Below are 115343 nucleotides of genomic sequence, written 5' to 3'. Positions count from 1 at the left end.
GTGCTGGTCGCGGCGCCGGAGGGGATCGAACGGGTGCTCAAGGCGCATCCGGAGATCGAGATCTACACCGCCTCGGTGGACCAGGGGCTCGACGAGCACGGCTACATCGTGCCGGGGCTGGGCGATGCCGGCGACAAGATCTTCGGTACCCGCTGAGCCGGCGGCCCGGGTCGAGGCGGTGATCCTCGCCGGTGGCGAGGGCCGGCGCATGGGGGGAGTCGATAAGGGGCTGGTCGAGTTCGCCGGACGCGCCCTGGTCGAGCATGTGCTCGAGCGGCTCGCGCCCCAGGTGGTGGGCGTATCGATCAGCGCCAATCGCTCTCTCTCGGCCTATCGGGCCCAGGCCGTCGGTGCGGTCTTTGGGGACCGAAGCGAGTGCGCGGGGGCCGGTCCCCTGGCTGGCATCGACGCCGCGCTGACGCGGATGCGACCGGGGAGCGAGTGGCTTTTGGTCGTACCCTGCGATGCGCCGCTGCTGCCGATCGATCTCTGCGCGCGGCTGCTCGCCGTCGCGCAGGAGACCACCGAGGTGGTCTACGCTTGCGATCGCAAGCATTGCCATCCCACCGTCGCGCTGCTGCGGCGTGAATTAGCGCCTCGTCTTCGCACTGCGCTGCTCGAGGGCGTGCGTCGTCCGCTCGATTTCTATGCCGGGTGTGAGACCCGAATCGCGCAGTTTCCCGATCCGATCGCATTCGCCAACCTCAATACCCCGGCCCAGCTCGCCGAGCTCGAATCCATGCTGCGCGGCTGACCAATGGAGTACGCTAGATGAACGATCGCATCGCGCCCGTGCAGAGCATCATCCCGCTGATCGGTATCGTCGGCTGGAGCGGCTCGGGCAAGACCACGCTGCTCGAGCGGCTGCTGCCGTTGCTGCGCGAGGCGGGCGAGCGTTGCGCGGTGATCAAGCATGCCCACCATCGGTTCGACATCGATCAGCCTGGCAAGGACAGCTACCGGTTGCGCAGCGCGGGCGCGGTTCCGATGCTGGTCGCATCGGGGCGGCGCTACGCAATGATGGTCGAGACGCCGGGGCGTGAAGAGCCCGATCTGGTCGAGCTGGTCGAGCAGGTCTCGAATCTGGCGCCGACGCTGATCCTGGTCGAAGGCTTCAAGCATGCGCCTCTGGCCAAGCTCGAGGTGCATCGACCGGTGCTCGGCAAGCCGCTGATCGCGACCAGCGATCCTTGGGTCATCGCAGTGGCCACACCCGAGCCGCTCGCGCTGCCGGCAGGGGTGGACAACCTCCAGCTGGATCGGCCTGGGGAGCTCGTCGACTGGCTGCTCGGCTGGTGCCGTGGCTGGCCGTCGCACGATGCGCCGCGGCTGCCCGTCGAGCACCAGCGATGAGCGTCCAGCGACTTTCGCTCGCCGAGGCGCGGGCGAGGATCAGCGCAGCGCTGGGCGAGTTTTCCAGCCGGCGTCGGCTGGCCACCGTGGCGCTCGATCAGGCCAGTGGCCGGCTGCTCGATCAGGCGGTGATCGCCGGGCTCGATCTGCCCGGCATGGATAGCTCGGCGATGGACGGTTTCGCCCTGGCGATCTCCTCGCTCGCCGGCAGGCCTCGGCTGCGGCTGGTGGGGGAGAGCCTGGCGGGACATCCGTTTCGCGGCCGGGTCGCGGCCGGTGAGGCGGTACGTATCGCGACCGGCGCGCTGTTGCCGGATGGCTGCGACACCGTGGTGGTGCTCGAGCGGTGCGCGCTCGAAGGACAATGGCTCGAGATAGAGCGTGGTGCCGAGGTGCGACGTGGCGAGCACATCCGCCGGCGTGGCGAAGCGGTGGCCCGCGGTGATCAGGTACTGGCGGCCGGCACCCGGCTCGATTTTCGCCATCTGGGGCTGCTCGCGGCCCTTGGCCACGACGAAGTGCAAGTGCGCGATCGGGTACGCGTCGCGCTGTTCTCGAGCGGCGACGAGCTGCGGGCACCCGGGCGGGCGCTCGACCCGGCGAGCGGCTTCGATGCCAATCGGCCGCTGCTCGCCGCACTGCTGCGTCGCCGCGGTGTCGAGCTGGTCGGCGGCGGCATCCTCGCCGACGATCCTGGCGCGCTCGCGCGTGCCTTCGATAGCGTCGCCGAGCGGGTCGATTTGATCGTCACCACCGGCGGCGTTTCACTCGGACCCAAGGATCACCTGCGCGATGCGCTGGCGGCATCCGCCGGCCTGGACTTCTGGCGTGTGGCGATGAAACCGGGCCAGGCGATGGCGTTCGGCCGCTGGCGAGGCGTGGCACTGCTCGCTCTGCCGGGCAATCCTCTGGCCGCGCTGGTGGGTGCGCTGCAACTGGTGCTGCCGGCGCTGTCGCTGCTGGAGGGGGGCGAGGCCGCACCGCGCCGCTTGCACGCCTGCCTCGACTCTGCCGTCGAGGGGCGCCGAGGACGCTGCGACCTGCTGCTCGGGGTGTGCTATGTCGATGCGATGGCGCGGTGCCGGGTGCGTCCCTTGGCAAGACAGAATTCGCATATGCTCGGCACGCTCGCTGGGGCCAACTGTTTGATCGAGCTCGATGAGGAACGCGAGCGAGCCGAACCAGGGGAGGTGGTGAGCATTCAACCTTTCGGAGAGACACCATGAGCCGCACGTTCACCCACTTGAATGCACGGGGCGAGGCCCACATGGTCGACGTCGGCGACAAGCCGGTCAGCCACCGCGAAGCGCTGGCCAGCGCCAGGGTGCGGATGGCGGCCGAGACGCTGGTGCGTCTGGTCGAAGGGGGGCTGCCCAAGGGCGACGTCCTGGCCACCGCGCGCATCGCCGGCATCCAGGCGGCCAAGCGCACCGCCGAGCTGATCCCGCTGTGCCATACGCTGCCGCTCTCCTCGGTGCGGATCGATTTCGACATCGACCCGGCGCTGCCGGGAGTGCTGGTCGAGGCGCGCTGCCGTGTCGAAGGGCGCACCGGTGTCGAGATGGAGGCGCTGACCGCAGCCTCGGTCGCCTGCCTGACGCTCTACGACATGTGCAAGGCCGTGGATAAGGGCATGGTGGTCGAGGCGCTCCAGCTCGAACGCAAGACCGGCGGGAAGTCGGGAGACTGGCAGCGTATGCAGGCATCCGACGCCTCCCCAGGGCAGGCGGCGGAAAGTACAGCGGCAGCTGAACTGGGCGACGAGGAAGGCGATGCTGTGGCGCCGCAGGCCGCCTCCGTGCGCGTACGTTTCTTCGCCGAACTGCGTGAACGTTTGCAGTGCGATAGCGTGAGTGTTCCGATGACGGACATGGATACCACGACCATCTTCGCGCTCAAGCAGGCGCTGATCGCAAGAGACCCGCGCTTCGCGGCACTCGATGAGCCTCGAGTGCTCTGCGCGCTCAATCGACGGATGAGCAAGCTCGACGCCTCGCTTTCGCCCGGCGATGAAATCGCCTTCTTTCCTCCGGTGACCGGAGGATGAAAACGATCGCGATTCAGACCGAGGGTTTCGATCTCGGCGCGGTCGAGTCGTCGCTCATCCAGGGGCGTTCCGACTTGGGCGCGATGGTCTCGTTCGTCGGTCGGGTGCGTGATTTCAGCGATCGACCGGGAGTCAGGGCGCTGACGCTCGAGCACTATCCAGGAATGACCGAGGCGGTGCTCGATGCCCTGGCCGATGAGGCAGTGGCCCGTTGGCGGCTCGGCGGCGTGGCGATCATCCACCGCGTAGGGCGGCTCTCACCGGGCGATGAAATCGTCCTGGTCGCTGTCGCCTGCGCGCATCGCAAGGCGGCCTTCGAGGCGTGCGAATTCATCATCGATCGGCTCAAGACCCAGGCACCTTTCTGGAAGAAAGAGCATAGTGACGAAGGTGATCGCTGGGTCGGCGAGCGGATGAGCGACCGCTGGGCCAGCGAGCGATGGGAGGAATCATGAGCCAGTCTAGCGACAGCAGGGGATTGATCGACGATTTCGGACGCAGGGTACGCTACCTGCGTATTTCCGTTACCGATCGTTGTGACTTTCGCTGTGTCTATTGCATGAGCGAGAAGATGACTTTCCTGCCCCGTCAGCAGGTGCTGACGATCGAGGAAATGGCCAACGTCGCCAGCGCCTTCGTATCGCTCGGGGTGGAAAAGCTGCGGATCACCGGCGGCGAGCCATTGGTGCGCCAGGGCATCGGCACCTTGATCCCGATGCTTGGCGAACTCAAGTCTCGCGGGCTCAAGGAGCTCGCGATGACCACCAACGGTTCGCAGTTGGTGCGTCACGCACGGGCCTTGCGCGAAGGTGGGGTCGACCGGCTCAACGTGAGTCTCGACTCCCTCGATGCACAGCGTTTTCGCCGTCTGACCCGCACCGGTGAACTGAGCAAGGTGATCGCCGGTATCGACGCTGCCCAGGCGGCGGGATTCGACAGGATCAAGCTCAACGCGGTGATCATGCGCGGGCGCAACGAAGACGAAGTGCTGCGGCTGGTCGAGTTCGCGCGAGAGCGTGAGCTGGACATTAGCTTCATCGAGGAAATGCCGCTGGGAAACGTCTCCGACCACGGTAGAGATGAAACCTATTGCTCCAGCGACGAAGTGCAGAGAATCATCGAGCAGCGCTATGTATTGACGCCTTCGACCGAGTCGACGCTGGGACCATCGCGCTATTTCAGAATGAGCGATGCGAAGAGTCGCATCGGCTTCATTTCCCCGCACAGCCACAATTTCTGCGCCAGCTGCAACCGCGTTCGTGTGACTGCCGAAGGGCGACTGCTGCTGTGCCTGGGTAACGAGCACTCGCTCGATCTACGTGCGATCCTGCGCCGCTATCCGGGTGATATGGCGCGTCTCGAGCGTGAGATCATCGCGGCGATGAGGCTCAAGCCCTACCAGCATCATTTCACCACCGATGGCGATGTACAGATCGTACGCTTCATGAACATGACCGGAGGTTAGGAGGGCGCCGGATCGTTCGAGCTTAAATCGGCATCCCATGACCGGATCGGGCAGGGAATGTGAGAAAGAAAAATAGCCCATTGCGATGAGATGGATATGCAGTTAAAACCATCTCATCTTATAATGCCGGCGAACATTCCATCTTCGAGGAGAAGACATGTCCAGTGACGATCTTGCCCGTATTGCTCGCAACAAGAACGTAGCTCGTGCCGCTGCGCGGCAGTTGAGCATGGAGCAGCTGGTCAAACTGTCTGAGATCATCAATGACGTGATCACTCAGAAACGTGACGAGGAAGCGCAGCGTCAGCAGGAAGAGAAGCTCAAGGAAGAGAAGCTCGCCGAGATTCGCGATGCCATGAGCAGTGCCGGTCTCTCCGTCGACGATTTAGTCGCCGAGCGCCCGAAACGTCGGGGTCGTCCGCCGAAAAATGCCGCGAAGTGATCATTGGCGCATCCAGTCGTGATGCGCTTTTTTTCCTCGGAGCCGGACCCCCGCTAGCCGCGGGGGTTCACTTCGTTCAGGGCGCCACCTCGACGATGTCGAGATGGATTCTCGCCACGCGCGGGCCGTGATCGAACAGCCAATGACCCAGGGCATCGAGCAGGGATTCACGCAGCTCGCGGGTGTTGCGTGCATGTTGGTCGACCAGACGTTCGTCGAGCCAGTCGCCGAGTACGTACTCGTCGATCTCGACGCCCAACGGCGGGTCGACGATCAGTCGCCCGACGCGCGACCAGCCCGATTCATCGTGGACCACCGGCAGGACGAGGGCGAGCGCAGGGCGTGAGTCGCGACGTTGATCGCTGCGGCGCTGCTCGATCAGCCGCGGCGCGAGCTCCAGCCGTGTCACCAGCTCGATTCGCTGTCCATCCCAGCGCAGCCAATCACCGTCGCGAGGGCTGAGATCGCCTTCGATGCCCAGTTCGTGGGCGAGTGCCAAGTGGGCGCGCTGGTGCTCTTCGGTACCGTGCACCGGCAGCAGGTAGCGGGGCTTGATCCAGCCGTAGAACGTGCGCAGTTCATCCCTCGCGGGGTGGCCGGAGGCGTGCAGTTCCGGATGCTCGCTCTCGTCCAGTACCTCGATCTGGCGCTGTCGCAGCGCCGAGACCAGGCTCGCGATCGCGCGTTCGTTGCCGGGAATGATCTTGGACGAGAAGATCACCGTGTCGCCGGCTTCGAGTTCGAGCTCCATGTGCCGCCCTTGCGCCATGCGGGAGAGCGCAGCGCCTGGCTCGCCCTGGCTGCCGGTGGCGATCAGCAGCACTTCCTCGCGTGGAAGGTAGCCTGCGTCCTTGAGCGGCACGGGCAGCGGGAAGGCGTCCAGGTAGCCGCAGCTCTTGGCGATCTGGACCATCCGCTGCATCGCCCGCCCGGCCAGCACTACGCGACGATTGCTTCCGCGCGCGGCGAGCCCGGCGGCGTGGATACGGGCGAGGTTGCTGGCGAAGCAGCTCACTACCACGCGCCCCGTGCATTTGGCGACTGCCGAGGCGAGCGCCTGGGCCACGCTGCCCTCGCTCGCCGAGTGGCCGCTGACCGTGGCGTTGGTGGAGTCGCCGACCACCAGGTCGATCGGCGCCAGACCGCGAAACAGCGCCTCGTCGATCCGCGGGCCGAGTAGCGGTTGGCTGTCGAGCTTCCAGTCACCTGTATGCAGCAAGCGGTGCTTGCCGACGGTGATCAGCAGCGCGCAGCTTTCGGGAATCGAGTGGGTGACCCCAAGGGTGCGCACACCGAAAGGCTCGATCTCGAAGGCGTCGCCGGGCTGGAAGACCTGGATCACCCCGGTGTCGAGGCCGTGCTGGGAGAACCGGTGACGCAGCATCGCGGCGGCCAGCGGTGACGCCCATATCGGGCAGCCCCAGCGCGGCCACAGCCAGACGATCGCACCGATATGATCTTCATGACCGTGAGTGACGACCAGCGCGGAGGGCGTGATCCCTCGCTGCCGGAGTGCCTCCACATCGGGTACCTGCAGGGGAGAGCCGGGCAGCTCCTGGTGGATCATCATGCCGCAGTCGATGGCGATCCAGCGATCCTCACTCCCATAAAGAGTGAGGTTCATGCCGATCTCGCCGCACCCCCCCATGAACAGGACATCGAGCGGCGAACGGCGGCGAGGACGAATGGATACATGGTGTCGGCTCATGGGACGCCTTTTGCCGTTGGGCATTTCACTATACGCGGCGTGACTGGATCGCGACAATCGCACCCGCTTCGAAGTCGCTGAATATACAGTGATTCATCTTCGCGCCGCTGGGATCATCGAGGATCCCAGAGCTCTTCGAAGAGTACCAGCTGACGTTCCAGCGCCGCATCGGCGAGACGTACGCCGACGCCGAGCAGGCGGATCGGCCTCTGGCCGCGCTGCCAGGCCTGGTCGAACAGGGTGACGAAGTTGTCGAGTTTCGGCGCCAGGCCGCCGCTTTCGAGCGTGGTACTGGTGAAGTCGTCGAAGCGGACCTTGACGAATAGTTTTCCGATCGAGGGAGCGCCATGGCGGTCGAGGCGCTCGGCGAGACGTTCGACCAGCGGAGCCAGCGCGGTGCAGCGGGCTTGCTGGTCGTCGATGTCCCGGTCGAAAGTGGTTTCGACGCTCACCGACTTGCGCTCGCGGTGGGTCTTCACCTCGCGCTCGTCGATACCGCGGGAAAGCTCGTAGAGGCGCCGCCCGAACTTGCCGAAGTGGTCGATCAGCTCGGCGATGGGGCGCTGTCGCAGTGCCTGGCAGTCTGCGATGCCCATCCTTTCCAAGCGGGCGGCGGTGGCAGGGCCGACGCCCGGCAGCTTGCCGACCGGCATGGCGCTGACGAAAGCGTCGACCTGGTCGGGAGTGATCACGTAGAGGCCATCCGGCTTGCGCCAGTCGCTGGCGATCTTGGCGAGGAACTTGTTCGGTGCCACGCCTACCGAGATGGTGATGCCGGTGACCTCTCGCGTGCGCGCCTTGAGCCACTCGGCCATCCAGGTGCCGCTGCCCTTGAAGCGCTCGATGCCGCTGATGTCGAGGAAGGCCTCGTCGAGGGAGAGCGGCTCGATGCGATCGGTCAGCTGCTGGAAGATCGCCATGATCTCGGCGGAGACCTGACGGTAGCGTTCGAAATCGGGGGGCAGGAGCCGCAGCTGGGGGCAAAGTCGCAGCGCTTGCGCGCTCGACATCGCAGAGTGCACGCCGAAGCGTCGCGCGGGGTAGTTGCAGGTTGCCACTACCCCACGCTGCTCGGGGCGGCCGCCAATGGCGATGGGGATGTCGCGCAGACTGGGATCGTCGCGCATTTCCACCGCGGCATAGAAGCAGTCGCAATCGGCGTGGAGGATCTTTCGCATGGGGCGATCTTCGCGTCATCCTGGATGAATGTCCAGTCTCGGTGATGCCAATGATGGTCTGTCATAGCGCACCAGTACCTGGGTATCGCTTCGGCTGCTCTTTGATCGTCCATTTGAGTTTTACTCTGTGCATGATTGTTTTTTATCCAAGGTGAGCGGGGACGATATGGAAGTTGGCTAAAAAGGCGAGACGGAGTGTTCTAAAGAGTGAAATAAAATGTAAAGTGGGACTTATCCGGGTGTCTTCCATTACTTGCATGGGGTAAGCTTTCATTCCCAAGGTTGGATCTAGCTTCTGGTCCCGCGTGCATGAACGCTGCCTCAGCGGAAAAGTAAGCATCCATTATGAACCTTTGCCACCGACCCGCGGTCTTGAAGGGTGGCGCTTGCCTCAACCTGATTGGAGATGCTCCTAGATGTCACTTCTCAGCGATTATTTACTCAAAGAACAGCAGATCAAGAAGCTGCGTGAAGAACTTCAGAAGCTCGAGCAGGATCAACGGCTTAAAGTGGAGTTGGAATTCAAGGGCAAGCTCGAGTCGCTCATGGGCGAGTTCGACAAGAGCGTTTCGGAAGTGATCGAGATTCTGGCCCCCCAAGGTGAGAGCATTTCGCGCGAGGTGGCTAAATCCGGCGGCAAAGGCACTGGTACGCGCCGAAAACGCAAGCTGAAGATCTACAAGAATCCTCATACCGGCGATGTAATTGAAACGCGTGGTGGTAACCACAAAGAACTCAAGGAATGGAAAGAACAATACGGTGCCGAGACGGTGGAGAGCTGGCTGGAAGGCACCGAAGCTTGAATGCGCTTCGCATCGGGCCGTGTTCGCGGCGTCGATGACGATTTATCGTCTCGCTGCTTGAATGCGCTCGTGTTCGAGATCGAGCTACCGCCCGCTGGGTCTTCCCGGTGGGCGGTTTTCGTTGTGCGCGACCGCCAACGGGCGTGGGGCAGCTGTATCAGCGCGCTATATTGCGCATATGCCGAACTTGCCACCGAGGAGGTCCAATGAGTCACGCCGCTCCTATCGTATCGGAACTGCAGCAGCAGGTGATCGATATCGCTCGCCGGGCGGGTGAGGAGATCATGCGTATCTATGTTCGAGACGACGCGCCAGCGGTGTCGCTCAAGGCCGATCACACGCCGCTGACCGAGGCCGATCGCAGTGCCCATCGCTTGATCCACCAGGCACTGAGCGCGCTCACCCCCGAGGTCCCGGTGCTGTCCGAGGAGTCGAGCGCTGCGGAGCTCGCGTCACGCCGGCAGTGGTCTCGCTTCTGGATGGTCGATCCGCTCGATGGCACCAAGGAGTTCATTCGTCGCAATGGCGAATTCACCGTCAATATCGCACTGATCGAAGCGCATCGATCGGTGCTCGCGGTCATCGAAGCACCAGCGCTGAATGTAGGCTATACCGCCCGCAGCGGCGCGCCGGCGCTGCGCTACCCAAGCGGCCCGGGGTGCGCTGGCGCGGTGCGCTGGGAGGTGCTCCAGGCGCGGCGATGGCACGAGCGCACGCCGCTGCGCTTGCTCGAAAGTCGCTCTCATTCGCGAGATCCGCAGGGGCGCTGGCGCCGTCTGCTGCCCGAGCACTCCACCAGGCGGCTCGGCAGCTCGTTGAAGAGTTGCGAGATCGCCGCGGGAGAGGCGGATCTGTATCTCCGTCTCGGTCCGACCGGGGAGTGGGACACCGCAGCCGCGCAGCTGATCCTCGAATGCGCCGGCGGTGCGCTGGTCGAGGTGGGCGAGCATTCGCTCGGCGAGGCGCTGGGCTACAACCGGCGCGACAGCTTGATCAATCCCCACTTCGCCGCTTTCGCGCCGGGCGTTGCGCCGCTGCTCGAGGCGTTGCTCAGCAGAGCCGATTGAGCCTCTGCGTGCCTTGCACGAATCGATTCGAGCGCCTCGCATGCTCGACACTCGTTGCGGCTTCCTGCCTGTCTTCGTTCGCGCCCATCCCGTCGGTGGCGAGGCCCTGTACGGTCGGCCGCCAGCGCGATTGGGCCGATCCGGCTTCGCGTCCGCTGCCCGCCCGCGCCGGCGGCTGGCAGAGACCGCATACGTAGCCGCAGCGCGGCGCATTGGCGTGGTCGATGAACAGGATTTCGCAGCGGGTGCAGCGGGTGGTCTGCAGCAAGTCGCCGTCGAGAAAGCGCAGCATCGTCCAGGCTCGGGTCAGGGAGAGCAGGGCGTTTTCCCATGCATCCTCCTGCCATTGCAGGTAGAGCCGGTAGCTCTTCAGCAATCGTTCGGCGGGCGCGGCACTGGTGCGCAGTTCGAACTGGCGATGGATGTTGTAGAACAGCGAGGCGTGCATGTTGGGACGCCATTGGAGAAACCAGTCAGCAGCGAAGGGAAGCGCCCCCTTGGGCAGATGGGTGCCGGTCTTTTCTCGATGGATTCTCGCCAGCCGGCCGTAGGAAATGGCGACGCTTTGCATGATCACCGAGGTACGCGCGCCGAGCTCGATCATTTCTATCGCCAACTGTTGTTGGTGCATCTGTTCGATCAGTCCGTGACCGGCCATTTTTCCCTCCATCACTTCGAATGGCGCGGCGAAGCGCAGGTGATGGGGTCGAGCAGGCTCAGCATGCGTCGGGCGCTGTGTGCCTCTGCCAGCCGGCGCTGCGTTGGATCGCTCTCCAGCAGGGCGGGATCCTGCAGGGCGAAAACGCACAACAGCTGGCTCATATGCGCAAGCTCCACCAATTGCGCAATGGGCAGCGCAAGCAGGCGCGTGGCGATATCGGTATCGATGCCGAGCTGCAGGATCGCCTGGTCTACATCATGCTTGATGAGATCGCGGGCGAGGATCAGATAGGCCAGGTTGTGCCGGTGAACTTTGGAAAGCAGCGCTAGATCTTGTTCTTTCTTTTCCATGATGATGCCCTTTCGTGCATTATCGATAGGAGTAATCATTTGCATTGATGGGAATCGGCAGGCCGATGGGCACGCTTTAATTTTTTATTTAAGAAACCATTAAAGTTATCCTCGGCAGTTTGTCGATGCCGCGATTGCATCATGTCGAGGATGCTGGCTAACATCATGCGTGCCCGAAGAACGGACGAAGAGATGCCCGTGTTGGAACTGATCCCCAAACCTTTCCTGTTCGTTCGCCATGGCGAAACTTTTCATAATCGTGCGCGTATCGTGGCCGGTAGGCTCGATGTCGTGCTCACCGATAAAGGCAAGCGGCAGGCGATCGCCGCACGAGAGAAGCTCGCTGGCTGGCATGCCGGCGTAGTGGCTTCGAGCCCGCAATTTCGCGCGCGCCAGACTGCGATGCTGGCGGTGCCGGGCGCTCGGCCGCTGCTGCTCGAGGGATTGTGCGAACGTGATTGGGGCCCTTTGGAGCTCGGCCCTATCCTGTCGCCGATGCCCTATCTCGACCCACCGGAGGGTGCAGAGGCATGGGAGCATTTCGTCGAGCGGGTGGGACGCACGATCAATGCCCTGCTCGAGCGCTACGAGCGGCCGCTGATCTTCGCGCACTCCGGTGTCTTCCGGGTGATCCGCCATCTCGCCTTCGGTACCCATGAGGGGCCGCGCATCGGCAACGTCGAACCGACGCGGATCCTGCCGCCCGACCAGCACTCCGGCAGCTGGCGGTTCGAGCCGCTCTGAGCGCTGGGGAGCTACGCGGACGGGCTAGTCGACGAGGCGCAGCTGGGTACCGGCGGTTTCCAGTCGTGCCCGCCACTCCTCGTTCGGCAGACGGTCGGTGACCAGCACGTCGACCATGCTCAGCGGGCCGACCTGGACCGGCGCACGCCCATCGAACTTGGAGGCATCGGCGAGCAGCACCGTGCACTCGGCATGACGCTTCATCACCCGCTTGATTTCCGCCTCGCCGATGTTCGCCTCCATCAGCCCGCGTCCGGCGTCGAGTGCCATCGCACCGATGAACGCGATATCGGCATGGAACCGCGCCAGGCAGCTCTCGGCGATCGGGCCGACGAAGGCCAACGATTTGCCGAGCAGCTCCCCACCGCAGCACAGCAGGGTCGCATCGCTCTCCACGCCCGCGGTGATCCGCGCCGAGTTGGTGACCACCGTGACGTTGCGCCGGCTGCGCAGCGCCCCCATCAGCTCGAACGTGGTGGTGCCGGCATCGATCATGATCGTCATGCCATCCTCGACCAGCGCCGAGGCGCTCTGCGCGATACGTCGCTTGTGGTCGACGTAGAGCGTCTCGCGCGCCCAGTAGGGCAGGGCGCTGTCACCCTCACGGCGCAGCACCGCGCCGCCATAGGTGCGCTTCAGCCAGCCCTCGCGTTCGAGCTTCTCGAGATCGCGCCGAATGGTCTCTTCGGTCACCCGGAAGCGCTCGCTGAGCGCGCCGACGTGGACCTTGTGTTCGCGCTGCAGGGTGGAAAGGATCTGCTGCTTTCTTTCTTCGGGGAGCATGGCGATGGCGCTTTCGTCGTGTTTGCGAGGATTTAACGCAGGATTCCCACAGCAAACAACATCGACCTTGGCCTAAGAATTACATTCAAGCCTCATTCATGCCGAATGAGGCCGGGTCTGGAAGCAGCGCCAGCCCCAGTCGGCACGACGATGCCGGCTCGTGCCACGGTGATGGCGATCTGGCTGGCGCAGCGATGAGTTGGCAGTATCGGTCTTCACTGTAATGTACGATCGGGCTTTGCTTTTGTGGGGTGGTTGCAGGCTGTCTTTTCCCCGAGCCTCTACTACCCTGAGGGAAGCCGGTCACCTTTGGTGACTCCTGAGCAAGCCGGTCCGGTCTCGTGCGAAAGCGGTGGCGATTCGATATGTCCGAGCGCGCAGATCCGGGCGGCTTCCAGACGAACCACTGCAGAAGAATTAGCCAGGCGAACCATCCAGACGAACCGTCATCGATCAAGGAGACGACATGAGTATCAAGAAGAAGGGATCCGCGCACTGGTCCGGCTCGATCAAGGAAGGCAAGGGCACGGTCTCCACCGAAAGCGGTGCGCTCAAGCAGAATCCGTACGGTTTCAATACCCGCTTCGAGGGTCAGCCCGGCACCAACCCGGAGGAGCTCTTGGGCGCGGCGCACGCGGCCTGCTTCTCGATGGCGCTGTCGCTGATGCTCGGCAATGAAGGTCTTACCGCCACCAGCATCGATACCACCGCTACCGTATCGCTGGACAAGGATGGTGAAGGTTTCTCGATCACCGCAGTGCACCTTGCCACCAGCGTCGAGATACCCGGTGCCGAGCAGGCCCAGTTCGACAAGATCGTCAACCAAGCGAAGGAGGGATGCCCGGTGTCCAAGCTGTTCGATGCCGAGATCACGCTCGACGCCAAGCTTGTGAGCTGAAGTCGTCTACCCGGATGGCGGCAGCGCCATCCGGGCCTTCGTCGATGGCGCGACCGCTCGCGCGCGCAGGTGCGTGCGATTAGACTGCGGGCCCCGATCCCGCTGAGATGCCGATGACTTCTTCCTCTTCGTCCCTCGATCCTGCAGTTTCCCCTCATGAGCAGCCGCTGCGGCAGACGCGTGATTGGATCTCGCGGATAGTCGTCGGCCTCGATCTCTGTCCCTTCGCCCGTCGCGAACTCGACGCCGGGAGGGTGCGCTATCGCGCGGTCGACGGTGGCGACTTCGCTCTCGCGCTGGCTGCGCTCGACGAAGAGGTCCGCCTGCTCGACGAGGACGAAACGGTCAGCACGACGGTGATCGTGCTGGTCGACCGCACGCTCGACTTCGACACTTATCTGGATTGGCTCGAGCTCGCCGAGCGCTGGCTGGCGATGGCGGGCTATGAAGGGATCTACCAGATCGCCAGCTTCCATCCCGACTACCGCTTCGAAGGGAGTCCCGCGAGCGATCCCGCCCATCTGACCAACCGAGCCCCGTGGCCGCTCTTCCATCTGCTTCGAGAGCAGCAACTCGAGCAGGCGCTGGCGCACTTCCCGCATCCCGAGCGCATTCCGCAGCGCAACGTGGCCCTGCTTCGCGAGCTGGGCGAGCAGGGCGTGGCACGGCTGCTTGGCGAGCGCGGCTGAACCGGAGACCGCACCGAGAGCGGTGGGTCAAACGATGTCGAGCGGCTCCTTGCGCTGTGGCGGGGTGAAGGCGCGGTCGAGTCGCGCAAGTTCTGCCTCGCTCAATTCGATCTCGAGGGACTGGGCATTCTCCGCCAGATGCGAAGGCTGCACCGCCTTGGGGATCGCCAGGATGTCGCGCAGACCGTCGCGGGGGCGAATCGTCCAGGCCAGCAGCAGCTGCGTGGGAGAGATTCCCCGCGCCCCGGCGATGGCTTTGACCTCCGGGTGCTCACGCAGCGCTCGACTGGAGACGCCGCCCTGGGCCACCGGGCAGTAGGCCATCGTCGGCATCTTCAATTCGCGCATGCGCGGCAGCAGGGCGTATTCGATTCCGCGCGAGCCGAGATGATAGAGCACCTGGTTGGTGGCGCAGCGCTCGCCGCCTGGCAGCGCCGCCAGCTCATCGATGTCGTCGACGTCGAAGTTGGATACTCCGTAGCGCAGTATCTTGCCGTCTTCCACCAGTCGCTCGAACCCCTCGAGGGTCTCCTCGAGCGACGTACCGCCACGCCAGTGCAGCAGGTAGAGATCGAGTCGGTCGGTACCCAGCCGCGCCAGGCTGCGCTCGCAGGCGCGTACCACCGCATCGCGCCCGGCGTGGGAAGGCAGCGCCTTGGAGACCAGGTAGGCCTCGTCCCTGCGCCCGGCAAGCGCTCGGCCGACGATCTCTTCGGCACGGCCATCGGCGTACATCTCGGCGGTGTCGATCAGCTTCAAACCCAGGTCGAGCCCGCGCCGCAGCGCCTCGACCTCCTCTTCCTGGGAGTAGAGGCCCTCTCCCATGTGCCAGGTACCCTGGCCGATGGCGGGCAGGCGGACGCCGGCGAAATCGAGCGTGGCTGTCATGTGCATGGCTCCTTGGCGGTAAAAAAGGTCTTAGTCTAGTACGTCGGCGCAGCGCCGGGACTTGGCGCTCAACGGCACAGCGCCTCGCCAAGTCGCCGCATCAGCGCATCGCAGGCGGCGAGCTGCTCCACTGCGATGAACTCATCGGGCTGGTGGGCCTGGGCGATGTCGCCCGGACCGCAGACGATCGCGCTGAACCCCGCCTGCTGGAACTGTCCCGCTTCCGTGGCGAAGGCCACCGCCCCTTGCGGGGTTTCGTCGCCGAGCAGGGGTGCGAGAAAGGCCAGCGCTGGGTTATCGGCTTCGGCGCGCAGCCCGGGCACCGTAGCGACCACGGTTTCGGTGTCGATCGAGACCGTCGCGGCGCGCTCGCGCAGCTCGAACTCGAGCGAGCGGGCGAAACGGTCGAAGCGCTCGTATATGCTCTTGAACGCCTGCTCGGGGAGGTGGCGAATCTCCCAATCGAACACGCATTCTCGCGCCATGATGTTGATCGCGGTGCCGCCTTCCACCTTGCCGACGTGGAGTGTCGAGTAGGGGACGTTGTAGGCCTCGTCGCAGGCGCGTTCCTCGCCCAGCTCGTACATGATCGTCTCGATTCGCGAGATCAGCCGGGCCGCCACATGGACCGCCGAGACGCCGGATGGAATCTGGCTGGAGTGCGCTTCGAGCCCGGTCACCCTGGTGCGCAGCACGGTGATGCCCTTCTGGCGGGTGACCGGGCGCATCATCGTCGGCTCGCCGATGATCGCCAAGTGCGGGGGATGGGGCTTTGCCGCCAGACGCTCGATCATCCGCGGTGCGCCGAGGCAGCCGATCTCCTCGTCATAGGAGAGGGCGAGATAGATCGGGTGTTTCAGCTCGAGCCCTCGCCAGTACTCGAGCTGCCCCAGGCAGCAGGCGATGAAGCCTTTCATGTCGCAGCTGCCGCGGCCGTACAGCCGGCCATCGCGCTCGGTCAGCTCGAACGGATCGCTCGACCAGGGCTGTCCGTCCACCGGGACCACGTCGGTATGTCCCGATAGCACCACCCCGCCTGGCAGGTTTGGGCCGACGCGCACCAGCAGATTGCTCTTGGTTCCCTCGTCATTTTCGATCCGCTCGAAGCAAAGCGGCTGGCCCGGGCTGGCCGCGAGGGCGCCCAGCGCCGTCTCGATCTCCTCGATCAGCGCCAGATTGCCATGTCGCGATACGCTGTCGAAACCCACCAGCCGGGCCAGCCAGTCACGGCTCTCCCGCGGCGGTGGGCAAGCCTCGTGATCAGGATTGTCGTCCATTGCTCAGTGTTCCCTTGCCAAGCAGGAGTGCGCCTAGTCGTCGCGCCGGTGTCTTGACTAGAACAGGAACATCGTCGCAAGGCCAGCCTCGATGAACTGTGCTTACCGCCCGGTGATGGTGGCGCATCGAGATTCGCCGCGTGCCGGCGATTACCGATCCGGGCACGATCGGACACGTGCCCTGGGAACTTTTCCGCTCACTCGGCTGACGCGAGGCCATCGCCCTGGTAGAGTAGATCGGCTAAGCGTTTCATTCGTCTCGTTGCGAGCCGAGTGGAAGGCCGGACGCTGGATCTTCCCACCCGATGTGATCGCGCCCGAAAACGATGAGACCGACGTGCGGCGAGGTGATCCCTCGCCTTCGATGTGGCGCTCTATATTCGGCGCCGCGCCGGCCGCCTACGATCAAGACTTAAACGAGCCCACGGCCTTTGCGGCCGGTACGCGCTCTCTTCGAACCCATTGTATCGACACCCATGACTACCAGAACCCACGATGATGCCATTGAGTCGGGCGAGCGGCGCTTGAACCGTCAAGACGCCAAGACTCTGGCGCTTTCCGCCCTCGGCGGCGCTCTCGAATTCTACGATTTCGTCATCTTCGTCTTCTTCGCCACGGTGGTAGGGGCGCTTTTCTTCCCCGCCGACATGCCTGACTGGCTGCGCCTGGTGCAGACCTTCGGGATCTTCGCCGCCGGCTATCTGGCCCGTCCGCTCGGTGGCATCGTGATGGCCCACTTCGGTGACCTGCTCGGTCGCAAGCGGATGTTCATGTTCAGCATCCTGCTGATGTCGGTACCGACCCTGATCATGGGCCTTTTGCCGACCTATGCCTCGATCGGTATCGCCGCCCCCTTGCTGCTGCTGCTGATGCGCGTCTGCCAGGGCGCGGCGATCGGTGGCGAGGCGCCGGGGGCGTGGGTGTTCGTCACCGAGCACGTGCCGAGCCGGCACATCGGCTTGGCCTGCGGCACCCTGTCGATGGGGCTGGTGCTCGGCATCCTGATCGGCTCGGTGGTCGCATCGCTGCTCAGCGCGACGTTCAGCGATCAGCAGATCCATGATTGGGCTTGGCGGTTGCCGTTCATCTTCGGTGGCCTGCTCGGCCTTGTGACGCTCTACCTGCGTCGCTACCTGCACGAAACCCCGGTGTTCGCCGAGATGCAGGCGCGCAAGGCGCTGGCGGCCGAGCTGCCGGTGAAGAAGGTGGTCACCGAGCATCGCGGTGCGGTGGTGCTGTCGATGCTGGTCACCTGGGTGCTCACTGGCGCGATCGTGGTCACTGCATTGATGATGCCGACGCTGCTGCAGTCGCCATCGATCGGCATCGACCGCGCTACCGCGCTCAACGCCAATACCATTGCGCTGGTCTTCACCCTGATCGGCTGCGTGGTCAGCGGCCGGATGGGCGATCGCTTCGGCGACGGCCCGGTCTTCTCGCTGTTCAGCTTCGGTCTCGGCGTCAGCTTCATCTTCTTCTTCGTCTCGGTGCACTACACTACCGCGTACCTGGTGCCGCTCTATGCGCTGTCGGGTTTCTTCGTCGGTATCGTCGGCTTGGTGCCGGCGATAGCGGTGAAGTCGTTTCCCGCCGAGGTACGTTTTTCAGGGCTTTCGTTCTCCTACAACGTGGCCTATGCGATCTTCGGCGGCGCGACACCGCTGGTGCTGTCGCTCGCGCTGGCACGCTGGAGCTACGCACCGGCCTACTACGTTGCGATGCTCGGTGTGCTGGGAATGTTGATCGGTATCTACCTGATCTACTCGGGTGCATCCCGCGCCAGCGTCGAGTCGCGCTGAGCGGTTCCAGTCCCCGGCGGCGCCCGCGCGCCGCCGGACCCGGCGCCCAGGCGTCGTTCGCCGTGCGAAACCCTTGCAGATGTACGACACCCTCGCTTGTGCCCGCCGGCTCGATCGCCGAGATGCCAAGACGCTCGCTCTCTCCGCCCTCGGTGGTGCGCTCGAATTCTACGATTTCGTCATCTTCGTATTCTTCGCCGCGACCATCGGCATGCTGTTCTTCCCCCCCGACATGCCGGAGTGGCTGCGCCTGGTGCAGACCTTCGGGATCTTCGCTGCCGGCTACCTGATCCGCCCGCTCGGCGGTGTCGTGATGGCTCATTTCGGCGATCTGCTCGGTCGCAAACGGATGTTCATGTTCAGCATCCTGCTGATGTCGTTGCCTACCCTGGCGATGGGGCTGCTGCCGACCTATGCCACGCTCGGTGTGCTGGCGCCGCTGCTGCTGCTGGCGATGCGATTGCTGCAGGGAGCGGCGATCGGCGGTGAGGCGCCGGGCGCCTGGGTATTCGTCACCGAGCACGTCCCGACACGCCACGTGGGTTTCGCCTGCGGCACGCTCTCCGCCGGTCTTGCCCTGGGGATCCTGTTGGGCTCGCTGGTGGCCACGGTAGTGCATCGGCAGTTCAGTCAGGAGCAGCTCGAGAGCTGGGCCTGGAGACTGCCGTTCATCCTCGGCGGCCTGCTTGGGCTGGTGACGCTCTACCTGCGCCGCTACCTGCACGAGACGCCAGTGTTCAGCGAAATGCGCACGCGCCAGCAGCTCTCGCGTGAGATGCCGCTGAAGCGGGTAGTGCGCGAACATCGGGCCGGCGTGCTGCTGGCGATGCTGGTGACCTGGATCCTCACGGCGGCGATCGTAGTCACCACCCTGATGATGCCGACCCTGCTGCAAGGGCCGGGCATCGGTCTCGATCGGACCGCAGCGCTCTCGGCCAACAGCCTGGCGATCCTCGCGGTGGTGGTCGGCTGCGTGGTCTGCGGGCGGCTGGCCGACCGCTTCGGCGACGGGCCGGTGTTCATGGTGTTCAGCTTCGGCCTGGGCGTGAGCTTCACGGTGTTCTACGTCACCATGCACCACACCACCGACTACCTGGTGCCGCTCTATCTGCTGACCGGATTCTTCGTCGGCATCACCGGCCTGATCCCGGCGATCGCGGTGAAAGCGTTTCCGGCCGAGGTGCGCTTCTCGGGGCTGTCGTTCTCCTACAACGTCGCCTATGCGATCTTCGGCGGGCTGACCCCGCTGGTACTCTCGCTTGCGATCGTGCATTTCGACTACGCGCCGGTCTACTACATCGTGCTCTTGAGCCTGCTCGGCATGGCGATCGGCGCTTATCTCACCCGCCGCGGCCTGGCCGCTGGCCGGGTCCGGCTGAACTAAGGCATCTTCTTCGTGGCCTGCTAGGCTTTGTCTTGGTGGGGCGGCATCGTTCCTCCCCGGCACGCACCCAGCAGGAGGCGATATGGAAATTTCCCTCAAAGGCAAGAATGCGCTGGTCACCGGCGGCAACCGCGGGATCGGCGCCGAGGTGGTCGCGCAGCTCGCCGCCGCCGGCGCCAACGTAGCGCTCCATTCACGCAGGCCGCGCGACGAGGCGACCCGCACCGCCGAGGAGCTCAGCGACAAGCATGGGGTCAAGGTGGTGGTGGTCACCGGTGACTTCACTGATGCCGCAAGCGTCGCAGGGCTCTTCGAGCAGTTCGATGAGAATTTCGACCAGATCGACATCCTGATCAACAATGCGGGCTACGAGGACAAGTACGCGCTCGAGGAGCTGCCGCCGGAGAAGTGGGACGCGCTGATCCAGGTCAATCTCACCGCGCCCTTCCTCTGTGCCCAGCAGGCGGCGCGGCGAATGAAGAACAGCGGCGGTGGGGTGGTGATCAACATGCAGTCGATCCACGACGAGGTGACGCGCAAGGGCGTCGGCCACTACAGCATCGCCAAGGCGGGGCTCAAGATGCTCAGCCGCGCCGCCGGGGTCGAGTGGGGCGAGTACGGAATCCGGGTGGTCGGGCTCTCGCCGGGCGCGATCGAGACCGACATCAACCGTGGCGACATCGACGAGATGGGGCGCGACAGGTTCGAGCGCTGGATACCCGCCGGGCACGTCGGCGAGACGTCGGACATCGGCCAGACCGTGGTGTTCCTCTGCTCGCCGCAGGCGCGCTACATCACCGCGACCACGCTCTACATCGACGGCGGCTACATGCACAACGTCATCCGCTATGACGAGCGCCCCGGCAAGCAGGGTGTCGATGGTGAGTGAGGCGGTGGAAAGCGCTGGATTTCGCCGTCGGGATTAGGGAAAGTAAGCCATGGCACGCCTTGCTCATCCCCTGTCCCGCACGGTTGGGGGAGCGGGGCGCGTCCCAGGCCGCGATAAGCGGCCGGCGTCGCTCGGACGGTTCCGGGCGCCTACGTCACTGCCGAGGGTCCCATGACCAGCGTTACCCCACGTCGTTTCACCCGCATCGATCGTCTGCCCCCCTACGTTTTCAACATCACCGCGGAGCTCAAGATGGCCGCTCGCCGACGGGGCGAGGACATCATCGACTTCTCGATGGGCAATCCGGACGGCCCCACGCCCGCGCACATCGTCGACAAGCTGGTCGAGGTGGCGCGCCGCGACGATACCCACGGCTACTCGACCTCGAAGGGCATCCCGCGGCTGCGCCGTGCGATCTCCCGCTGGTATCGGGATCGCTACGCGGTGGAGATCGATCCCGAGAGCGAGGCGATCGTCACCATCGGCTCCAAGGAAGGGCTCGCCCACCTGATGCTCGCCACGCTCGATGCCGGCGACACCGTGCTGGTGCCCAACCCCAGCTATCCGATCCACATCTACGGTGCGGTGATCGCCGGCGCCCAGGTGCGTTCGGTGCCGCTGGTGCCGGGCATGGACTTCTTCGCCGAGCTCGAGCGAGCGATCCGCGAGACCATTCCCAGCCCGAAGATGATGATTCTCGGCTTTCCCTCCAACCCCACCGCCCAGTGCGTCGAGCTCGACTTCTTCGAGCGCGTGGTGGCGCTGGCCAAGCAGTACGGTGTGCTGGTGGTCCACGACCTCGCCTATGCCGACATCGTCTACGACGGCTGGCAGGCGCCATCGATCATGCAGGTGGAGGGCGCGAAGGAGATCGCGGTCGAGTTCTTCACTCTGTCGAAGAGCTACAACATGGCCGGCTGGCGGATCGGCTTCATGGTCGGCAACCCCGAGCTGGTCCAGGCATTGGCGCGGCTCAAGAGCTATCACGACTATGGCACCTTCACGCCGCTCCAGGTCGCCGCGATCGCAGCGCTCGAGGGCGACCAGGGCTGCGTCGGCGAGATCACCCGCGAGTACCAGGCGCGCCGCGACGTGCTGGTCAAGGGGCTGCACGAGGCCGGTTGGATGGTCGAGAAGCCGCGCGCGTCGATGTACGTCTGGGCCAAAATTCCCGAACCCTACGCCGAGCTAGGCTCGCTCGAGTTTGCCAAGAAGCTGCTCGCCGATGCCAAGGTTTGCGTTTCTCCCGGGGTCGGCTTCGGCGAGTACGGTGACGACCATGTGCGCTTCGCGCTGATCGAGAATCGCGACCGCACGCGCCAAGCGGTACGCGGGATCAAGGCGATGTTCCGCGCAGATGGGCTGCTGTCCGCCCAGGGGTGAGACTGATCCAGCCAGCGACGACCCGCTTGGCGCGTAATGCCGTTCATTCGAGCATGCGTGGCCAAGCGGGAGTCGCTGATGAATCCGACGCCAGACCCCGTCAGCGGATTTTTCCGCCATCCACCAGCCATCGCTCGATCTCCTCGTCCACAGCTGCTTACCGCCCCGCGTCGCTCGCCCGGTCGTGTCTCGAGCGGTGGCGGCTCGAGCCCGTGGCCATGGCGGAAAGATCAGGTGTTACACTCGGTTTTTGCAGCCGTTCCACGGCCGGGCACTTGGAAAAACATCAGGGTTTTCGTAATGCAAAAGATCGAGCACCGGACATTGACCGAGCTCGCCTACGATGAAATCACCCAGGGCATGGTGTCAGGACGCTTTCTGCCCGGTCAGGTGCTGATCATCCGGGCGCTCGCCGATAGCTACGGTATCTCCGCAACGCCCATCCGCGAGGCCCTGCAGCGTCTGGTCGCCGAGCACCGGCTGGACGTGCTGCCGAATCGCTCGATCGCGGTGCCGAAGATTTCCAAGGAGAAGTATCTCGAACTGCTGCGCATTCGCTGTGCGCTGGAAGGGCTCGCTGCGGAACTGGCCACGCCGAACATAGACGCCGCGTCCCTGGAAGAGCTTGGGAGAATGCTCGATGAGCTGGAAGCGTCAGTGCGTGAAAATAGCTCGGAAGGCTATGTGACGCTGAATCAGAAGTTCCATTTCCATATCTATGAAAAAGCCAACTCCCCGCATTTGCTGAAAATGATCCAGGACCTATGGAGCCGGGTCGGTCCGTTGTTCAACGAGCTGTTCGCCGACCCCGATTTCGTCAACCACGCCAATGACGAACATCGACGGATCTACGCCGCCCTCGAGAAAGGCGACCCTGCCGAGGTCTACGACTGTCTGGTGCGGGACATTCACGTGTCGGCCAGTTCGCTGCACGCCCGGGGCTGAGCCGGGCGCGTCTCACTGGCGCTCCAGGCGCACGAACAGAATCCAGAACAGGCCGAGGAACAGCGGCAGGGTCACCAGCAGCACCAGGGTCGTCAGCGCGAAGATGATCGGCACCTGCGACTGCTGGGACGACGCCATGATCCAGTTCCACACCGGCATGGTCTCGGTGGTCCCGCGCAGGAACAGGGTGCGCAGCATTTCGTTGAACGACAGCAGGAAGCCGAACAGCGCGGCGCCGACGATGCCGGGGCGCAGCAGCGGCAACTCGATGTCGCGGAATATCTGCCATTTCGACGCGCCGAGATCCGCCCCGGCCTCGATCAGCCGGTGGTCGAAGCGGGTGGTCAGCACCATGATGATCAGCAGGGCGAAGGGGAAGGCCCAGATGAAATGGCCCACCGCGATCGACCAGAAGCCCAGCTTGAGCCCCAGTACGGTGCGGGTGAGGATGAACAGCGCCGCGCCCATCGACATGCCGGGAATGAATAGCGGCAGCACCAGCAGCAGCATCAGGCGTCCCGGTCGCCGCGTCAGCGGCAGTGCGCGGCCCACGTAGGTGGCGCAGACTGCGCAGAGCACGCCGATCAAAAGCGCCATCGCCAGGCTGGCGCCGAACGGGCCGATCCAGCGGGTGTCCTGCCACAGCGCGGTGTAGTGCGCCAGCGACAGCGGCAAGGGAATGCCCGACAGCGGGCGTTCGCTGATCGACATCAGCGCCAGCCACAGCAGCGGGAAGTAGATCAGCAGCAGCATCAGGGCGCCGATGCCCTTGCCCAGCAGGGGCCAGCCTTTCCAGTAGCTCCAGCGCTGATGTACCCGGGGATGTTGGTTCACTGTTTCAGCTCCTCAGCACGCGAAACGATGAAGACAGATCGCCGAAGCGTCGACCGATGAGCACGAATGCCAGCACCAGCACGCCGAGGATCATTACGATCAGCGTGGTCAGGGCCGCCAGTACCGGGTAGCGCAGGGCTGAATAGGCGCTTTCGATCGAGTTGCTCAGCAGGTTGACGAAGCCGCCGCCGAGCATGCTCGGCTCCACCCAGGCGGCCATCGCCGAGCCGAGGGTGAACAGGATGCCGGCGATCACCCCGGGCAGCGACAGCGGGATGACGACCCTGGTCAGGGTCTGCCAGGGGGAGGCGCCGAGGTCGTTGCTGGCATCGATCAAGGTGTCGTCGACCAGCGAGATGGCGATGTATACCGGCAGCATCATGGTCGGGAACAGGGCGATGATCATGCCGAAATGGACCGCCCATTCGCTGTACAGAATGCCGGCCGACCCCGGCTCGACCAGGCCGATGCCGGTGAGCAGCGGGATCAGCGGCCCGTTCTCGCCCAGAATCGCCCGCCAGATGATCGTGCGTGAAGAGAGGTCGAGGAAGAACGGCACCGTCATCAGCGCCAGGGTCATCGCCTTGACCGTGCGCGAAGCGCGGCCCTTGGCCAGCCACAGGCTGAAGGCGAAGGCCAGTACCAGCTCCACCGCGGTCACCGTGAAGGCGATGCGCAGGGTGCGCAGGATCACCTCGAAGCGGCCCGAGTCGAAGATCGAGGCCCAGGTGTTGAGGCTCGGTGTGTACACGGTGAAGAACGACTTGGTTTCGAAGAAGCTGTAGACCACCACCCCAAGCAGCGGTACCACCACGGCGATGAACCAGGCGACGAGAAACAGCGCCAGTGGCCAGTCGATGCGGCCCAGCAGGGTTCGCCAGGGCGTCTTGGCCGCCAGGGACGGTGGCGCCACCTGAGCCTGTGTATCAGGGATCGATGTACTCATGTGGCGTCTCCTCTTGTGTCGACCGGCGCCCGCCGGATGCATTCGGCGGGCGGGCCATGGGCTCAGGCGTTCAGGAAACGCTGCCACTGCTCCTCCATCGAATCGGCGTTCGACGGAGTGGTGGTGCTGACCAATGGTTTGGAGAACTTGCGGGCGATCTTCCGCTCGGTCTCCTCGAGGGTGGCGATGTCTTCGGCGCTCCAGCCGTTTTCCCGCGCATAGGCCACCGCCAGGTCCATGTTCGGCCCGGCATAGCCGCGATCGCGGGCCTGCAGGGCGCGGTACTCGCCGCCGAGGTAGTAGTTGAGCACCTTGTAGATCGCATCCAGGTTGTCCCTATCGCCGGCCTGCACCGGCAGGTAGGCGCCGTGGCCCCACTTGTAGTAGCCCTCTTGGGTGTAGGCGTAGCGGGTCGCGTCCTTGCCGAGCTTGAGGTTGACCTCGCGCACGGCCGGCTCCCAGCAGTTGATCACGTCCACTTCGCGGTTGCTCAGCAGCTGGATCTGCTCCTCGAACGAGGAATGCAGGGTGCGGAACTGCCCGGCGCGCTTGCGCTCGATCAGGAAGTCGACGACCTGGCGGGTCTCTTCCGGCTGGAGGTCGGCGCAGTTGCTGAACGGCTTGCCGGTCTTGCTCTGCAGATACAGCGCCGCCATCGGCAGCGAGTAGCCCCAGGTCCTGTCGAAGGAGACCCGGCCGCGAGTGCGCGGGTCGTCGAACACCAGCGACCAGGACAGTTCTTCTTCGCTGTTCGGGTCCAGGCCGAGCTTCTCCGGGAAGTAGCCGAAGCTGTCGGCGTTGCCGATCACCGGCACGCCCCATTGGTTGCCTTCGGCGTCCTGGACCACGCGGCTGTGCTTCCACTCGTCTGGGGTGCGCTCCCATAGGGTCAGCGCCGGGTGCTGGGTATCGATCGGCAGGTAGATACCGCGCGGGCCGAGGATGTCCTGGGTGCCGGCTTCGAAGACGAAGATGTCGGTCTGGTCACCTAGCCCCGAGGCGACCACGTCGCGCAGGAAGACCCCGACGTCGTTGCCGGTGCCGGTGAACTCCATCTGCACCCCGATGGACTGGGTCATCACCGACCAGTCCTTGAGCTGCGAGGTGGTCACGCCATAGCCACGCACGGTGGCCGGGCCGGCCGCCCAGAGCCGGCTGGCGGGGAGGTCCAGGGCCAGAGGCAGCGCCAGGGCGCCGGCGCCCAGTGCCGCCGAGCGCAGGAAGTCGCGTCGCGACCGTTGTAGTTGTAGTTGTGAAACGCTCTTCTCTTTCATGGCACGCTCCTGGATGTCAGGGTTGGTCAGGCAGGGAATGCGATCGAATCCTCTACTTCCCAGATCACCGTGTCGGCACTGGGCACGTCGACGTTCTTTCCTTCCCAGTTGCGCAGCTTGAGCCGGCCCGCGGGGGTGTCGGCCCAACGTTCGGTGTACTTGCCGCGGTAGGCCGCCGGTGACGGCTCGCAGGGCAGGGCATTGACGCCGGCTGGCGCGTTGGTGCCCGCGGCGCTGATCAGGCGCAGGTGTTCGGCGCGCACGGCTATGCCCGCGTCCACGCCGGCCTGTAGCGGTTGATCCCCGCCTACCCGGCTGCGGATGCGTGTGCCGTTGGCCAGCTCGATCAGCGCGGTGCCGTCGCGGGTGTCCAGCACGCGACCGCCGAGCAGGTTCTCGAAACCCATGAATTCGGCGGCGAACAGGCTGCTGGGGCTGTCGAACAGGGCCACCGGCGGGCCGATCTGCTCGACCCGGCCGCGGCGCATCAGCACCACCCGGTCGCTCATGGTCAGGGCCTCTTCCTTGCTGTGGGTGATGAAGATGAAGGTCATCCCCAGCGAGCGCTGGATCTCCACCAGCTCCGACTGCATGTCGATGCGCAGCTTTTCGTCGAGCGCGGCCAGCGGCTCGTCGAGCAGCAGCAGCGCCGGACGGATGACGAACGCCCGGGCCAGGGCCACGCGCTGCTTCTCACCGCCGGAGAGCTGGCCGATGCTGCGCTGCGCCTTGGCCTCCAGGCGCACCACCGCCAGTGCCTCCCGAGCCTGGCGCAGGGCTTCGGCTCGCGCCACGCCGCGCACTTTCAGGCCATAGGCCACGTTCTCCTCGACACTCATGTGCGGGAACAACGCGTAGCTCTGGAATACCGTGGTGCAGTTGCGCTGGGCCGGCGGCTTGCCGATCACGCTTTGGCCGCCGATCGCCAGCCGGGTGATCGACTGGGCCTGCTCCAGCCCGGAAATCAGCCGCAGCAAGGTGGTCTTGCCGGAGCCGCTTTCGCCCAGGATCGAGACGAACTCGCCCGGCTCTACCCGCAGTGAGACGTGGTCCAGGGCGAGCACGGAGCCGTAGCTGTGCACGGCGTCTTGGATCTCGAGAATCGGCGCTTGGGCGGCGGTGTTCATGACGCATACCTCGGCAGTACAGGGCCCGGCAGGGGGGCGATCACAGCCAGTCGGCCAGCGCGGCGTGCACTGCGCGGGCGAGCTGGATGGCGTTGGGAGTGTCGGAATGCACGCAGATCGATTCGGCGGTGACCTTCACGTCGCGACCGTTGACCGAGCGAGTCACGCCCTCGGTCACCGCTCGCCTGACCTTCTCCACCATCGCCTCCTCGGCGACGCTTTCATGCTGCCGGGTAATGATCTGGCGGCCGTCGTCGTCGTACTCCAGGTCGGAATAGAACTCGCACTGGAAGGGGACGCCGCGACGGATGAAGACTTCCGACATTACGCAATCGGCATAGCCGATCACCGGCACGCCCAGCGCCAGCGCCGCATCGGCGATGCCTTCGGCGACATGGGCCTGGCGCTGGGCCATGCCGAACAGGGCGCCGTGCGGCTTGATGTGCGACAGCGCCAGGCCCTCGGCATCCAGGTAGGCTTTCAGCGCGCCGCTTTGGTACAGCACCAGGGCGGCGATTTCCTCGCGTGTCATGCTCATCTCGCGGCGGCCGAAGCCTTCTCGATCTGGCAGGCCCGGGTGCGAGCCGACGGCGATGCCGTGGCGCTTGGCCGCCTTGACCGTGCGCCACATGGTGACCGGGTCGGAGGCGTGAAAACCGCAGGCGACGTTGGCGTGGGTGATGAACGGCATGCAGGCTTCGTCGTCGCCCAGGCGGTAGATGCTGAACGCTTCACCCATGTCGCAGTTGATCGTGACCTTGGCCATGTTGTCCTCGCTGTGCCTTTTGGAGCGGTTGCCGTCAGGCGCCTTGCTGGGCGGCGAGCACCGCGCGCAGCTGGGCGATGAAGAAATCCGCGTTGTCCCGGGTGAACACCAGGGGCGGGCGGATTTTCAGCACGTTGGCCCGCGGTCCGGTGGCGCTGATCAGCACCTGCCGTTCGCGCAGCCCATCGACCAGCTTCCCAGTGAGCGGTGCATCGGGGCGCTTGGACTGGCGGTCGCCGACGATCTCCACGCCGAAGAACAGACCCGCGTGGCGCACATCGCCGATCGCCCGGTACTCGCTCATCAGTTCGCGCAACCCTTCGGCCAGGTAGGCGCCGACCTTCTGTGCGTTGTCCATCAGCGCCTCGTCCTGGATCACCTCGAGCACCGCCATCGCCGCGGTGGTGGCCACGGTGTTGCCGCCGAAGGTGTTGAAGTAGCGAGCGCTGCTGCCGAACTCCGCGATGATCTCCGGCTTGACCACGACGCCGGCGACCGGGTAGCCGTTGCCCATTGGTTTGCCCAGGGTGACGATGTCCGGCACCAGGCCGTGGCGCTGGAAGCCCCACAGGTGGCTGCCGGTGCGGCCGAAGCCGGATTGCACCTCGTCGGCGATGTACAGCGCGCCCGCTGCGCGTACCGCCTCGACCGCGCCGGCGAGGAAGCCGGCCGGTTCGGTGAATACGCCGTCGCTCGAGAACACCCCGTCGCAGATGAACGCAGCCGGCTTGATCCCATGGCGCTTGAGGTCGGCCAGGGCGGCTTCGACATCGCGCCGCAGCCGGTCGGCGACCTCGCCGTCAGGGCTGCGGTACAGGTCGGGGGCCGGCACGGTGCGCACGTGGACGCCGAGATCGACGTTCGGCCCCAGCGAAGGCGAGATCTCGGCGATCGCCTGGGTGATGCCGTGGTAGGCGCACTCGGTGACGATGATGCCCTGGCCGCCGGTGTAGGCCTTGGCCGCGCGCAGGGCCAGGTCGTTGGCCTCGCTGCCGGTGCAGGTGAACATCAAGTGGCCGAGCGCATCGGGAAAGGTCGCCTGCAGGCGCTCGGCGTAGCCGAGGATGGTGTCGTGCAGGTAGCGGGTGTTGGTCGCCAGCACCTGCACCTGGTCGGCGATCGCGCGGGCCACGCGCGGGTGGCAGTGGCCGACCGAGGCGACGTTGTTGTAGACGTCCATGTAGGCCTTGCCATTCTGGTCGTAAAGCCACACGCCGTCGCCGCGCACGATGTGCACCGGGTGCTGGTACATCAGCCGATAGGCCGGGCCGAGCAGGCGCCTGCGCCGCTCGATCATCGCCTGCTCTTCGGCCGGGAGCTCCACCGTGCCCGGGCGGTAGGCATTGGGCATCGCATCGTCTTGCATCTCAGGTCAGCTCCTATCTCAAGTTCTTTCGCCGAGCGCGCAGGCCAGGTAGGCGTGGGCCGCCTGGGGGCTGATTTCGCCGAGCCGCTCCAGGGCGCGCCATGCCGGTGGGTTGTTGCGCAGGATGTAGGTGTCGTTTTCCGGATGACGCTGGGCGCGCCAGCTGGTGATGATCACTGTCGTGGCCAGGCGTGCCTTGATCAGGTCGAACAGTGCCTCGAGTTCCTCGGGCCGCAGTGGCAGAACCCGGTGGTAGGCGCGGACGAACTGGCCCACTGCTTCGAGCGGGTGGCCGTCGTCCTCGTCGATCTGGTAGGAGCAGGCCACTGCCAGTTCGTGGATCAACGGGGTATGCACCGCGTCGCCGAAGTCGAGAATCCCGGTCACCCGCTGCTGATCGCGGGGATCGACCAGCAGGTTGTGCGGGTTCAGGTCGTTGTGGATCAGCTGCGCGCGCATCTTCGCCACCTGCGGCGCGACCGTCGATTGGTGGCGCTCGAGCAGCGCCTGTAGCAGGTCGCGGCGTGCAGGATCGGCGATCGCTTCGATCAGCGGACGCAGCCGGTCTACGTGCTTGATGTCCCAAAGCAGTTCGTGGCCGGCGGCGGCCGGATGCTCGAAGTCGGCCAGGGCCAGGTCGAGACGGGCCAGCAGGGCCGCGATGGCGGCGCGCTGGACGGCACTGCGCTCGGCGCGCCACAGCGGCATGCCGTCGAGCCAGGTGAAAAGCCGAGTGATGGTGGGCTCGCCGTCCTCGATCGCCAGGCATGGCTCATGCTCGCCGTTGCATGCGGCGATCAAACGCTGGATCGGCAGGCTAGGGTCGCGCTCGGCGATGTGCAGCATGGCGGCGGTGGTCAGGTTGGTGACCAGCGGCGTTTCGCTCTGGTTGGCGAACTTGAGGATGTAGCCGTGCCCGTCGCTCGTGCGGGCGTGGTAGTTGGTGTCGCGTTCGCCGCCCAGCGCCTCGACGCTGACGTTCAGGCCATAGTGGCGCTCGACCAGCGCTACCGCCTCCGCCGGTCGCACCCGGGGCGGGGCGTTGCACAGCAGCGCATTGGCCAGCGAACCGTGATCGATCATCGACGACTCCAGGGCAGAAGAGAGGTGGCGCGAGGGCGGTATTTCATTGCGGGGTCAGCGCCTCTTGGGTCACGGCGCTGTCCAGGTCGCGCCTTCGTTGTTGGGCCTCGTCCAGCGACACTTGGTGAAAGCGCAGGATTTCGTGGGGGCGTACCTGGCCGAGCTTCCAGAATTCGGCGCTGGGTACGGTGAAGGGATTGATGAATCCGCCGGTGCTCGGCGCATCGTTGATCAGGATGATGGGGGTCTGGCCGGCCAGGTTGATCGCCCCCAGCGGGTAGCCGTGGTCGAGGATGTTGGAGGGATCCTGGCCGTGCTCGGGACGCTTGTCGGTGGCCCGGGGGGCGAAGCTGAAGGCCGGGCCGCTCAGGCGCATGCCGGTGCGGTTGCTCTGGGCTTGCACCTTCCAGTCGCTATTGACGAAGTCGGCGAGCGACGCATCGCTCAACCAGTCGTCGTTCGGCCCCCGCACGCAGGCTATGCTGCGGCTCTCAGCGCTGCCCAGCGGCGGACGATGGGCCTCGCCGACGTGATGAAAGCCGCGCTGGTCGCTGCCCGGCACGCCCAAGGGCAGCGTCTGCCCGGGCTGCAGCGCCCGTCCGCCGATCCCGGCCATGTGGAACACCGCGCGTGAACCGAGCACCGGGGTGGTGGCAATGCCCCCGGAGAAGGCGATGTAGCTGCGCATGCCGACACGCGAGCCGCGCAGGGCCAGGGTCTGGCCAGCGCGGGCGATCATCGTCGTCCACATCGGAATCGGCTGCCCGTCGAGGGTCGGCGACATCTCGGCCCCGGTGATCGCGATCAATGCGCTGCAGTGCAGTCGCAGGGTCGGCCCCATCACCTGGCACTCCAGCGCGGCGGTGTCGCGCGGGTTGCCGACCAGCAGGTTGGCGAGGCGAAACGACCAGAAGTCCACCGGACCGGAGGGCGGAATGCCCTGCTCCCAGTAGCCGAGGCGGCCGGGCAGCTCCTGTACCGTGGTCTCCAGGCCCGGTTTGACCACCTCGAACTGCAACGGCGGATTCATGTCCGCCCTCCGGCTGGCTGTCCAGCCCCGGCTCTGCTGCGCTCCTCGCGGTAGCGGCCCACCGAGAAGGTCTGGTGCTCGACGCAGTGGTGCTCGTAGCGCCCGGCCTCGACCTCGCTTTCGAGAAACTCGAACTCGGCCTGGTCGATGGGAATGAACCTCACCCGGTCTCCGGGGCGGAACAGCACGATGTCGTCGCGGAAGGCGGGCAGGCGCTGTTCACGGTCGAAGATCGGCACCGGGGTCCGGCCCAGCAGCTGGTAGCCGCCGGGCGTGCGGTCGGGGTAGATGCAGGTCAGTGCGCCGCCCAGGCCGATCGCGCCCCGGGGTGTCCAGGTACGCGGCGGGTTGTACTTGGGCGCGACGATGCGGGCACGGTCGTCCAGCGGCATCAGCGAGCAGAGGCCGGGCCAGAAGCCGAGGGCGGCGACCCAGTAGTCGGTACCGGCGTGCAGTCGGCGCAGCGCGTCGCGCCCGGGCAGTCCGTTGGCCTGGCAGACCAGCTGCGCATCCGGCTGCTTGTCGGGCTGGCGGCTGCGGTAGTCCTCGATGCAGGCCTCGGTCCAGGGATCGAAGTACATGACCGGGATGTAGAACATGCGGCTGGGCAGTTCGGCGGTATCGATCCGGCTGGCCCCGTCGTGCAGGGCACCGACCTCACGAACCACGTCGGCATAGCTGATCGCTTCCGGATCGTAGGAGATCTGCATCGACGCCAGCTCCGGAATCAGCTCGATGATGCCGGGAATGGCCGCCTGGCGGATGGCGGCCACCAGGTTGTGCACCAGAATGTTGAGCTCGAAGCTCATCCCATCGCCCAGTTCGACCTCGATGTAGCGATCGCCCCCTACGTAGAACCTGGGGTGTTGATGAATCATCGGTGTGCCTCGCATTGCCCCATTTCGGGACCGCTCGAAAGCGGTGATATATGATATATCAAGAGAGCAAATTGCATGCCAAAGTGCGATGCGTCAGCGTGGCATTCGGCATGCATGGGAAGAGCCTCGTTCAATCAAGGCCTTGGGTGGGATCTAACGATGAGCGAACGCGACGATGTCGAGTGCGTGGAAGTCCTGCAGTCGTGCTGGATGATCCGTGAAGGAGCACGATGCGCTGAAATGGCGCCCTGAAATGGGGCTAGAAATGTCCTGGCCGAATGAAGCGGAGGATTACGGCGCAAAGGCCGTGGTTCGAGACGCTCGTTCGCTGGGGATCGTATCGATCCCCAGCGTTGCCAGCCGACGCAGGCAGTACCCGGTCAGTGCCCCAGGTTCGCCTGCCCCCCTACGTCGGCGGTGGTTTCGCGGACGCGATGGCCGGAGAAGCCGTACCAGGCGATGTAGAGGTAGCAGAGCACCGGCAGCAGGAAGGCGACCTGCAGGCTGAAGTTGTCCGCCAGCGCTCCCTGCAGCACCGGCAGGATGGCGCCGCCGACGATCGCCATGATCAAAAGGCTCGACGCCTTGCCGGTCAGCGGCCCCATGCGATTGATGCCGAGGGTGAAGAGGGTGGGGAACATGATCGAGTTGAACAGTCCCACCGCAATGATGCTCCACATCGAGACCTGGCCGCTGGCGATGATCGAGATCAGTACCAGTGAGCCCGCGACCAGTGCGAACAGCCCGAGCAGCAGGTAGTCGCGCACCACCCGCATCAGCGCCGCGCCGACGAAGCGACCGACCATCGCGCCGCCCCAGTAGAGGCTCAGGTAATGGGCGGCCTGGCTCTCGGTGATCCCACCGATCTCGGGGAGCGAGATGTAGTTGATCATGAAGCTGCCGATCGAGACCTCAGCGCCGACATAGAGGAACAGGCCGATGATCGCGAACACGACATGGCGGTGGCGCAGTACCGCGGCGAAGCTATGTTCGCCCTGGCCCGTTTCGCCAGCCTGCTCCTTGAAGCTCGGCAGCCGCCACAGATAGATCATCACCGCGAGCAGTGCCAGTACCACCGCCAGGCCCACGTAGGGAATCTGCACCGCCTGGGCTTCCTGCAGCCGATAGGCGCCCAGCGCCTCGGCGCTGAGCTGCGCCTGCTGCTCCGGGGCGAGCACGCTGTTGGAGAGGATCAATAGCCCGCCGAAGGCCGGGGCGATGGTGGTGCCGAGGGAGTTGAACGCCTGGGCCAGGTTGAGCCGGCTGGAGGCCGTTTGCTCATCGCCGAGCAGGCTGATGTAGGGGTTCGCCGCGACCTGCAGCATGGTGATGCCGCTGGCCAGCACGAACAGCGCGCTCAAGAACAGCCCATAGGACTCGAACGCGGCGGCGGGATAGAACATCAGCGCGCCGATGCCCGCGACCAGCAGGCCCGCACTGATGCTGTTCTTGTAGCCGATCAGGCTGAGTACCTTGCCCGCCGGCATCGACATGATGAAGTAGGCGCCGAAGAAGGTGAACTGGATCAGCATCACCTGGGTGTAGTTGAGCGAGAACACCGCGCGCAGATGGGGAATCAGGATGTCGTTGAGACAGGTGATGAATCCCCAGATGAAGAAGATCGAAGTGACGACGATGATCGCACTGGTATAGCGCGAAGGGCCGCGTTGCTCTATAGCCATGGATGACGCTCCGGAGTGGGCCGCCCGGTGAGGCGACGGGATCGATTCAGTTGGTTGTATTTTAGTTTAAGTTCTTTGTCCTCCTCGGAGGGTGCGTCCAAACGTCGTATAGACACCGTTGGGATCTGGTCGAGCCGAATGACGCGCCATCGCGGGTGGGCGACAAGGCGCTGCTCGATCGTCCCCGGCCGCTGATCCTGGGTCGGATTTATTCCATGGCGGTCCGCTCGGCATGTGCAGCGGCCTCCGGTAGACTGGTCAATGCCGCTAGCGCTTGTCGCCGCGCTCGGCGCCCCACCAGTTCACCACTCCCGCCAAGGCGCCCATGTTCACCGTCGTCCACGCCAATCACATCGAGGACCTGCGCGATCTTGCCCTGGCGATGATCGAGCGCGAGCCGCTGGCGCCGCTCGAGTCCGAAACCTTCCTGGTCCAGTCCAACGGCATGGGGCAGTGGCTGCAGATGTCGATCGCCAGCCGCCAGGGAGTGGCCGCCTCGATCGAGTTCCCGCTGCCGGCGAGCTTCGTCTGGCGCGCCTACCGGGTGTTGCTCGGCCAAGGCATTCCGCAGCAGTCGCCGTTCGACCGTCCCGCGCTGGTATGGCGATTGATGGCGCTGCTGCCCGGGTGCCTGGGGGATCCCGACTTCGCGCCCTTGGCCGACTACCTCGAACGCGAGCGGGACGACAGCGGCCTGCCGGCTGCGCGCCACTGTCACCAGCTGGCCGAGCGATTGAGCGCCCTGTTCGACCAGTATCTGGTCTATCGCCCCGACTGGATCGAGGCCTGGAGCGAGGGTCGTGACGCCGGGGATCTCGTGCTTCCTCCCGAGCAGCGCTGGCAGCCGAAGCTCTGGCGTGCACTGCTCGATTCGGCCTCGCCCGAGCAGCGCGGGCTGCATCGCGCCGCGCTGCACCGGCGCTTCATCGAGCGGCTGGCGGCGCTCGACGCGCTGCCGCCGGGGCTGCCGCCGAGGCTCTTCGTCTTCGGGATCTCGGCGCTGCCGCACTCGATCGTCGAGGCGCTGCACGCGCTGAGTGCGCACATCGATGTGACGCTGCTGGTGACCAACCCTTGTCGCTACTACTGGGGCGACGTGGTCAGCGAGCGCGAGGCGCTCAGACGCGATGAGTGGGCCCGGCGGCGGCACCCCGAGCGCCCGGGGCTCGCCGAGCTCGACCCCGCACGGATGCACTTGAGCGCCAATCCGCTGCTGGCCGGCTGGGGTGCCCAGGGCCGTGACTTCATCCAGGCGCTCTACGCCTTCGAGGAGAGCCACGGCTTCAGTGCTGAGGCCGATGTGTTCCGCGACCGCGCCGCGGGCGACGATGCAAGCCTGCTCGAGCAGCTCCAGCAAGAGGTGCTCGAGCTGGTCCATCCCTTCGAGCGCGCGGAGCAGGAGGGCGGCAAACGGATGATCGAGGCCGAGGACGATTCCGTGCGCCTGGTCGCCGCCCATTCGCCGCTGCGCGAGATAGAAATCCTCTTCGATCAGCTGCTCGATGGCTTCGAGCGTGATCCGACCCTCGCGCCTCGCGACATCGTCGTGCTGGTGCCCGAGATCGATCGCTATGCGCCGTTCATCGAGGCGGTGTTCGGCCGCCTCGGCGTCGACGATCCGCGGCGGATCCCATTCTCCATCGCGGATCGCCGGGCCAGCCGGGCGAGCCCGCTGCTCGGCTGTGCGACGGCGCTGCTCGAGCTGCCGCATCGTCGGCTCTCGGTCAATGAGCTGCTCGACTGGCTCGATATTCCTGCCTTCCGGCGTCGCTTCGGGATCCTCGATGGCCAGCTCGAGCTAATCGCTCGATGGCTCGAGCAGAGCGGGGTGCGCTGGGGACTGTCCAGCGCCCATCGCCAGCAGCTGGGGCTGCCGGCGCTCGACGCCAACAGTTGGCGCTTCGGCCTGTCGCGGATGCTGCTCGGCTACGCGATGGGCGACACGCCGCCCGGGCAGGAGACCGGGCTCGCCGAAGTCGATCCGTTCGATGAGGTGCAGGGGCTCGATGCGGCCCTGGTCGGGCGCCTCGCGACCCTGGTCGAGGCGCTCGAGGAGGCGGCCGGGACGCTGGCCGAGCCGACCGACCGCGAAGGCTGGGTGGCGCGGATCGAAGCGCTGATGCTGCGCTTCTTCGAGCCGCGTGAAGAGTACGAATACGACACCCTCGGGCGCCTCTCCAGCGCCTTGGATGGCTGGGGCGAGGCGTGCCGGCTGGCCGACTACCGCGACCAGATACCGCTCGAGGTGGTGCGCGAGGCGCTGGTGGCCCGGCTCGACGAAGGCGGCCTGGCACCGCGCTTTCTCGCCGGACGGGTCAACTTCGCCACGCTGATGCCGATGCGTGCGATCCCGTTTCGCCACGTCTATCTGCTCGGCATGAACGACGGCGACTATCCGCGTCCCCAGCTGACCCAGGATTTCGACCTGATGGCGGCGAGACCGCGCGGCGGAGATCGCTCCCGGCGTGACGACGATCGCTACCTGATGCTCGAGGCGCTGCTCGCCACCCGCGAGCGGTTGACCCTCTCCTGGGTCGGTTTCGACCAGCGCAGCAACCAGCCGCGTCCGCCCTCCGTGCTGGTCAGTGAGCTGCTCGACGTGATCACTCAGGGCTGGCGGGTGGATGACGACGGCGATGACGATGCCCGCGCCCGTGCGTCGATCGAGCGACGCTTGATCCAGTACCACCCGTTGCAGCCGTTCTCGCCGCGCTACTTCTCCGCTCGGGCAGGGACCCGCTCGCCGCTTTTCAGCTACGACGACCACTGGTTGAAGCTTCACCAGCCCGTTGCCGAGCGGGCCGCGCTCCCCGCGCTTGCCGCCCCCCCCGAGCGGATCGGGCTCGATGCGCTGGCGCGACTGTGGCGCGACCCGCCGGCGGTGTGCCTGGGCGAGCGCCTCGGGGTGCGCTTCGCCGAGCCCGAGGCGCTGGCCGAGGATGCCGAGCCGTTCGCCCTCGACGGGCGCGATCGCTACCAGCTCAAGCGCGAGCTGCTCGGCGCGGCGCTCGAGGGACGCTCGCTCGCGCAGGCGGCGCTGCGGCTCGAGCGGGCCGGGCGGCTGCCGGCGCTCGGCTTCGGTGCTGCGCTGCTCGACGATATGCTGCCCGCGCTCGAACGCCAGCTCGAGCGCTGGAGCGAGGAGACCGCCGCTCTGCGCCGGGTCGCGGCGCAAAGTCTTCAGCTCGAGCACTGCGGGCTGCTGCTCGAATCGCGCCTCGATGGATTGCACCAAGGCCCGCTGGGACTTTGCTGCTGGCGGCTCGAGCCGACCGCCTTCGGTGAACTCAAGCGTGACCCGCAGGGTCGGCTCAAACGGTTGGGCAAGCCGCACCGGCTGATCGAGCTCCACCTGTTCCAGCTCGCCGCCAGCGTCGCCTATGGCGAGCCGGTGAGCGCCCATGCGCTGTTCGAGGATCGTTGCCTGCACCTGCCCGCGCTGGCGCCCTCAGCCAGTGAGGCGAGGCTGCGCACGCTGCTCGAGTGCTGGAGTGAAGCCTGGCGGGCGCCCTTCGCTGCGCTGCGCGAGCTTTCGCTCGACTACCTGATCGATCTGAACGAAGACGCCGACATCGCACGTGACAATGCGCGCGCGCGCTACGAGCAGGGTGATTGGCGGCGGCCGGCGCTGCGTCGCGCGCGGCCGGCGTTGGCCGAGCTGTGGCCGGATTTCGCCGCGCTGGAGCGCGCCGGGTTCGCCCGCTTCAGCGAGTTGCTCTACCGGCCGCTGCTCGAGATGCTAGAGTCAATCGATACCTGACAGCCAAATCATCGCGCGGGGCTCACCGCGCGTCGTCCCTGGAGTAGGCCTTGCATTGCTCACCTCCTTACGCGCGAGGCGCCGGCGCGCCGGCGCGTCTGATCATTGGCATCTCCGGTGCCTCCGGCTCGATCTATGGCGTGCGGCTGCTCCAGCTGCTGCGCGACACCCCGATCGAGACCCACCTGGTGATGACGCCATCGGCCAAGCTGACCCTTGCGCTCGAGACCGACCACAAACCGGCCGAGGTCGAGGCACTGGCCGATGTGGTGCATTCGAGCAAGGACATCGGGGCATCGATCGCCAGCGGCTCGTTTCGCACCCTGGGGATGATCGTCGCACCCTGTTCGATCCGCTCGATGTCCGAGATCGCCGCCGGCACCACCGCCTCGCTTTTGACCCGCGCGGCCGACGTGGTGCTCAAGGAAGGCCGCCGTCTGGTGCTGATGGTGCGCGAGTCGCCGCTGCACCGTAACCACCTGCGCCACATGACCGAGCTCGCCGAGCTGGGGGCTATCATCGCGCCGCCGGTGCCGGCGTTCTATGCCCGTCCCCAGAGTCTCGAGGAGATGGTCGACCACAGCCTCGGCCGGGTACTCGACCTGTTCGACATCGACGTCGGCGTGGTCAGGCGCTGGGGCGAACACGAACGCTGAGGAGGGCGGATGGAACATCTCGACCTCCGGGTGGTGGAACGAGCGCTGCAATGGGCGCATGAAGGCGCGTCGGTGTGGTTCGCCACCGTGCTCGACACCTACGGCTCGGCGCCCAGGTCGCCCGGTGCGCTGCTGGTCGCCCGCGACGGTGGCGACTACCTCGGCTCGCTATCCGGCGGCTGCGTCGAGGAGCGTTTCATCGAGCAGCTCGCCGAGGGCGAGTTCGAGCGCCCGGCGACGCTGATCCGCTACGGCGAGCGCGCTGATGAGCGCGAGCGGCTGCGGCTGCCGTGCGGCGGCGTGCTCGAGGTGCTGGTCGAGCATCGCTCGGCGGATGATGAATGGATCACCCACCTCGAAGTGCTTCACGCCGCCCTGCTCGGGCGCCAGCCGATGCTGCGCCGGGTCGAGCTCGACAGCGGCCGCTACAGGCTGCGTCTCGACCATGCGCTGGGCGAGACCGCCTGGGTCGAACAGCGCGACACCGCACAGGCCGCCGCGATGGTGCGCATCGGCCCGGCGCTGCGCTTGGTGCTGGCCGGACTCTCTCCGGTCGCCGAGTACTGCGTCGAGTTCGCCCGCGCGCTCGGCTTCGAGGTGATCGTGTGCGAACCGCGCGAGCGGGAGCGGTTGGCTTTCGCTGCCCGTGCCAAAGCCGAAGGGATCGAGCTGCAGGCGGTGTGGCCTGCGCTGTTCGTCGCCTCGGGGGCCTGCCATGCCGCTACCGCGGTGGTGGCGACCACCCATGACCCGCGTCTCGACGACCCGGCCATGGTCGAGGCGGTGCGCACCGAGGCATTCTACGTCGGGGTGATGGGGTCGAAGGCCTCTTCGCGCAGCCGCGCCGAGCGCCTCGCCCGCTCGGGCGGCCTGACGCAGGCGCAGATTGGGCGGATTCACATGCCGATCGGGCTGGATCTCGGCAGCAGGCGCCCGGCGGAGATCGCGCTGTCGATCGTTGCCGACGTGCTGCGCGTCCATCGCGGCGTCGCCCAGTGAGCCGGCTGGCGATGCTGGTGCTCGCCGCGGGAAGGGCGCGGCGCTTCGGCGCCGACAAGCGCGTGGCGCGGTTGGACGATGGGCGTGGGCTGCTCGAGGCGAGCCTCGCCGCGCTCGAAGGCGTCGATGCCGAGCGCTTCGTCGCCCTGCGCGCGGGCGAGACGCTCGCCGGCCTCGCCCCGGGCTCGCATGGCTGGCGCACGCTGGCGCTGGCCGAGAGCGAGCAGGGCATGGGGGCGACGCTTGCCGCCGCGGTGAGCCGCATCTCCAGCGCAAGCCGCGCGAGCGCACTGCTGGTGCAGCTCGGCGATATGCCGTGGGTCGCCGCGCGCACGCTCGAGGCGCTGATCGAGCGCCTCGATGAGCGGCGGATCGTGCGCCCGCTGCATCACGGACGCGGCGGCCATCCGGTGCTGTTCGGGCGGCGCTTCTGGCCTGCGTTGTGCAGCCTCGATGGCGATCGCGGCGCGCGCTCGGTGCTCGAGCGCGCGGGCGAGGCGCTGATCGAGCTCGAGTGCCTCGATCCCGGCGTGCTCGCCGACGTCGATCGCCGCGAGGCGCTGCACCGGCCACGCGGCTAGCTCGACGGCGCGGCTCAGTCGATGGTCAGCGTCTCGATCGGCGGGTCGAGGTCGGGGCGGCCGAGAGAGAACTCGGCCCGCCGCTCGGTGAGGTTCATCACGATGGTGAACAGCGTCGCCGAACGCCGTGCCGGCTCGGCCGCGGGATCGACCTCGCGACTGATCGCATTGGGGGCGCCGTCCCGGTCGCACAGGCGGGCGCGCAGCGAGGCGAAGGAGGGCGCTTCACCCAGGCCCAGCTGCTCCAGCCGGGCGAGCCGGGCGAAGGAGTCGGGGGAGGGCGCATCTTCCAGGCCCGGCGGCAGGAATCTCGAGATCAGATGGTTGGTATGGCACAGCCGCCCGCCGCGCGGCAGCATCGAGGCGCCGCCCAGCGGCGAGACCTCCATCGCCACCGCATGGCAGTCGCCATCGGCGATCAGCAGGTGGGCCGGGGAGGCGGCGCCGTCGCTTTCGATTCTCGCCTGCGCCGAAGGCGCATCACCGCACTCGAGCACCCGGCGCAGCAGCACGTGGATCGGCACCTTCGGCCGGCACAGCGCGCTGCGCAGGGCGTTGAGGCAGACCCCCACGCCCGCGGCATTGAAGCCGATCTTGCCGATGATCCCCGCTTCGGTGATCAGGGTCAGGGCGGGTTTGCCGAGCGAGGGTGCGGGACGCAGGGTGAGGCGGATCAACGCCGCCTGCTGTTCCGGCTTCCAGTCCCAGTTCTGCGCCAGCCATTGGATCTGGCCGTGGCGCTCGGAGAACGCCGAGCAGCCGTCGCTCTGGGCCGGCCGGCCGGTGATCTCGGCACGGGTCAGGGCGATTTCGCTGCGCGCGTTGAGCACCAGCACGTCGAGTGGGTCGACCTTGGCGCCGAGGGCGATCCCGGCCATCTCCTCGAGCAGTTCGGGACAGCAGGCCTCTATCGGTGCCTTGAAGCCTTCGGCGATGGTGCGTGCTTCGCTCCAGGTGATGCCGTCGATCTGGTCGAACAGCTGGGCATAGTTGGACAGGCTCAGGCGGATCTCCTGCGCCGCTTCGCGCCCGTGGGCAAGGCCCAGTTGGTAATGGCTGCCGCTGGCCTCGATGTGCTTGATCATTACGCCTGCCTTGATCGCTCGTGGGTGGTCTGGTCGACCTCGTTGTCGTTGATGCCTTCTTGATGCCTTCGAGTGTCTCGATCGTATCTAGCCTCGCCCTCACCATAAGCGCTCGCCGCTGGGCCGTCGAGGGTCCGCGTCGGGCGGCAAACGTGCTCTAATGGCGCTCATGGACCAACCGCTGGATATCCCCCGTCTTCCGCTCAGCGGCCGCCGCCTGATCGAGGCCAGCGCCGGTACCGGCAAGACCTACACCATCGCCGCGCTCTACGTTCGCCTGGTGCTCGGCCACGGCGCGGAGCACGGCTTCGCACGCCCGCTCGCGCCGAGCGAGATCCTGGTCGTCACCTTCACCCGCGCCGCCACCGAGGAGCTGCGTGAGCGCATTCGCGCGCGCCTGCGCGAGGCGCGTGATGCGCTGCTCGGGCGCCTCCTACCGGATGCCACACTGGCGGCACTGCTTGCCGAGTACCAGGGCGATGTGGCCCTCGCCCAGGCGAGGCGTCTAGACCAAGCGGTTCGAATGATGGATGACGCGGCGATCTTCACCATCCACGGCTTTTGCCAGCGGATGCTCAAGCGTCATGCCTTCGACAGCGGCACCCGCTTTGCGGTCGAACTCACCGCCGATGGATCGGCGCTGTTCAAACAGGGGCTCGAGGACTACTGGCGGCGGCACTTCTATCCGCTCGATAGCGACGCCCAAGCGTTGATCCAGAGCTACTGGGAAGGGCCCGCCGCGCTTAGCGAGGCGCTGGCGATACCGCTCGGCGCCGATGTCGAGCGGCGGCTGCTGTGGCGCGGGAAGGAGGTCGAGGCGCCGGGCTCGGTGTCGGAGGCGCTGGCTCCGTGCCGTGCCGGGCTGGCCCGTGCCGCCGACGCCGCGGCGCGGGTGCGCGCGGCGTTCGATTCGCAGGCCCTCGAAGCACTGTTCGAGCAAGCGTTGGCGGAGAAGGTCTTTGCCGCCAACCGGGTCTCCAAGGCAAGCCTCGCACCCCGGCTCGATGCGCTGCGCCAGTGGTGCGCCGGCCATGCGCCGTTGCTGCCCCAGGCGCTGCTCGACGACAAAGGGCGCGCCTGGCTCGGCGCGGCGCGGCTCGAAGCGGCGGCGAAGAAAGGATGCCAGCCGCCTGGGCATGCGCTGTTCGATGCGCTCGATGCGCTCGCCGAGTGCCAGGCCGGGCTGGTCGACGCCCGCCCGGCGCTGATCGCCCATGCGTTGGAGGTGCTCGAGCGCGAGCTCGCCGCGCGAAAGCGCAGCGAAGGGCTGCTCGATTTCGACGATCTGCTGGTCGAGCTCGACCAGGCGCTGGCCGGTCCGCTCGGCGAACGACTCGCGCGCAGCATCCGCGTCGAGCTGCCGGTGGCGCTGATCGATGAGTTCCAGGACACCGACGCTCGCCAGTACCGGATCTTCGAGCGGGTCTATCCAGGGGGAATCCATCCAGGGGGAATCCATCCAGGGAGACGCGGGCCTGGCGCACTAGGCGCCCAGGGCGGTGATGCCCAGCCCCATGCGCTGCTGCTGATCGGTGACCCCAAGCAGGCGATTTATGCCTTTCGCAATGCCGATGTCGGCACCTACCTCGCCGCTCGCCAGCGGGTCGAGGCGCGCTATACGCTGAAGCGCAACTTCCGCTCGAGCGTGGCGATGGTCGAGGCGGTCAATCGCCTGTTTTCGCTCTCATCCACGCCCTTTCGCGATCCCGGCATCGTGTTCACCCCGAGCGAGGCGCAAGGTCGCGCCGAGCGGTTGGCCTTCGACGGCGAAACCATCGCGGCGCTGACCTGCTGGCTGCCCGCGTCGGACGCGAGCGTGGACCGCGCTAGCTACCTGCGTACGATGAGCGAGGCGGTGCGGGCGGACATCCAGCGGCTGCTCGAAGGGGCCGGCGCTGGCCGGGCGGGCTTCGTCGGCGAGCAGGGCGGCCTGGTCCCGCTGCGCGCCGCCGATATCGCCATCCTGGTGCGCACTGGCACCGAGGCGCTGGCGGTGCGCGAGGCGCTTGCCCGCGGCGGGATCAAGAGCGTCTACCTGAGCCAGAAGGCCTCGGTGTTCGAGACCCAGGAGGCGTTCTGGCTGCTTCAACTGCTCGAGGCGGTGGCGCAGCCCAAGCGCGATCGCGCGCTGCGCGCGGCGATCGCCACCCGCCTGCTCTCCGACCAGCTCGATGAGGTCGCTCGGCTGATCGACGACGAACGCCACTGGGAGTCGATGGTCGAGCGTTTCGAAGACTACCACCGCGACTGGCGCCGGGTCGGCGTACTGGCGATGATCCGCCGGGTGATGCATGACTTCGATGTCGGTGCGCGGCTGCTCGCTCGTGACGACGGCGAGCGCAGCCTCACCGACCTGCTCCATCTCGCCGAGCTGGCCCAGAGCGCGAGCCAGGTGCTCGATGGCGAACAGGCGCTGCTGCGCTGGCTGCACCGCGCGCTGAGTGGGCGCTTCGAGCGTGGGCTCGACCCCGAGGCGCTGATCCAGCGGCTGGAGAGCGACGAGGAGCTGGTACGGGTGGTGACCATCCACAAGTCCAAGGGGCTCGAGTATCCGCTGGTCTACCTGCCGTTTCCCTGCGACTACCGGCGGGTCGAGCGGCCGCAGGGCCCGCTGGTGGTCGATCATCCCGAGTATGGCCGGGTGGTGGCGCTGGCGCCCGACGACGGACTGGTCGCGCTCGCCGACGAGGCTCGCCTGGCCGAGGACCTGCGCCTGCTCTACGTGGCGCTGACCCGGGCCCGCTACGCTTGTCGTGTCGGCATCGCGCCGCTTTACAAGGGCCGTCGCCTGCGCGGTGACGACGATGACGCCACCACGCTCGAGCATAGCGCGCTGGGCACTTTGCTCGGCGATGGCGCAGCGCTCGGCGGCCGCGCACTGCGCGAGCGGCTCGAAGCGCTGGCCGATGGCCGAGTGATCGCGCTCGCGCCGCCTCCCGAGCCGCCGCTGCGGCCCCTGGAAATGGCGGCCGCGGCTGCTGTCCCGCGGCAGGCGCGGCGCTTCGGCGGCGAGATCTCCCGCGGCTGGTGGATCTCGTCCTACACCGCGCTGGTCGAGGATGCCCGGCGCGGCGATGGCGATGAGGATGCGCTCGACGTCGCACTGCTGCCGGCAGGGCTCGACCTCGAGGTGTTTGATGAGCGTACGCCGGTGCCCGCGCCGCCGCTGGGCCGGATCAACGACTTCCCCAGGGGGCCGCGTGCCGGCACCTTCCTGCACACGCTGCTCGAGGCGCTCGACTTCGACCGCCTGGCCGAGCCGGACTACCGTCTCGAACTCGATGCGCTGGTCGAACACCGGCTCCGGCGCAGCGCCTTCGATCCCGGCTGGCGGCAGCCGTTGCAAGAATGGCTCGGGCGGCTGCTCGGCGCCCCGCTCGATCCGGAGCTTCCGGGGCTGCGTCTCGATGCGCTGGGGGCGTGGAAGGCCGAGCTCGAGTTCTGGCTGCCGGTGGCACCGACCCAGGCCGGGCATATCGATCGGCTGATCCGCCGGTTCGAGCCGCTGGGCGCGCAGGCGAACTATCCGACCCTCGCGCCCAGGCGGCTCGAAGGCATGCTGCGCGGCTTCATCGACCTGGTGTTCTGCTTCGAGGGGCGCTGGTACCTGCTCGACTGGAAGTCCAACCATCTGGGCGATAGCGGTGAGGCCTACCGGGAACAGGGGCTGCTCCAGGCGATCGTCAGCCACCGCTACGACGTCCAGTACGTGCTCTATGCCCTGGCGCTGCATCGGCACCTGCGGGTACGGATCGAGGACTACGACTACGAGCGCCACTTCGGTGGCGTGCTCTATCTGTTCCTGCGCGGGGTGGACGCGGAGCGCACCGACCAAGGGGTATTCAGGCGCCGCCCGTCGCCGGTGCTGATCGAGGCGCTCGACCGGCTGCTCGCGGGGGACGCAAGCGTCGAGGCGCCTGTCGGGGAGATCAAAGATGGCGGCTAGAACGCAGGACGACGGCCATCAGCTGGGGTTGTTCGAGGAGCCGCGGCCGACCGCGCCGGATCTCGATACGCTGTTCGAGCGCTGGACCGAACTTGGCTGGCTGCGCCCGCTGGATGCCCACTTCGCCCGCTTTCTCGGCACCGACGATCCCGCCGTGCGCCTGGCGGCGGCGCTGGTCAGCCATCAGCTCGGGCGCGGCCATATCTGCCTCGATCTGGGGCGCGCGCTGCTCGATCCCGACGCAGTGCTGTCACTGCCGCCCCAGGACGGCCGACGCGGCGGTAGCGAGACGAGTGGGCCCAGGCCGCTGCTCGATGCATTGGGGCTTGATCGCGGCGCGACCTGGGCCGCGCGGCTCCTGGCCTCTGCGCTGGTGGCGCCGGCCGCTGACCTGCTCGCCGGGCGCCGGGCGCCGGCACCGCTGGTGCTCGATGGTGAACGGCTTTATCTCTACCGGCTGTGGTACTGCGAAGGCGCGGTGGCGCGCGCCCTCGGTGCCCGGCTCGGCGCGCCGGAGCCGCTCGGCACCGGCGTCATCGACGCGATCGCACGGCTGTTTCCGCGCGACCCGGCGCTCGAGCCGGACGAACCAGACTGGCAGAAGATCGCCTGCGCGCTGGCGCTCTGCCAGCGGCTTGCGATCATCTCCGGCGGCCCGGGCACCGGCAAGACCACCACGGTGGTCAAGCTGCTCGCCCTGCTGCAGCAGCAGGCGATCGAGGGGCAGGGCAGGGCGCTGCGGGTGCGCCTCGCCGCACCCACCGGCAAGGCGGCTGCGCGGCTTTCGGCGTCTATCGCCGGCGCGGTGGAACGCCTGGTCGGCGATCCCGCGCTGCGCGAGACGATCCCGCAGGAGGCGAGCACGCTGCATCGGCTGCTCGGCGCGCGACCGGACACCCGTCATTTCCGCCACCATGCGGCCAACCTGCTGCCGCTCGACCTGCTGGTGGTCGACGAGGCCTCGATGATCGATCTCGAACTGATGCAGGCGCTGCTCGAGGCGCTGCCGCCGGAAGCCCGGCTGGTGCTGCTCGGCGATCGCGACCAGCTCGCCTCGGTCGAGGCCGGTGCGGTGCTCGGTGAGCTGTGTGCCGATGCCGACGGCTTCTCCTTGCCGCTGCGCGAGCGCCTGGCCGCGCTCACCGCGCAAACGCTGCCCGATACCGACGCGGCCTCACCGCTGGCCGATCACGTCGTCACCCTGAAACGCAGCTATCGCTTCGACGGTGGCAGCGGCATCGGTGCGCTGGCGCAGGCGGTCAACGCCGGTGATATCGAGGCATTGCGGCGCTGCTGGAGCGCAGGCTATGCCGACCTGTCGCGGCTCGAACTCTCCGGCGAGCGCGATACCCGGCTGGTCGAGCGCGCAGTCGAGGGCTACCGCGGCTACCTGCAGGAGCTCGAGGGCGAAAAGGATCCGTTGCTCGCGCTCGAGCGTTTCGGGCGTTTCCAACTGCTCTGCGCGCTGCGCCGTGGCCCCTGGGGCGTAGAGGGGCTCAATGCGCTGGTCCTCGCGGAGCTCGCCCGCGCGGGACTGATCGGCGCCACCCGGGGCTGGTTCGCCGGCCGCCCGGTGATGGTGACCCGCAATGATCCGCGCCTCGGGCTCTACAATGGCGATGTCGGCCTGACCCTGCCCGATCCCGAGTCTGCCGGACGGCTCAAGGTGTTCTTCCAGCAGCGCGACGGCCTGCGCGCGATCACGCCTGGACGGCTCAACGATGTCGAGACCGTGTTCGCGATGACCGTGCACAAGTCGCAGGGTTCGGAGTTCGAGCGCGTGCTGCTGGTGCTGCCCGACCAGCCGAATCCGATCCTCACTCGCGAGCTCCTGTACACCGGCATCACCCGCGCGCGGCGACACTGCGAACTGGCCACCGCCGCGCCCGGGTTGATCGAGACCGCCGCGCAGCGCAGGATCTGGCGCGAATCCAACCTGCGGGCGCGGCTCGAGCGTGGCTGAGCATCGGCGTCGGCTGGCACCGGCGGCTCATGCCATCATCGCCGCTTCGCCCCGTATCCAGAGGCCCTTGGCTTGAGTACCGGACCCCATACGTCGCGCCCGGATTTCGAGATCGCCGGTCACCGCATCTCTCCTGGCCAGCGTCTCAGCCTCGACGTACCGATCGTTCGGCTCTACACCCACGCGCCGCTGCCGATTCCCGTCGAGGTCATCCACGGCCGTCGGCCCGGACCTGTGCTGCTGGTCTGCGGCGCGCTTCATGGCGATGAGATCAACGGCGTCGAGATCGTACGCCGGCTGCTGCACTCGTCCCGCCTCGACGGGCTGAGCGGCACCCTGGTCGCGGTGCCGATCGTCAACGTGCTCGGCTTCGTCCAGCACTCGCGCTACCTGCCCGACCGGCGCGACCTCAACCGCTGCTTTCCCGGCCGTGAGGACGGCTCCCTCGGCGCCCGGGTCGCGGCGCTGTTTCGCCGCGAGGTGGTCGACCGCGCCAGCCATATCATCGACCTGCACACCGGCGCCCTGCATCGCAGCAACCTGCCCCAGGTGCGTCTGCAGCTCGGCGTCGACGACGCATCCAGGCAGATGGCCGAGGCCTTCGGCGCACCGGTGATTCTCAACGCGCCACTGCGTGAGGGCAGCCTGCGCGCCTACGCCCAGGGCAGGGGCATCCCGGTGCTGACCTTCGAGGCCGGCGAGGCGCTACGCTTCGACGAGTGGGCGATCAGCGCGGGCGTACGCGGCATACTCAGGGTCATGCGAAAGCTCAAGATGATCCCTGCGGGACGCGGCCGATCGGCCGCTTCCGAAGTCGCGCTGGGTGCCAGTTGGGTGCGCGCACCGCAGGACGGCATCCTGCGGCCTCGAATCCGGCTCGGCGCCCGGGTCTCGCCCGGGCAGATCCTGGGCCTGGTGGCGAGCCCGATCGGCGACGTCCAGGCGGAAGTACCTGCCCCCGGCGATGGCATCGTGATCGGGATCAACAACCTGCCCCTGGTCAACCGCGGCGAAGCGCTGTTCAACATCGCCCGGTTCAAGGAGCTCGACGACGCCGAAAGCGCAGTGGATGAGTATCAAGAAGCACTGGAGCTGGGGCTGCGCTGAAAGTAAGCGTCTCCAAAAGGCGCCACCGTCGTGCGCCGGAAGGTAAGCGCTTCAGCGCCGGCCATGCGGTCATCATGCATAATGCGAATCCGCGCAGTGTATGAGAGACTGCAATCTTTTTTTCCGCCGCTTGGAGCGCGACCCAACGTACGGTTGCGTCCAGGCCTCTGGCGCAGCGATTGCCGGTGCCGGCGTATCGCGCGGTGCGCTCGCAGAAGGCGCCTTGGCTGGTCAATGTGGCTGACCTTGCGACTTACCTCGATGAATGTCGAGAGCAGGCGATGCGGGATTGGCAGAAGATGAACGAATGAGCGCCTAAACCGTGATCTGCCTTTCGAGCGAGTGTATGATTCAACATACGGATTGCAGACGGATAGGAGGACGCATACATGCGCGATGTATCTTTGGCCACCAAGCGGGCTTACTTCGAAAGGGTTAAGCTAGCGAACTATCGGCACAGCCTACGTCTCGAAGGTATTGAGCCTGCACCTGAATCTGAGCTGGGTCTTTCTAAAGACGAGCTGATTCGAAAATACCGTCGAGCGCCGGACGGAACGATACGTGACTGATAAGTATGGTGTTGAGGGCGATCCCTATTGTTATAAAGGCACCGGCACGCTGCTAAATCTGCTCAATATCAAGGATTTTGATGAGCTGGAGCGAGCCGAGCGAGACATAAGCTTTATTGCTGCCAGTTCAATTAAATTCTTTCCACCGCCTTACGATCTGGGTTATCTCCAAACGCTCCATCACCAGCTGTTCTCTGATCTCTATGAATGGGCTGGTGAATTGCGTCGTGTCGACATCTCGAAAGGCTCGACCCGCTTTTGCAACGTGAAATTCATCGAGCGAGAGGCGGATAAGTTGTTTAGACGTCTTGAGCGGGAACAATGGCTTATAGAGCTTAACCGTGATGCCTTAGTTCCCGCTGTCGCCGAGTTCTATGGTGACTTGAACGTAATTCACCCCTTTCGCGAAGGTAATGGTCGCACGCAGCGCTTATTGTTCGAGCACTTGATTATCAATTCAGGTTTCGAGATCGACTGGGAAGGCATTGAACATACTGAATGGATAAAGGCCAATATCTCAGCCTATCTATGCGATTATGCGCCACTCGAAAGAATCTTTGATCGAGTGATCGGAATCGGGCTGAATTGATCGCCTTTAATCCCGCAATTTCAGCTCCTCGGGTTTCAGATTGGTATAGCGCGTGAGCATGTCCCAGCTCTCATGCAGCGTGAATTGCTGCACCTCGACTATGTCGTAGCCCCTTTCGAATAGCCTGGACGTGCCTTCGTGGCTTAGGTCATGGAAGCTTAGATCATCAATCGCGAGCGCTGCCGTTGCCCGCGCCCAGCGGCTTCCGATCGATTTTGATTCATAAGGAAAGATGAACTCGCCGCTGAGCATCTGGGCGATCTCGCGGCGGGCGAGGGGGAAGCGGCGTAGCGCATTCATCGTCGCCTTCTTCGTCCGCCCAGCACCGGCCATGTACTCTTGCTGGTAACGCTCGATCGCATCATCGAGCGTCACTCCTTTCCATCGAGCCAGCAGTACCCCGCCCCGCCCGGCTCGGCCAGCTCGAGCTCGCGGCGTTTGGCCCATTCCTCTGCCATCGCCTTGCGTGGAAAGATGCGTGTCTCGCTGTACGGGGCTGGCCACCCTGCGTTATGCGAACCTGCACGGTGTATGAGAAACTGCCGTCTTTCTTTTTCCGTTTTCTGACCTGGCCTTGCCTGCGCCTTTGTTCCAAGGAAACGGCGAAAACCTAGCAAAACACCCCTAAACCATGCCAAACGTAACCATGCCCGACAACGCTGCAAGCCCCGTGACACCTGAGATTCCGCGCGCTGACCGGGCACGGCGGTTTTCCGTCGCCCCGATGATGGAGTGGACGACGCGGGAGTATCGCGCTTTCGCTCGTGGCCTGACCCGCGAGGCGCTGCTCTACACCGAGATGGTGACTACCGGGGCTTTGCTGCATGGCGCGCCGCGCGAACGTTTCATTGGGTTCGATGAGCTCGAGCAGCCTTTGGCCTTGCAGTTGGGGGGGAGCGATCCTGGGGCGCTGGCGGAGTGCGCGGCGATCGCTGAGCAGTGGGGCTTCGATGAGGTCAATCTCAACGTCGGCTGTCCGAGCGATCGGGTGCAGAACAATATGATCGGTGCCTGCTTGATGGCGCACCCCGGGTTGGTGGCGGACTGCGTGAGGCGGATGCGTGACGCGGTGGGCATTCCGGTGACGGTCAAGTGCCGGATCGGTATCGACGATCAGGATGCGGAAGAGGACTTCGATCGGTTCGTCGATACGGTGGCCGACCTGGGAGGGTGCGAGACGTTCATCGTCCATGCGCGCAAGGCGTGGCTCCAGGGGCTGTCGCCGAAGGAGAACCGTGAGGTACCGCCGCTGGACTATGCGAGGGTGCATCGGCTCAAGGCGCGTCGCCCGGAGCTTTGGGTCGCGATCAACGGGGGACTCAAGAGCCTCGAGGCTTGTGTCGAGCAGTTGGCGCCGCTCGACGGGGTGATGGTCGGGCGCGAGGCCTACCAGAATCCTTATCTGCTCGCCGAGGTGGACCAGCGGCTGTTCGGTGCCGAGCGCCCGGTGGTGAGCCGTGCCGAGGCGCTGCTGGCGTTTCGGCCCTACATGGTCGCGCGGCTCGAGCAGGGCGCTCGGCTCAATCACCTCACCCGTCATCTGCTCGGGCTGTTCCAGGGGCAGCGCGGCGGCCGGCGGTTCCGTCGTCATCTTTCGGAGAACGCCCATCGACCGGGAGCTGGGATCGAGGTGCTCGATCAGGCGCTGGCGATGGTAGAGGCCGTGCCTGCCTCAGCGTGACCCGCTGGTAATTTTCTTCTCTCGACCGTAAGCAAGTTCGCGATTGGCATTAAATGAACGCAATTGGCGGATTTTGCCGGTTTTTCACTCCCAGATGGCGCGATTCAACATGTTAGGCTTTGCTCTGGCATGGTCGGCATCGACTTTCGTCGCCAGTCGGCTCGACTGCCCGTAGCGACTGCTTGACGGTTCGCGAGCAACAGGGCCGGCCTCAGCCGCGCCATGCCCAACGACCCAGCGCCCTCGTGCCGAATCTTTCCACTACCCGAGAAGGTGGATGGGTCTCCTTTCGCATGACCAGAGGGGGTCTGGATGTCGCCGGATTCGAGCCTGCTCGCCCGGATGTCGTCGCCGGCGCAGAGAAGAACGAAGATCGACACGCTGCGGGGACTCGCCTGTCTGCTGCTGGTGTTCTACCACGCGGTCGACGGCTATACCCGTGCGTCGCTTTTGAAGGATGGCTCGCTCCTGGTCAGCTTCGCAGACTCCTTCACCTACCTGCGCATGCCGCTGTTCACCTTTCTTTCCGGCTATGTCTATGCGCTGAAACCGGTCCAGGCGGAGATGCTGGTTGGTTTCGCCCGGGGCAAGCTGCGCCGTCTCGGACTACCTCTGCTGTTCGTCGGCCTGCCGCTCGCGCTGCTGCAGGTCTATCTCGGCAGCGAGGGCGAACATAGCCTGATTGATGCGCTTTGGTCGCCGCTCTATCCGATCACCGTGCTGTGGTATCTCGATGCGCTGCTGCTGATTTTCCTGATCGTCGCAGTGCTGGAGCTCGGAGGGCTCTTGAGCACGCCGCTGTACCTGGGCGGCTGCCTGGCCGTGGCGCTGGTGGCGACGTTCTGGTCGGGGGATGGCTCTGGGCTGCTTGCGATCAGCGGTGCGCTCTATCTGCTGCCGTTTTTCCTTCTCGGCGTCTGGGCACAGCGCTTCGCGGTGCGCCCTTCGCGCGCCACCCGCCGTATGGCGGTCGCAAGCCTGTGGCTGATCGTGCCGCTATGCGGCCTGCCGGTGCTGTTGCTCGATCGTGACACGCTGCTGGAGAGCAAGACCTTGCCGTGGGCGATCGGACTCTCCGCGGCAAGCTGCCTGGCGCTCTACTTCCTCGATTGGCGAAACATGACGCTGGCCCGCTTGGGCGCGTATTCCTACGCCGTGTTCCTGTTCCATACCTTGTTCATCTCCGGCTCGCGGATCGTGATGAAGCAGCTGCAGCTCGACGACTACATCGCCAGCGAATGGCTGCTGGCGATGAGTTTCGCCTGCGGCCTGATCGGGCCGATCCTGCTGCAGCGCCTGGTCAGGCATTGGCGCCCGGTCCACATGGTGCTGCTCGGCAGCGCTGCCTCACGGCGGGAGGGAGGGGAGGTATCGCGGGCCTGAGCGTTACCGTTCCCCACCATCACCCTGGATGACGGAGATCGTCGCGCAGTACCGCGTCGAGGGCGATCTCGATCATCGCGGCGAAGCTACGCTCGCGCTCCTCGGCGCTGGTGGCTTCACCGCGCTTGATGTGGTCGGATACCGTGCAGATGGTCATCGCCCGGGCGCCGAACTCGGCGGCGAGTCCATACAGGCCGGCGGCCTCCATCTCGACCCCGACGATGTTGAAGCGAGCCATGGTGTCGAACAGCGCGGGCTCGGGGCTGTAGAACAGATCGGCCGAGAACAGGTTGCCGACCCTGACCTCGGTACCGCGCGCTTCGGCGGCCTCCACCGCCGCGCGAACCAGGTCGAAGTCGGCGATGGCGGCGAAGTCGTGGCCGTGGAAGCGGCTGCGATTGACCTTGGAGTCGGTGCAGGCGCCGGCGCCGATGACGATGTCGCGCAGCCCGATCGAGGGGTCGACCGCGCCGCACGAGCCGACCCGGATGATGCGCTTCACTCCATACTCGCGGATCAGTTCGGTGGCATAGATCGAGCTCGATGGAATACCCATCCCCGAGCCCATCACCGAGACGCGCCGGCCCTTGTATTCGCCGGTGTAGCCGAGCATGCCGCGAACCTGGTTGACCAGTTCGGGGGCCTCGAGGAAGGTTTCGGCGATGTACCTGGCGCGCAGCGGGTCGCCTGGGAGCAGGACGACATCGGCGAATGCGCCGGGCGCGGCCTCGATATGGGGCGTCGGCATGGAAGAAGCTCCTTGCGGTGCGGGCACTCGGCCCGCGGATGGAATCAGGCGCTGACCAGTTCGTGGATCAATACCGGCGGTTCGGCGTGTTCGCTGACCACCACCGCGCGGTGGACCAGCTCGAGCACCTCGTCGAGATCGTCCTGGTTGGCGTGCAGCACCAGCAGTGGCTCGCCTGCGCGGACCCGATCGCCGACCTTGGCGTTGAGCACCATGCCGGTGGCGAGATCGATCGTCGAGGCCTTGGTCTCACGACCTGCACCGAGTTTCATCACCGCCGTGCCGAGCAGCGCGGCATCGAGCCGGGCGACCACGCCGTCGCGCGGCACCTCGACCGTGACCTGGCGGCGTGCCCGGGGCAGCCGCTCTGGATGGTCGATCAGCGAGGCGTCTCCGCCCTGGTTCGCGACGAAGCGCCTGAAGGTCTCGATCGCGCGGCCGTCGGCCATCGCCGCTTCGAGCAGGGCGCGGGCTTCATCCAGATTCGCGGCGCGCCCTGCGAGTACCACCATTTGGGCGCCGAGCGTCAGGCACAGCTCGTGCAGGTCAGCGGGGCCTTCGCCGCGCAGGGTCTGAATCGCCTCCTCGACTTCCAGGGCATTGCCGATCGCGCGACCGAGCGGCTGGCTCATGTCGGAGATCACCGCCATGGTTCGCCGGCCGACCTGATTGCCGATCCGCACCATCGCCTCGGCAAGGCGCCGGGCGTCGTCGACGCTCTTCATGAAGGCGCCTTCGCCGCACTTGACGTCGAGCACGATCGCATCCGCGCCGGCGGCGATCTTCTTGCTCATGATCGAGCTCGCGATCAGCGGGATCGAATCCACCGTCGCGGTGACGTCGCGCAGCGCATAGAGCTTCTTGTCCGCAGGCGTCAGGTCGCCGCTCTGGCCGATCACCGCGAGCCGGTGGCGATTGACCTGGTCGATGAAGGCGGCGCTCGAGAGCTCGACATTGAACCCGGCGATCGATTCGAGCTTGTCGATGGTACCGCCGGTGTGGCCCAGGCCGCGTCCGGACATCTTCGCCACTGGTACGCCCAGCGCGGCGACCAGCGGGCCTAGCACCAGCGTAGTGGTATCGCCGACGCCGCCGGTGGAGTGCTTGTCGACCTTGATGCCCTCTATCTCGCCGAGGTCGAGGGTGTCGCCCGAGTTGGCCATCGCCAGGGTAAGATCGGCTCGTTCACGATCATCCATATCGCGAAAGTAGATCGCCATCGCCAGCGCCGCGGCCTGGTAATCGGGGATTTCGTCGCGGCTGTAGCCATCGACGAAGAATTCGATCTCCTCGCGCGACAGCGACTCGCCGTTTCTCTTCTTCTCGATGATGTCGACCATTCGCATCGGTTTTTTCCTCGGAACGATTCAGTTGAGCTCGACGAGAAAGCTCTCGCCGTGGTCGGGTGCGGTGACGCCGAAGTTCTTGGCGATGGTGGCGCCGACGTCGGCGAAGCTGGTTCGCTCGGGCAGTACGCCGCCGCCGGCGAAACGCGGCGAGCAGGCGATCAGCGGCACCCGTTCACGGGTATGGTCGGTGCCGCGAAAAGTCGGGTCGTTGCCGTGATCGGCGGTGAGCAGCAGCAGGTCGTCGGCTTGGAGGGCGGCGAGCAGCTCTGGCAGCCGGGCATCGAAGGCCTCGAGCGCGCGGGCATAGCCTTGGGGATCGCGCCGGTGGCCGTAGATCGCATCGAAGTCGACCAGGTTGAGAAACGATAGCCCCTCGAACGGCTCGTCGAGCACTTCGAGCAGGGTATCGATACCGTGCGCGTTCGACTGGGTGCGCAGGCTCCTGGAGATGCCTTGGCCATCGAAGATGTCGCCGATCTTGCCGATGCCGATGGTAGCGAAGCCGCTGGCCTCGAGCGCGTCGAGCACGGTGGGGGCGAATGGTTTCAATGCATAGTCGTGGCGGTTGGCGGTGCGCATGAACTCTCCTGGCCGATGGCCGAGGAACGGACGGGCGATCACCCGCCCGACCCGGCAGTCCGGCGCCAGGGTGAGCTCGCGCACCTTCGCACAGATCGCATAGAGCTCATCGATCGGCACTACCTCCTCGTGGGCGGCGATCTGCAGCACCGAGTCCGCCGAGGTATAGACGATCAGGGCACCGGTCTCGACCTGCTCCATCCCGAGTTCGTCGAGCACGTCGGTGCCGCTGGCGGGTTTGTTGCCGATCACCCGGCGGCCGCTGAGCGTCTCGATCCGTTCGATCAGCGTAGGCGGAAAGCCCTCGGGGAAGACCTGGAAGGGCGTGTCGATCTTAAGCCCCATCAGCTCCCAATGGCCGGTCATGGTGTCCTTGCCCTTTGACGCTTCGATCATCCGGGTGACCCGGCCTGCCGGTGCCTCGGCGGCCGGCACGCCGTCGATCGGCGCGAGCCCGTGCGCGGTGCGGATGTTGGAGAGCCCTAGCGCGGCCAGGTGAGGCAGGTGGAAGTCTTCCACGGTAGCGCCGATGTGGCCCAGGGTGTCTGCGCCGAGATCGCCGAATGCCGCAGCGTCGGGTGCTTCTCCGATGCCCACCGAATCGAGCACGATCAGGTGGATGCGCTTGAATCGCCGCATGTCGGCACTCCTTCTGTCGATGTGGCTGCTCGGGACGTTCCCTTTCATAGGAACAGGCCAGCGACGGTTCCCGACAGCAGGCTGACCAGGGTGGCGCCGTAGAGCAGCTTGAGCCCGAAGCGGGCGACCTCCGTGCCCTGGGGGTCGTTGAGCGCCTTGATCGCGCCGACGATGATACCGATCGACGAGAAGTTGGCGAACGAGACCAGGAAGACGGAGATGATGCCGACCGCGCGCGGCCCGAGCTCGGTGTACTGGCCGAGCTGGAGCATGGCGACGAACTCGTTGCTCAACAGCTTGGTCGCGATCAGGCTGCCCCCGGCCACCGATTCCGCCGGCGGGATGCCGATCAGTATCGCCAGCGGGGCGAACAGATAGCCGATCAGGGTTTGGAAGTCTATCCCGACCAAGGACTCGCAGAGGCCGTTGATCATCGCGATCAGCGCGACATAGCCGATCAGCATGGCGGCGACGATCACCGCGACCTTGAAACCGTCGAGGATGTATTCGCCGAGCATCTCGAAGAATGCTTGATTGCGTGGATTCTCGACTTCGAGCAGGTCCTCGTCGGCGGAAACCCGGTAGGGATTGATGATCGATGCGATCATGAAGCCGCCGAACAGGTTGAGCGCCAGCGCGGTGACCACGAAGCGGGGCTCGATCATTTGCATGTAGGCGCCGACGATCGACATCGAGACCGTCGACATCGCCGAGGCGCAGAGGGTATAGAGCCGCTGCTTGGGCAATCGGCCGAGCTGCTTCTTGAGCGAGATGAACACTTCCGACTGGCCGAGCACCAGTGAAGCGATGCCATTGTAGGACTCGAGCCTGCCCATGCCGTTGAACCAGCTGAGCAGCCAACCGATACCGCGCATCAGTAGCGGCAGCACGCCGATGTACTGGAGAATGCCGATCAGCGCGGAGATGAAGACGATCGGCAGCAGCACCGCGACGAAAAACGAGAACGCGCCTTCGTTGACCATGCCACCGAAGACGAACTCGATGCCCTCTCCGGCGAAGCCGAGCAGCGCTTCGAACCCGGCGGCGAAGCCACCGATCAGCCAGGCGCCGGCGCTGGTATTGAGCAATAGGAAGGCAAGCACTATCTGGGTTACCAGCATCACCAGCAACGGGCGATAGCGAATGCCGCGGCGATCGCTGGATACGGCCCAGGCGAGCAGGTAGATCACCGCCAGGCTGGCGGGAACGAGCAGCAGCTTCATCGGTGTGGCTCCACATGAAGGCCTGGTGGCCTCGTGATTATGATTGTTCTTGGGATGCGAGGCTCAGTCTTCGTGCATGTCGCGGGCACGGAAGGCGCCGGGCAGCAGCTCATCGATGCCGCATTCGCGCACCTGTCCAGAGAGGTTGGCGAGCAGGATGCGGGTGTGCTCGTCGCAGAACTCGGCGAGCACCTGGCGGCAGGCGCCACAGGGCGAGACTGGCTCGAGGGTGTCTGCGACCACCGCGACCGCCTTGAACCGGCGCTGGCCGGAGGAGACCGCCTTGAACACCGCGGTCCGCTCGGCGCAGTTGGTCAGCCCGTAGGAGGCGTTCTCGATGTTGCAGCCGAGGAAGACCTCGCCATCCCCGCTGAGAATCGCCGCACCCACCGCGAAGGAGGAGTAGGGCATGTAGGCCTGTCGGCGGGCTTCGATCGCCTGCGTGACGAGTGCCTGGACCTGATCGTCGTCGAGCATCGGGTGAATCTCCTGGAAGGTCAGTAGTTGTTCTCGCCGTGTTCGCCACGGGCTATCGATACCCCTGCGCTGGTGCCGAGGCGGCTGGCGCCGGCGTCGACCATGCGCTGCGCATCCTCGCGCGAGCGGATGCCACCTGAGGCCTTGACCTCCATGCCCGGGGGGATCGCGTCGCGCATCAAGCTGACGTCCTCGACGGTGGCACCGCCCGAGGCGAAACCGGTCGAGGTCTTGACGAACCGGGCACCCGCTCGCGCGGCGATCGCGCAGGCACGGCGCTTTTGTTCATCATCGAGCAGCGCGGTCTCGATGATCACTTTCACCAACGCCTCGCCCGCCGCTTCGACCACTGCGCGCATGTCCGCCTCGACCAGCAGATCATCGCCGCTCTTCAGCGCGCCGATGTTGATCACCATATCGATTTCGTCCGCGCCGTGGGCGACGGCTTCACGGGTTTCGAGCGCCTTGGTCGCGGTGGTGGTGGCGCCGAGCGGGAATCCCACCACGGTGCACACCTTGACCTCGACGTCCGCCAGCCGCTCGGCGCAGGTCGCCACCCAGCAGGGATTGACGCAGACCGAAGCGAACCCATGCTCCCGGGCTTCCTCGATCAGAGCGAGGATCTCGCCGTGGGTCGCGTCAGCGCGCAGCAGAGTGTGATCGATCAGGCTGGTGAGGGACATGGCGGTCTCGTGGCAAGTAATTGTCTGCGCGATGTGATAGCACGAAGCTGATCAGGTGTAAAACAGGATATGAAAGTTATTTCACCAATGGATCAAACGTGGTCGAGCAATGCCCGTGCGCTGTACTGATCGGTGATCAAGACGTTGGCGTAGCCGCCGCGCAGTGCCGCATGGATCGCATCCAGGCGCTCCGCGCCCCCAGCCACCAGCACCGAACTCTCCTTGGTCTTGAGCTCCTCGAGTCGGATGCCGACGGTGCGTGCGTCGAGCTCGGGGCTGACGATGCGGCCCTCGGCGTCGATCACCCGTGAGCAGATGTCGCCGACTCCGCGTGCGAGCAGTCCAGCGATCTCACCCTGGTCGAAGTAGCCGAGTTGGAACAGCAGGGCTTGCGGGCTGACCACGCCGACGGTGAATACGGCGATGTTGGCGCGCCGGCCCAGCTCGATGATTCGACGCACGTGGGGATCTGCCTCGGCCATTCGCTTGACCGGTTGGCTGGCGAAGATTACCGGTAGCGGCAGGTAGTGGGGCACGGTATGGAAGGCATCGGCGAAGCGGTGGGCGATCTCGAAGGCGTGGGTGTCGACCTCCGAGTGGCTTATCCCGCCCTTTAGCTGGACCACCTCGACGTTCTTGATCGGCTTGGCGGCGAGTCGTCGCGCCACCGCGTACATCGTGGTGCCCCAGGTGACGCCGATGATGTCGCCGTCCTTGACGTTGTCATGGATCCACTCCGCCGCGGTCTCGCTGAGATGGCGCTGGATCTCCTCGTATTGATCGAGCGGCGAATGGCACAGCCTTGCCTCTTTGAGGCCGAAGTGCTGGACCAGGCGCGCGGCCAGCTCGTCCAGGGTATCGCGTGGGTCATGGATCTCGATGCGCACGTAGCCCTGCTGCTTGGCGTGCTGGAGCAGGCGAGAGACGGTGGGGCGGGAGAGTCCGAGGCGATTGGCGATCTGCTGCTGGCTGTAGTCGGCTTGATAGTAGAGGCGGGCGGCTTCGATGCTCAGTGCTTGCTTGTCGTCGCTGATCTTGGACACGTGAGGGCACTCGATTCGGAAAGGAGGCGTGTGGCGCCGAGTTGAGCAGTGTAAGCAAAAAAGGAGCAACGAAAAAACGCGAAGCCGAGGCTTCGCGTTCGCTGGTAGCGGTCGGATGGCTCACGCCATCTGGAATCAGAACTGGGCGCCGATGGAGAGCTGGGTGGTGTCCAGTTTGAAGTCCGAATCGATGTCGTAACGGGTGTACTCGAGACGGGTGAACAGAGGCACGGTTTCCCACTGGTACTTGACGCCAAGACCGTAGACCGGGGCCCACTCGTCGTTCACGTCGACACCGACGTCGCTTTTGCTGATGTCGGAATCGATGTAGGCACCGCCGACGCGGCCATAGCCGATCAGGCCGGCCCAGATCGGGATCTCGCCGATGGCGCTCAGGCTGTAGGCCTTGGTGCCGAGGTCACGGGTGTTGCCGTCGCTGTTCTTGAGGCTGATGTCGCCGAAATCGGTGAAGCCGAGTTCGGTCGAGAACCAGTTGTTGAACTTGTAGCCGACGAAGGCGTTCAAGTTGGTGTCGTTGTTGTCGTCCAGACCAGCGTCGCTCTTGACATCGTGAGCGATGGTGTTACCCACGCCGATGCCGGAATACAGGCCGCTGCTGACGTCTGCCGCGTTGGCGGCGTTGAGGCCGATCAGTGCGGAAGAGAGAACCACCGGTGCAGCTAGGAAAGTGGAAAGTTTCATCGACTTGCTCCTAATCAATAGTCGTTGCAAGGCATCCGCCTGGGTGTTCGATACGTTGCCGAACAGTGTTTTTTAATATGCACCCGCCGGGACATTAAATCAAGCGCCTGAGGTCGTGCAGCCAAAAAAAACTCTCGCTTAGTGGAACTGTCGAGAGTATGTACATCATATAGACGGGAAACAGTGTTCGCGCAAGGAAGGATGCTCGCCGCCGCGGTGCCGGGGCACCGCGGCGGCGAGTGGATCAGGCTTGTTCGAGCGGGATCACCGTCGATGCCGCCTGCTGGTACTCGGCGATCTCGTGGAAGTTCATGTAGCGGTAGATCTCGCCGGCCATGGCATCGAACTCGCCCATGTAGCCCATGTACTCCTCGACGCTCGGCAGCCGGCCGATCACCGCGGCGATCGCCGCCAGCTCGGCGGACGCGAGGTAGACGTTGGCACCGTCGCCGAGGCGATTGGGGAAGTTGCGGGTGGAGGTGGAGACCACCGTCGATTTCGCCTCGACCCGCGCCTGGTTACCCATGCACAGCGAGCAGCCCGGCATCTCCAGCCGCGCGCCGGCGTGCTCGTAGATGGCGTAGTAGCCTTCCTCGGTGAGCTGGTGCTTGTCCATCTTGGTTGGCGGTGCGAGCCACAAGCGGGTCTTCAGCGATCCTGGGGGCTGCTTCTCGAGCAGTTTGCCGGCGGCGCGGAAGTGGCCGATGTTGGTCATGCACGAGCCGATGAACACTTCGTCGATCTTCTCGCCGGCGACTTCGGAGAGGCGGCGCGCATCGTCGGGATCGTTCGGTGCGCAGAGCACCGGCTGGTCGACCTCGGCGAGATCGATCTCGATCACCTCGGCATACTCGGCGTCGGCATCGGCGCGCAGCAGGCTGGGGTTGGCCAGCCAGTCTTCCATCGCCTTGATCCGGCGCTCGATGGTGCGTACTTCGCCGTAGCCGTTGCTGAGCATCCACTTCAACAGCGTGACGTTGGACTTCAGGTACTCGGTCACGCTCTGCTCGGATAGCGTGATGGTACAGCCCGCGGCGCTGCGCTCGGCGGAGGCGTCGGAGAGCTCGAAGGCCTGTTCGACGGTGAGATCCTCGAGTCCTTCGATCTCGAGGATGCGCCCGGAGAAGGCGTTCTTCTTGCCGGACTTCTCGACCGTCAGCAGCCCCTGCTGGATCGCGTAGTAGGGGATTGCATGGACCAGGTCGCGCAGGGTCACGCCGGGGCGGCGCTCGCCCTTGAAGCGGACCAGGATCGACTCCGGCATGTCGAGCGGCATCACCCCGGTGGCGGCGGCGAAGGCGACCAGCCCGGAGCCGGCGGGGAACGAGATCCCCATCGGGAAGCGGGTGTGGGAGTCCCCGCCGGTGCCGACGGTGTCGGGCAGCAGCATGCGGTTGAGCCAGGAGTGGATGATCCCGTCGCCCGGGCGCAGCGAGACGCCGCCGCGGTTCATGATGAAGTCGGGCAGGGTATGCTGCATCTCGACATCGATCGGCTTCGGATACGCCGCGGTGTGGCAGAACGACTGCATCACCAGGTCGGCCTGGAAGCCGAGGCAGGCGAGGTCCTTGAGCTCGTCGCGGGTCATCGGTCCGGTGGTGTCCTGGGAGCCGACGGTGGTCATCCGCGGCTCGCAGTACATGCCCGGACGCACGCCTTCCATGTTGCAGGCGCGACCGACCATCTTCTGTGCCAGGGTGTAGCCTGCGGTGGAGTCCTTCGGCTGCTCGGGCTTGGCGAACACCTCGCTCGGCGCCAGACCGAGGAACTCGCGCGCCTTCTGGGTCAGCCCGCGGCCGATGATCAGCGGAATGCGTCCCCCTGCGCGTACTTCGTCGAGCAGCACCTTGGTCTTGAGCTCGAAGGTCGAGATCACTTCCGAGCTGTCATGACGGGTGACCTTGCCTTCATAGGGATAGACGTCGATCACGTCGCCCATCGCCATCTTCGAGACGTCCATCTCGATCGGCAGCGCGCCGGCATCCTCCATGGTATTGAAGAAGATCGGCGCGATCTTGCCGCCGAAGCAGAAGCCGCCGCTGCGCTTGTTGGGCACGAAGGGAATGTCGTCGCCGAAGAACCACAGCACCGAGTTGGTCGCCGATTTACGCGAGGAGCCGGTGCCGACCACGTCGCCGACGTAGACCACCGGGTAGCCCTGGGAACGCACCGCCTCGATCTGGCCCTGGGGGCCGCGCTTGCCGGGCTCTTCGGGCTCGATGCCCTCGCGCTGGTTCTTCAGCATCGCGTTGGCGTGCAGCGGGATGTCCGGACGCGACCAGGCGTCAGGCGCGGGTGAAAGGTCGTCGGTGTTGGTCTCGCCGGGAACCTTGAATACGCTCAGGGTGATCTTCTCGGCAAGCTTCGGCCGCTTAGTGAACCATTCTGCTTCGGCCCAGGAATCGACCAGTGCCTTGGCGTGAGGGTTACCGGCCTCGACACGTTCGGTGACATCGTGGAAAGCGTCGAACATCAAAAGCGTGTGCTTGAGCTGTTCGGCGGCCTCGGCGGCCAATGCCTTGTCGTCGAGCAGTTCGACCAGGGTGGCGATGTTGTAGCCGCCCTGCATGGTGCCGAGCAGTTTGACCGCGTGGACCTTGTCGATCAGCGGCGAGGTGGCCTCGCCTTTCGCGATCGCGGCGAGGAAGCCCGCCTTGACGTAGGCGGCTTCGTCGACGCCGGGTGGTACGCGATGGGTCAGCAGGTCGAGCAGGAACTGCTCCTCGCCGGCCGGTGGGGCCTTGAGCAGCTCGACCAGCTGAGCGGTCATCTCGGCGTTCAAAGGCTGCGGCGGCACGCCTTCCTGGGCGCGCTCCTCTACGTGTTGGCGGTAGGCTTCTAGCACGGGGGGCATCCTCATCGGTCCGGTTGTAATGGCGCGAATTCTAGCGCGGAATGTCGACAATGTTAAGACGGATACCCCGATTGGGCATCTGGTCTCTCCTCCTCGGCATCGATGCATTATCATGCCCGCGGCGGAGCGTGGAAGCACGTCTTCGACCATTTTATCCAGTCACTCAAATCAAGGACCTGCCGATGTCCAGTCCCGGGCTCGCCGAGCCATTGCCCCAGGCGCTGCGCGATTTTCTACCCTGTCCCACACCGGCGGCCTGGATCGAGGCGGCGCTCGGCAACGAGCGCCTCTTGCTGATCGATCACGCGCAGTGCGAGAAGAAGGCCGCGACCACCGCGATGAACCTGATGTATCGCTATGTCGACCGGGTTGAATTGTTGACAAAGATGTCCCAGCTCGCCCGCGAGGAGCTGCTCCACTTCGAGCAGGTGGTCACGCTGATGCGTGAGCGGGGGATCGAGTATCAGCACCTGAGCGCCTCGCGCTATGCCGAGGGGCTGCGTCGCCATGTGCGCACCAGTGAGCCGGGCCGGTTGATCGACATCCTGATCGTCGGTGCGCTGATCGAGGCGCGCTCCTGCGAGCGCTTCGCGGTGCTGATCCCGTACCTCGACCCAGCGCTTGCGAAGTTCTATCGCACGCTGGTGCGGTCGGAAGGGCGCCATTTCGAGGACTATCTGGCGCTCGCGCAGCAGTACGCGCAAGAGCAGGGCGTTGGCCCGATCGACCAGCGCGTGGCGTTCTTCTGCGCCTGCGAGCGTGAGCTGATCGAGGCGCCGGACGAGGAGTTCAGATTCCACAGCGGCCCGCCGGCGGCGTAGGCGGGCCCCGGGGTGGTGGGCGGTGGGCTAGTGGTAGGCGAGTTCGCTGAGCGAGAACTGCTCGAGAGTCAGGGTCAGGCCGTCGTGGCGCACTTCCCAGCCGATGTCGACATCGGCCTCGCGGTCGAGCCGCCAGTCACCGACCACGTAGCGGCGTACCACCTCGTCGTCGATCAAGAACTCGTGCACGTCGGGGCGGTGGGTGTGTCCTTGGATCAAGGTGCGTACCTGGCACTGGCGCATGATCCGTTCAACCGCCCCGGGGTTGACGTCCATGATCTCGGCGCTCTTGTTCGAGTTGGATGCGCCCGAGCGCTCGCGCAGCTGCGCGGCCATCCGCAGCCGCTCGGCGATCGGCAGGGCGAGGACCGACCGCTGCCACTGCGGGTCGCGGACCATCGCACGAAATGCCATGTACTCCTGGTCGTCGGTGCACAGGCTGTCGCCATGCATCAATAAGAGCGGCACGTCGCCGAGCATGATCAGCGACGGATCCTCGATCAGCTCGGCGCCGGCCGCCGTGGCGAAGTCCTGTCCAAGGAGGAAGTCCCGGTTGCCGTGCATCAGGTAGAGCTGGGTGCCCTTGCCTGCGTACTCGGCCAGTTTGTCGGCGACCGAGCGCTCGAATTCGCCGATCGCGTCGTCGCCGATCCAGTAGTCGAACAGATCGCCCAGTATGTAGAGCGCGTGCGCCCCTGCAGCGCGATAGTCCAGGTAGTCGAAGAGCGCCTGGGTGAGCTCGGGATGCTCGGGCGAGAGGTGCAAGTCTGCGATGAACAGGGTGATCATGAGGTCTCTTTGCAATGAGGATGTGACTTGAGCATATCGTGTCGTCGCGGCGGCGCAACACGGCCGCCGCGACGAGTCGCTCAGGCGTCGACCACCTGGGCGCGCTCGATCACCACGTCCTCGCTCGGCACGTCGGCATGCATGCCGCGCCGACCGGTGGCCACGCCCTCGATCGCCTCGACCACATCCATGCCTTCGACCACCTCGCCGAACACACAGTAGCCCCAGCCCTGGGAGGTCGGCGCGGTGTGGTCGAGGAAGGTATTGTCGGCGACGTTGATGAAGAACTGTGCGCTCGCCGAATGCGGGTCGGCGGTACGCGCCATCGCCAGGGTGCCGCGGCGGTTGCTGAGGCCGTTGTTGGCTTCGTTCTTGATCGGCGCCTGGGTGGGTTTCTGTGCGAAGTCGGTGTCGAAGCCGCCGCCCTGGATCATGAAGTTGCCGATCACGCGGTGGAACAGAGTGCCGTCGTAGTGGCCGTCGCGGACGTAGCGCTCGAAGTTGGCGGCGGTCTCGGGTGCCTTGTCGTCGAACAGACGAACCTTGATGTCGCCCATCGAGGTGGAGAGGAGAATCATGCGTAAATCCCTGGTTGAGCGCCTCGGTGGCGCAGGAGCGGGACCGGCGTGTGCGGCGGTCCCGCTGGATCGGCGCTTGGATGCGTACAGCATCGCTGCGTGGCGTTATAATAGCGGTTTCGATCGGATCGGCGAAACCGCCCTCCGCGCGCGCCCGGAACCCGGCGCCGAGCCATTTTTCCCGCGCCGCGAGCGGCGCGGTAGCCAACCACGAGGTTCAGCGACGCCCCATGAGTGTTGAGAGCAGCAGCGCCCCGAATTTCCTTCGCAACCAGATCCGCGACGAGATCGAGCGCGAAGGTGAGGTGTCGATCGTCACCCGCTTCCCGCCGGAGCCCAACGGCTTCCTGCATATCGGCCATGCCAAGTCGATCTGGGTCAATTTCGGCCTCGCCGAACAGTTCGGCGGTCGCTGCAACCTGCGCTTCGACGATACCAACCCGGCGAAGGAGGAGCAGGCCTACATCGATGCGATCCAGGAGGATATCCACTGGCTGGGCTTCGAGTGGGCGGGCAAGGTGCGCTACGCCTCCGACTACTTCGACCAGCTCTACGCCTGGGCCCAGCACCTGGTTCGCCAAGGGCTGGCCTACGTCGACGATCTCAGCGCTGAGGAGATGCGCGAGTATCGCGGCACGCTCACCGAGCCGGGGCGGCCGAGCCCCTATCGCGAACGCCCGGCCGAGGAAAACCTCGAGTTGCTCGAGCGGATGCGCCAGGGCGAGTTCGCCGAGGGCGAGAAGGCGCTGCGCGCCAAGATCGATATGGCGGCACCGAACATCAACCTGCGCGACCCGGTGCTCTATCGCATCCGCCATACCAGCCACCACCAGACCGGCGACAAGTGGAAGATCTATCCTTCCTACGACTTCGCCCACGGCCAGTCCGATGCGATCGAGGGCATCACCCACTCGATCTGCACCCTCGAGTTCGAGGACCATCGCCCGCTCTACGACTGGCTGCTCGAGCATCTGCCGGTGCCGAGCCGTCCGCGCCAGATCGAATTCGCGCGGATGAACGTCAACTATACGGTGACGTCCAAGCGCAAGCTCAAGCTGCTGGTCGACCGAGGCATCGTCGAAGGCTGGGACGACCCCCGCATGCCGACCCTCTCCGGGATGCGCCGGCGCGGCTACACTCCGGCCTCGCTGCGTAAGTTCTGCGAGATGACCGGCGTCGCGCGCGCCAACGGCGTGGTCGACATCGCCATGCTGCACCACGCCATTCGCTCGGATCTCGAGGACAACGCGCCCCGGGCGATGTGCGTGCTCAAGCCGCTCAAGGTGGTGCTGACCAACCTCGACGAGGCGTACGAGGAGATCATCGAGGTGCCGGGCCATCCGGCGCGCGACGACATGGGCGTGCGCCGACTGCCGCTCAATCGCGAGATCTACATCGACGCCGACGATTTCATGGAAGAGCCGCCGAAGAAGTTCTTCCGCCTCGCGCCCGGCCAGGAGGTGCGGCTGCGCAATGCCTACGTGATCCGCTGCGATGAGGTGGTGAAGAACGCCGCCGGCGAGATCGAGGCGCTGCACTGCAGCGTCGATCTCGCCACCCTCGGTGCCAACCCCGAGGGCCGCAAGGTCAAGGGCGTGATCCACTGGGTCAGCGCCCGCCATGGCGTGCCGGTCGAAGTGCGCAACTACGAGAACCTGTTCACCGTCGAGGCGCCGGACAAGGACAAGGAGGGCGATTTCCTCTCCCATCTCAATCCGCACTCGCTCGAGGTGGTGCAGGCGATCGCCGAGCCGTCGCTTGCCGACGCCGCGCCGGAGGATCGCTTCCAGTTCGAACGGGTCGGCTACTTCTGCGCCGATCGGCGTGAGCATGGGGTCGCCGGCAAGCGGGTATTCAATCGCACGGTAAGTCTCAAGGACGGCTGGGCCAAGGCGCAGAAGAAAGGATGAAGTGATGAGCGTACGGATCTACAACACCCTGACCCGCAGCAAGGCGCCGCTGGTGCCGCTCGATTCCAAGCGGGTGAGGATGTACGTCTGCGGGATGACCGTCTACGACTACTGCCATCTCGGCCACGGTCGAGTGATGGTTGCCTTCGACGTGGTCACTCGCTACCTGCGCTCACGCGGTTTCGCGGTCGAGTACGTGCGCAACATCACCGACATCGACGACAAGATCATCAAGCGCGCCAAGGAGAACGGTGAGCCGATCGACGCGCTCACCGCGCGGATGATCGATGCGATGCACGAGGACGAGGCGCGTCTCAACGTGCTGCGGCCCGACCATGAGCCCCGCGCCACAGCCCACATCGACGATATCCAGCGGATGATCCAGACGCTGATCGACAAGGGGCACGCCTACGCGGCCGACAACGGCGACGTCTACTATCGGGTGCGCAGCTTCGCCGGCTACGGCAAGCTCAACAACCGCAACCCAGACGAGATGCGCTCCGGCGCCAGGATCGAAGTCGGCGAGGCCAAGGAGGATCCGCTCGACTTCGTACTGTGGAAGGCGGCGAAGCCGGGTGAGACGCGCTGGCCCTCGCCCTGGGGCGACGGGCGCCCTGGCTGGCACATCGAATGCTCGGCGATGTCGACCTGCTGCCTGGGCGACAGCTTCGACATCCATGGGGGGGGGCCGGATCTGACCTTCCCCCATCACGAGAACGAGATCGCCCAGAGCGAGGCGGCCACCGGCAAGCCCTACGCGAAGATATGGATGCACGCGGGAGCGCTCAGGGTCAACGACGAGAAGATGTCGAAGTCGCTGGGCAACTTCTTCACCCTGCGTGAGGTGTTCGAGCACCACGATCCCGAGACCGTGCGCTACCTGCTGCTGGCCAGCCACTATCGCAGCCCGATCAGCTATACCGCGGATTCGCTCGAGGACGCCCGGCGCTCGCTGGTGCGCTTCTACACCGCTCTCGAGGGTGTCGATGCGGCCGTCGGAGAGGTGGACGGCAGCTTCGCCGAGCGCTTCTTCGCTGCGATGGACGACGATTTCAATACCGCGCTGGCGCTGGCTGCCCTGTTCGATCTGGTCCGCGAGCTCAATCGCGCCAAGGGCGAGGCGCCCCGGCTTGCGCCCGCGCTCGCCTTCGAGCTCAAGCGGCTGGCAGCGATCCTCGGCCTGCTCGAGCGTGCGCCGAGCGATTTCCTCCGTGGCGAGGCGACGCTGCCGCTGCCGGCCGAGGAGATCGAAGCGCGCATCGATGCGCGTGCGCAGGCCAAGCGCAGCAGGGACTTCGCCACCGCCGATCGGATTCGTGACGAGCTCGACTCGCTCGGCATCGTGCTCAAGGATGGTCGCGAAGGGACCAGCTGGGTATTCGACAAGCGCTGAGCGCGGTCAGGATTCAACGCCCGCCGTCCGTTGGATGGCGGGCTTTTTCGCGCCCGGCGGAAGGAAGAGAGAGCTGCGGCGAGGCGTCGTTGTTTAAGTGAATCGCTGGGGCAAAGCTGCTAGTCTTGCTCGGCTCGTCTGCAAACCAATGGGTAACCCTATGCTTCGTAAATCGTTAACCGCCCTGGCGCTGACCCTGGTCGCGCCGCTCGCCTTCGCCCACGCCAGCCTGACGTCGAGTCAACCCGCCGATGGCGCCGAACTCGCGACTGCGCCCACCGAGCTGGTCTTCGATTTCAGTGAAGGCGTCGAGACCTCGCTGAGCCAGGTGACGCTGGAAGATGACGCCGGACAGCCGATCGAGATCGGTGCGCTGACCGCCGATGCCTCGGGCACCCATCGTTACCGGATCGAGCTGCCCGAACTGGCGCCAGGCAAGTACAGCGTCGAGGTGAAAGTCACTTCGGTCGACACGCATCGGATCGAAGACAGCCTGGAATTCACCGTCCAGCCGGACTGATCCATGGTGCTCAATCTGTTCGGCGAGCGCATCAGCGAGACTCCTCTGCAACTGCTGCTCGCCGCCGTGCGTGCGAGCTACTTGGGGTCGGTATCGGTCGCGCTCGCCAGCCTGGTGGTGGCGTGGCTGCTGCTGCCGGCCAGTCTCGATGGGGTAGGCGCCCTGCGCCGGCGCCTGCTGTGGCTCTGCCATTGTTGCCTGCCGCTGTCGATGCTGCTCGCCTTGGGCTGGTGGCCGCTGATCGGCGTGCAGATGACCGGGGTTCAGACGCTCGGTGAGGTGCGCCCCTACCTCGAGGTGATCCTGTTCCAGACCTTCTTCGGTGGCGAGCTGCGCGTGCGTCTCGCACTGCTGGCGCTTGCCTGGGTGCTGGTCGCATTGGCCTGCTGGTCACGCTTGAACATAGTGGTCAAGGAGCTGCGTGGCGCTGCGCTGGTGGTGCTTGCTTTGGTCGCGCTGCTGCAGCCGATGATGGGGCATGGCGCTTCGATCGCGCCCGGCTACCTATGGCCGATGACGGTGCACGTGCTGGCGGCGGCGCTGTGGCTCGGCAGCCTCCCGGGCCTGCTGCTCGGCTGCATCCTGGCACCCAGCGCGGCGGGTGTGATGCTGTCGCGTTTTTCGCTGCTGGGAATTTGCTGCGTGGTGGCGCTGTTGATCAGCGGGCTGTTCCAGTCCGCCGCTCTGGTCGGCAGTTGGGAGGCGCTGTTCAACACGAGCTACGGTGTGCTGGTGCTGCTCAAGGCGATACTGTTCCTTGGCTTGCTCGCGCTGGCGGCGATCAACCGGTTTTATTGGGTCGCGCGCGCCGAGCACTCGTCGGGAGGCCTGCGGGTCACGCTGGCAATCGAGATCCTGCTTGGCTGCGCCATGCTGCTGGCCGCGGCACTGCTCGCTGGCCAGCCTCCACCGGGCCACATGGGCCACTGAGCGAGGCGGGTGGAGGAGGGCAGAAGCCCCGGTGGGAAGGTCTTCCCACCGGGGCTTTTCGCATCCGCTTCCGGCTGGAACCAAGGGTCAGTCGAGGCGTTCGAGCATCGAGGCCACCATTCGCGCCGAGTTGGCCGCGGCGACGCCGAGGAAGGTCTCGAAATCGACGCTGTTGCCCTCGCGCTCGGGCAGGTCCGAGACCGCTCGGGTGACCACGAATGGACAGCCATGGCGATGGCAGGTCTGGGCAACGGCGGCGGCTTCCATCTCGGCGGCGATCATTTCGGGAAACCGGCCGCGCAGGCTGGAGACCGCGGCGCCTCCGGCGACAAAGACATCGCCTGAACCGATCAGCCCCTCATGGGCGGTGATGCCGTCCAGCCCCTGGAGCGCTTCGCGAGCGAGGGCGACCAACCGTGGGTCGGCGGCGAAGCGAGCCGGCATGCCCGGCACCTGGCCCAGTGCGTAGCCGAACGGGGTGACGTCGACATCGTGATGGCAGACTTCGCTCGAGATCACTACATCGCCGATCGCGAGCCGATCGCCGAAGCCACCGGCGGAGCCTACGTTGATCACCGCCCTAGGTGCGAAACGCTCGAAGGCGAGCGTAGTGGCGATCGCCGCATTGACCTTGCCGATCCCCGACTCGAGGACCACGACCTCGATGCCGCGCAGGCGGCCGAGGTGGAAGGTCGAACCGCCATGCTCCAAGCGCTCGGTGCTCTCCAGGTGGGCGAGCAGCGCGTCGACCTCCTGAGTCATCGCGCCGATCAGCGCGACCCGCACACCGCTACCCGCCGCCATCAGGCGAACACCTGCGACCACTCGTCACGCTTGGCGAGGAATGCCTGGGCGAGGCGCTTCGCGCCTTCGAGGCTGTGGCTGGCCGCCCAGCCGCACTGCACTTCGTTGCAAGCGGGGACTTCATCGGCTTCGATCACGTCACGCAGGGTCTTCTCGAGCAGCGCTAGCACGTCGTCGTAGTCGTCGTGGTTGATCAGCGCGACGTAGAAGCCGGTCTGGCAGCCCATTGGACTGATGTCGACGATCTTGTCGCTATGGTTGCGCGACAGTTCGGCCATCAGGTGTTCCAGCGAGTGCAGCGCAGGCATTTCCATATGCTCTACGTTGGGCTGGCAGAAACGCATGTCGTACTTGTGGATGCGATCACCGTTGACGCCTTCCTTGATACCTGCAAGGCGAACGAACGGCGCCTTCACCTTGGTGTGATCCAGGTTGAAGCTTTCGACGTTCATTCTCTTCTCTTCGCTCATGGAGTTCTCCAGGTTGAGTGTATGGGCGCTGGGCATGAAGTATAGAGGATCGGCTCAGCGCGCAGCGTCGTGCAGCTGCGCCGCCAACAGCGTATTCTCCAGCAGCGAGGCGACGGTCATCGGCCCGACCCCGCCGGGCACTGGCGTGATCCAAGCGGCGCGCTCGGCGGCCGGAGCGAACTCGATGTCGCCATACAGCCGGCCGTCTTCCATGCGGTTGATCCCTACATCGATGACGATGGCGCCCTCGCGGATCCATTCGCCCTTGACCAGCCCGGGCTTGCCCACCGCGACCACCAGCAGCTCGGCATTACGCACGTGGCGCTCGAGGTCGTGGGTGAAGCGATGGCAGATGGTGGTCGTCGCGCCGGCGAGCAGTAATTCGAGCGCCATCGGACGGCCGACGATGTTGCTGGCACCGACGATCGTGGCATCGAGGCCGCGAGTGGGCAATTGGTAGTGTTCGAGCAGGCGCATGATCCCTTTCGGCGTACAAGGACGCAGCACCGGCAGGCGCTGGGCGAGGCGCCCGAGATTGTAGGGATGGAAGCCGTCGACGTCCTTGTCCGGATGGATGCGCTCGAGGATCGGGCGTGCGTCGAGGTGGGCGGGCAGCGGCAGCTGGAGCAGAATGCCATCGATGCTCGAGTCAGCGTTGAGATCGTCGACCAGGCGCTCGAGTTCGGCCTGGGTCGTATCGGCACCGAGCCGATGCTTCACCGAATGGATGCCGGCCTGCTCGCAGGCGCGCTGCTTGTTGCGCACGTAGACCTCCGAGGCGGGGTCCTCGCCGACCAGGATCACCGCAAGCCCCGGGGTGCGCTGGCCGTTACGATGGCGTTTCGCTATTTCGGCGGCGACCTCCTTGCCAATGAGTTGGGCGACCGTCTTGCCATCGATCAATTGCGCGGCCATCGATTGAGTATCCTCTTGCTTGAGCAGGTGATTGGAAGGAGAGGGGTCCGTATCCCGGCGGGAATGGCGGGTGGTCACGGTCGTGCCGGCGAAGTGCGCGCGGCGCGAACGCAGGGACGAGAATGCGACGATTGTCTCACGCCGCCGCGAGCAGGCAAAGCCGGCGGCCCGGGCATCGTGGAGGATGGTGCTTGACCGTTGCGAGAAAGCCGGTAGAATGCGCCTCGCATCGATGGAGATCGACGCCTTCTCGGGGTATAGCGCAGTCTGGTAGCGCGCCTGCTTTGGGAGCAGGATGTCGGGGGTTCGAATCCCTCTACCCCGACCAACTCTTTGATTTGGAATGAAAATTTCAAAAAAAGAGATTGACGGGAAGGGTTGCTGGACGTACCATGCGCCCATAGCTCAACCGGATAGAGCAACGGCCTTCTAAGCCGTAGGTTGCAGGTTCGAGTCCTGCTGGGCGTGCCAAGCATCGTCCGCACGGATGAGTCCCAAGGTTGGGTGAGTCGGCGAAGTCCGATGCGTTGTTTCGGTAGTGGTGGATGTAGCTCAGTGGTAGAGCCCCGGATTGTGGCTCCGGTGGTCGTGGGTTCGATCCCCATCATCCACCCCATTGCCGAATTGCCTCTCGTGAGTCCGATGTCGGCTTCACGGGAAGGAGAGAAAAGAGAGCTCGAAGCTCTCTTTTTTTATGCCTGTCAGTTTGCCTGAGGCTGAATGCCGATTCGCCTCTCTCGATCGAATAATCCCTCGAAAACCGCAGCCAGGCTTGAATCAGCCGGTTTCATCCCCACTTTTAGCTTTCGAGTGCGCTTGCCAGCGCGGGGCGGGGTTCTTAGAATCTTCGCCTTTGATATCCAGTCTCGATTCATTCCTGTCGCCGTGCGAGCGTCGTATGACCAGGATTCGCACGGTGCGCCAACACGCAACTCCCAGCGGGTAGAGGATCATCCATGCAAGTGTCTGTCGAAACGACTTCTGCGATCGGGCGCCGCCTGACCATCCAGGTACCGGCCGCTCAGGTCGACCAAGCCGTCGATGCCCGTCTGCAGCAGACTGCCAAGAACGTGAAGCTCAAGGGCTTCCGTCCGGGCAAGGTGCCGATGAAGGTGGTGCGCAGCCGTTTTGGCTCGGAAGCGCGCAGCGAAGCCGTGGGCGAACTGATTCGTCAGAACTACGTACAGGCGCTGACCCAGGAGTCGCTGAACCCTGCCGGTTTCCCCGAAATCGAGCCGACCGTCAACGAGCCGGGCAAGGATCTCGAATTCGTCGCCAGCATCGAAGTCTATCCGCAGATCGAGCTGGTCGGCATCGAAGGCGCCGAGATCGAGCGCCCCAAGGCCGAGATCACCGACGCTGACGTCGACGAGATGGTCGAGACCCTGCGCAAGCAGGCGGCCGACTGGAGCCTGGTCGAGCGTGCGGCCGAAGATGGCGATCAGGTCACCATCGATTTCGAGGGTTTCATCGGTGACGAAGCCTTCGAAGGCGGCAAGGGCGAAGGACACAAGCTGGTGCTCGGGTCCGGCAGCTTCATCCCCGGTTTCGAAGGCCAGCTGGTCGGTGCCAGCGCAGGCGATGAGCCGACGCTGAGCGTGACTTTCCCGGCTGACTATCAGGCCGAGCACCTGGCGGGCAAGGAAGCCACCTTCAAGACCAAGGTGCACAAGGTCGAGGCGCAGTCGCTGCCCGAGATCGACGCCGACTTCACCAAGCGTTTCGGGGTCGAGAGCGGCGATCTGGCCGAGTTCAAGGCCGAGGTGCGCAAGAACATGCAGCGCGAGCTGGATTCGGCGATCGAGAACCGGGTCAAGCAGCAGGTGATCGATGCGCTGAAGAGCGCCAATCCGATCGAGGTGCCCAAGGCGCTGGTGCAGCAGGAAATCGACGCGCTCAAGCGCCAGGCTGCCCAGCAGTTCGGGCTTGGGGAAGATTTCGACGTCACCCAGCTGCCGAACGAGCTGTTCGAAGAGCAGGGACGTTCGCGCGTACAGGTCGGTCTGCTGCTCGCCGAGGTGATCAGCCAGCAGGGCGTCGAGGCGAGCGATGAAGAGATTCGCGCATTCGCCGAGCGTGTCGCCCAGCAGTACCAGCAGCCCGAGCAGGTGGTCGAGCAGTACCTCGCCAACGAGCAGATGAAGAATCAGCTCAAGTCCGCGGTGCTCGAGAACAAGTCGGTCGAGAAGCTGCTCGAGCAGGCCAAGGTGACCGAAGTCGAAATGTCCTACCAGGATGCGCTGGCTGCCGCGCAGGCGAAGGAAGAGGCCGACGAGCAGGACGCCGACGCCGACGCCGAGGAAAAGCAGACCCAGGCGTGATTGTTCCGGGGGCTCTATCTCGCTCCCTGGGAGGCGATGCGCGGATCGCGCACGACCCGGCTTCGGCCGGGTCGTGGGTTTGCAATGCAGAGTCATTGGCATGACAGCCCCATGACGTGCGTTGAAGAGTGTGCTTTCATTGGCTAGTCGCGTGGTGATCGCCGTCGAGCCTCTTTCCACGGCGATCTTCAAGGCTAGGCACGACGATGGATCTACATGACTAAGGGCAGGGTCACGATGCGCAGCGAGTTCGATATCAGTAACGCCGGTGGACTGGTCCCCATGGTCGTGGAGCAGAGCGCGCGGGGCGAGCGCGCTTATGACATCTACTCCCGTCTGCTCAAGGAGCGGGTGATCTTCCTGGTCGGTCCAGTCGAAGACTACATGGCCAACCTGGTGGTGGCGCAGCTTCTGTTCCTCGAGTCGGAGAACCCCGACAAGGACATCCATCTCTACATCAATTCGCCGGGTGGTTCGGTCACCGCAGGGATGTCGATCTACGACACCATGCAGTTCATCAAGCCCGACGTCTCCACGCTCTGCATCGGCCAGGCGGCCAGCATGGGCGCGCTGCTGCTGGCGGGCGGCGCGGCCGGCAAGCGCTATTGCCTGCCCCATTCGCGGGTGATGATCCATCAGCCGCTGGGCGGCTTCCAGGGCCAGGCGAGCGACATCGAGATCCACACGCGGGAGATTCTCACCATTCGTGAGAAGCTCAATCGGATCCTCGCCCATCACACCGGGCAGGACATCGAGACCGTCGCGCGTGACACCGATCGCGATAACTTCATGGATGGCCAGCGCTCCGTAGAGTACGGTCTGATCGATGCCGTGCTAGAGAAACGGCCAAGCGTCTGACGTCCGATTGCTCTTGCCCGATGGGTGAGGGAAGAACCAGCTAGAGCGGCGGGCTCATTGGCCCGCCGCGAATCGAAGAGGTACACGAATGGCCGACGGTAAAGACAAGGACCGGGATGAGAACGGTAAGCTTTTGTACTGCTCGTTCTGCGGCAAGAACCAGAACGAAGTACGCAAGCTGATCGCGGGCCCGTCCGTCTACATCTGCGATGAGTGTGTCGATCTCTGCAACGACATCATTCGTGAAGAGGTACTGGAGGCCGAGGGCGAGGAGGATCAGGAACGCCTGCCCACGCCGCACGAGATCCGCCAGACCCTCGACGAATACGTGATCGGGCAGGAGCGCGCCAAGACCGTGCTCGCAGTGGCGGTGTACAACCACTACAAGCGTCTCAAGCTGAGCGCTGGCGACGATGTCGAGCTGGGCAAGAGCAACATCCTGCTGATCGGTCCCACCGGCAGCGGCAAGACGCTGCTGGCCGAGACCCTCGCGCGACTGCTCAACGTTCCCTTCACCATCGCCGATGCGACCACGCTGACCGAGGCGGGCTATGTCGGCGAGGATGTCGAGAACATCATCCAGAAGCTTCTGCAGAAGTGCGACTACGACGTCGAGAAAGCGCAGCGCGGCATCGTCTACATCGATGAGATCGACAAGATCTCGCGCAAGTCCGACAATCCCTCGATCACCCGTGACGTCTCCGGCGAAGGGGTGCAGCAGGCGCTGCTCAAGCTGATCGAGGGCACCACTGCCTCGGTGCCGCCACAGGGCGGGCGCAAGCATCCCCAGCAGGAGTTCCTGCAGGTCGATACCGGCAACATCCTGTTCATCGTCGGCGGCGCCTTCGCCGGGCTGGACAAGGTGATCCGGGATCGCGCCGAGAAGGGCGGGATCGGCTTCAACGCCACGGTGAAGAGCAAGGAGTCCAGCAAGGGCGTGGGCGATATCCTCGCCGACGTCGAGCCGGATGATTTGGTCAAATTCGGCCTGATTCCCGAGTTCGTCGGGCGTCTGCCGGTGATCGCCACGCTCAACGAGCTCGATGAAGCGGCTCTGATCCGGATCCTCACCGAGCCGAAGAACTCGCTGGTGCGCCAGTACGCGCGCCTGTTCGAGATGGAAGGCGTCGAGCTGGACTTTCGCGAAGACGCGCTCAAGGCGGTCGCGCACAAGGCGATGTCCCGTCGTACCGGTGCGCGTGGCCTGCGCTCGATCATGGAGTCGGTGCTGCTGGACACGATGTACGACATCCCTTCGGCGAGCAACGTCTCCAAGGTGGTGGTCGACGAGAACGTCATTGCGGGCTTGAGCGATCCGCTGCTGATCTACTCCTCCGCCAAGGATGAGGAAAAAAAGAAGCGTACCGTCAACCGCGACGCTTGAAGCCGCGATAGCGATGACGGCAAAAAGGGGCCCGATGGGCCCCTTTTTCGATCCCGATGCGCATGTTCGCGGCAAACGATGGTTGCAATCGCTTCGTATTGCCCTCATCAAGGAAACAATCCAGGTCGCTGCCGGTCGATGATTCGCCAGGCAGGGCCGCTCATTTTAATCACGAGGACGGTCTGCGATGGCGAACTCTCCCGAACAGACGCAAATCCTGCCTCTGCTGCCACTGCGTGACGTGGTGGTCTATCCGCAGATGGTGATCCCGCTCTTCGTTGGCCGCGAGAAATCCATTCGCGCGCTCGAAGCGGCGATGGAGGAGAACAAGCGCGTGCTGCTCGTTGCGCAGCGCGAGGCCGGTCAGGACGATCCGGACGGCGAGGATCTGTTCTCGGTGGGAACGGTCGCTGAGATCATGCAGCTGCTCAAGCTGCCTGATGGCACCGTCAAGGTATTGATCGAAGGCGTTGCGCGTGCCGATGTCGGCACCATCAACGAGACCGAAGAGTATGCCAGCGCCGAGGTTCGCCTGCGTGAGAGCCAAGCGTTGAGCGAGCGTGAACGGGATGCGCTGGTGCGTGTCCTGCTCGAGCAGTTCGAGCAGTACGTCAAGCTGTCCAAGAAGGTGCCCAACGAGGTGCTGACCTCTCTACAGGGCATCGATGATCCTGGCCGGCTGGTCGATACCATCAGCGCGCATCTTTCGCTGGGCATCGGCGACAAGCAGTCGCTGCTCGAGATGGACAAGGTCCGTGAGCGCATCGAGCACCTGATGGCGCTGATCGAGGCCGAGATCGACCTGCTCCAGGTCGAGAAGCGCATTCGCTCGAGAGTCAAGGAGCAGATGGAGAAGTCTCAACGCGAGTACTATCTCAACGAGCAGCTCAAGGCGATCCAAAAGGAGATGGGCGAGCTCGACAATGTTCCCAACGAGGCCGAGCAGTACGAGAAGCGCATCGAAGAGAGCGGCATGCCCAAGGAGGCCGAGGAAAAGGCCCGCCAGGAGCTCGGCAAGCTCAAGATGATGGCGCAGAGCTCGGCCGAAGCGACCGTGGTGCGCACCTACCTCGACTGGGTGCTGTCGGTGCCGTGGAAGAAGCGCACCCGGGTGCGCCACGATATCCCGCGTGCGGCCAAGATCCTGGACGAGGACCATTACGGCCTCGAAGAGGTCAAGGAGCGTATCCTCGAGTATCTCGCGGTGCAAAAGCGGGTCAAGAAGCTCAAAGGGCCGGTGCTCTGCCTGGTTGGTCCTCCTGGCGTCGGCAAGACCTCGCTCGGCCAGTCGATCGCCCGGGCGACCAATCGCAAGTACACCCGCCTCGCGCTCGGCGGGGTGCGTGACGAGTCCGAGATTCGCGGCCACCGGCGCACCTACATCGGTTCGATGCCCGGCAAGCTGCTGCAGCGGATGGGCAAGGTCGGGGTCAAGAACCCGCTGTTTTTGCTCGATGAAATCGATAAGCTCGGCATGGATCACCGCGGCGATCCCGCCTCGGCGCTGCTCGAAGTGCTCGATCCCGAACAGAACGACAAGTTCAGCGACCATTACTTCGAGCTCGACTACGATCTCTCCGACGTGATGTTCATCTGTACCGCCAACTCGATGAACATTCCCGGGCCGCTGCTCGACCGCATGGAGATCATCCGGCTGCCCGGCTACACCGAGGACGAGAAGCTCGCGATCGCCAAGCGCTACCTGGTACCCAAGCAGCTCACCGCCAATGGGCTCAAGGATGACGAACTGGCCTTCGACGACAGCGCGTTGCTCGAGCTGATCCGCTACTATTCCCGCGAAGCCGGGGTGCGCGAGCTCGAACGCCAGATCGCCAAGGTCGCGCGCAAGGTGCTGCGTGAACGTGTCGAGCGTGAGCGCGACGCGGCGGCGCAGGCCAGCCAGACGCTCGGATTCGAGGACATCGAGCGTTACGCCGGTGTACGCAAGTACAGCTACGGCCTCGCCGACCAGACCGACCAGGTAGGGCGGGTCACCGGACTGGCGTGGACTTCCGTGGGCGGCGAGCTGCTTTCGATCGAATCGGTGACCACTCCTGGGAAAGGGCGGGTGAACAAGACCGGCTCGCTTGGCGATGTGATGAAGGAGTCGGTCAGCGCCGCGCTCACCGTGGTACGCTCCCGCGCCGAGTCGCTGGGGATCGACCCCGACCGGTTCGAAAAGGAAGACCTGCACATCCACGTTCCCGAGGGGGCGACGCCCAAGGATGGTCCCAGCGCTGGTATCGGCATGGTCACCGCCATGGTCTCCGCCTATACCGGGCGGGCGGTACGCTGCGATGTGGCGATGACCGGCGAGGTCAATCTGCGCGGCGAAGTGATGCCGATCGGCGGCTTGAAGGAGAAATTGCTGGCCGCTAGGCGCGGTGGTATAAAGACGGTGCTCATTCCTGAGGAGAATCGGCGAGATCTCAAGGAAGTTCCCGATTCGATCAAAGGCGCACTGGACATTCGCGCCGTCAAATGGATTGATGAGGTACTGAGTGTGGCGCTCGGGGAAAAGACGAACGTCGAAGCCGAAGACAAGCGCAAGGATGAGCTTGGCACTAATCGGACAACGATTAGTACCCATTGATCACAAAGTTTCACCATGCTGCAGTAAAAACTGCGGCATGGTGCGGGCCGTACGCTGCTATTGCTTGACGCTATTTGGGCTCATTGCTATACAATGATGCCCGATGCGATCCTTCATTTTGCATTGATCACCGCGTACAGGCCTAGTCATTATCCGTTAACCCAAGGGGTGAAAAGTGAATAAATCCGAACTGATCGAAGCCATCGCGGCTTCCGCCGACATTCCGAAGGCGGCTGCCACTCGTGCTCTTGACGCGATGATCGATTCTGTCACTGATAGCCTCAAAAAAGGCGACACCGTTGCACTGGTAGGTTTCGGCACCTTTACCATCAAGGAACGCGCCGCTCGCACCGGCCGCAACCCCCAGACTGGTAAGCCGATCGAGATTTCAGCGGCTAAAGTCCCGAGCTTCAAAGCCGGCAAAGCACTCAAGGACGCGGTCAACTAAGCCGTTTCCACGTCGACGGGCGGCGAATGACGCAATGACCTGATAGCATTCGTTTATCTCCCAGCCCGTGATACGTAAAGCGCATCGGATTCGATGCGCTTTTTGTTTGTCCATGGTCATGGCGCCGAGCCAGAGCCTCGATCCCAACCACCTCTCTTAAGGACGTGAGTGGGTGTCGCTTGGCGTGGCGCGGGCCGGCATGGGTATAATGCTGCGCCATACCGGGACAGCCAGCGATCAATCGAGGTCTGAATGCTGCAAGATATCAGGGACCGCTCCAAGGGGTGGGGCGCGAAAATCATCGTTGGTGTGATCGTCGTCGTGTTTGCGTTGTTTGGCCTCGAGTCACTCGGCTACCTGCTCTCCGGCTCGAGCAACGATGCCGCGACGGTGAACGGTGAAGGAATCAGTCGGCAGACCCTCGACGAGGAGTTGATGCGGGCGATGCGGATGGGCCAGCTGCCGCCCGGCCAGGAGCAGGCCGCGCGCGGGCAGTTCCTCGACCAGCTGATCCAGCGCGAGCTGCTCTCGCAGTACGCGCACGGCGGCGGGATGGGCTTCTCAGATGGACAGATCGACCAGCTGCTGGTGGGGCTGCCGGACTTCCATGACCAGAGCGGTCGTTTCTCCAGCCAGATGTTCCTGCAGCGGTTGGCCCAGATCGGCCACACGCCGGAAAGCTTCCGCGCCTACCTGCGCGAGGATATGGTGATCCGTCAGCTCCAGGATGGCTTCGGTCTCGCCAGTTTCTCCACGCCGAGCGAGCGCAGCCGCCTGGCGAGCCTGAGCAACGAGACGCGCAGCTTCCGCTATGCGACGCTTTCGCCTAGCGACCTGGGTGAATCACCCAGCGTCGATGAGGCTGAGCTCCAGGCCTACTACGACGCCCATCAGGCCGCCTACCTGCGCCCGGAGCAGGTGCGCCTCGATTACATCCTGCTCGACAAATCGATGCTCGCGCAGAACATCGAAGTGAACGACCAGGAGCTGCGCGAGGAGTATGCCCGCCAAGCGGCTGACGTGCCGCGCCAGGTCTCCGACATCGTCATCTCGATCGATGACCAACGCGATGAGGCCGGGGCCCGAGAGCTGGCCGCGACGATCCAGAGCCGGCTGGCCGAGGGCGAGGATTTCGCCGCGCTCGCCCGCGAGTTCTCCGATGACAGCGCCTCGGCCGGACGCGGTGGCGACCTGGGTAGCGTCACACCGGGCATCTTCGGCGATCCCTTCGATAGCACCATCACCGCGCTCGAGGTCGGCCAGGTCGGCGAGCCGATCCTGTTCGACGGTGCTCTCCACCTGCTCAAGGTCACCGGTCTCGACATGCCCTCGTTCGATGACCTGCGCGATCAGCTCGCTGATCAGCAGCGCATGCAGCGCATCGATGGCGAGTTCCAGCAGCTGGCGCAGGAGCTCTACGACCAGAGCTTCACCGCCGACGACCTGTCGAGCGTCGCCGAGGCGACCGATCTGCCGCTGCAGCATAGCGAGTGGATCTCCCGCGACACCGACCAAGCGCCATTCGCGGAGCCTGGTGTCATGGATGCTGCATTCTCCTCCCAGGTGCTCGAGGAGGGCTTCAACAGCGACGTGCTCGAGCTGGGCGACGATCGTCGCCTGGTGCTGCGCGTCGCCGAGCATCGCGACCAGGAGACCCTGCCGTTCGAGCAGGTACGTGATCAGGTACGCGAGGCGGTGATCTTCGAGAAGAACCGCAGCGCACTGGCGCAGCGGGCCGAACAGCTGATCGAGTCGCTGCGCAGTGGTGAACAGCCGAGCGTCGACTGGCAGCGTGCCGATGCGGTGGGACGCGATGCTCAGGCGCCGGAACGTGCGGTGATCGACGCCGCCTTCTCGCTGCCGCGCCCGCAGCAGGAGGGCCCGCGCTACGGTCGTATCGCGCTCGAGGATGGCCGCGAAGTGGTGATCGCGCTCGACCAGGTCGGTACCCGCGACGATGCCGCCGCAGAGGGTCAGATCGCCACCTCGCTGCGCCGTGTGGAAGCACAGAGCGCAGTAGGCGGGCTATTCAAGGAGCTGAACGAGCGGGCCGAGATCGAGCGTCACTGAGCTCGGTCCCTCACGCAAACGGGCAGCCTTCGGGCTGCCCGTTTGCGTTTGCGGGAAGTTTGCGGGAATCAGGTGCTGGATTCGAGCCAGTTCAAGCGTATGAGGGCTGTCGCTGCGTCACTTGCGCAGATTTCGCGGTCGAAGGAGAAATCGAGGCATACCTTTGGCCGCGAGGGCTGGCCGAACAGCCTGCAGCGATTGTCCTCATCGAGCTGCACGCAGCGTACTCCCGCGGGCTTGCCCTGCGGCATGCCCGGAATCGTCGAGCTGATCGACGGCGCGATGCAGCAGGCACCGCAGCCGGCTCGGCAGCCCGCTGCGGTCACCGCTTCGCCTCGGCGGTGGCACCCTTGCCGATCCCCTCGAAGGCCTGTACCCGGATGCGACCGCCGTGGGCCAGCGCGGTCTCCTCGGCGAGCCAGTGGGCTATCTGCTCGACGGTGGTGGCGAAGGGCATCAGTACCACCCGTTCCCGCGGCAGGCGAATGCGGAACTGGCCCTGGGCGGATTCATAGGCGAAGCGCAGTGACTCATCCTCTTCGCTGCCCACCAGGTCGGCGCGATCGGCGAGATAGATGTCGGCGAGCCGTGCGCACCAGCGCTGGATCAACGCCTCGTCGAGCTCCCCATCGCGCCAGATTCCGAGCCGTGAGCGGTGGCCATGGGCGATGCGCTGGCAGTTGCCGGCATGGCGCTTGAGGCCGTGGCTATAGGTATAGCCAAAGCCCGGCGCAATGGGCTCCTCGCGCAGCTGCACCCGTACTTCGCCGACCCGGGGCGGTGGGCGCTTGCCGAGCTGCTCGCCCAGGTAGCGGCCGAGCCGCTGCGGCTCGATGGTCGACCAGGGCAGCAGGGTGAACGCCTGGCGCGGCGCGCGTACCTCCATCGGCCAGGGCAGCTGGGTACGCACGCAGAGTCCCTCGGCGCATTCGCTGACGCTCAGGCCCGGCATTTGCGTCGGTACGATCAGGGTATGGTCGAGGGTCGCGTCGATCTGGCGCTTGGCCCAGGGTTTGACCTCGCCGAAGTCGAACAGCATGCCGTCTTCGCCGAGCTCGCCGTCGAGCTCGACGTCGACCTGCCAGCTGGCGCCGACCAGGCCACGCTCGGCGCACCAGTAAGAGGCGTCGAGCGCGGTAAGGGAGTGCACGAACAGGCTCATCAGTCGATTCCTACGATCTTGTGCATCTGCAGCGACAGCCGCCAGCGCGGATGGCGCATGCAGTATGCGAGCGTCTCCTTCAGGGTATCGCCTTGGCCGCCGCGCGGTGCAAGATCCATCGCCTGGAGGAAGAAATGGGTGAATCCAAGCGCCTCGAAGCGCTCCGGCGGCGCTTCGAGCTGCGGATAGACCAGTTTGATTTCGTCTCCACCGCTCACCGCAAGCTGGCTCGCGCCCTTGGGGCTGACGCAGAGCCAGTCGATTCCCGCCGGTGGCGCCAAGGTGCCGTTGGTCTCCACCGCGATCTCGAAGCCGCGCGCATGCATTTCTTCGATCAGCGCGGTGTCGAGCTGCAGCAGCGGCTCACCGCCGGTGAATACCACGTAGGGCACGACGCCCGCCGCGCGGCTCGGCCATAGACGATCGATATGTTCACCGAGCGCCTGCGCGGTGCGAAAACGCCCGCCGTTCTGGCCGTCGGTGCCGACGAAGTCGGTGTCGCAAAAGCGGCAGACGCTGCGCTCGCGGTCCTTCTCCCGCCCCGACCACAGGTTGCAGCCAGTGAAGCGGCAGAACACCGCCGCGCGGCCGCTGCGCGCACCTTCTCCCTGCAGGGTGTAGAAGGCTTCCTTGACCGCGTACATCAGCGCACGCCGTCGACGTAGTCGAGCGGATCCTCGAGCCGATGGGCGGCGAAGGCGGCCAGCCGCTCGCGGCAGCTGCCGCACTCGCCACAGGCCAGCGCTGCGCCGAGATAGCAGGTCCAGGTGTCCGCGTAGTCGAGTCCCATCGCCAGGCCGTCGGCGAGGATGCTCGCCTTGTCCGCATGCAGGTAGGGAGCGACCACCTCGACCGGCTGGTAGTTGGCGATCGCCGCCACCGCATTGATCTTGTCGACGAATTCGGGGCGGCAGTCGGGGTAGATCGCATGATCACCGCCATGGGCACCGTAGAAGCACACCGGTGCCTCGATATTGACCGCATGACCGATCGCCAGCGCAAGCAGGATCATGTTGCGGTTCGGCACCACGGTCGAACGCATGTTGTCGCCGGCATAGGCGGCCTTGGGCAGCGGTTTCGATGCATCGGTCAGCGAGGATGCGTCGATCAGGCCGTGGATCGCGCGCAGATCGACGACGCGATGGTCGATGCCGAGCCGGCGGCAGACTCGCGCGGCGACTTCGAGTTCACGGCGGTGGCGCTGGCCATAGTCGAAGGAGAGGGCATGGACCTCGAAGCCTTCGTCGATCGCACGATGCAGGACGGTGAAGGAGTCCATTCCGCCGGAATAGATGACCACGGCGCGGCGGGAAGCAGGACTAGAGTGTTGGGCATTACTGGACATGGCGGAGAATTTGTTCCGATGGGTGATCGGGCCCGGGATCCGGTCCGGGACGTCAGGAGACGCCGATGGCATGCCACCGGTGTCGAGAGCGCGCGATTGTAACGCCACAAACGCGACGAGGCCAGTTGGCTTCGTCGCGGTGCGCTACGCCCGGCTGCCTCCGGGCGGCGAGACGCCATCGAGGTCACGCCGCCGGTTCGCTCAGCTCTGCAGGTAGGTGATCAGCGACTGGAACGCCAGCACCACGCCGATCACCATCAGCGCGGCGGTGATCCAGCCGATCACCAGCATCCAGCGGGGGTGGCGATAGTCGCCGACGATCTCGCGGCGGGTCGCCGCGACCAGCAGGCAGGCGAGCGCCAGCGGCAGCACCAGGGCGTTGAGCGCACCCGCCGCGACCAGGATCTTCACCGGCCGGCCGATGCCGGTGTAGATCGCGGTGGAGATCAGGATGAAAGCGATCACCGCCCAGCGGCTGTAGGGTTGGATCAGCCTGTGCCAAGAGTACATGAACGTAGTGCTGGTGTAGGCTGCGCCGATCACCGAAGTGAGCGCGGCGCAGAACAGCACCAGCCCGAACAGCCGGTATCCGATGTCGCCGAGGGCATAGCCGAATACCGATGCGGCTGGGTTCGAGGCATCGAGCAGGTGCCCGGCGGTGACCACGCCGAGGGCGGCGAGGAAGATGCAGACGCGGATCACTCCGGTGATCAGGATCCCGGTCACCGCGATGCGGGTCACGTCGCGGACGTGCTCGACGCCGGTGATCCCGGCATCGACCAGGCGGTGGCCGCCGGCGAAGGTGATGTAGCCGCCGACGGTGCCGCCGACCAGGGTGACGATCGGCAGGAACAATAGCCATGGCGCTTCGGGCACGAAGGCTTGGTGGAGCGCCTCGAGCACCGGCGGACGCGTGAGCAGCATGGCGTAGACGATCATCACCAGCATCACCAACCCCATCAGCTGGATCACCAGGTCCATCGCTCGGGTAGCGTTGCGGACCAGGAAGATGGCGATCACCAGTGCCGCGGAGATCGCCGACCCGAACACCGGGTCGATGCCGAACATCGCGTTGAGGCCGAGCCCGGCACCGGCGATGTTGCCGATGTTGAAGGCCACGCCGCCGAGCACGATCAGCACCGCGATAAGGTGCCCTGCGCCTGGAAACACGCGGTTGGCGATGTCCTGGCCGCGCAGCCGGGAGACGCTGATGATGCGCCACACGTTGAGCTGCACGGCGATGTCGATCAGCACCGAGACCAGGATCGCGAAGGCGAAGCTGGCCAGGTACTGCTGGGTGAATACGGTGGTCTGGGTCAGGAAGGCGGGGCCGACGGCGGAAATCGCCATCAGCGACATCGCACCGCGCAGGGCGCTGCGCTTGCCTGAAGCACTATGATTCGGAGCTTCTGCCATGGGGGTCTCGATTGTTGTCTTTGAATTGAGCTTAGCGCGGCATCGATGCGACGAACTCATGCGCTTCAGCGCAATGGCTCGATACAGTCCTGCCTGAGTCGGCTGATACTGGGTCGGTCGTACAGGCTGTCGGCACGGTGTGGGCGCAGTGCTCGACATGGACCAGACCGGGTGGAAAACCACGCAGATCCGGTGAAGCGCGCACTGTGACCGGCGATCGTGTTGTCGATCTTCGCTCGATCTTGTCGTCGTCGGTCGCAGCGAGGCATCGCTGCGTCGCTGTATGCTGGTCCATCTTGTTGAGCTGGCCGGACATCGTCCAGCAAAAAAAATCGTTCGCGGGAGATAAGGAAAATACGATGGGCGTGAGTCTTTCAAGCCGCTCGGAGGTGGGACGGTGAACGTGCGCTTTCTCGAAACCTTCGTCTGGGTCGCACGCCTCGGCAGCTTCAGGCTCACCGCCGAGAAGCTCTCGACCACCCAGGCCGCGGTCTCCAGCCGCATCGCCGCGCTCGAGAATTCGCTCGGTGCCAAGCTCTTCCTGCGCGACGCCCGCGGCGCGACGCTGACCACCGCCGGGCGTACCGCGCTCGAACACGCCGAGCGGATGCTGGAGGAGTTCGGCGCGCTGCGCCGCGCGCTGAACCACGATGCGCCGCTCGCCGGCCGCCTGCGCCTGGGGGTGATGGATACCGTGGTCCACAGCTGGCTGGGGGCCTTTTGTCGACGCATGGTCGAGCGCTTCCCGGGGGTCGAGATCGAGCTCAGCGCCGACACCTCCTTCGGGCTGATCGATCTGCTTCGCCGGGGCCAACTCGACGTCATCCTGCAGACCGACGTCGTTCGCGTCGAAGAGGTCTTCAACCGCAGGCTGATGGGGTTTCCACTCGGCTGGGTGGTGGCGGTGGGCTCGGCGCTCGACCGTGACCCCGCTGACCTGGAGACGCTCGCCCGCGAGCGCCTGCTGACCTTCTCGCGGCTGTCACGCCCGCACCAGGACCTGCTCGAGTTCTTCGGGCGCCGGGGCGTCAAGTCGCCGCGAATCGGTTCGATCAATTCGGTGGCGGCGATCATCCAACTGGTCAGCGATGGCTTCGGTATCGGGGTGATCCCCCCGGCGCTGATCTCGACCGCGCTCGACCAGGGTCGGCTGCGCTGCCTGGCGCTGCCGACGCCGCCCGCGGTCGAGGTCTATGCCTCCTGGCGCGGCGGCGTGGGGCTCGAGCTCGGCGAGGCGGTGAGCGAGGTCGCCGTCGAAGTGGTCGAGGCGTTCTGCCGCGAGCAGGGCGAGGCGCGCGCCCAGCTCGACTGAGCGCTATCCGTCCCGACCCTATTGCCGAAAACCGCCCGTCCATCCCGTTCCATACGCTCTCCTGCCCCGCGCGCCGATGGCGCCTCCGACCGAGTCGAGGCGCCACTCTATTTGCACACCGTCACTCACATACGAATAAGCGACGCATTGGCCCGCGGACGATTGTCGAGCAGGCGCTTGCCGCCGTAATTTCGTCGCATGTCACATCGCGAACAACAACTCAGGCCTTTACATCGTTGCCGCTGGCTTCCAGGAGCGTCCCACCGTGTCAGACATTTCCCAACCGAAGGATCAGCCTCGCATCGTCATCATCGGTCTCGGTGTGGTGGGTGCGGCGCTCGCCGATGAACTCACGCAGCGCGGCATGAAGCACGTCACGGTCTTCGACCAAGGCCCGCTGTACGAGACTGGTGGCTCCTCATCCCACGCCCCGGGATTCGTCTACCAGACCTCGCCGAACAAGACCATGAGCGAGCTGGCGACCCGTACGCTCGACAAGCTCGATGGCCTGGAGCTCGATGGCCAATGGCTTCTGAAGCGGGTCGGCGGGCTGGAGATCGCCTGCACGCCGGAGCGCATGCACGATATCCACCGCCGGCACGGACTCGCCAGTGCCTGGGGCATCGAGTCGAGGGTCATTTCCGCCGCCGAGTGCGCCGAGCTGTGGCCGGGGCTCGATCAAAGCAAGATCCTCGGTGGCTTCTTCACCCCCGGCGATGGGATCGTCAAATCCACTCGCGCAGTCGAATGGCAGGCGAGAAGGGCGGCCGAGCATGGCGCCCGGATCGTCGGCCATACCCAGGTGACGGCGATTTTGCGCGAGGACGGGCGGGTCACCGGGGTCGAGATCCGCTCGACGCCGAAGGGCCCGGAGGATCGCGTCTCGGATGCCACCGAGACCGTGGCGGCGGAGATCGTGGTCTGCTGCGCCGGGCTCTGGGGGCCGGGAGTGGCCAAGAACCTGCTCGGCTTCGAGCTGCCGATGCTGCCGGTCGAGCACGGTTTCGGCTTCAGCCGGCAGGTCCCATCGCTGGTCGGGCTCAACGACGAGCTCGACGAGGCCAAGCGGCCGATCCTGCGCCACCAGGACTTCTCGATGTACTTCCGCGAGTACAACGACATCATCGGCATCGGTGCCTACAACCACCGCCCGATCGGCCTGGAGCAGGAGCAGATCAGTACGCCCGAGGAGTTCGCCAGGACCCAGGTGCATCCGGCGATGCACCCCTTGACCTGGGAAGACTTCGAGCCGACCTGGCAGGAGGCGCAAAGGCTTTTGCCCGAGCTCGAGGAGGTCGAGTTCGACCATGGTTTCAACGGCATCTTCTCGTTCACCCCGGATGGCGGCCCGCTGCTCGGGCCGGTGCCGGGCAGCGAGGGGCTATGGCTCGCCCAGGCGGTCTGGGTGACCCAGTCCGCCGGTGTCGCCCAAGTGGTCGCCGACTGGATCGTCAGCGGCGACCCTGGCATCGACACCCACGGCCTCGAGTTCACCCGTTTCGACCCCCAGGTGGTCAGCCACGCCTTCACCGTCGGCCGTGGCGAGGAGTCCTACGACGAGGTCTACGACATCCGCCACCCGCACCAATCGACCCAGGTGCTGCGCGGCCTGCGCACTTCGCCTTTCTACCTGCGCCAGCAGGCGCTCGGCGCGGTGTTCGGCGAGGCCAATGGCTGGGAGCGCCCGCTGTGGTTCGAGTCGAACGAGCACCTGCCGGCCACCCTCGACAAGCTCCCGCGTCGCGACCCCTGGGCAGCCACCGATTGGTCGCCGATCGCCGCGGCGGAGGCCAAGGCCACCCGCGAGGGAGTGGCGCTGTACGACATGTCGTCCTTGACCCGCCTTGAAGTCGAAGGCCCCGGCGTGGTCGATTTCCTTCAGCGCGTGCTGACCAACCAGATCGATAAGTCGATCGGCTCGGTGACCTACTCGCTGATGCTCGACCAGGGCGGGGGGATCCTCTCCGACGTCACCGTCACCCGCCTCGGCCCCGAGCGGTTCCAGATCGGCGCCAACGGCCACCTCGACGAGGTCTATCTCAATTCGCTCCTGCCGAGGAACTCGATGATCCGCGTGCGCGACGTCACCCCTGGCAGCTGTGGCCTCGGCCTGTGGGGACCGAAGGCCCGCGACGTGCTCGCCCGGCTCACCAGCGATGACATTTCCAATGAGGGGCTCAAGTACTTCCGCGCCGCGCGCATAGAGGTCGCAGGCGTCCACGTGCTCGCCCTGCGGGTGAGCTATGTCGGCGAACTCGGCTGGGAGCTCTATGCCAGCGCCGATCACGGTCTATGGCTCTGGGACAGGATCTGGGAGGCGGGGCAGGCGTTCGGCATCGTCGCCGCGGGCCGGCGGGCGTTCAACAGCCTGCGTCTCGAGAAAGGCTACCGCTCCTTCGGCACCGACATGACACGCGAGCACTCGCCGCAGGAGGCCGGCTTGGGCTTTGCCGTACGCCCCGCCAAGGGCGAGTTCATCGGCCGGGAGGCGCTGGAGGGCAGGCCGGTCGAGCGCCGTCTGGCCTGCCTGACCCTGGACGATCCGCAGGCGATCGCGCTGGGCTCGGAGCCGGTGTTCGCCGCCGGAACGAACGAGTGCATCGGCTACGTCACCAGCGCCGACCAGGGCTACACCATCGGTGCGACGATCGCCTATGCCTGGGTGCCGGCGCGGTTCGCCGAAGTGGGGCAGCGACTCGAGCTCGAGTACTTCGGCAAGCGATTCGCCGCCACCGTGCGTTGCGAACCGCTCTTCGACCCTGAAATGGCGCACATCAAACGCTAGATCTTCCACCAATGAACAAAGCGAGCAGAGTGTGATGGAACATTACGATGTCATCGTCATCGGGGTAGGCTCCATGGGTGGTGCCGCGGCCAACGTGCTGGCCGAACGAGGGGTCAAGGTGCTGGGGCTCGAGACCTTCTGGCCGGGACATGACCAGGGCTCGGCCCACGGCGGTACCCGGATCGTCCGCCAGGCCTACTTCGAAAGCCCCGACTACGTGCCGCTGCTGCGTCGGGCCTACGAGGGCTGGCACAAGCTCGAGCGCGAGTCCGGGCGCGAGATCGTCAATCTCTGCGGCGGCATCTACATCGGCGACCGCGACAACCTGGTGTTCAAGGGCAGCATGGAAGCGGCGCAGCTGCACGGCATCGAGCACGAGGTGCTCGATGCCGCCGAGGTTCGGCGCCGCTTCCCGACGATGAACCCGACCGACGATGCCTTCGCGCTCTACGAGCCCAACGCCGGCTACGTGCGCCCGGAGGAGACCACCATGGCCAACGCCGAAGTGGCGGCGCGCAAGGGGGCGACGATCCGCTTCGGCGAGCCGGTGACCCACTGGTCGGCGACGCCGGGCGGCGGTGTCGAAGTGGTCACCAGCCAGGGCCAGTATGGCGCCGACAAGCTGATCATCACCCCCGGCGCCTGGGCACCGCAGCTGCTGCCGGAGCTGCGCTTCCCGCTGAGCATCGAGCGGATGGTGTTTTACTGGTTCACCCCCGAATTCTCCGACGCCGTGCCCTATGAGCTCTACGAGGACAAGCGTCACCCGATCTACATCGAAGAGACCCACGGCAACCAGCAGATCTACGGCTTCCCGATGACCGACGGCCGCGAGGGCGGTTTCAAATTGGGCTTCTTTCGCCTCGGTACCCCGACCACGCCGCAGACCATCGACCGCAACGTCTACGACGCCGAAGTGGAGCAGATGCGCCGCCGCGCGCTCGAGCTGTTCCCCTATCTGACGGGGGGGCTGGTGCAGGCCAAGACCTGCCTCTACTCAGTCACCCCGGACGAACACTTCATCCTCGGCCCCTACCCGGACAAGCCCCAGGTGGTGCTCGGCTGCGGCTTCTCCGGCCACGGCTTCAAGTTCGTGCCGGTGATCGGAGAAGTCCTCGCCGACCTGGCGACCACCGGCACCACCGAGCACCCGATCTCGCTGTTCGATCCGAAGCGCTCGGTGCTCAGCGCCGGCTGAGGGCGGGTTTGGCTCGTCACCTGCGCACGCCAGCTTGAAAGAAATGCCGTGATCGAGAGCCTCGGTCGCGGCATTGCACCGTCACTGTTTCTCCAATCGATGGAATGCGAATAATCGACGCCGGTTTATCGAGGGTTCGATTCAGTCTATGATCGATTCGATACTCGTCAATTACAGGGGCTGGACATCATCACAAGACAGTAGGGAAATTTTCAGAAGATCATCATCTTTAGATGATATGGAGGATTCGTATTTATGGACGATTTCCATGACGACGTTGAAAGAACCAAGCTTTCGTTTCAGCAGGATCAGCCTTGAATAGTTCAGCTTCATTGATACCTTGAGTCGCCTGGGTCATCTCAACGTACGGGGCGAAATCCGATGCGGAGCATGACGGTCCTTTTCAACATCCTACAAAAAGTCTTGAGCGGCCATCTGTGGCTGGATATCGTCAAGCTGATGGTCATTTCATCGATGGCATCTGTCATGATCGCCATCATGCCCCTTGTGCTCGGTACGATAGTCACGCTGCTGACCGAGAACCAAGGGCATTATACGGGAATACTCTATCTTCTTTTTGTACTGGCTGTACTTTATGTCGCGATTTTATCCGCTTCCAAACTTTCGGGATATTGGTTGCTGAAAATACAGAGCTTTTTGCGAGTTGAAATAATCAAAAATCTCTCGATTGGCTATTTCAGAGGCATGTTTCATAAGGAAGCCCAGGAATTCAGAAGAAAGAATTCAGGCAGATTGTCACAGGAGCTTAATCAAGCCAGTAACGAAATTTACATTTTGCTGCGCAAGATCTGCAGTGAGCTGATGCCTCCTCTCGTGCAGCTTTGCACTGCGCTGGTCATCATCGTCTTCTCGGGTGACTCGTTCTCTGCCGTTTTATTTTCGCTGTATGCCGTCCTGTTCGTCGTCATCAATGTAAAACTCACGAATAAGATCGTCGACCGGCGGACGAAAATGATGAAATCGAGTGTGATGTCATATGAAATCCTGACGGATTCATTGAATAACATCATGGCTTCGAAGAAAAATAATAATTTCGGCACCTTGACTGAACGCTATATTCATCGACTTGAAAATGAGAGGTCCGATCAGAGAGCGTACTGGCAGTTGACAGGCAGGCAGGTCGTTATCAATGCCATGCTGGGTGTCTTACTGTTCAGCCTGATATTCTTCTATAACCTCTATGGTGTCCAGCGTGGCACGGTCAGCCTGGGACATTTCGTAATGATCGTTTCGTACATAATGCTATTGTCGACGCCAGTCGAAAACATTGGAATGTTGCTGAGTGAAGTCAGGCAGTCCGTTGCCGCGCTCGATGAATTTTTCAGCGCTCACGACATCGAGACAAATGGAAAGGCGGCATTCGATCCGTGTCCTCCCAATGATTTCGATATTAAATTGACCGATGTCAGTCATCATTACGGTGAAGGCGAAACAGCCTTGGCAGGGATCAGTCTTGAAATCCCTCATGGTGAGTTCGTCACCATAACGGGTGAAAGTGGTTCCGGTAAATCGACGCTCGCTGCGATATTGACCGGTACGGAAGCGTCCTTCCAGGGCGATGTCACCTTGGGTGATGTCAGCGTCAAGGAATTCGGGGCAGGGGGGATCAATGATTTCGTGTATCTCGTCACGCAAGATGAATATATCTTCATGGACTCCCTCAGGTTCAATCTATCGATCGCCAATCCGAACGCAAGTGATGCGGATATGTATCAGGCTTTGAAATTGGCTGGCCTGTACACCCTCAATAACGAGCCCATCGATCTGGAACTTGAAATTGGAAACCGCGGTGAGACGCTATCAGGTGGGCAAAAACAGCGGCTCTCGTTAGCAAGGATGTTCTTGCGATCACCCAAGGTGATCATTCTGGATGAGGCAACGTCCTCGCTCGACCACGGTAATGAAAGAAATATTTACAAGAATATCAGGCGTGCCTTTCCTACAGCGACCGTTATAAATATCACTCACAACTCCTCGCTGCTGGAGTTGTCGAACTATATTTACATCATGTCCGACGGGAAAATCGCCGATCGAGGTACGTTCGATGATCTTCGTCATCGCTGCGAGTATGTTTCGAAGATGCTCGATCGTCCGGTGATCGACGCGGGCTAAAAGCGTCACAGGTTTTTCTGAGAGGGCAGCCTTGAGCCGGCCTTGCGCCGGCACCCCTCGCTTTTGGTCTAGCAGCAGGCGCATCGATTCGCGTGCTAAGCTGGACCGGACCGTGGCTTGCGTGCGTGGCGGCATGCGGCCGGCTTATTGGGATCGCCCCCATCAGAGGGGCGGCGAATGTCCGGTATCGACGCTGGATGAGGAGAGGTGATGAGTATCAGAGTGACCCGACGAGGGTTTTTCAAGCTCGGGGCAGCGGGGGTGGCAAGCTCGAGCATGGCGATGATGGGCTTCGCCCCGGAGGCCGCTGCGGCTTCCGTGCGCCAGTTCAAGCTCACCCACACCCGCGAGACCCGCAACATCTGCACCTACTGCTCGGTAGGCTGCGGCGTGTTGATCTATAGCCGGGGCGATGCGGCGAAGAACGCCCACCAGCAGATCATCCATATCGAAGGCGATCCCGACCATCCGGTCAGCCGTGGCGCGCTGTGCCCCAAGGGCGCGGGGCTGCTCGACTACGTCAAGAGCCCGTCGCGGCTCAGGTTCCCCGAGGTGCGCGAGCCCGGCACCAGCGAGTGGAAGCGGATTTCCTGGGATGAGGCGCTGACGCGCATCGCCCGTCACATCAAGACCGACCGCGACGCCAACTTCGTCACCACCGACGAGCAGGGCAATACGGTCAACCACTGGGCCACGACCGGCTTTCTCGCCGCTTCGGCCTCTTCCAACGAATCCGGCTATCTGACCCACAAGGTGGTCAGGAGCCTCGGCATGGTCGCATTCGACAACCAGGCGCGCGTCTGACACGGACCGACGGTGGCAGGTCTTGCCCCAACATTCGGTCGCGGTGCGATGACCAATCACTGGGTCGATATTCGCAACGCCGACGTCATCCTGGTCATGGGTGGCAACGCCGCCGAGGCGCATCCAGTGGGATTCCGCTGGGTCACCGAGGCGAAGGAGCACAATAACGCCACGCTGATGGTGGTCGACCCGCGCTTCACGCGGACCGCTTCGGTGGCGGACTACTACGCGCCGATCAGGACCGGTACCGACATCACCTTCCTCGGTGGGTTGATCAAGTACTTGATCGACAACGACCGGATCCAGCGCGAGTACGTGCTCAACTACACTGACGCAGCGCTTTTGGTCGACGAGGCGTTCGGCTTCGAGGATGGCCTGTTCGACGGCTACGACGAGTCGCGCCGCAGCTATGCCAAGGAGAACTGGCGCTACCAGACCGGCGCGGATGGTTTCGTGCTGCGCGACGATACCCTCAGGCACCCGCGCTGCGTATTCCAATTGATGCGCGCGCACTATGACGCCTATACGCCGGAAATGGTCTCGAGCATCTGCGGTACGCCGGTGGATCGGATGCTGCACGTGTGGGAGCAGATGGCCTCGACGGCGACCGAGGATCGCACGCTGACGATCCTCTATGCGCTCGGCTGGACCCAGCACTCGATCGGTGCGCAGATCATCCGCACCGCGGGGATGGTCCAACTGCTGCTCGGCAACATCGGGCTGCCGGGCGGCGGGGTCAATGCGCTGCGCGGCCACTCCAACATCCAGGGGCTGACCGACCTGGGGCTTCTGTCGAACCAGTTGCCCGGTTACATCGCCGCCCCCGCGGCGACCGAGCAGTCGCTTGCCAGCTTCCTCGACGCCCGGCGCAAGATGCCCACCGTGGCTGACCAGGTCTCCTATTGGCAGCACATGGACGCCTTCTTCATCAGCCTGATGAAGGCGTGGTACGGCGAGCGAGCCCAGGCCGACAACGATTGGTGCTACGGCTGGCTGCCGAAGCTCACCCAGCCTCTGTACGACGTGCTCGATACCTTCGAGCGGATGTCGCGAGGCGAGATCTACGGCTACTTCTGCCAGGGCTTCAACCCGCTGGCGGCGATCCCCGACAAGAACAAGGTGTCGAAGGCGCTGGCCAAGCTCAAGTATCTGGTCTCGATCGATCCGCTGAATACCGAGACCGCCGAGTTCTGGCGCAATGCCGGTGAGTTCAACGACGTCGACCCCAGCGAGATCCAGACCGAGGTGTTCCGCCTGCCGGCCAACTCGTTCGCCGAGGACGAAGGTTCGATCGTCAACAGCGCCCGCTGGCTGCAGTGGCACTATGTCGCCGCCGACGGTCCGGGCGAGTCGATGCCGGACACCCACATCATCGGTGCGCTGTTCCACCGGGTGCGTGAGCTCTACGCCCGCGAAGGCGGCGCGTTTCCTGATCCGATCCTGAACCTTGCCTGGGACTACAAGCAGCCCGAGCGGCCGGAGGCCGACGAGATCGCGCGCGAGTTCAACGGCCGCGCGCTCGCCGATATCCGCGACCCGAACGGTGTGCTGGTGCGCCGGGCCGGCGAGCAGCTCTCAGGCTTTGCTGAGCTGCGTGACGACGGCTCGACGCTCTCCGGCTGCTGGGTCTTCGCCGGTGCCTGGACCGAGCAGGGCAACCAGATGGCCAACCGCGACAATTCGGACCCCTACGGCAATGGCCAGACGCTCGGCTGGGCCTGGGCGTGGCCCGCCAACCGGCGGATCCTCTACAACCGAGCCGCGGCCCGGCCGGACGGCACACCCTGGGCGCCGCGCAAGGCGTTGATCTGGTGGAACGAGGCCCAGTCGCGCTGGGTCGGCGCCGACGTGCCCGATTTCCCAGCCAACTCGCCACCGGCGCTCGGCCAGATGCCCTTCATCATGAACCCCGAGGGGGTCGGGCACCTGTTCGCCGGCCAGAGCATGAACGATGGGCCGTTCCCGACCCACTACGAGCCGTTCGAGAGCCCGGTGCCGGAGGGCAACCTGCTGTTCCCGCGCAAGGAGAAGGTGAAGAACAACCCCGCGGCGCGGATCTTCGACGCCGACCGCGCGATGCTCGGGGATTGGCAGGAGTTCCCTCACGCCGCGACCACCTATCGGCTCACCGAGCACTTCCACTACTGGACCAAGCACTCGCATCTCAATGCGGTGGTCCAGCCGGAGCAGTTCGTCGAGATCGGCGAGGCGCTCGGCAATGAGCTCGGGATCCGCGCGGGCGACTGGGTCAAGGTGTCGTCGAGGCGCGGCTACATCCGCGCGGTGGCGGTGGTGACCAAGCGGATCAGGGCGATCACCGTGGGTGGCCGGATCGTCCACCAGGTCGGCATCCCGATCCACTGGGGTTTCCTCGGCCAGGCGCGCAAGGGCTTTCTCGCCAACACGCTGACCCCTTCGGTCGGCGACGCCAACACCCAGACGCCGGAGTACAAGTCGTTCCTGGTCAAGGTCGAGAAGGACGATGCCGATCATGGAGGTGAACGATGACCAACCCGCAGAACATCGTGCGCCGCTCGGCGACCACTACGACTCCGCCGCGGGTGCGCGAGGAGGTCGAAGAGGTCGCCAAGCTGATCGATGTCTCCAAGTGCATCGGCTGCAAGGCCTGCCAGGTCGCCTGCATGGAGTGGAACGACATCCGTGACGAGGTCGGGATCGTCGATGGCACCTACAACAACCCGACCGACCTCACCGAGCACTCCTGGACGGTGATGCGCTTCACCGAGCACGAGAACCCGGCGGGCGATCTCGAATGGCTGATCCGCAAGGACGGCTGCATGCACTGCGCGGAGCCGGGCTGCCTCGAAGCCTGTCCGGCGCCGGGGGCGATCGTCCAGTACGCCAACGGGATCGTCGATTTCGACTCCGACAAGTGCATCGGCTGCGGCTACTGCGTCACTGGCTGCCCGTTCGACATCCCGCGGATATCCAAGCACGACAGCAAGTCTTACAAGTGCACGCTCTGCTCGGACCGCGTCTCGGTCGGGCTCGAACCTGCCTGCGTCAAGACCTGTCCGACCGGCTGCATCGAGTTCGGCTCCAAGGATGCGATGCTGATTCGCGCGGCCAAGCGGGTGGACGATCTCAAGGCGCGCGGCTTCGACCAGGCGGGGATCTACGACCCCGCTGGCGTCGGCGGCACCCACGTGATGTATGTACTGCACCACGCCGATGAGCCGGGGCTCTATGCGGGTCTGCCCAAGGACCCGCGCATCTCGCCGCTGGTCGGCGCCTGGAAGGGTGTGACCAAGCCGCTGATGAGCGCGATCCTCGGCATCACCGCCTTCGCCGGTTTCATCCACTACGTCACCAAAGGGCCCAAGGAGGAGCCGGCGGATGAAGAGGTGTTCGGCGCGGAGGGTGAAGAGGGCTACCTGCGCGACACCCGCGGCGAGGAGGCTGCCGCGACGGTGCGCGACCCGGCCAAGGAGGAAGAGCGATGAAGCACGACGAGGTCAAACGCAACCAGCGCGGCCAGCGGATGATGCTGCGCTATCCCGCCTCGACCAGGATCAACCACTGGACCATGGCGGCGAGCTTCATCCTGCTGGCGCTCTCGGGGCTGGCGTTCTTTCATCCGGCGTTCTTCTTCCTCACCCATACGCTTGGGGGGCCGGTGTGGGCGCGGATACTTCACCCGTTCATCGGCGTGGTGTTCTTCCTGCTCTTCGTCGCCATCGCGGCGAGCAACCTGCGCTACAACCTGTGGATCAAGAACGACCTGCGCTGGGTGCGCCAGATCGGCGATGTGCTCACCAACCACGACGAGCGGCTGCCACCGATCGGCAAGTTCAATCCCGGGCAGAAGCTGGTGTTCTGGTGCCTGGTGATCAGCGTGCCGCTGCTGCTGGTCACCGGTGTGATCATGTGGCGGCCGTGGTTCGCAGGCTACTTCCCGATCCCGCTGATCCGGCTGGCAAGCCTGCTCCATGCGCTCGCTGCGTTCGTCGCCATCGCCACCATCATCGTCCACATCTATGCGGCGATCTGGGTCAAGGGCTCGATCAGGGCGATGACCCGCGGCTGGGTCAGCCGGGCCTGGGCCAAGCACCATCATCCGCTGTGGTACGAAGACCACGTCGACCAGGATCTCGTCGAGCAGCGTAAAGCGCGAGACGGGCAGGGCGAGCGGCCGGGCGCCGAGCGCGATCTCAAGGCACGGGAATGACCATGACCGAGTGGATATCGGATACCCCCTTCGACCCCAAGCCCGCGCGCCATGGCGAACCGCCCCAAGTGGTGGTCGCCGGGCAGCGGATCTTCGCCCACCGCGCCGAGCGGCTGCGCCAGCTGGCCTCGCGGCTGCCGGCAATGGGCGAGTTCCTCCACTTCTCGGCGCTGCTGTGTCAGGCGCAGCACCGGACCAGTCTCGACCGCGTTTCCACCGTCGGCTTCGACGCGCGCGCCTGGCGTGTCGCCGTCCAGCACGGCGTAGCGCCGCTGACCCCTGCGGCGCTGCTCGGCTCGCTGGACTGGCGGGACGACCTCGACGCGCTGCTGGCTACGCTCGACGAACTGCTCGCTCGCGAGGGCGAGCGTTTTGCCGCCCAGCGCCTGCTGCTCGGGCGGCTCATCGACGTTTCTGCGCAGCAGCGCCTGGCGCTGGCGCGGCGGCTGCTCGACCATGCACCGATCCCGCGCGATACCCGGGCGCTTGCACCCCTGGTGGGGGCCGCGCTGCAAGTCGCTTGGACGCGCCTCGCCCGCACGCTCGAGCCGCTGCCCGGTCGACCGCTGGCCGGTGCCGAAGGCCGCTGCCCATGCTGCGGCTCGGCACCGCTCGCCTCGGTGGTCCAGCTCGGCCGCCAGCGCTCGCGGACGCGCTACCTGCACTGCGGCCTGTGCGCCACCGAGTGGTACTTCGAACGCGCCCGCTGCAGCCAGTGCACCGGCACTGCCAAGCTCGACTACATCGGCTGCGAGGACGAGCAGGGCAAGCGCGGGCTCGCACTGCGCGCGGAGTGCTGCGGCGAATGCGGCGGCAGCCTCAAACTGGTCGACCGTGAGTGGGAGGCCGACGCAGAGCCGCTCGCCGAAGACCTCGCAAGCCTCGGACTGGACGCGCTGCTCGACGCCGAAGGCTACGCCCGCGCCAGCTTCAACCCGCTGCTCGCGTTCGGTGATTAGGCAAATGCATGGGACGCCGCTCGGTATCACTTCGCTTCTTGCGGGACGAATTGCAAGGGTCTATCCACGGCTTGGGGCCGATGTCCGGCTCCTCGCTTCGGGTTGACCCGGATGGAGCAGGATCTCCCTGAATGCAGGTCTCGGCACAGAAGCGGGAACGTTTAGCCATCGGCCCGCTGCGGGTGTCCCGCGTACGGCCTGAGATATGAACCCGACGGACGCTGGCTGGCGTCGGGGTGATCGCTGAGCGATCCTGATTTCATCAATCTTCGTTGATCGAGAGTCCCATGCCTGATCTTCCCGCTTCCATCGTCGATGCCCGCCGGTTGCTGCCCTCGGTGGACCGTCTGCTGCGCCATCCCCTGCTGCAGGCCGCGGTCGAGCGCTACGGCCACAAGCTGAGCCTGCGCATGGTGCGTGACGAGCTGGCCTCGGCGCGTGAAGGGGCGACCCTCGAGGCATTGAGCGAGGAGGCGCTGGCGCGAGGCGTGCTCGAGCGCCTCAGCCGCTGGAGCCGGCCCCGGGCGCGGGCGGTGTTCAATCTCACCGGCACGGTGATCCACACCAATCTCGGCCGCGCGCTGCTCTCGGAGCCGGCGATCGAGGCGCTGGGCCGTGTGGCGCGTGCGCCGGTGGCATTGGAGTACGACCTCGAGGACGGCGGGCGGGGCGATCGTGACACGCTGGTCGAGGCGCTGCTCTGCGAGCTGACCGGTGCCGAGGCCGCGACGGTGGTCAACAACAACGCGGCCGCCGTGGTGCTGACCCTTGGCGCGCTCGGCGCCGGGCGCGAGGCGATCGTCTCGCGCGGTGAGCTGATCGAGATCGGCGGGGCCTTCCGCATGCCCGATATTATGGCCGCCGCCGGCTGCAGGCTGCGCGAGGTCGGCACCACCAACCGCACCCACCCGCGCGACTATCGGGATGCGATCAACCAGGAGACCGGGTTGCTGGTCAAGGTTCATGCCTCCAACTACGCGATCGAGGGCTTCACCAGCACGCTCGATGAGCGCGAGATGGCCGAGATCGCCCACGCCGCCGGGCTGCCGTTGGTGGTCGACCTGGGCAGCGGCGCGCTGATCGATCTGGCTGCTTTCGGGCTGCCCCACGAAGCCCTGCCGCGCGATGCGATCCTCGATGGCGCCGACGTGGTCACCTTCAGCGGCGACAAGCTGCTCGGCGGCCCGCAGGCCGGCATCATCGTCGGCCGGCGCGACTGCATCGAGCGGATCAAGCGCCATCCACTCAAGCGCGCGCTGCGGCTCGACAAGCTGGTGCTCGCCGCGCTGGAGGCGACCCTGCGTCACTATCGCGACGACGACCATCCCGAGCGAACGCTGCCGACCCTGCGTCTGCTGTGTCGCGACGAGGATTCGATCCGTGCCACCGGCGAGCGCCTGCTGGCGCGGCTCGGCGACGACCTCGACGCCCGCTTCGAAGGATTCAATTTCGAGCTCGCCGCCTGCATGAGCCAGCTCGGTAGCGGCTCGCTGCCGGTCGACCGACTGCCGAGCCACGCCTTGGTATGGCGCCCCCGGGCGGCGCGGCGCGAGGAGCGCGAACGCGCGCTGCGCCGGCTCGAGGCGCAGATGCGCGGGCTCGGGCGGCCGGTGATCGGACGGCTCAAGGAGGGCGCGCTATGGCTCGATCTGCGCTGCCTGGAAGAGGGCGACGAGGCGGCGTTCATCGACCAGCTCATACGACCCGCCGGGACGGAGGAGACGCGGTGATCATCGGTACCGCCGGCCATGTCGACCACGGCAAGACCGCGCTGATCAAGTGCCTCACCGGCATCGACACCGACGCGCTCAAGGAGGAGAAGGCGCGGGGGCTGACCATCGAGCCGGGCTTCGCCTATCCGCAGGGACCCGAAGGGGTCGAGCTCGGCTTCATCGACGTGCCTGGGCATGAGAAGTTCATTCACAACATGCTCGCCGGCGTCGGCGGCATCGACGGTGCGCTGCTGGTGGTCGCCTGCGACGACGGGATCATGCCGCAGAGCGTCGAGCACCTTGCGATCCTGCGGCTGCTGTCGATTCCGGTACGCGCAGTGGCACTGACCAAGTGCGACCTGGTCGACGCCGATCTGATCGAACAGCGCCGATTGGAACTCGCCGACTGGCTCGGCGAGCCCGCGCCGATCTTCGCGCTGTCCAGCCGCAGCGGCGAGGGGATCGAGGCGCTGCGCGACTGGCTCTGGCAGTGCGCCAGCCGCTGGCGCGCCCGCCCCGCACCGGGGCGGTTTCGTCTCGCGGTCGACCGTGCCTTCGTCAAGACCGGCGCGGGGCTGGTGGTCACCGGCACGGTGGTCGATGGCGAGGTCGAGGAGGGCGCCCAGCTGTGGCTCTTTCCCGCCCAGGAGAGCGCCCGGGTGCGCGGGCTCAGGCGCCAGAACCGGCCTGCCGAGCGCGCCCGGCGCGGCGATCGCTGCGCGCTCAACCTCGCCGGCGTCGAGCGCAGCGAGATCCAGCGCGGCGGCTGGGTGGTCGAGGCGAGCGAGCCCCCCGAGGGGCACGAGCGCTTGGACATCGACCTGCGCCTGCTCGACGATCTCGACCGGCCGCTGGCCCACTGGACCCCGGTGCACGTGCACCTGGGCGCCGCCCATCTCACCGGCCGGGTAGGGCTGCTCGAAGGCAGCGAGCTCGCCCCTGGCGGGCGCGCACTGGCCCAGCTCACGCTCGACCAGCCGGTGCTCGCCTGCTGCGCGGACCGGCTGGTGATTCGCAGCCACGGCGCCGATCGCACGCTTGGCGGCGGCCGGGTGCTCGATCGCCACCCACCGCGACGCGGCGCCCGGCGAGCCGAGCGGCTGGCATGGCTTGGCATACTGCGTCGCGCGCTCGATCACGGCGCGACCGAGTCGGCCGAGGGCTTCGACCCCGCCCTCACCGCGCTCGCCGAACTGCAGGGTGAAGGCATCGAACTGGCACCGCTCGCCGCCAACCTCAACCGCCGGATGGAAACATTGAGCCTACGCGCTGAGGCCCTGGGGCTGGTGATCATCAGCGCAGACAGCGAGACCCGGCTGTTCGCCCCGGGCCACCTCGCCGCGCTGGAACAGCGCCTGTGCGAGGTCGTCGCCGCCAACCACCAGCTCGAACCCGCCGCCGCCGGCACCGAGCGCGAGCGCCTGCGCCGCCAGGCCGCCCCCAGGCTCGCCAGCCCGATCTTCCGCCAGCTGCTCGAGCGGCTGCTCGCCCAGGGCCGGCTGGTCAGCCACGGCCCCTTCATCGCCGAACCCGGCCATCGCGCCCGGCTGGGGGAAGAAGACGAAGCGCTATGGCAGCGCATCGCACCACTGCTCGATGAAAGCTTCGATCCCCCCCGGGTCCGCGACATCGCCCAGAGCCAGGGCCTTGCCGAACAGCGGGTACGCGAAGTACTCAGCGCCAGCGCCCGCCTCGGCGCGCTCTACCAAGTGCGCAAGGATCACTTCTACCCACTCGCCACCATCCAAACCCTGGCTGAAATAGTATTGGCAATCGAGGCCGAGCATGGCAGCATCCTCGCCCGTGAATACCGTGATCGCACCCAGGTAGGCCGCAAGCTCGCGATCCAGCAGCTCGAATTCTTCGACCGCATCGGCTTCACCCGGCGGGTACGCGACGTGCACCGCATTCGACGGCCCGATATGTGGCACTGAAGGACCAAGCGTCAAGCGCATCGAAGGAAGAGGATCGACCCCCGGTGGGGCGACCGGACTTCAACTCCGTGTGGGGGCTGCCAAGCAGTCCCCGGTGGGTTCGACTCCCACGCTCTTCCGCCATCTTTTAGTTTAGACGCCTTCGCGCCCTTACTTTACGAAGTTGACAGTTTTATAAAGAGCAAGTGATAACCCTGACAGTTGATCTATGTGGTATAGGCAAGGTCAGCTTGCTGATATCAATTATTAGGCTAGTATAATCTATGAAAAATATAGAGCTTGTTATTTCTATTATGGTCGTACTAGTCGGAGTGGCTGCCCTGTGCATATCGCTTATTCCTGAGCGATATGAAAAGAAGTATATTTATCTCATTGGATTATTAACTATAGTTTTCGGCAGCTTTAATGCCATATTGCAGTCCCAAGGATTTGCAGGTATGAAAGCCAATGTTGAGCGTATCAGTACACTTTTAGACTGGAGCGAATCAGAAGTTTTTGTTGACATTATCACGCCAGAAGAGAAAATTGTGGGATTCTATCGCTTAACTGTGAAAGTGATCCCAATTGAACACAGTTCATTAGAGAATCGCATATTTTTCAATAGAAATGAGAATTTTCTAAATGAACCGAACGCGATCGATGAAAATGTTGCGGAAAGACTATTCTGGATTATGAAAGGTCCAGATGGAGCTATTGACGTATGGAGGGAGTATAAATCAGGTATTTATACCTATGAGTATTCAGGATCGTACAATACTGCTAGTGATAGAGTGGATTTCAAGGTTGAACCTGCACTTCAAACTTATTGGCCCAACTTATATCCTTCCCTTAGAGACTTGGATAAAAAGTTTATAGTTGCACGATTGATGGTTGAGGGAGTTCCGCAACCGGTATTTGGGCACTTGAGATTGAAATTGTATACCCCGCAGGGAGCACGTTTGCTTGCCTTTGGGATACCATCGTTTCAGCGAGAGGCAGACGGAAAAATTACTAATTTAAGACGGGCAGTTAGATATGTTGGTAGCTACTTTCAGCATGCTGCTTTATAATTATTTTCAGGAATTAAAATTAATTGGGATAATGTGTTTTTCATGATTACGGCATCTTTTTTATATAGAGACGTTCATTGTCATGAACTAATTTAATAGCTTCTGGGCTAACGCCGATTTTTGGATTCAATACTTAGATAATATCCGTGACATTTTGTCGGATTTGGCTTAATAAAAACAGTCTCAGGTTTCATATATAACTTTAGTGACTAATAGACTAGCCGATGTCGGGACAGCACAGTGCATCTATAAAACCTGGATTGGCATGTCCTCCTAATAACTCTCGTGACGCCGACGGTGAGCTGACCAAGCCGATTCGCCAGCTCAAGGCCAAGGCGGCCCGAGCATGCTGAGCTGGGCCGGGGAGTACGAGCAACTCGCCGACACGCTGGAGGCCGACCTCGAGGAAGTGCGCTTCGACAATGCCGATCTTCGTACCGTTTACCTGGGCCACTACCAGGCCGCCAGGGATGGATGGCGCCGCTACCGCGTGGACACCCTGGCCGCGCATGTGTTCGGCACCGAGGCGGGGCAAGCGCTGCTTGCGGCGATCGCCTCGCACCGCACCCTGATCGAGGAGCGGGTCGCGCGGGATCCCGTCGTCGGGCGCAGCTTCGGTATCTCCGCGCCCACCCTTGCCGGTCAGGTCGAGGAGCGGCAGGTCACGACGTACCGCTACCGTGAGTGGCTCGAAGCGCTGGTCGAACGACATCGGCAAGGCGAGCCTAAGCAGGATCCATTGCCCGAGTCGATGCGCCTGATCCAGCGTGATAGGCGCGAAGGCGACGCCCAGAAGGTGCATTCTCCTGCGTATCGCCACCGCAGACGCGTGGAGCGAGAGCAAGCCAGACAGCGCCAGCGCAGCTGACCGCCAACGACGCTCACCCAGCCTTGGCCGCGCACCGCGCGGCCTTTTCGTGTCCTTTGGTGCACCGACGCCGCCACCGCGCCGCGACCCGCCCGCGCGTTATCGACTCCCCGCCCCGCCTGCGCGCTAAATGGGTGGGTTTTTCGGCAGCCCGGACACGGCTGAAAGCCGCGCCAGTGCTGGGGCGGTGGGCAGGGGAGCGGGGGCAAAAAATTATGCGGATTTATGCGTTTTTTCGAGAAGGGAGAGAAAAATGCGGCGAGGCCCAGGAAGCTGTGCTACAGATTGTGTCAGATTGATGCAAAAGGTATTCCTGAGCGAGTACGTGAGCTCCTGCCTGTACTCGACCCAGAATGAAATTCTGCGAGGAAGGGCAGTTGTGTGAAAGCTGAAAACTCACCTTTTGAAGAATTTTATTCAGAACTACGTGTCTCTCACTTTCGCCGTCACTTCCGTAAATCAACAGCGTGTATCGTGGTTAAGGATCTACTTGGGAGAGGGGGGGGTAAATCATTTAATATCGCAATTGCTGACAGTTTCAGAATTTCGCCTCTATATATAAAATTAACCTATATACATAAATTGAGAGGTAAGAATTGAACTCTTCAGCCTCAGCTGCACTAAGTCGTTTTTTTAATGATGCCTCCTTTCCTATAGTTTTTACTGGCGCTGGAGTTTCGGTGAAAGCTGGTTTACTCACCTGGAATTCTTTGATAAATAGTATGGCAGGGGTAATGCAAGGACATGATCCTTTAAATGCTCAGATTATGAAGCAATGTGTGAGAGATGGTGAGCTTACAAAAGCGGTAGAGTATTTTTTTTTGACATCGAAAATGCTCAGCGGAGATAAACTAGAATTTCTTCGAAATTCGTTTAAAAGTTATAATTCTGAAAATATAAGCTCTATAGCAAAATTACCATTTCGTGCTTGCGTTACCACAAATTTTGACAAGAGTATCCACGATGCTATCGCAAAGCAAAGGGGCGTTAGCGCCATTGACTACAAGTATGGTGATGCCTCATTTAAGCAGGCTCAATGGGAAGAGGATTTATTTGTAGCTCGAATTCATGGGGCAGCTGAAGTGCCTACATCTATAATTCTTTCAGAAAGCCAATTCAAAAGTGTTATGGCTGATGAAAATTATTTACAGCTATTAAGGTCTTGTTTTATTCATCGCAATGTGCTTTTTTTGGGGTTTTCATTTTATGATCCAGCAATTCGTAGCATCTTTGAAGATCTTGATCGCCAGTTTGGACCAGCAGTTCCTGGCCGACATATGGCACTTCTACCAGAAGGATTGAGCGATGAATTTTTTCAAAAAGCAAGTCGTTTAAATATTGAGTTGGTGAGATATGATTCTTCTGACGATCATAGAATTCTTTGGGATGCTATAGAAAACTTTGAACTAGATAAAACAAAATCATCCTTTACAGAAGGCCATCCACGTCCTCTGGGGCCAGCAAAGAACTTTTTAGCAGCATGTTTTGCAAGATCAAGGGCCAAGAATGCAACGCAAGCGTTAAAAGAATCTCTCGTTGAGGGTATCGTGTCAGCACTACTTCAAGAGACAGCTCCAAAAGCCATCTCAAAAGCAACTTTACTCGAAAAGATACGTACTCAATTGGGACTCAACTCACGCGCCTCGAAAGGAATTGTTGATACGGCTTTGCGCTCGTTAACTGAAGAACGCTTATGCCGAAAAATGAAATCTGGAGACTCTATTGTTTTTGCATGGCAAGGTGATAAGTTAGATGAAGGTTCACTCGATGCAGCTATCGGTAAGCTAACAGCTAGCCTAAGTGACCGTGCCTTAATTCAACAACAATGGAGGTTTAGCGACTCTCTTACTGAGAACATTCCCTCAATATTTATTCATATGGTCCGAACAAGGGGTTGGGATTTAGGAGCTGCATTCGCTGCTGGGCGACCACCCGAACCATTCCAGGTAAAATCTATTATAAATGAAAGTCAGTTTCCTATTTCAACTTATGACCGAGACCGATTATTAAGTTTGTTTCTGACAATGTTGCAATATCCTTCAGAAGAAGAGTCGCAAATATTGGGTGAATTAGGACGTGTAAGTTTCGCTTTAGAAATGGCCTTCCAGGCCCCCAAGTCTACGTTGCTACATAACGCAGTGCTTCCTCATAGAATTTATTTTGATGCTAGCGTCCTACTTCCTGCTGTAGTGGAAGGACACCCTTTTTCAAGAGCTTATCAAGAGTCAATTGCTAGACTGAAAAAAGCTACCCTATCTGCCACTATTGATCTAAAATTAGTAGTAAGCTCAGTGTACCTCAATGAGGTCATTAGCCATCGACGGAAAGCAGAGGCGTATGAGCGAGAGTATGGAAAGGGCTTTGAGAAAATCGCCCAAATGGATGCTCTTTATCACGGCCCGTCTAATACTAATGTATACATCGGTGGCTATGCTTCTTGGATAAAAGAAAATGGAGTGATTACATTTGAAGAATATTTGAGACGATTTGCTCCTTATACTTCAGAGCATTCTCTTAGAAAGTGGCTTGTTGATAAAGGATACGAGGTGGTTGATTCGGTTAAAACTTCTAAGTATGCAGAAATATACGCAGCATTAGAGAAAGAGTATTCTGCATCCCTTGCGCATGGAAAGACAGCTCTTTTGATTGAACACGATGCTCTTCAATTAACAAGACTTGAACTCGAGATGGAGCATGGCGATCGTGTGCTTTTTGTTACGGCTGATCGACAGCTTCGTCAAATGGTTTCAAAGATCGGCTTGTCTAATGTGGCTGAAGGGATGGTAAGCAACGTTGGTCTCGTTCAGTTTATTGAGCTCATTTTAGGTGGAGTTTCGGAGAACGCTGGTGTTACGGAGCTGCTTTGGAGCACTAAAGTTTCGGATAAGACTGCCGCCATGCGTTCTTACTTTACTTCAGTCGCACTAGCCACGTACGACGATGGTATGGCTCTAGCTATGTCGGAACTTGTTGACGAATATGCTGATTCAAGCATAAAAGAATTGAAAAGGCAGGAAATGAATCTTGATGTTGAAGAGCCTAGGAAGCGAGCCAGAGCGTTTCAGGCTCTTGGAACTTTAGAGGCTAAATACCTTAATGGTATGAGGGAAGCGGTCGAAAAGTTGAGAAAACGTCTGGACGAGCAGTAGAGCGTCTAATTGATCTAAAAATATCTGATAAAGCATTCATGAATGAACGCCAGGAAGTCTGTTAAAGGTTTTATAAACTTGAGAGATCTACCTCTTGATGGGGCTAAGGGTGGCTAGGTGTATGGTCTCAGGGTGTAGGGGATTGTGGTGTCGACCTATATCTGCGGAGGACCCATGGCTCAGATTCTTCACCCACGCGCCACGACCACGCACGCCACCCGAAAAGAAATACAGCGATCGAAGGCTTCGGTCGCGGCATTGAGCCGCCGCTATGGCCTCAATCCCAAGACCATTCGTAAATGGCTTGCACGGGACTCGGTCGAGGACGTGGCCATGGGACCAAACGGCCTCGTTCAACCTCCTTGACGCCGCTGGAGGAAAGCGCGGCGCTCGAGTTTCGTCGACGGACCTTGCTCCCGCTCGATGATTGTCTGGTCGCCTTGCAGCGATTCATCCCGCACCTGACCCGGGCGAGTCTCCATCGACTCTACCAGCGTCATGGGATCAGCCGGCTGCCGAAAGACAGCCATGAACAGCCCACCCCCAAACGCTTCAAATCCTATCGGATCGGTTATCTGCACATCGATTTCAGTGAGATCCGCACTGGCGAGGGGAAGGCGTATTTGTTCGTCGCCGTCGATCGTACTTCGAAGTTCGTGCATGCCAATCTGAACCACCAAGCGGGCAGAAACGAGGCCGCTGCCTTTCTCGAGGAAACGCTGGCCCAACTACCGTACCGTGTTCACACGGTACTGACCGACAACGGTGTGCAGTTCGCCAAGCGTCCGGGGACCGAGACCTACAAACCCCATCGTTTCGATCTCATTTGTCACCGGCATCGCATCGAGCATCGGCGGATCCAGGCCTATCATCCGTGGACCAACGGCCAAGTCGAGCGGATGAATCGGATGCTGAAGGAGGCCACGACACAGGTCTTCCACTACGCTAGCCTGAACGCGCTATCAGCGCATCTGAAGCAATATCTCTGGGCTTACAATAGCGCTCGTCCCTTGAGAGCATTGAAGGGCATGACCCCGGTTGGATTCATCCTCGATCAATGGCAACGTGACCCAGTTCAGTTTCATCGCAACCCTAACCACTACTTCCCGGGACCATATACCTAGACCATTCTACAATCACCGTCGGCCTCACCAAGCGGCCGGCGTGAAAATCCAGAATCGAGACCTCGGCACCAGCCCTATAATCTGTGCGGGCTTCAAGGGATCACCTCACGTGAAGAAATCATTTTTATCGACAGGAATACAGGCAGGCATACAGCCCCATCTACACATCAAAAAAGAACATAAAAATCATAAACTTATGAGATATTTTATGATCTTGCTGGGGGCACCATTAAACCAATGAATTCGTTGGATTTTATTCGCTTCCAGCGATGGGGAAAAATTTCTCCTATCGGTTGTGTGCCCGAAATGTGCACGGCCCAATTTGGCTCTCTCTTCAAAACCCGAACACCTCTTTCGAAAGCCATCTTCGAAAAGACACAACCCATTGATTGAATGACGCCATTCTCGGCGCTCGGCGAAGTTTCCAGTGATGCTGGCGCTCGGCTGCGGTTTCCAGATCGCGGTGCTAACCCGCCGCTAAGCTAGGCTGGGATACAATGGCGGCGCTGGCATCCATTCACGCTGGACCCACAGCCGCCAGTAGAGCCCCGTTGCCGGGTCACCCGACAGCGGGGCTCGTTTCATGCACTTCGCTGGCAAGCGGATGCTTCGCTCGCGCTAAGCAGATGCTAAGGGAGCGATCCCAGGACTGCCGTAGCCTTAGGCCCTGGCTTATGCCATCTTCAAACTTTCGGCAGCCAGACGAGCCCTGCCGTCGCCCCTCTCCTAGCTCTCGGCGGCAGGGCTCACCTGTGCCCGATGAACGTTCAGCCCGCGATGCCTGCGGGCCTGGCTGAACGACGCCTTCCTGGTAAAGCCGATCTATCCGGGCACGACTTGCATCTAGCTGGTTGGGAGGTTGGTTCATGCGAATGGGGGCAATTGCACTATCGGCCATGCTGCTTGCTGGCTGCATGAATGATGATGATCTTCCCAACAGCCTGACGCTGGATTGCGGCCGATACGGGGAGGTAGTCGTGTCAGAGGCCAAAGGCCTCGAATACGAGGATGGTTCCACGGCGACGATCGTGAGCCGGGACGTACGCTACTACGGTGACATGAAATCGGTGGAAAACACCTATTCCGACGGCGCCATCCTCACCAGCGCCCAGATGGGCCAGCTGTCTTTCTCGCTCGATCGAGACGGCATCCAGGCGAACTGCTACTTCGCGCGCGAGTGAGCCCGTCTCGCCGTCTCGAAACCCGATTGCGGTCCACGTTTGGCAAGATAGGCTCCCGCCCCCTGGCGGCGCGGTGATGAGGGTGCAGGCCGAGCTATACAGCGTGCGAACCGTGGCCGCGCGCGACAAGCCTCGTACGAGATGATCTCTTGGCCATCCATACGAGTCGACCTGCACGACTTCTACGCTATCCAGTTGGCGTGTCCTGAGCCACGCGGCAAAAGGTCGCGTCGATGATCGCTGGCCAACGCGCCATTTACGTCCTGCCTCCCGCCTTGCGTTCCCCCAGCCGCGAGGCGCACTATGGTCAGCTCTTTTTCCGCCGTTTCGCCGTGTACATAATTTTGCGTGCCAGAGCGTAACCGGTGAATTCAACCCAGGATTCATTCGACTGGAACAGCCAGGAAATGCATGGGTCGTCTCGCATTCTTTTGCCCGAAACGATTGCTATAAAACCGCGCTCAATCGATTCAACGAGCTGAATTCACTTCTCATGCAGGCCCTCGCCATGATCAAAAAGACCTTTTCCGAACATGTCAGGAAGAAAAAGAAGACCAAGGCGAAAGTCTCGATCCCCAATGAAACGGAGAAAGACGGCGAGCGCTCCTACAGCGCGCTGGACGAAACCAGCATGAAAAAAATAAACTCTTTTCAAATCAATTAATTGTATTCATTCGTAAACATTATCCCAAGTGCATTGCGCCGCTTCGATAAAAGCGCGCACCCTGACAGCGTGCAGAAGACAAAGAACCTAGCCAGCCTGTATCAGGCTCTGCCTTGTATCGCACCAACAGTGATATGACCGCCCATTTCTCGAGGTTCATCATGAGTCCATCTGGTTCGACTCATCTGCGCAACGAGCAGGTCTCTTTATTCGCCGATGCACAGAAACAAATCCAGCAGCCGTTACGCACGGTGCCGACCCCACGCGGACCTTCGTTCGATGGTGGGGAGAGAAGCGATGATTCAGCCCGATCCGGAGAATTCGTCAAGGATGGCGAGCAAAATACAGAGAACGACAGGGATCGCACATATTCTCCATCCCAACGGCTGATGACCGGGATGTCCGTCGAGAAGTAGCGCGGAGGTCTCCAAGAATGGAGCATTCGACTCAGTATCATCCGTTCCAGCGCCCACTGATTTGGGCGCTTTTTTTATCCGATCGATCTCGCTCGAGATGGCCGCTGCGGGCCTTCACCCCTTGAGCAACCGGGCGCTGGTGGCGACACCGAGCAGCGCCACGGCGACGGCGAGAAAGGCAGCGGCGAGGCTGGCGGTATGGGCCGCGAAGCCGATCAAGGCCGGGCCGAGCAGGATACCGGCATAGCCGACGGTGGTGATCGCGGGAATCGCGACGCTCTCCGGCATCACCCGCTGCTTGCCCACCAGGCTGTACATCACCGGCACGATATTGGCGCAGCCGAACCCGACCAGCAGGTGAGCGAACAAGGCCAGCTCCCAGCCCGGTGCCAGGGTGATCAGCGCCAGCCCGGCAGAGGCGCAGAGCCCGCCGCAAGCGACCACCAGCCGACGACCGAGCCGCGCCACCACGACATCGCCGCCCAGTCGTGCGATGGTCATGGCGAGCGCGAATACCGCATAGCCAAGGCCGGCGTGGGCGGCCGACATACCTTTGTCGGCGCTCAAGAACACCGCGCTCCAGTCGAGCATCGCGCCTTCGGTGAGGAAGACGACGAAGCAGAGCAGGCCAATGAACAGCACGATGCCGCGGGGAATCGCGAACGCAGGCCCTTCGCTGGCCGCACCATAGGGAAGCAGGTGGGGAGCCGCGCAATAGATCGCCAAGAGGCTGATCGCCCCGATCACCAGCGTCGTTCCCCAGGGCGACATGCCGAGGCTCAGCATCAGGCTCACGCCGCCGGCACCGGCGATGCCACCGAGGCTGAACAGACCGTGGAAACCGGACATCAACGTCCTTGCGCTCGCGCGCTCGACGATCACCGCCTGGACGTTGATCACGCAGTCGAGCGAGCCGACTCCGGCGCCAAAGACGAACAGCGTAAGCATCAGCCAGGGCAGGCTCGAAAGCACCGCGAGCCACGGCAGGCTCGCGCAGACGATGAGCGTCGCAAAGACCAGCATCCGGCGGCAGCCGAAGCGGGTCGCCAGTGCTCCGGCCAGCGGCATGGCGATGATCGAGCCCAACCCCAGGCAGAGCAGCAGCAGCCCCAGCATGCCCTCATCCAGCCCGGCGCGCAGCTTGGCGAACGGCACCAGCGGTGCCCAAGCGGCAGTCGCGAGACCCGTGATGAAAAACGCAACCCGAGTCGACTGCTGCTCTGCCCTACCTGGCACGGGGCGTTCCAGCGCGTCGGTTGCCGCCATTCGATAGCTCCTTGGAAAGTCCCCGATGCTCGCATCGCATCCGGCAGGTCGGCGTCCTACAGCGTAGCCGAGCCGCCTTCGCGCCGCTGGGCATATCCGGCTACCTCAAGCGGTACACTGACGAGCAATCCTGTGCCATCGAGATATCCGCCATGCCTTCCCCCTTCGCTGGAGAGGAGAACGCAGGCGCAGTAGCATGGGCCACCAGCACGCCGACCGCCAAGGAAGCACACGATGAACGACCCAGCGCCGCACCAATCGACCGACTGCGTGATCGCTGGCGCGGGCCCGGCTGGGCTGATGCTCGGCCTGCTGCTGGCACGCGCGGGCGTAGCGGTCACCGTGGTCGAAAAGCATTCCGACTTCCTGCGAGACTTTCGCGGCGACACCGTGCATCCCTCGACGCTTGAGGTGCTCCACGAGCTCGGCCTGCTCGAGGGCCTGCTCGCCCTGCCCCATACCCGCGCAGAGCGGCTGCATGCACAGATCGGCGCACGCCAGGTGAGCATCGCCGATTTCACCCGGCTGCCGACCGTCTGCCGCTTCATCGCCTTCATGCCGCAGTGGGAGTTTCTCGACTTCATCCATCGGCAAGCGAGCGGCTATCCGAACTTCAGGCTGTTGATGGATACCGAGGTGGAAGGATTGATCGAGCGCGACGGCGAGGTCCGCGGGCTGGTCGCGCGAACGCCGAAGGGGCAGCTCGAGATCGAGGCGCAGCTAGTGGTCGGCGCCGACGGACGCCACTCCCGGGTACGCCAGCTGGCGGCGCTCGAGGTGGAGCGCTTCGGCTCACCGAGCGACGTGCTGTGGATGAGGTTCAGCCACCAGCCGGAGGACCCGCCCCAGGTCATGGGCCATGCCGGCCCTCGCCAGGGAGTGGTGATGATCGACCGCGGGGAGTTCTGGCAGTGCGGCTACGTGGTGCGCAAGGGCAGCTTCGAATCGCTCAGGGCGGCGGGACTCGAGGCCTTCCGCGTCCAGCTCGCCCAGACGCTGCCGCTGCCCGCCTCGCGGATCGAAGAGCTGCGCGGCTGGGAAGACGTTCACCTGCTCAGCGTCAGGGTCGACCGGCTCAAGCGCTGGTGGCGGCCGGGCCTTTTATGCATCGGCGACGCCGCGCATGCGATGTCGCCGATCGGCGGGGTCGGCGTGAACCTGGCGATCCAGGACGCGGTGGCCGCGGCCAACCGCCTCGCCGAACCGCTGCGCGAAGGCCACCTCGCCCCCGGCGACCTTGCCGCGGTCGAGCGCCGTCGCCGCTTCCCTACCCGCGCGACCCAGAAGCTCCAACTGATGATGAAGCGCAAGCCCCGCAGCGACGAAGATTCCCGCCGGCGCAAGGGCCAGCCCGGCTTCATCCTCGCCATCGTCCGGCTGCCGCTGCTCGCCCATCTCGCCGGGCGGCTGATCGGCCTGGGCTTTCGTCCCGAGCATCCAAGACGAACCTGAAACCGATGCGCGCCATCCTGCCGCGGGCCGCTCAGCGCGCGCCCGCTCGCGCCACCAGCCATACGCCCACCAGGGTGACCACCATCCCCACCGCCATCGACCACGCCAGCGGTTCGCCGAACATCACCCAAGCCCAGAGCATCGTGATCGGCGGACTGAGATAGAGCACGCTTGCGGTACGAATCGGGTTGGAGCGGCTCAGGCAGAGCCAATAGAGGCCATAGCCCCCAAGGGTCGAGAGCACCGCGGTCCAGGCCAGGCTGATCATGAAGCCGGCCCGAAGCGGCGGCACCAGCGTGGTCTCGCTCGCGGCCCAAAGTCCGAACACCGGGACGCAGACCAGGCACTGCAGGCAAAGATTGGCGCACAGACCAAGCGGGGCGGTCGAAACGCTGCGCTGCTGCCAGAGCGTGGCCAGGGCGAAGGAGAGCATTCCGGCGAAGGGCAGCGCATAGGCCCATAGCGGAGCCCCGCCCAGCGCCAGCGCCCCCTGGGTGACGATCATCATGCCACCCAGGCCGAGGGCGAGGCCCAGCCAACCGAGCAGCGGCTGGCCCCGCTGAAGCAGCAGCAGCGAGAGAAGCGCGACGCCAAGCGGTAGCAGATCGGCGATCAGCGCGGCCAGCCCAGCGGGCACGCCATGCTCGATGCCCTTGGCGACGCCGGCGAGATAGCCAGCCATCGCCAGCAGGCCGATCCCCGCATGGCGGACCAGGGTCCTCACCCCAGCACGACGCAGCTCTGCGATCGACCAGGGCAGCAGCAGCAGGCCGACCAGCAGACAGCGCCAGAACACCACCACCAGCACCGATGCCTGGTCGACCGAGTAGCGGATGCCGACGAAGCCCGAGCTCCAGGCGATCGCCAGCAGCGCTTCCAGCAGCACCAGCGGCAACGCTCGACGGGTGAGAAAGGTGCGAACGGGTCGCGCAGGAGAACGGCTGGTCGAGCATTCCATGGCAAGGCTCCGTCGATCAGGGGAACTTGACGGTAGCCAAGGGTAGGCGCTCAATAAATCAAAATTACCAATACGAGTAGTTCAGAAAACCAAGACCATGCCCACGATCCTCGACATCGAGCTGCTGCGCAGCTTCCACACCGTGGTCAGACTCGGCCGCTTTCGCGCCGCCGCCGAGCAGCTGCACAAGAGCCCGGCGGCGATCAGCGCCCACATCCACCGGCTCGAGAGCCTGTGCGGCGGGCGTCTGCTTGCGCGCGACAACCAGTCGGTCTCGCTGACCCCGCTGGGAGAAACGCTACTGGCGCGCAGCGCCGCCTTGCTCGATGGTCACGACCGCCTGGTCGACGAACTGCTGGCCCCGCCGCTGGAGGGGCTGATCCGCCTCGGCGTGCCGGACGAATACGCCGTTCACCTGCTGCGCGAAGTCATCCCGCACTTCAATGCCACTCATCCGCGCGTCCGCCTGGAGATCGTCACCGCCCCCAGCCTCACGCTGCGGCGGCAGCTGCGCAGCGGCAGGCTCGACATGGCGGTGAGCGTCGAAGCCGCGCACGCGCGGACGACATCGCCCGCGCCGCGCTGCCTGACCCACACCACCCCGATCTGGGCGGTCGGCGCAGCGCTGGGCGATACCGTATGCGAGCCCTTGCCACTGGCGCTGCATGCCGACCAATGCCCCTACCGGGAGGCGATGCTGGCCACGCTGCAGCAAGCAAAGATCGAATGGCGTGAAGTCCTGACCAGCCCTTCGTGCCAAGCGATAGAAGCCTGCGTCGAAGCCGGCCTCGCCATCACGCTGCTCGACCGCACTCGCCTGACCCCTCGAATGGTCGAGTTCGACCGGCTGCCATCGATGCCTACGTTCAGGGTGATCCTCGAACGCGCCCCCGAACAGACAAGCCCCGCGCTCAGCGCGCTCGAAGAGACGATCGCGCGCTACTTCAGGCTTTGAGGACTCCCCTCAAAGCAAGATTGGCCCAAGTCGGCGGAGGCCCGGCTCACCACGAACGGTTTGCGCCAACTCCCAACCCGATCGTCCCTAGCGGCGCCGTCCGCGCCAAGGTCGCGCATCCACTCGGCAATGGGGGCGCCAGTCGAGGGATCG

General features: G+C 64.2%; 99 protein-coding genes, 4 tRNA genes and 1 pseudogene (1 of these 104 cut by a window edge). 64 read left to right on the top strand and 40 right to left on the bottom strand.

Going from position 1 to position 115343, the window contains the following annotated elements:
- The 8 genes from upp to Q376_RS0113610 all read left to right on the top strand — a co-directional run.
- Positions 1 to 156, top strand: partial view of a uracil phosphoribosyltransferase gene (upp, locus tag Q376_RS0113645; RefSeq protein ID WP_027350774.1) — the 3' end only. Its footprint begins 474 nt before the window's first position; only the last 156 of its 630 coding nucleotides appear in the window; its start codon lies off the left edge, out of view; its stop codon occupies positions 154 to 156.
- On the top strand, positions 125 to 754 hold the full coding sequence (gene mobA / locus Q376_RS0113640; protein WP_052365270.1) for a molybdenum cofactor guanylyltransferase MobA: 630 nt from the start codon (positions 125 to 127) through the stop codon (positions 752 to 754). Before upp ends, mobA begins: the two co-directional genes overlap by 32 nt.
- Positions 755 to 771: 17 nt before the next feature.
- A complete protein-coding gene (mobB, locus tag Q376_RS0113635; RefSeq protein WP_027350772.1) occupies positions 772 to 1353 on the top strand; it encodes a molybdopterin-guanine dinucleotide biosynthesis protein B in 582 nt (193 codons plus the stop codon).
- Entirely contained in the window at positions 1350 to 2579 is a 1230-nt protein-coding gene (locus Q376_RS22720; protein ID WP_043447955.1) for a molybdopterin molybdotransferase MoeA, read from the top strand. The genes mobB and Q376_RS22720 overlap by 4 nt, the downstream gene beginning before the upstream one ends.
- Complete coding sequence (gene moaC, locus Q376_RS0113625; RefSeq protein WP_027350771.1) at positions 2576 to 3400, top strand: cyclic pyranopterin monophosphate synthase MoaC; 825 nt, start codon at positions 2576 to 2578, stop codon at positions 3398 to 3400. Before Q376_RS22720 ends, moaC begins: the two co-directional genes overlap by 4 nt.
- Positions 3397 to 3855 carry a molybdenum cofactor biosynthesis protein MoaE gene (locus tag Q376_RS0113620; RefSeq protein ID WP_027350770.1) on the top strand — a complete coding sequence of 153 codons (459 nt, stop codon included), beginning with the start codon at positions 3397 to 3399 and terminating at the stop codon, positions 3853 to 3855. Before moaC ends, Q376_RS0113620 begins: the two co-directional genes overlap by 4 nt.
- Positions 3852 to 4865: a GTP 3',8-cyclase MoaA gene (gene moaA, locus Q376_RS0113615; RefSeq protein WP_043447947.1), complete on the top strand. Its 1014-nt coding sequence runs from the start codon at positions 3852 to 3854 to the stop codon at positions 4863 to 4865. The genes Q376_RS0113620 and moaA overlap by 4 nt, the downstream gene beginning before the upstream one ends.
- Positions 4866 to 5022: 157 nt before the next feature.
- Positions 5023 to 5307: an H-NS family histone-like protein gene (locus Q376_RS0113610; protein ID WP_027350768.1), complete on the top strand. Its 285-nt coding sequence runs from the start codon at positions 5023 to 5025 to the stop codon at positions 5305 to 5307.
- 76 nt (positions 5308 to 5383) lie between these two features.
- On the opposite strand, the gene Q376_RS0113605 is transcribed toward Q376_RS0113610, so the two are convergent.
- Both Q376_RS0113605 and dinB read right to left on the bottom strand, forming a co-directional pair.
- The gene (locus Q376_RS0113605) at positions 5384 to 7015 is read right to left on the bottom strand and encodes a ribonuclease J (RefSeq protein ID WP_245598956.1); all 1632 of its coding nucleotides are present in this window, start codon (positions 7013 to 7015) and stop codon (positions 5384 to 5386) included.
- Between the two features lie 113 nt (positions 7016 to 7128).
- Complete coding sequence (dinB, locus tag Q376_RS0113600) at positions 7129 to 8193, bottom strand: DNA polymerase IV (RefSeq protein ID WP_027350766.1); 1065 nt, start codon at positions 8191 to 8193, stop codon at positions 7129 to 7131.
- 416 nt (positions 8194 to 8609) lie between these two features.
- Between dinB and Q376_RS0113595 the strand changes: the two genes are divergently transcribed.
- The gene (locus Q376_RS0113595) at positions 8610 to 8996 is read left to right on the top strand and encodes a histone-like nucleoid-structuring protein, MvaT/MvaU family (RefSeq protein WP_027350765.1); all 387 of its coding nucleotides are present in this window, start codon (positions 8610 to 8612) and stop codon (positions 8994 to 8996) included.
- A gap of 206 nt (positions 8997 to 9202) precedes the next feature.
- The gene (gene cysQ / locus Q376_RS22715; RefSeq protein ID WP_043447945.1) at positions 9203 to 10063 is read left to right on the top strand and encodes a 3'(2'),5'-bisphosphate nucleotidase CysQ; all 861 of its coding nucleotides are present in this window, start codon (positions 9203 to 9205) and stop codon (positions 10061 to 10063) included.
- Here cysQ and Q376_RS22710 read toward each other — a convergent pair.
- Together Q376_RS22710 and Q376_RS22705 are read right to left on the bottom strand one after the other, a co-directional pair.
- On the bottom strand, positions 10047 to 10721 hold the full coding sequence (locus Q376_RS22710) for a FlhC family transcriptional regulator (RefSeq protein WP_052365269.1): 675 nt from the start codon (positions 10719 to 10721) through the stop codon (positions 10047 to 10049). The two genes, cysQ and Q376_RS22710, sit on opposite strands and share 17 nt — an antisense overlap.
- A gap of 11 nt (positions 10722 to 10732) precedes the next feature.
- Positions 10733 to 11119, bottom strand: coding sequence for a flagellar transcriptional regulator FlhD (locus Q376_RS22705; protein WP_081803562.1), 387 nt, complete (start codon positions 11117 to 11119; stop codon positions 10733 to 10735).
- A gap of 147 nt (positions 11120 to 11266) precedes the next feature.
- Here Q376_RS22705 and Q376_RS0113570 point away from each other — a divergent pair, with 147 nt between their 5' ends.
- Complete coding sequence (locus Q376_RS0113570) at positions 11267 to 11818, top strand: histidine phosphatase family protein (protein ID WP_052365265.1); 552 nt, start codon at positions 11267 to 11269, stop codon at positions 11816 to 11818.
- 24 nt (positions 11819 to 11842) lie between these two features.
- On the opposite strand, the gene Q376_RS22700 is transcribed toward Q376_RS0113570, so the two are convergent.
- A complete protein-coding gene (locus Q376_RS22700; protein WP_043447944.1) occupies positions 11843 to 12601 on the bottom strand; it encodes a DeoR/GlpR family DNA-binding transcription regulator in 759 nt (252 codons plus the stop codon).
- Between the two features lie 466 nt (positions 12602 to 13067).
- Here Q376_RS22700 and Q376_RS0113560 point away from each other — a divergent pair, with 466 nt between their 5' ends.
- Both Q376_RS0113560 and Q376_RS0113555 read left to right on the top strand, forming a co-directional pair.
- Positions 13068 to 13499, top strand: a complete 432-nt coding sequence (locus Q376_RS0113560; protein ID WP_043447942.1) for an OsmC family protein — start codon at positions 13068 to 13070, stop codon at positions 13497 to 13499.
- 113 nt (positions 13500 to 13612) lie between these two features.
- Positions 13613 to 14188: a DUF1415 domain-containing protein gene (locus tag Q376_RS0113555; RefSeq protein WP_052365318.1), complete on the top strand. Its 576-nt coding sequence runs from the start codon at positions 13613 to 13615 to the stop codon at positions 14186 to 14188.
- A 27-nt stretch (positions 14189 to 14215) separates the two neighbouring features.
- On the opposite strand, the gene Q376_RS0113550 is transcribed toward Q376_RS0113555, so the two are convergent.
- The gene (locus tag Q376_RS0113550) at positions 14216 to 15076 is read right to left on the bottom strand and encodes an aldo/keto reductase (RefSeq protein ID WP_052365264.1); all 861 of its coding nucleotides are present in this window, start codon (positions 15074 to 15076) and stop codon (positions 14216 to 14218) included.
- Positions 15077 to 15144: 68 nt separating this feature from the next.
- Positions 15145 to 16353 carry an acetylornithine deacetylase gene (gene argE, locus Q376_RS0113545; protein ID WP_052365263.1) on the bottom strand — a complete coding sequence of 403 codons (1209 nt, stop codon included), beginning with the start codon at positions 16351 to 16353 and terminating at the stop codon, positions 15145 to 15147.
- Between the two features lie 524 nt (positions 16354 to 16877).
- Between argE and Q376_RS22695 the strand changes: the two genes are divergently transcribed.
- The 5 genes from Q376_RS22695 (at position 16878) to Q376_RS0113520 (ending at position 22753) form a co-directional block, all read left to right on the top strand.
- A complete protein-coding gene (locus tag Q376_RS22695; RefSeq protein ID WP_245598955.1) occupies positions 16878 to 18152 on the top strand; it encodes an MFS transporter in 1275 nt (424 codons plus the stop codon).
- Between the two features lie 79 nt (positions 18153 to 18231).
- Entirely contained in the window at positions 18232 to 19536 is a 1305-nt protein-coding gene (locus tag Q376_RS0113535) for an MFS transporter (protein WP_027350758.1), read from the top strand.
- An 82-nt stretch (positions 19537 to 19618) separates the two neighbouring features.
- The gene (locus tag Q376_RS22690) at positions 19619 to 20425 is read left to right on the top strand and encodes an SDR family NAD(P)-dependent oxidoreductase (RefSeq protein ID WP_052365261.1); all 807 of its coding nucleotides are present in this window, start codon (positions 19619 to 19621) and stop codon (positions 20423 to 20425) included.
- A gap of 171 nt (positions 20426 to 20596) precedes the next feature.
- Positions 20597 to 21808 carry an alanine transaminase gene (alaC, locus tag Q376_RS0113525; protein WP_027350757.1) on the top strand — a complete coding sequence of 404 codons (1212 nt, stop codon included), beginning with the start codon at positions 20597 to 20599 and terminating at the stop codon, positions 21806 to 21808.
- A gap of 78 nt (positions 21809 to 21886) precedes the next feature.
- The gene (locus Q376_RS0113520) at positions 21887 to 22753 is read left to right on the top strand and encodes a GntR family transcriptional regulator (protein ID WP_162177909.1); all 867 of its coding nucleotides are present in this window, start codon (positions 21887 to 21889) and stop codon (positions 22751 to 22753) included.
- 12 nt (positions 22754 to 22765) lie between these two features.
- Here Q376_RS0113520 and Q376_RS0113515 read toward each other — a convergent pair whose 3' ends face one another.
- The 10 genes from Q376_RS0113515 to fucP form a co-directional block, all read right to left on the bottom strand.
- Positions 22766 to 23587, bottom strand: a complete 822-nt coding sequence (locus tag Q376_RS0113515; RefSeq protein ID WP_027350755.1) for an ABC transporter permease — start codon at positions 23585 to 23587, stop codon at positions 22766 to 22768.
- 4 nt (positions 23588 to 23591) lie between these two features.
- Positions 23592 to 24533, bottom strand: a complete 942-nt coding sequence (locus Q376_RS0113510; RefSeq protein ID WP_027350754.1) for an ABC transporter permease — start codon at positions 24531 to 24533, stop codon at positions 23592 to 23594.
- Between the two features lie 62 nt (positions 24534 to 24595).
- Positions 24596 to 25807, bottom strand: coding sequence for a type 2 periplasmic-binding domain-containing protein (locus Q376_RS0113505; protein WP_027350753.1), 1212 nt, complete (start codon positions 25805 to 25807; stop codon positions 24596 to 24598).
- Positions 25808 to 25833: 26 nt separating this feature from the next.
- The gene (locus tag Q376_RS22685) at positions 25834 to 26934 is read right to left on the bottom strand and encodes an ABC transporter ATP-binding protein (protein WP_052365260.1); all 1101 of its coding nucleotides are present in this window, start codon (positions 26932 to 26934) and stop codon (positions 25834 to 25836) included.
- A gap of 40 nt (positions 26935 to 26974) precedes the next feature.
- Positions 26975 to 27700: a 5-oxoprolinase subunit PxpA gene (gene pxpA / locus Q376_RS0113495; protein ID WP_027350752.1), complete on the bottom strand. Its 726-nt coding sequence runs from the start codon at positions 27698 to 27700 to the stop codon at positions 26975 to 26977.
- 34 nt (positions 27701 to 27734) lie between these two features.
- The gene (locus tag Q376_RS0113490) at positions 27735 to 29066 is read right to left on the bottom strand and encodes an aspartate aminotransferase family protein (protein ID WP_027350751.1); all 1332 of its coding nucleotides are present in this window, start codon (positions 29064 to 29066) and stop codon (positions 27735 to 27737) included.
- Positions 29067 to 29084: 18 nt separating this feature from the next.
- Positions 29085 to 30149 carry a phosphotransferase gene (locus Q376_RS22680; protein ID WP_052365258.1) on the bottom strand — a complete coding sequence of 355 codons (1065 nt, stop codon included), beginning with the start codon at positions 30147 to 30149 and terminating at the stop codon, positions 29085 to 29087.
- A gap of 43 nt (positions 30150 to 30192) precedes the next feature.
- Entirely contained in the window at positions 30193 to 31179 is a 987-nt protein-coding gene (locus Q376_RS0113480; protein WP_027350750.1) for a 5-oxoprolinase subunit C family protein, read from the bottom strand.
- Positions 31176 to 32057 (bottom strand): 5-oxoprolinase subunit B family protein, encoded by an 882-nt coding sequence (locus tag Q376_RS22675; protein WP_052365257.1) that lies wholly within the window; start codon positions 32055 to 32057, stop codon positions 31176 to 31178. The genes Q376_RS0113480 and Q376_RS22675 overlap by 4 nt, the downstream gene beginning before the upstream one ends.
- A gap of 380 nt (positions 32058 to 32437) precedes the next feature.
- Positions 32438 to 33739, bottom strand: coding sequence for an L-fucose:H+ symporter permease (fucP, locus tag Q376_RS0113470; RefSeq protein WP_052365256.1), 1302 nt, complete (start codon positions 33737 to 33739; stop codon positions 32438 to 32440).
- 325 nt (positions 33740 to 34064) lie between these two features.
- On the opposite strand from fucP, the gene recC reads away from it, so the two are divergent.
- Genes recC through Q376_RS0113450 form a run of 4 tightly spaced genes read left to right on the top strand, consistent with a single transcriptional unit; the run spans position 34065 to position 39735 of the window.
- Positions 34065 to 37499 carry an exodeoxyribonuclease V subunit gamma gene (gene recC / locus Q376_RS0113465; RefSeq protein ID WP_027350748.1) on the top strand — a complete coding sequence of 1145 codons (3435 nt, stop codon included), beginning with the start codon at positions 34065 to 34067 and terminating at the stop codon, positions 37497 to 37499.
- A gap of 50 nt (positions 37500 to 37549) precedes the next feature.
- Entirely contained in the window at positions 37550 to 38155 is a 606-nt protein-coding gene (locus Q376_RS0113460) for a UbiX family flavin prenyltransferase (RefSeq protein ID WP_052365255.1), read from the top strand.
- Positions 38156 to 38164: 9 nt separating this feature from the next.
- The gene (locus tag Q376_RS0113455) at positions 38165 to 39154 is read left to right on the top strand and encodes an XdhC family protein (protein ID WP_027350746.1); all 990 of its coding nucleotides are present in this window, start codon (positions 38165 to 38167) and stop codon (positions 39152 to 39154) included.
- A complete protein-coding gene (locus tag Q376_RS0113450) occupies positions 39151 to 39735 on the top strand; it encodes a nucleotidyltransferase family protein (RefSeq protein ID WP_027350745.1) in 585 nt (194 codons plus the stop codon). Before Q376_RS0113455 ends, Q376_RS0113450 begins: the two co-directional genes overlap by 4 nt.
- A gap of 14 nt (positions 39736 to 39749) precedes the next feature.
- On the opposite strand, the gene Q376_RS22670 is transcribed toward Q376_RS0113450, so the two are convergent.
- Entirely contained in the window at positions 39750 to 40820 is a 1071-nt protein-coding gene (locus Q376_RS22670; protein ID WP_052365254.1) for a C45 family autoproteolytic acyltransferase/hydrolase, read from the bottom strand.
- 160 nt (positions 40821 to 40980) lie between these two features.
- Between Q376_RS22670 and recB the strand changes: the two genes are divergently transcribed.
- The 6 genes from recB to Q376_RS0113425 all read left to right on the top strand — a co-directional run bounded on the left by recB (position 40981) and on the right by Q376_RS0113425 (position 48994).
- Entirely contained in the window at positions 40981 to 44766 is a 3786-nt protein-coding gene (recB, locus tag Q376_RS0113440; protein WP_027350744.1) for an exodeoxyribonuclease V subunit beta, read from the top strand.
- Positions 44756 to 46729: an exodeoxyribonuclease V subunit alpha gene (recD, locus tag Q376_RS22665; RefSeq protein ID WP_052365253.1), complete on the top strand. Its 1974-nt coding sequence runs from the start codon at positions 44756 to 44758 to the stop codon at positions 46727 to 46729. Before recB ends, recD begins: the two co-directional genes overlap by 11 nt.
- Before the next feature lie 72 nt (positions 46730 to 46801).
- On the top strand, positions 46802 to 47836 hold the full coding sequence (locus tag Q376_RS0113430) for a succinylglutamate desuccinylase/aspartoacylase family protein (RefSeq protein WP_027350743.1): 1035 nt from the start codon (positions 46802 to 46804) through the stop codon (positions 47834 to 47836).
- 113 nt (positions 47837 to 47949) lie between these two features.
- A complete protein-coding gene (locus tag Q376_RS25660; protein WP_081803558.1) occupies positions 47950 to 48147 on the top strand; it encodes a pyocin activator PrtN family protein in 198 nt (65 codons plus the stop codon).
- Positions 48148 to 48225: 78 nt separating this feature from the next.
- Positions 48226 to 48405: a YhfG family protein gene (locus Q376_RS25655; RefSeq protein ID WP_223302853.1), complete on the top strand. Its 180-nt coding sequence runs from the start codon at positions 48226 to 48228 to the stop codon at positions 48403 to 48405.
- Entirely contained in the window at positions 48398 to 48994 is a 597-nt protein-coding gene (locus Q376_RS0113425; RefSeq protein WP_027350742.1) for a putative adenosine monophosphate-protein transferase Fic, read from the top strand. The genes Q376_RS25655 and Q376_RS0113425 overlap by 8 nt, the downstream gene beginning before the upstream one ends.
- 6 nt (positions 48995 to 49000) lie before the next feature.
- Here the strand turns inward: Q376_RS0113425 and Q376_RS0113420 are convergent, their stop codons facing one another.
- Positions 49001 to 49369 (bottom strand): tyrosine-type recombinase/integrase, encoded by a 369-nt coding sequence (locus Q376_RS0113420; RefSeq protein WP_027350741.1) that lies wholly within the window; start codon positions 49367 to 49369, stop codon positions 49001 to 49003.
- Between the two features lie 271 nt (positions 49370 to 49640).
- Between Q376_RS0113420 and dusA the strand changes: the two genes are divergently transcribed.
- Both dusA and Q376_RS0113405 read left to right on the top strand, forming a co-directional pair.
- Positions 49641 to 50675: a tRNA dihydrouridine(20/20a) synthase DusA gene (gene dusA, locus Q376_RS0113410; RefSeq protein ID WP_043448001.1), complete on the top strand. Its 1035-nt coding sequence runs from the start codon at positions 49641 to 49643 to the stop codon at positions 50673 to 50675.
- A gap of 312 nt (positions 50676 to 50987) precedes the next feature.
- Positions 50988 to 52058 carry an acyltransferase family protein gene (locus Q376_RS0113405; RefSeq protein WP_027350739.1) on the top strand — a complete coding sequence of 357 codons (1071 nt, stop codon included), beginning with the start codon at positions 50988 to 50990 and terminating at the stop codon, positions 52056 to 52058.
- Positions 52059 to 52077: 19 nt separating this feature from the next.
- Here Q376_RS0113405 and deoD read toward each other — a convergent pair whose 3' ends face one another.
- The 9 genes from deoD to acnB all read right to left on the bottom strand — a co-directional run bounded on the left by deoD (position 52078) and on the right by acnB (position 62346).
- The gene (deoD, locus tag Q376_RS0113400) at positions 52078 to 52806 is read right to left on the bottom strand and encodes a purine-nucleoside phosphorylase (RefSeq protein ID WP_027350738.1); all 729 of its coding nucleotides are present in this window, start codon (positions 52804 to 52806) and stop codon (positions 52078 to 52080) included.
- A gap of 44 nt (positions 52807 to 52850) precedes the next feature.
- The gene (locus Q376_RS0113395; RefSeq protein WP_027350737.1) at positions 52851 to 54152 is read right to left on the bottom strand and encodes a pyrimidine-nucleoside phosphorylase; all 1302 of its coding nucleotides are present in this window, start codon (positions 54150 to 54152) and stop codon (positions 52851 to 52853) included.
- A gap of 21 nt (positions 54153 to 54173) precedes the next feature.
- Positions 54174 to 55373, bottom strand: a complete 1200-nt coding sequence (locus Q376_RS0113390; protein WP_027350736.1) for a phosphopentomutase — start codon at positions 55371 to 55373, stop codon at positions 54174 to 54176.
- 44 nt (positions 55374 to 55417) lie between these two features.
- Positions 55418 to 56596 carry a NupC/NupG family nucleoside CNT transporter gene (locus Q376_RS0113385; RefSeq protein WP_027350735.1) on the bottom strand — a complete coding sequence of 393 codons (1179 nt, stop codon included), beginning with the start codon at positions 56594 to 56596 and terminating at the stop codon, positions 55418 to 55420.
- A 63-nt stretch (positions 56597 to 56659) separates the two neighbouring features.
- The gene (locus Q376_RS0113380; RefSeq protein ID WP_027350734.1) at positions 56660 to 57073 is read right to left on the bottom strand and encodes a cytidine deaminase; all 414 of its coding nucleotides are present in this window, start codon (positions 57071 to 57073) and stop codon (positions 56660 to 56662) included.
- Between the two features lie 20 nt (positions 57074 to 57093).
- A complete protein-coding gene (deoC, locus tag Q376_RS0113375; protein WP_027350733.1) occupies positions 57094 to 57756 on the bottom strand; it encodes a deoxyribose-phosphate aldolase in 663 nt (220 codons plus the stop codon).
- 92 nt (positions 57757 to 57848) lie between these two features.
- Complete coding sequence (locus Q376_RS0113370) at positions 57849 to 58799, bottom strand: DNA-binding transcriptional repressor DeoR (RefSeq protein WP_245598953.1); 951 nt, start codon at positions 58797 to 58799, stop codon at positions 57849 to 57851.
- A gap of 135 nt (positions 58800 to 58934) precedes the next feature.
- A complete protein-coding gene (locus Q376_RS0113365; RefSeq protein ID WP_027350731.1) occupies positions 58935 to 59501 on the bottom strand; it encodes an outer membrane beta-barrel protein in 567 nt (188 codons plus the stop codon).
- 244 nt (positions 59502 to 59745) lie between these two features.
- The gene (gene acnB, locus Q376_RS0113360) at positions 59746 to 62346 is read right to left on the bottom strand and encodes a bifunctional aconitate hydratase 2/2-methylisocitrate dehydratase (RefSeq protein WP_027350730.1); all 2601 of its coding nucleotides are present in this window, start codon (positions 62344 to 62346) and stop codon (positions 59746 to 59748) included.
- Positions 62347 to 62537: 191 nt separating this feature from the next.
- On the opposite strand from acnB, the gene Q376_RS0113355 reads away from it, so the two are divergent.
- Complete coding sequence (locus Q376_RS0113355) at positions 62538 to 63176, top strand: MiaE family protein (protein ID WP_027350729.1); 639 nt, start codon at positions 62538 to 62540, stop codon at positions 63174 to 63176.
- Positions 63177 to 63203: 27 nt separating this feature from the next.
- Here the strand turns inward: Q376_RS0113355 and Q376_RS22660 are convergent, their stop codons facing one another.
- Both Q376_RS22660 and Q376_RS0113345 read right to left on the bottom strand, forming a co-directional pair.
- A complete protein-coding gene (locus Q376_RS22660; protein ID WP_043447939.1) occupies positions 63204 to 63965 on the bottom strand; it encodes a UDP-2,3-diacylglucosamine diphosphatase in 762 nt (253 codons plus the stop codon).
- Between the two features lie 80 nt (positions 63966 to 64045).
- Complete coding sequence (locus Q376_RS0113345) at positions 64046 to 64543, bottom strand: peptidylprolyl isomerase (RefSeq protein ID WP_027350728.1); 498 nt, start codon at positions 64541 to 64543, stop codon at positions 64046 to 64048.
- A 230-nt stretch (positions 64544 to 64773) separates the two neighbouring features.
- Here Q376_RS0113345 and Q376_RS0113340 point away from each other — a divergent pair, with 230 nt between their 5' ends.
- From Q376_RS0113340 to Q376_RS24065, 4 genes are all read left to right on the top strand, one after another.
- A complete protein-coding gene (locus tag Q376_RS0113340; protein ID WP_027350727.1) occupies positions 64774 to 66453 on the top strand; it encodes a glutamine--tRNA ligase/YqeY domain fusion protein in 1680 nt (559 codons plus the stop codon).
- Between the two features lie 4 nt (positions 66454 to 66457).
- Positions 66458 to 67846 carry a cysteine--tRNA ligase gene (gene cysS, locus Q376_RS0113335; RefSeq protein ID WP_043447937.1) on the top strand — a complete coding sequence of 463 codons (1389 nt, stop codon included), beginning with the start codon at positions 66458 to 66460 and terminating at the stop codon, positions 67844 to 67846.
- 160 nt (positions 67847 to 68006) lie between these two features.
- Entirely contained in the window at positions 68007 to 68366 is a 360-nt protein-coding gene (locus Q376_RS0113330) for a copper resistance CopC family protein (RefSeq protein WP_027350725.1), read from the top strand.
- Between the two features lie 3 nt (positions 68367 to 68369).
- The gene (locus tag Q376_RS24065; RefSeq protein WP_027350724.1) at positions 68370 to 69296 is read left to right on the top strand and encodes a CopD family protein; all 927 of its coding nucleotides are present in this window, start codon (positions 68370 to 68372) and stop codon (positions 69294 to 69296) included.
- Positions 69297 to 69383: 87 nt separating this feature from the next.
- Here Q376_RS24065 and Q376_RS0113320 read toward each other — a convergent pair whose 3' ends face one another.
- Genes Q376_RS0113320 through folD form a run of 3 tightly spaced genes read right to left on the bottom strand, consistent with a single transcriptional unit; the run spans position 69384 to position 71485 of the window.
- Entirely contained in the window at positions 69384 to 70100 is a 717-nt protein-coding gene (locus tag Q376_RS0113320; protein WP_043447934.1) for a 5'-methylthioadenosine/adenosylhomocysteine nucleosidase, read from the bottom strand.
- Entirely contained in the window at positions 70100 to 70570 is a 471-nt protein-coding gene (locus tag Q376_RS0113315; RefSeq protein ID WP_027350722.1) for an S-ribosylhomocysteine lyase, read from the bottom strand. The genes Q376_RS0113320 and Q376_RS0113315 overlap by 1 nt, the downstream gene beginning before the upstream one ends.
- Before the next feature lie 54 nt (positions 70571 to 70624).
- Positions 70625 to 71485: a bifunctional methylenetetrahydrofolate dehydrogenase/methenyltetrahydrofolate cyclohydrolase FolD gene (gene folD / locus Q376_RS0113310; RefSeq protein ID WP_027350721.1), complete on the bottom strand. Its 861-nt coding sequence runs from the start codon at positions 71483 to 71485 to the stop codon at positions 70625 to 70627.
- Positions 71486 to 71736: 251 nt separating this feature from the next.
- On the opposite strand from folD, the gene Q376_RS0113300 reads away from it, so the two are divergent.
- The 9 genes from Q376_RS0113300 (at position 71737) to Q376_RS0113260 (ending at position 81159) form a co-directional block, all read left to right on the top strand.
- Positions 71737 to 71813 (top strand) — tRNA-Pro (locus tag Q376_RS0113300).
- Positions 71814 to 71879: 66 nt separating this feature from the next.
- Positions 71880 to 71956: transfer RNA gene (locus Q376_RS0113295), tRNA-Arg, on the top strand.
- A 70-nt stretch (positions 71957 to 72026) separates the two neighbouring features.
- A tRNA-His gene (locus Q376_RS0113290) sits at positions 72027 to 72101 on the top strand.
- Positions 72102 to 72441: 340 nt separating this feature from the next.
- Positions 72442 to 73806, top strand: coding sequence for a trigger factor (gene tig / locus Q376_RS0113285; protein ID WP_027350719.1), 1365 nt, complete (start codon positions 72442 to 72444; stop codon positions 73804 to 73806).
- 237 nt (positions 73807 to 74043) lie between these two features.
- A complete protein-coding gene (gene clpP / locus Q376_RS0113280) occupies positions 74044 to 74664 on the top strand; it encodes an ATP-dependent Clp endopeptidase proteolytic subunit ClpP (RefSeq protein ID WP_027350718.1) in 621 nt (206 codons plus the stop codon).
- Positions 74665 to 74752: 88 nt separating this feature from the next.
- Complete coding sequence (gene clpX, locus Q376_RS0113275) at positions 74753 to 76048, top strand: ATP-dependent Clp protease ATP-binding subunit ClpX (protein WP_027350717.1); 1296 nt, start codon at positions 74753 to 74755, stop codon at positions 76046 to 76048.
- Between the two features lie 187 nt (positions 76049 to 76235).
- A complete protein-coding gene (gene lon / locus Q376_RS0113270) occupies positions 76236 to 78641 on the top strand; it encodes an endopeptidase La (RefSeq protein ID WP_027350716.1) in 2406 nt (801 codons plus the stop codon).
- Between the two features lie 175 nt (positions 78642 to 78816).
- Positions 78817 to 79089 carry a nucleoid-associated protein HU-beta gene (hupB, locus tag Q376_RS0113265; RefSeq protein ID WP_027350715.1) on the top strand — a complete coding sequence of 91 codons (273 nt, stop codon included), beginning with the start codon at positions 78817 to 78819 and terminating at the stop codon, positions 79087 to 79089.
- A gap of 252 nt (positions 79090 to 79341) precedes the next feature.
- A complete protein-coding gene (locus tag Q376_RS0113260; protein ID WP_027350714.1) occupies positions 79342 to 81159 on the top strand; it encodes a SurA N-terminal domain-containing protein in 1818 nt (605 codons plus the stop codon).
- Positions 81160 to 81227: 68 nt separating this feature from the next.
- Here the strand turns inward: Q376_RS0113260 and Q376_RS0113255 are convergent, their stop codons facing one another.
- From Q376_RS0113255 to Q376_RS0113235, 5 genes are all read right to left on the bottom strand, one after another.
- On the bottom strand, positions 81228 to 81485 hold the full coding sequence (locus Q376_RS0113255) for a YkgJ family cysteine cluster protein (protein WP_043447929.1): 258 nt from the start codon (positions 81483 to 81485) through the stop codon (positions 81228 to 81230).
- Entirely contained in the window at positions 81482 to 82321 is an 840-nt protein-coding gene (locus tag Q376_RS0113250) for a 6-pyruvoyl trahydropterin synthase family protein (RefSeq protein ID WP_027350712.1), read from the bottom strand. The genes Q376_RS0113255 and Q376_RS0113250 overlap by 4 nt, the downstream gene beginning before the upstream one ends.
- The gene (queE, locus tag Q376_RS0113245; protein WP_027350711.1) at positions 82321 to 82965 is read right to left on the bottom strand and encodes a 7-carboxy-7-deazaguanine synthase; all 645 of its coding nucleotides are present in this window, start codon (positions 82963 to 82965) and stop codon (positions 82321 to 82323) included. The genes Q376_RS0113250 and queE overlap by 1 nt, the downstream gene beginning before the upstream one ends.
- Positions 82965 to 83666, bottom strand: a complete 702-nt coding sequence (gene queC, locus Q376_RS0113240) for a 7-cyano-7-deazaguanine synthase QueC (RefSeq protein ID WP_027350710.1) — start codon at positions 83664 to 83666, stop codon at positions 82965 to 82967. Before queC ends, queE begins: the two co-directional genes overlap by 1 nt.
- Before the next feature lie 201 nt (positions 83667 to 83867).
- Positions 83868 to 85082 carry an NRAMP family divalent metal transporter gene (locus Q376_RS0113235; RefSeq protein ID WP_027350709.1) on the bottom strand — a complete coding sequence of 405 codons (1215 nt, stop codon included), beginning with the start codon at positions 85080 to 85082 and terminating at the stop codon, positions 83868 to 83870.
- A gap of 397 nt (positions 85083 to 85479) precedes the next feature.
- On the opposite strand from Q376_RS0113235, the gene Q376_RS0113230 reads away from it, so the two are divergent.
- From Q376_RS0113230 to Q376_RS24875, 18 genes and pseudogenes are all read left to right on the top strand, one after another.
- The gene (locus Q376_RS0113230) at positions 85480 to 86394 is read left to right on the top strand and encodes a LysR family transcriptional regulator (protein ID WP_027350708.1); all 915 of its coding nucleotides are present in this window, start codon (positions 85480 to 85482) and stop codon (positions 86392 to 86394) included.
- A gap of 265 nt (positions 86395 to 86659) precedes the next feature.
- Positions 86660 to 89179: a GcvT family protein gene (locus Q376_RS0113225; protein ID WP_211266671.1), complete on the top strand. Its 2520-nt coding sequence runs from the start codon at positions 86660 to 86662 to the stop codon at positions 89177 to 89179.
- Between the two features lie 34 nt (positions 89180 to 89213).
- Positions 89214 to 90377: an N-methyl-L-tryptophan oxidase gene (gene solA / locus Q376_RS0113220; protein ID WP_027350706.1), complete on the top strand. Its 1164-nt coding sequence runs from the start codon at positions 89214 to 89216 to the stop codon at positions 90375 to 90377.
- Between the two features lie 390 nt (positions 90378 to 90767).
- Positions 90768 to 92510, top strand: a complete 1743-nt coding sequence (locus Q376_RS0113215; protein ID WP_162177908.1) for an ABC transporter ATP-binding protein — start codon at positions 90768 to 90770, stop codon at positions 92508 to 92510.
- 210 nt (positions 92511 to 92720) lie between these two features.
- Positions 92721 to 95822, top strand: a complete 3102-nt coding sequence (gene fdnG / locus Q376_RS0113205; protein ID WP_425402431.1) for a formate dehydrogenase-N subunit alpha — start codon at positions 92721 to 92723, stop codon at positions 95820 to 95822.
- A complete protein-coding gene (gene fdxH, locus Q376_RS22650; RefSeq protein ID WP_081803551.1) occupies positions 95819 to 96778 on the top strand; it encodes a formate dehydrogenase subunit beta in 960 nt (319 codons plus the stop codon). The genes fdnG and fdxH overlap by 4 nt, the downstream gene beginning before the upstream one ends.
- Positions 96775 to 97503, top strand: a complete 729-nt coding sequence (locus Q376_RS0113195) for a formate dehydrogenase subunit gamma (RefSeq protein ID WP_052365251.1) — start codon at positions 96775 to 96777, stop codon at positions 97501 to 97503. Before fdxH ends, Q376_RS0113195 begins: the two co-directional genes overlap by 4 nt.
- 2 nt (positions 97504 to 97505) lie before the next feature.
- A complete protein-coding gene (gene fdhE, locus Q376_RS0113190; RefSeq protein WP_052365248.1) occupies positions 97506 to 98462 on the top strand; it encodes a formate dehydrogenase accessory protein FdhE in 957 nt (318 codons plus the stop codon).
- A gap of 287 nt (positions 98463 to 98749) precedes the next feature.
- Positions 98750 to 100192, top strand: a complete 1443-nt coding sequence (selA, locus tag Q376_RS0113185; RefSeq protein WP_043447924.1) for an L-seryl-tRNA(Sec) selenium transferase — start codon at positions 98750 to 98752, stop codon at positions 100190 to 100192.
- The gene (gene selB, locus Q376_RS0113180) at positions 100189 to 102108 is read left to right on the top strand and encodes a selenocysteine-specific translation elongation factor (RefSeq protein ID WP_027350699.1); all 1920 of its coding nucleotides are present in this window, start codon (positions 100189 to 100191) and stop codon (positions 102106 to 102108) included. Before selA ends, selB begins: the two co-directional genes overlap by 4 nt.
- A gap of 25 nt (positions 102109 to 102133) precedes the next feature.
- Positions 102134 to 102231, top strand: a tRNA-Sec gene (locus Q376_RS24890).
- A gap of 140 nt (positions 102232 to 102371) precedes the next feature.
- Positions 102372 to 103157 carry a hypothetical protein gene (locus Q376_RS24885; RefSeq protein WP_155834355.1) on the top strand — a complete coding sequence of 262 codons (786 nt, stop codon included), beginning with the start codon at positions 102372 to 102374 and terminating at the stop codon, positions 103155 to 103157.
- A 346-nt stretch (positions 103158 to 103503) separates the two neighbouring features.
- Positions 103504 to 104025, top strand: coding sequence for a hypothetical protein (locus tag Q376_RS0113175; RefSeq protein ID WP_027350698.1), 522 nt, complete (start codon positions 103504 to 103506; stop codon positions 104023 to 104025).
- A gap of 596 nt (positions 104026 to 104621) precedes the next feature.
- Complete coding sequence (locus Q376_RS24450) at positions 104622 to 107174, top strand: SIR2 family protein (protein ID WP_155834354.1); 2553 nt, start codon at positions 104622 to 104624, stop codon at positions 107172 to 107174.
- Positions 107175 to 107348: 174 nt separating this feature from the next.
- Positions 107349 to 108298 (top strand): annotated as a pseudogene (locus Q376_RS22645) (IS481 family transposase).
- Positions 108299 to 109275: 977 nt separating this feature from the next.
- A complete protein-coding gene (locus Q376_RS0113155) occupies positions 109276 to 109479 on the top strand; it encodes a hypothetical protein (RefSeq protein ID WP_155834353.1) in 204 nt (67 codons plus the stop codon).
- Positions 109480 to 109987: 508 nt separating this feature from the next.
- On the top strand, positions 109988 to 110143 hold the full coding sequence (locus Q376_RS24880) for a hypothetical protein (protein ID WP_155834352.1): 156 nt from the start codon (positions 109988 to 109990) through the stop codon (positions 110141 to 110143).
- 113 nt (positions 110144 to 110256) lie between these two features.
- Entirely contained in the window at positions 110257 to 110559 is a 303-nt protein-coding gene (locus Q376_RS24875; RefSeq protein WP_155834351.1) for a hypothetical protein, read from the top strand.
- A gap of 114 nt (positions 110560 to 110673) precedes the next feature.
- Here Q376_RS24875 and Q376_RS0113145 read toward each other — a convergent pair whose 3' ends face one another.
- Complete coding sequence (locus Q376_RS0113145) at positions 110674 to 111825, bottom strand: MFS transporter (RefSeq protein ID WP_027350694.1); 1152 nt, start codon at positions 111823 to 111825, stop codon at positions 110674 to 110676.
- A 234-nt stretch (positions 111826 to 112059) separates the two neighbouring features.
- Between Q376_RS0113145 and Q376_RS0113140 the strand changes: the two genes are divergently transcribed.
- A complete protein-coding gene (locus Q376_RS0113140) occupies positions 112060 to 113277 on the top strand; it encodes an FAD-dependent oxidoreductase (RefSeq protein WP_027350693.1) in 1218 nt (405 codons plus the stop codon).
- A 31-nt stretch (positions 113278 to 113308) separates the two neighbouring features.
- On the opposite strand, the gene Q376_RS0113135 is transcribed toward Q376_RS0113140, so the two are convergent.
- The gene (locus Q376_RS0113135) at positions 113309 to 114235 is read right to left on the bottom strand and encodes a DMT family transporter (protein ID WP_027350692.1); all 927 of its coding nucleotides are present in this window, start codon (positions 114233 to 114235) and stop codon (positions 113309 to 113311) included.
- A 97-nt stretch (positions 114236 to 114332) separates the two neighbouring features.
- Here Q376_RS0113135 and Q376_RS0113130 point away from each other — a divergent pair, with 97 nt between their 5' ends.
- Positions 114333 to 115190: a LysR family transcriptional regulator gene (locus tag Q376_RS0113130; RefSeq protein WP_027350691.1), complete on the top strand. Its 858-nt coding sequence runs from the start codon at positions 114333 to 114335 to the stop codon at positions 115188 to 115190.
- Positions 115191 to 115343 lie beyond the last annotated feature (153 nt).

The sequence above is a fragment of the Halotalea alkalilenta DSM 17697 genome, assembly GCF_000621205.1.
GTDB lineage: Bacteria > Pseudomonadota > Gammaproteobacteria > Pseudomonadales > Halomonadaceae > Halotalea > Halotalea alkalilenta.
The sequence above is the reverse complement of the archived record's forward strand: the minus strand, read 5'-3'. Positions and strand labels throughout refer to the sequence as shown.

Excerpts from the sequence above, each read along its gene's own strand:
- Q376_RS0113195 (WP_052365251.1), top strand. The coding sequence starts at position 96,775 with ATGAAGCACGACGAGGTCAAACGCAACCAGCGCGGCCAGCGGATGATG.
- recC (WP_027350748.1), top strand. The coding sequence starts at position 34,065 with ATGTTCACCGTCGTCCACGCCAATCACATCGAGGACCTGCGCGATCTT.
- Q376_RS0113235 (WP_027350709.1), bottom strand. The coding sequence starts at position 85,082 with ATGGCAGAAGCTCCGAATCATAGTGCTTCAGGCAAGCGCAGCGCCCTG.
- Q376_RS0113250 (WP_027350712.1), bottom strand. The coding sequence starts at position 82,321 with ATGAGCCTGTTCGTGCACTCCCTTACCGCGCTCGACGCCTCTTACTGG.
- Q376_RS0113340 (WP_027350727.1), top strand. The coding sequence starts at position 64,774 with ATGAGTGTTGAGAGCAGCAGCGCCCCGAATTTCCTTCGCAACCAGATC.
- Q376_RS22675 (WP_052365257.1), bottom strand. The coding sequence starts at position 32,057 with ATGATTCATCAACACCCCAGGTTCTACGTAGGGGGCGATCGCTACATC.
- Q376_RS0113130 (WP_027350691.1), top strand. The coding sequence starts at position 114,333 with ATGCCCACGATCCTCGACATCGAGCTGCTGCGCAGCTTCCACACCGTG.
- alaC (WP_027350757.1), top strand. The coding sequence starts at position 20,597 with ATGACCAGCGTTACCCCACGTCGTTTCACCCGCATCGATCGTCTGCCC.
- mobA (WP_052365270.1), top strand. The coding sequence starts at position 125 with ATGCCGGCGACAAGATCTTCGGTACCCGCTGAGCCGGCGGCCCGGGTC.
- folD (WP_027350721.1), bottom strand. The coding sequence starts at position 71,485 with ATGGCCGCGCAATTGATCGATGGCAAGACGGTCGCCCAACTCATTGGC.
- Q376_RS24880 (WP_155834352.1), top strand. The coding sequence starts at position 109,988 with ATGATCAAAAAGACCTTTTCCGAACATGTCAGGAAGAAAAAGAAGACC.
- pxpA (WP_027350752.1), bottom strand. The coding sequence starts at position 27,700 with ATGGCCAAGGTCACGATCAACTGCGACATGGGTGAAGCGTTCAGCATC.
- cysQ (WP_043447945.1), top strand. The coding sequence starts at position 9,203 with ATGAGTCACGCCGCTCCTATCGTATCGGAACTGCAGCAGCAGGTGATC.
- Q376_RS0113175 (WP_027350698.1), top strand. The coding sequence starts at position 103,504 with ATGCTGAGCTGGGCCGGGGAGTACGAGCAACTCGCCGACACGCTGGAG.
- Q376_RS0113140 (WP_027350693.1), top strand. The coding sequence starts at position 112,060 with ATGAACGACCCAGCGCCGCACCAATCGACCGACTGCGTGATCGCTGGC.
- Q376_RS24065 (WP_027350724.1), top strand. The coding sequence starts at position 68,370 with ATGGTGCTCAATCTGTTCGGCGAGCGCATCAGCGAGACTCCTCTGCAA.
- Q376_RS22690 (WP_052365261.1), top strand. The coding sequence starts at position 19,619 with ATGGAAATTTCCCTCAAAGGCAAGAATGCGCTGGTCACCGGCGGCAAC.
- Q376_RS0113215 (WP_162177908.1), top strand. The coding sequence starts at position 90,768 with ATGACGGTCCTTTTCAACATCCTACAAAAAGTCTTGAGCGGCCATCTG.
- recD (WP_052365253.1), top strand. The coding sequence starts at position 44,756 with ATGGCGGCTAGAACGCAGGACGACGGCCATCAGCTGGGGTTGTTCGAG.
- Q376_RS0113490 (WP_027350751.1), bottom strand. The coding sequence starts at position 29,066 with ATGCAAGACGATGCGATGCCCAATGCCTACCGCCCGGGCACGGTGGAG.
- Q376_RS0113260 (WP_027350714.1), top strand. The coding sequence starts at position 79,342 with ATGCTGCAAGATATCAGGGACCGCTCCAAGGGGTGGGGCGCGAAAATC.
- Q376_RS22680 (WP_052365258.1), bottom strand. The coding sequence starts at position 30,149 with ATGATCGATCACGGTTCGCTGGCCAATGCGCTGCTGTGCAACGCCCCG.
- Q376_RS0113320 (WP_043447934.1), bottom strand. The coding sequence starts at position 70,100 with ATGGCGGCGGGTAGCGGTGTGCGGGTCGCGCTGATCGGCGCGATGACT.
- Q376_RS0113385 (WP_027350735.1), bottom strand. The coding sequence starts at position 56,596 with ATGAAGCTGCTGCTCGTTCCCGCCAGCCTGGCGGTGATCTACCTGCTC.
- Q376_RS0113405 (WP_027350739.1), top strand. The coding sequence starts at position 50,988 with ATGTCGCCGGATTCGAGCCTGCTCGCCCGGATGTCGTCGCCGGCGCAG.
- fdhE (WP_052365248.1), top strand. The coding sequence starts at position 97,506 with ATGACCGAGTGGATATCGGATACCCCCTTCGACCCCAAGCCCGCGCGC.
- queE (WP_027350711.1), bottom strand. The coding sequence starts at position 82,965 with ATGTACGCGGTCAAGGAAGCCTTCTACACCCTGCAGGGAGAAGGTGCG.
- Q376_RS0113535 (WP_027350758.1), top strand. The coding sequence starts at position 18,232 with ATGTACGACACCCTCGCTTGTGCCCGCCGGCTCGATCGCCGAGATGCC.
- Q376_RS0113510 (WP_027350754.1), bottom strand. The coding sequence starts at position 24,533 with ATGAGTACATCGATCCCTGATACACAGGCTCAGGTGGCGCCACCGTCC.
- Q376_RS22710 (WP_052365269.1), bottom strand. The coding sequence starts at position 10,721 with ATGGCCGGTCACGGACTGATCGAACAGATGCACCAACAACAGTTGGCG.
- Q376_RS22670 (WP_052365254.1), bottom strand. The coding sequence starts at position 40,820 with ATGATCAAGCACATCGAGGCCAGCGGCAGCCATTACCAACTGGGCCTT.
- Q376_RS0113620 (WP_027350770.1), top strand. The coding sequence starts at position 3,397 with ATGAAAACGATCGCGATTCAGACCGAGGGTTTCGATCTCGGCGCGGTC.
- fucP (WP_052365256.1), bottom strand. The coding sequence starts at position 33,739 with ATGGCTATAGAGCAACGCGGCCCTTCGCGCTATACCAGTGCGATCATC.
- deoD (WP_027350738.1), bottom strand. The coding sequence starts at position 52,806 with ATGCCGACGCCCCATATCGAGGCCGCGCCCGGCGCATTCGCCGATGTC.
- Q376_RS0113455 (WP_027350746.1), top strand. The coding sequence starts at position 38,165 with ATGGAACATCTCGACCTCCGGGTGGTGGAACGAGCGCTGCAATGGGCG.
- Q376_RS24885 (WP_155834355.1), top strand. The coding sequence starts at position 102,372 with ATGAAAAATATAGAGCTTGTTATTTCTATTATGGTCGTACTAGTCGGA.
- dusA (WP_043448001.1), top strand. The coding sequence starts at position 49,641 with ATGCCCGACAACGCTGCAAGCCCCGTGACACCTGAGATTCCGCGCGCT.
- Q376_RS22720 (WP_043447955.1), top strand. The coding sequence starts at position 1,350 with ATGAGCGTCCAGCGACTTTCGCTCGCCGAGGCGCGGGCGAGGATCAGC.
- Q376_RS0113395 (WP_027350737.1), bottom strand. The coding sequence starts at position 54,152 with ATGCGAATGGTCGACATCATCGAGAAGAAGAGAAACGGCGAGTCGCTG.
- lon (WP_027350716.1), top strand. The coding sequence starts at position 76,236 with ATGGCGAACTCTCCCGAACAGACGCAAATCCTGCCTCTGCTGCCACTG.
- Q376_RS0113365 (WP_027350731.1), bottom strand. The coding sequence starts at position 59,501 with ATGAAACTTTCCACTTTCCTAGCTGCACCGGTGGTTCTCTCTTCCGCA.
- argE (WP_052365263.1), bottom strand. The coding sequence starts at position 16,353 with ATGGACGACAATCCTGATCACGAGGCTTGCCCACCGCCGCGGGAGAGC.
- dinB (WP_027350766.1), bottom strand. The coding sequence starts at position 8,193 with ATGCGAAAGATCCTCCACGCCGATTGCGACTGCTTCTATGCCGCGGTG.
- recB (WP_027350744.1), top strand. The coding sequence starts at position 40,981 with ATGGCGCTCATGGACCAACCGCTGGATATCCCCCGTCTTCCGCTCAGC.
- Q376_RS0113135 (WP_027350692.1), bottom strand. The coding sequence starts at position 114,235 with ATGGAATGCTCGACCAGCCGTTCTCCTGCGCGACCCGTTCGCACCTTT.
- Q376_RS25655 (WP_223302853.1), top strand. The coding sequence starts at position 48,226 with ATGCGCGATGTATCTTTGGCCACCAAGCGGGCTTACTTCGAAAGGGTT.
- Q376_RS0113570 (WP_052365265.1), top strand. The coding sequence starts at position 11,267 with ATGCCCGTGTTGGAACTGATCCCCAAACCTTTCCTGTTCGTTCGCCAT.
- Q376_RS0113520 (WP_162177909.1), top strand. The coding sequence starts at position 21,887 with ATGAATCCGACGCCAGACCCCGTCAGCGGATTTTTCCGCCATCCACCA.
- Q376_RS22700 (WP_043447944.1), bottom strand. The coding sequence starts at position 12,601 with ATGCTCCCCGAAGAAAGAAAGCAGCAGATCCTTTCCACCCTGCAGCGC.
- Q376_RS0113315 (WP_027350722.1), bottom strand. The coding sequence starts at position 70,570 with ATGAGCGAAGAGAAGAGAATGAACGTCGAAAGCTTCAACCTGGATCAC.
- Q376_RS0113560 (WP_043447942.1), top strand. The coding sequence starts at position 13,068 with ATGAGTATCAAGAAGAAGGGATCCGCGCACTGGTCCGGCTCGATCAAG.
- solA (WP_027350706.1), top strand. The coding sequence starts at position 89,214 with ATGGAACATTACGATGTCATCGTCATCGGGGTAGGCTCCATGGGTGGT.
- Q376_RS0113390 (WP_027350736.1), bottom strand. The coding sequence starts at position 55,373 with ATGCGGCGATTCAAGCGCATCCACCTGATCGTGCTCGATTCGGTGGGC.
- Q376_RS0113355 (WP_027350729.1), top strand. The coding sequence starts at position 62,538 with ATGTCCAGTCCCGGGCTCGCCGAGCCATTGCCCCAGGCGCTGCGCGAT.
- fdxH (WP_081803551.1), top strand. The coding sequence starts at position 95,819 with ATGACCAACCCGCAGAACATCGTGCGCCGCTCGGCGACCACTACGACT.
- Q376_RS22660 (WP_043447939.1), bottom strand. The coding sequence starts at position 63,965 with ATGATCACCCTGTTCATCGCAGACTTGCACCTCTCGCCCGAGCATCCC.
- Q376_RS0113345 (WP_027350728.1), bottom strand. The coding sequence starts at position 64,543 with ATGATTCTCCTCTCCACCTCGATGGGCGACATCAAGGTTCGTCTGTTC.
- Q376_RS0113380 (WP_027350734.1), bottom strand. The coding sequence starts at position 57,073 with ATGCTCGACGACGATCAGGTCCAGGCACTCGTCACGCAGGCGATCGAA.
- Q376_RS22685 (WP_052365260.1), bottom strand. The coding sequence starts at position 26,934 with ATGAACACCGCCGCCCAAGCGCCGATTCTCGAGATCCAAGACGCCGTG.
- selA (WP_043447924.1), top strand. The coding sequence starts at position 98,750 with ATGCCTGATCTTCCCGCTTCCATCGTCGATGCCCGCCGGTTGCTGCCC.
- Q376_RS0113480 (WP_027350750.1), bottom strand. The coding sequence starts at position 31,179 with ATGAATCCGCCGTTGCAGTTCGAGGTGGTCAAACCGGGCCTGGAGACC.
- tig (WP_027350719.1), top strand. The coding sequence starts at position 72,442 with ATGCAAGTGTCTGTCGAAACGACTTCTGCGATCGGGCGCCGCCTGACC.
- Q376_RS0113145 (WP_027350694.1), bottom strand. The coding sequence starts at position 111,825 with ATGGCGGCAACCGACGCGCTGGAACGCCCCGTGCCAGGTAGGGCAGAG.
- Q376_RS22705 (WP_081803562.1), bottom strand. The coding sequence starts at position 11,119 with ATGCAAATGATTACTCCTATCGATAATGCACGAAAGGGCATCATCATG.
- Q376_RS0113330 (WP_027350725.1), top strand. The coding sequence starts at position 68,007 with ATGCTTCGTAAATCGTTAACCGCCCTGGCGCTGACCCTGGTCGCGCCG.
- moaA (WP_043447947.1), top strand. The coding sequence starts at position 3,852 with ATGAGCCAGTCTAGCGACAGCAGGGGATTGATCGACGATTTCGGACGC.
- mobB (WP_027350772.1), top strand. The coding sequence starts at position 772 with ATGAACGATCGCATCGCGCCCGTGCAGAGCATCATCCCGCTGATCGGT.
- clpX (WP_027350717.1), top strand. The coding sequence starts at position 74,753 with ATGGCCGACGGTAAAGACAAGGACCGGGATGAGAACGGTAAGCTTTTG.
- Q376_RS0113605 (WP_245598956.1), bottom strand. The coding sequence starts at position 7,015 with ATGAGCCGACACCATGTATCCATTCGTCCTCGCCGCCGTTCGCCGCTC.
- queC (WP_027350710.1), bottom strand. The coding sequence starts at position 83,666 with ATGTCCAGTAATGCCCAACACTCTAGTCCTGCTTCCCGCCGCGCCGTG.
- Q376_RS0113595 (WP_027350765.1), top strand. The coding sequence starts at position 8,610 with ATGTCACTTCTCAGCGATTATTTACTCAAAGAACAGCAGATCAAGAAG.
- cysS (WP_043447937.1), top strand. The coding sequence starts at position 66,458 with ATGAGCGTACGGATCTACAACACCCTGACCCGCAGCAAGGCGCCGCTG.
- Q376_RS0113550 (WP_052365264.1), bottom strand. The coding sequence starts at position 15,076 with ATGACAGCCACGCTCGATTTCGCCGGCGTCCGCCTGCCCGCCATCGGC.
- clpP (WP_027350718.1), top strand. The coding sequence starts at position 74,044 with ATGCGCAGCGAGTTCGATATCAGTAACGCCGGTGGACTGGTCCCCATG.
- Q376_RS0113610 (WP_027350768.1), top strand. The coding sequence starts at position 5,023 with ATGTCCAGTGACGATCTTGCCCGTATTGCTCGCAACAAGAACGTAGCT.
- deoC (WP_027350733.1), bottom strand. The coding sequence starts at position 57,756 with ATGTCCCTCACCAGCCTGATCGATCACACTCTGCTGCGCGCTGACGCG.
- Q376_RS0113555 (WP_052365318.1), top strand. The coding sequence starts at position 13,613 with ATGACTTCTTCCTCTTCGTCCCTCGATCCTGCAGTTTCCCCTCATGAG.
- moaC (WP_027350771.1), top strand. The coding sequence starts at position 2,576 with ATGAGCCGCACGTTCACCCACTTGAATGCACGGGGCGAGGCCCACATG.
- Q376_RS0113505 (WP_027350753.1), bottom strand. The coding sequence starts at position 25,807 with ATGAAAGAGAAGAGCGTTTCACAACTACAACTACAACGGTCGCGACGC.